The 112,471-nt window shown below is 71.0% G+C and carries 109 protein-coding genes and 3 pseudogenes (1 of these 112 running past the window's edge); 38 read left to right on the forward strand and 74 right to left on the reverse strand.

Annotation, left to right across the window (positions count from 1 at the left end):
- The 12 genes from ACZ6R6_RS04805 to ACZ6R6_RS04860 form a co-directional block, all read right to left on the reverse strand.
- Positions 1-567: the 5' portion of an NADH-quinone oxidoreductase subunit J gene (locus ACZ6R6_RS04805; RefSeq protein ID WP_470090221.1), read on the reverse strand. Its footprint begins 243 nt before the window's first position; only the first 567 of its 810 coding nucleotides appear in the window; its start codon is at positions 565-567; its stop codon lies off the left edge, out of view.
- Positions 560-1,075: an NADH-quinone oxidoreductase subunit NuoI gene (gene nuoI, locus ACZ6R6_RS04810; protein WP_306860416.1), complete on the reverse strand. Its 516-nt coding sequence runs from the start codon at positions 1,073-1,075 to the stop codon at positions 560-562. The genes ACZ6R6_RS04805 and nuoI overlap by 8 nt, the downstream gene beginning before the upstream one ends.
- Entirely contained in the window at positions 1,062-2,414 is a 1,353-nt protein-coding gene (nuoH, locus tag ACZ6R6_RS04815) for an NADH-quinone oxidoreductase subunit NuoH (protein WP_470090223.1), read from the reverse strand. Before nuoH ends, nuoI begins: the two co-directional genes overlap by 14 nt.
- Positions 2,415-2,421: 7 nt before the next feature.
- The gene (locus ACZ6R6_RS04820) at positions 2,422-4,944 is read right to left on the reverse strand and encodes an NADH-quinone oxidoreductase subunit G (protein WP_470090224.1); all 2,523 of its coding nucleotides are present in this window, start codon (positions 4,942-4,944) and stop codon (positions 2,422-2,424) included.
- 67 nt (positions 4,945-5,011) lie between these two features.
- Positions 5,012-6,298 carry an NADH-quinone oxidoreductase subunit NuoF gene (nuoF, locus tag ACZ6R6_RS04825; protein ID WP_470090226.1) on the reverse strand — a complete coding sequence of 429 codons (1,287 nt, stop codon included), beginning with the start codon at positions 6,296-6,298 and terminating at the stop codon, positions 5,012-5,014.
- Positions 6,295-6,954: an NADH-quinone oxidoreductase subunit NuoE gene (nuoE, locus tag ACZ6R6_RS04830; protein WP_470090228.1), complete on the reverse strand. Its 660-nt coding sequence runs from the start codon at positions 6,952-6,954 to the stop codon at positions 6,295-6,297. Before nuoE ends, nuoF begins: the two co-directional genes overlap by 4 nt.
- A complete protein-coding gene (locus ACZ6R6_RS04835) occupies positions 6,951-8,276 on the reverse strand; it encodes an NADH-quinone oxidoreductase subunit D (protein WP_370879664.1) in 1,326 nt (441 codons plus the stop codon). Before ACZ6R6_RS04835 ends, nuoE begins: the two co-directional genes overlap by 4 nt.
- A complete protein-coding gene (locus ACZ6R6_RS04840; protein WP_470090230.1) occupies positions 8,273-8,950 on the reverse strand; it encodes an NADH-quinone oxidoreductase subunit C in 678 nt (225 codons plus the stop codon). Before ACZ6R6_RS04840 ends, ACZ6R6_RS04835 begins: the two co-directional genes overlap by 4 nt.
- Positions 8,951-9,005: 55 nt before the next feature.
- A complete protein-coding gene (locus ACZ6R6_RS04845; RefSeq protein WP_184755084.1) occupies positions 9,006-9,557 on the reverse strand; it encodes a NuoB/complex I 20 kDa subunit family protein in 552 nt (183 codons plus the stop codon).
- A gap of 2 nt (positions 9,558-9,559) precedes the next feature.
- Positions 9,560-9,919 carry an NADH-quinone oxidoreductase subunit A gene (locus ACZ6R6_RS04850; protein WP_012887354.1) on the reverse strand — a complete coding sequence of 120 codons (360 nt, stop codon included), beginning with the start codon at positions 9,917-9,919 and terminating at the stop codon, positions 9,560-9,562.
- 121 nt (positions 9,920-10,040) lie between these two features.
- Positions 10,041-11,318 carry a geranylgeranyl reductase family protein gene (locus tag ACZ6R6_RS04855; protein WP_470090232.1) on the reverse strand — a complete coding sequence of 426 codons (1,278 nt, stop codon included), beginning with the start codon at positions 11,316-11,318 and terminating at the stop codon, positions 10,041-10,043.
- Positions 11,319-11,467: 149 nt separating this feature from the next.
- Positions 11,468-12,193 carry a demethylmenaquinone methyltransferase gene (locus ACZ6R6_RS04860; protein WP_306860435.1) on the reverse strand — a complete coding sequence of 242 codons (726 nt, stop codon included), beginning with the start codon at positions 12,191-12,193 and terminating at the stop codon, positions 11,468-11,470.
- Positions 12,194-12,271: 78 nt separating this feature from the next.
- On the opposite strand from ACZ6R6_RS04860, the gene ACZ6R6_RS04865 reads away from it, so the two are divergent.
- Positions 12,272-13,522 carry a hypothetical protein gene (locus ACZ6R6_RS04865; RefSeq protein WP_470090234.1) on the forward strand — a complete coding sequence of 417 codons (1,251 nt, stop codon included), beginning with the start codon at positions 12,272-12,274 and terminating at the stop codon, positions 13,520-13,522.
- Here the strand turns inward: ACZ6R6_RS04865 and ACZ6R6_RS04870 are convergent, their stop codons facing one another.
- The gene (locus tag ACZ6R6_RS04870) at positions 13,523-13,720 is read right to left on the reverse strand and encodes a DUF4229 domain-containing protein (protein ID WP_470090235.1); all 198 of its coding nucleotides are present in this window, start codon (positions 13,718-13,720) and stop codon (positions 13,523-13,525) included.
- Positions 13,721-13,982: 262 nt separating this feature from the next.
- Between ACZ6R6_RS04870 and ACZ6R6_RS04875 the strand changes: the two genes are divergently transcribed.
- A complete protein-coding gene (locus tag ACZ6R6_RS04875; protein WP_012887349.1) occupies positions 13,983-14,222 on the forward strand; it encodes a BldC family transcriptional regulator in 240 nt (79 codons plus the stop codon).
- A 163-nt stretch (positions 14,223-14,385) separates the two neighbouring features.
- Here the strand turns inward: ACZ6R6_RS04875 and ACZ6R6_RS04880 are convergent, their stop codons facing one another.
- Together ACZ6R6_RS04880 and ACZ6R6_RS04885 are read right to left on the reverse strand one after the other, a co-directional pair.
- Entirely contained in the window at positions 14,386-14,625 is a 240-nt protein-coding gene (locus ACZ6R6_RS04880; RefSeq protein WP_470090237.1) for a hypothetical protein, read from the reverse strand.
- A 10-nt stretch (positions 14,626-14,635) separates the two neighbouring features.
- The gene (locus tag ACZ6R6_RS04885; protein ID WP_470090474.1) at positions 14,636-15,472 is read right to left on the reverse strand and encodes a hypothetical protein; all 837 of its coding nucleotides are present in this window, start codon (positions 15,470-15,472) and stop codon (positions 14,636-14,638) included.
- A 113-nt stretch (positions 15,473-15,585) separates the two neighbouring features.
- Between ACZ6R6_RS04885 and ACZ6R6_RS04890 the strand changes: the two genes are divergently transcribed.
- Positions 15,586-15,885, forward strand: coding sequence for a PLD nuclease N-terminal domain-containing protein (locus ACZ6R6_RS04890; RefSeq protein WP_370879665.1), 300 nt, complete (start codon positions 15,586-15,588; stop codon positions 15,883-15,885).
- Between the two features lie 85 nt (positions 15,886-15,970).
- Here ACZ6R6_RS04890 and ccsB read toward each other — a convergent pair whose 3' ends face one another.
- From ccsB to ACZ6R6_RS04915, 5 genes are all read right to left on the reverse strand, one after another.
- On the reverse strand, positions 15,971-16,942 hold the full coding sequence (gene ccsB, locus ACZ6R6_RS04895) for a c-type cytochrome biogenesis protein CcsB (RefSeq protein ID WP_470090238.1): 972 nt from the start codon (positions 16,940-16,942) through the stop codon (positions 15,971-15,973).
- Positions 16,932-18,551: a cytochrome c biogenesis protein ResB gene (gene resB, locus ACZ6R6_RS04900; RefSeq protein WP_470090239.1), complete on the reverse strand. Its 1,620-nt coding sequence runs from the start codon at positions 18,549-18,551 to the stop codon at positions 16,932-16,934. Before resB ends, ccsB begins: the two co-directional genes overlap by 11 nt.
- A gap of 83 nt (positions 18,552-18,634) precedes the next feature.
- Positions 18,635-19,369, reverse strand: a complete 735-nt coding sequence (locus ACZ6R6_RS04905) for a cytochrome c biogenesis CcdA family protein (RefSeq protein ID WP_470090241.1) — start codon at positions 19,367-19,369, stop codon at positions 18,635-18,637.
- Between the two features lie 24 nt (positions 19,370-19,393).
- Positions 19,394-19,963, reverse strand: a complete 570-nt coding sequence (locus tag ACZ6R6_RS04910; RefSeq protein WP_470090242.1) for a TlpA family protein disulfide reductase — start codon at positions 19,961-19,963, stop codon at positions 19,394-19,396.
- A gap of 56 nt (positions 19,964-20,019) precedes the next feature.
- Positions 20,020-20,658, reverse strand: a complete 639-nt coding sequence (locus tag ACZ6R6_RS04915) for a histidine phosphatase family protein (protein WP_470090243.1) — start codon at positions 20,656-20,658, stop codon at positions 20,020-20,022.
- Between the two features lie 127 nt (positions 20,659-20,785).
- Between ACZ6R6_RS04915 and ACZ6R6_RS04920 the strand changes: the two genes are divergently transcribed.
- Entirely contained in the window at positions 20,786-21,658 is an 873-nt protein-coding gene (locus ACZ6R6_RS04920; RefSeq protein WP_470090244.1) for an EamA family transporter, read from the forward strand.
- Between the two features lie 32 nt (positions 21,659-21,690).
- Here ACZ6R6_RS04920 and ACZ6R6_RS04925 read toward each other — a convergent pair whose 3' ends face one another.
- Positions 21,691-22,632 carry a LysR family transcriptional regulator gene (locus tag ACZ6R6_RS04925; RefSeq protein ID WP_470090245.1) on the reverse strand — a complete coding sequence of 314 codons (942 nt, stop codon included), beginning with the start codon at positions 22,630-22,632 and terminating at the stop codon, positions 21,691-21,693.
- Between the two features lie 74 nt (positions 22,633-22,706).
- On the opposite strand from ACZ6R6_RS04925, the gene ACZ6R6_RS04930 reads away from it, so the two are divergent.
- Both ACZ6R6_RS04930 and ACZ6R6_RS04935 read left to right on the forward strand, forming a co-directional pair.
- The gene (locus tag ACZ6R6_RS04930; RefSeq protein WP_470090246.1) at positions 22,707-23,654 is read left to right on the forward strand and encodes an EamA family transporter; all 948 of its coding nucleotides are present in this window, start codon (positions 22,707-22,709) and stop codon (positions 23,652-23,654) included.
- 258 nt (positions 23,655-23,912) lie between these two features.
- Positions 23,913-24,359, forward strand: a complete 447-nt coding sequence (locus ACZ6R6_RS04935; RefSeq protein ID WP_470090248.1) for a GNAT family N-acetyltransferase — start codon at positions 23,913-23,915, stop codon at positions 24,357-24,359.
- 31 nt (positions 24,360-24,390) lie between these two features.
- Here the strand turns inward: ACZ6R6_RS04935 and ACZ6R6_RS04940 are convergent, their stop codons facing one another.
- Positions 24,391-24,834 carry a DNA-binding protein gene (locus ACZ6R6_RS04940; RefSeq protein ID WP_470090249.1) on the reverse strand — a complete coding sequence of 148 codons (444 nt, stop codon included), beginning with the start codon at positions 24,832-24,834 and terminating at the stop codon, positions 24,391-24,393.
- Positions 24,835-25,025: 191 nt separating this feature from the next.
- Between ACZ6R6_RS04940 and ACZ6R6_RS04945 the strand changes: the two genes are divergently transcribed.
- Positions 25,026-25,631, forward strand: coding sequence for a Uma2 family endonuclease (locus ACZ6R6_RS04945; RefSeq protein WP_451928315.1), 606 nt, complete (start codon positions 25,026-25,028; stop codon positions 25,629-25,631).
- Here ACZ6R6_RS04945 and hemL read toward each other — a convergent pair.
- The 6 genes from hemL to ACZ6R6_RS04975 form a co-directional block, all read right to left on the reverse strand.
- Positions 25,628-26,923: a glutamate-1-semialdehyde 2,1-aminomutase gene (gene hemL / locus ACZ6R6_RS04950; protein WP_470090250.1), complete on the reverse strand. Its 1,296-nt coding sequence runs from the start codon at positions 26,921-26,923 to the stop codon at positions 25,628-25,630. The genes ACZ6R6_RS04945 and hemL overlap by 4 nt on opposite strands.
- A 49-nt stretch (positions 26,924-26,972) precedes the next feature.
- Complete coding sequence (locus ACZ6R6_RS04955; RefSeq protein WP_470090252.1) at positions 26,973-27,545, reverse strand: hypothetical protein; 573 nt, start codon at positions 27,543-27,545, stop codon at positions 26,973-26,975.
- 53 nt (positions 27,546-27,598) lie between these two features.
- Positions 27,599-28,855, reverse strand: a complete 1,257-nt coding sequence (locus ACZ6R6_RS04960) for a DUF7224 domain-containing protein (RefSeq protein WP_470090475.1) — start codon at positions 28,853-28,855, stop codon at positions 27,599-27,601.
- Positions 28,856-28,860: 5 nt separating this feature from the next.
- On the reverse strand, positions 28,861-29,610 hold the full coding sequence (locus tag ACZ6R6_RS04965) for an ATP-binding cassette domain-containing protein (RefSeq protein WP_470090253.1): 750 nt from the start codon (positions 29,608-29,610) through the stop codon (positions 28,861-28,863).
- Between the two features lie 108 nt (positions 29,611-29,718).
- Positions 29,719-30,057, reverse strand: a complete 339-nt coding sequence (locus tag ACZ6R6_RS04970; protein ID WP_470090255.1) for a hypothetical protein — start codon at positions 30,055-30,057, stop codon at positions 29,719-29,721.
- A gap of 348 nt (positions 30,058-30,405) precedes the next feature.
- Positions 30,406-31,203, reverse strand: a complete 798-nt coding sequence (locus ACZ6R6_RS04975; RefSeq protein WP_470090256.1) for an AfsR/SARP family transcriptional regulator — start codon at positions 31,201-31,203, stop codon at positions 30,406-30,408.
- A 560-nt stretch (positions 31,204-31,763) separates the two neighbouring features.
- On the opposite strand from ACZ6R6_RS04975, the gene ACZ6R6_RS04980 reads away from it, so the two are divergent.
- From ACZ6R6_RS04980 to ACZ6R6_RS04990, 3 genes are read left to right on the forward strand one after another with little or no spacing between them, the layout of a single operon-like run.
- Positions 31,764-33,143 carry a sensor histidine kinase gene (locus ACZ6R6_RS04980; RefSeq protein ID WP_470090258.1) on the forward strand — a complete coding sequence of 460 codons (1,380 nt, stop codon included), beginning with the start codon at positions 31,764-31,766 and terminating at the stop codon, positions 33,141-33,143.
- Positions 33,140-35,161, forward strand: a complete 2,022-nt coding sequence (locus tag ACZ6R6_RS04985; protein ID WP_470090260.1) for a sensor histidine kinase — start codon at positions 33,140-33,142, stop codon at positions 35,159-35,161. The genes ACZ6R6_RS04980 and ACZ6R6_RS04985 overlap by 4 nt, the downstream gene beginning before the upstream one ends.
- Entirely contained in the window at positions 35,158-35,853 is a 696-nt protein-coding gene (locus ACZ6R6_RS04990; RefSeq protein WP_470090262.1) for a response regulator transcription factor, read from the forward strand. Before ACZ6R6_RS04985 ends, ACZ6R6_RS04990 begins: the two co-directional genes overlap by 4 nt.
- Before the next feature lie 82 nt (positions 35,854-35,935).
- On the opposite strand, the gene ACZ6R6_RS04995 is transcribed toward ACZ6R6_RS04990, so the two are convergent.
- The 6 genes from ACZ6R6_RS04995 to ACZ6R6_RS05020 all read right to left on the reverse strand — a co-directional run bounded on the left by ACZ6R6_RS04995 (position 35,936) and on the right by ACZ6R6_RS05020 (position 42,511).
- The gene (locus ACZ6R6_RS04995; protein WP_470090264.1) at positions 35,936-36,577 is read right to left on the reverse strand and encodes a bifunctional DNA primase/polymerase; all 642 of its coding nucleotides are present in this window, start codon (positions 36,575-36,577) and stop codon (positions 35,936-35,938) included.
- Positions 36,578-36,767: 190 nt separating this feature from the next.
- A complete protein-coding gene (gene hemB / locus ACZ6R6_RS05000; RefSeq protein ID WP_470090265.1) occupies positions 36,768-37,754 on the reverse strand; it encodes a porphobilinogen synthase in 987 nt (328 codons plus the stop codon).
- Positions 37,755-37,883: 129 nt separating this feature from the next.
- A complete protein-coding gene (locus ACZ6R6_RS05005) occupies positions 37,884-39,464 on the reverse strand; it encodes a bifunctional uroporphyrinogen-III C-methyltransferase/uroporphyrinogen-III synthase (protein WP_470090267.1) in 1,581 nt (526 codons plus the stop codon).
- A complete protein-coding gene (gene hemC, locus ACZ6R6_RS05010; protein ID WP_470090476.1) occupies positions 39,461-40,333 on the reverse strand; it encodes a hydroxymethylbilane synthase in 873 nt (290 codons plus the stop codon). The genes ACZ6R6_RS05005 and hemC overlap by 4 nt, the downstream gene beginning before the upstream one ends.
- Before the next feature lie 44 nt (positions 40,334-40,377).
- On the reverse strand, positions 40,378-41,709 hold the full coding sequence (locus tag ACZ6R6_RS05015; RefSeq protein ID WP_470090268.1) for a glutamyl-tRNA reductase: 1,332 nt from the start codon (positions 41,707-41,709) through the stop codon (positions 40,378-40,380).
- A gap of 94 nt (positions 41,710-41,803) precedes the next feature.
- Positions 41,804-42,511 (reverse strand): redox-sensing transcriptional repressor Rex, encoded by a 708-nt coding sequence (locus ACZ6R6_RS05020; protein ID WP_470090269.1) that lies wholly within the window; start codon positions 42,509-42,511, stop codon positions 41,804-41,806.
- Between the two features lie 291 nt (positions 42,512-42,802).
- Here ACZ6R6_RS05020 and ACZ6R6_RS05025 point away from each other — a divergent pair, with 291 nt between their 5' ends.
- Entirely contained in the window at positions 42,803-43,051 is a 249-nt protein-coding gene (locus ACZ6R6_RS05025) for a glutaredoxin family protein (protein WP_306860498.1), read from the forward strand.
- On the opposite strand, the gene ACZ6R6_RS05030 is transcribed toward ACZ6R6_RS05025, so the two are convergent.
- A complete protein-coding gene (locus ACZ6R6_RS05030; RefSeq protein ID WP_470090270.1) occupies positions 43,041-44,630 on the reverse strand; it encodes an antibiotic biosynthesis monooxygenase in 1,590 nt (529 codons plus the stop codon). The genes ACZ6R6_RS05025 and ACZ6R6_RS05030 overlap by 11 nt on opposite strands.
- Positions 44,631-45,004: 374 nt before the next feature.
- On the opposite strand from ACZ6R6_RS05030, the gene ACZ6R6_RS05035 reads away from it, so the two are divergent.
- The 3 genes from ACZ6R6_RS05035 to ACZ6R6_RS05045 all read left to right on the forward strand — a co-directional run bounded on the left by ACZ6R6_RS05035 (position 45,005) and on the right by ACZ6R6_RS05045 (position 47,387).
- Positions 45,005-45,649 carry a sigma-70 family RNA polymerase sigma factor gene (locus ACZ6R6_RS05035; RefSeq protein ID WP_306860502.1) on the forward strand — a complete coding sequence of 215 codons (645 nt, stop codon included), beginning with the start codon at positions 45,005-45,007 and terminating at the stop codon, positions 45,647-45,649.
- Positions 45,650-45,763: 114 nt separating this feature from the next.
- Positions 45,764-46,435: a DUF5667 domain-containing protein gene (locus ACZ6R6_RS05040; RefSeq protein WP_306860503.1), complete on the forward strand. Its 672-nt coding sequence runs from the start codon at positions 45,764-45,766 to the stop codon at positions 46,433-46,435.
- Between the two features lie 85 nt (positions 46,436-46,520).
- Positions 46,521-47,387 (forward strand): HAD family hydrolase, encoded by an 867-nt coding sequence (locus ACZ6R6_RS05045; RefSeq protein ID WP_470090272.1) that lies wholly within the window; start codon positions 46,521-46,523, stop codon positions 47,385-47,387.
- Positions 47,388-47,575: 188 nt separating this feature from the next.
- Here the strand turns inward: ACZ6R6_RS05045 and ACZ6R6_RS05050 are convergent, their stop codons facing one another.
- The 8 genes from ACZ6R6_RS05050 to proC all read right to left on the reverse strand — a co-directional run bounded on the left by ACZ6R6_RS05050 (position 47,576) and on the right by proC (position 54,809).
- Positions 47,576-48,610 (reverse strand): alpha/beta fold hydrolase, encoded by a 1,035-nt coding sequence (locus tag ACZ6R6_RS05050; protein WP_470090273.1) that lies wholly within the window; start codon positions 48,608-48,610, stop codon positions 47,576-47,578.
- 145 nt (positions 48,611-48,755) lie between these two features.
- Positions 48,756-49,748: a lysophospholipid acyltransferase family protein gene (locus ACZ6R6_RS05055; protein ID WP_470090274.1), complete on the reverse strand. Its 993-nt coding sequence runs from the start codon at positions 49,746-49,748 to the stop codon at positions 48,756-48,758.
- Between the two features lie 5 nt (positions 49,749-49,753).
- Positions 49,754-50,779, reverse strand: a complete 1,026-nt coding sequence (locus ACZ6R6_RS05060; protein WP_470090275.1) for an NAD-dependent epimerase/dehydratase family protein — start codon at positions 50,777-50,779, stop codon at positions 49,754-49,756.
- A 23-nt stretch (positions 50,780-50,802) separates the two neighbouring features.
- Positions 50,803-50,901, reverse strand: coding sequence for a 30S ribosomal protein bS22 (locus ACZ6R6_RS05065; RefSeq protein WP_018654693.1), 99 nt, complete (start codon positions 50,899-50,901; stop codon positions 50,803-50,805).
- Between the two features lie 292 nt (positions 50,902-51,193).
- On the reverse strand, positions 51,194-51,397 hold the full coding sequence (locus tag ACZ6R6_RS05070) for a helix-turn-helix domain-containing protein (RefSeq protein ID WP_012887307.1): 204 nt from the start codon (positions 51,395-51,397) through the stop codon (positions 51,194-51,196).
- Between the two features lie 322 nt (positions 51,398-51,719).
- Entirely contained in the window at positions 51,720-52,508 is a 789-nt protein-coding gene (locus tag ACZ6R6_RS05075; RefSeq protein ID WP_470090480.1) for a phosphatase, read from the reverse strand.
- Between the two features lie 91 nt (positions 52,509-52,599).
- Positions 52,600-53,763, reverse strand: coding sequence for an acetoin utilization protein AcuC (locus ACZ6R6_RS05080; RefSeq protein ID WP_470090276.1), 1,164 nt, complete (start codon positions 53,761-53,763; stop codon positions 52,600-52,602).
- Between the two features lie 251 nt (positions 53,764-54,014).
- The gene (gene proC / locus ACZ6R6_RS05085; protein ID WP_306860526.1) at positions 54,015-54,809 is read right to left on the reverse strand and encodes a pyrroline-5-carboxylate reductase; all 795 of its coding nucleotides are present in this window, start codon (positions 54,807-54,809) and stop codon (positions 54,015-54,017) included.
- Between the two features lie 126 nt (positions 54,810-54,935).
- Between proC and ACZ6R6_RS05090 the strand changes: the two genes are divergently transcribed.
- Genes ACZ6R6_RS05090 through ACZ6R6_RS05100 form a run of 3 tightly spaced genes read left to right on the forward strand, consistent with a single transcriptional unit; the run spans position 54,936 to position 56,078 of the window.
- Positions 54,936-55,169, forward strand: a complete 234-nt coding sequence (locus ACZ6R6_RS05090) for a type II toxin-antitoxin system VapB family antitoxin (RefSeq protein WP_470090277.1) — start codon at positions 54,936-54,938, stop codon at positions 55,167-55,169.
- Positions 55,166-55,576, forward strand: coding sequence for a PIN domain-containing protein (locus tag ACZ6R6_RS05095; RefSeq protein WP_470090279.1), 411 nt, complete (start codon positions 55,166-55,168; stop codon positions 55,574-55,576). The genes ACZ6R6_RS05090 and ACZ6R6_RS05095 overlap by 4 nt, the downstream gene beginning before the upstream one ends.
- A 37-nt stretch (positions 55,577-55,613) precedes the next feature.
- Complete coding sequence (locus tag ACZ6R6_RS05100; RefSeq protein WP_470090280.1) at positions 55,614-56,078, forward strand: hypothetical protein; 465 nt, start codon at positions 55,614-55,616, stop codon at positions 56,076-56,078.
- Positions 56,079-56,140: 62 nt separating this feature from the next.
- Here the strand turns inward: ACZ6R6_RS05100 and ACZ6R6_RS05105 are convergent, their stop codons facing one another.
- Positions 56,141-57,262 (reverse strand): hypothetical protein, encoded by a 1,122-nt coding sequence (locus ACZ6R6_RS05105; RefSeq protein ID WP_470090282.1) that lies wholly within the window; start codon positions 57,260-57,262, stop codon positions 56,141-56,143.
- Positions 57,255-57,830, reverse strand: a complete 576-nt coding sequence (locus ACZ6R6_RS05110; RefSeq protein WP_470090283.1) for an RNA polymerase sigma factor — start codon at positions 57,828-57,830, stop codon at positions 57,255-57,257. Before ACZ6R6_RS05110 ends, ACZ6R6_RS05105 begins: the two co-directional genes overlap by 8 nt.
- Before the next feature lie 205 nt (positions 57,831-58,035).
- Here ACZ6R6_RS05110 and dnaK point away from each other — a divergent pair, with 205 nt between their 5' ends.
- The 6 genes and pseudogenes from dnaK to ACZ6R6_RS05140 all read left to right on the forward strand — a co-directional run bounded on the left by dnaK (position 58,036) and on the right by ACZ6R6_RS05140 (position 65,689).
- Complete coding sequence (gene dnaK / locus ACZ6R6_RS05115; protein WP_470090284.1) at positions 58,036-59,907, forward strand: molecular chaperone DnaK; 1,872 nt, start codon at positions 58,036-58,038, stop codon at positions 59,905-59,907.
- A gap of 28 nt (positions 59,908-59,935) precedes the next feature.
- Positions 59,936-60,517, forward strand: a complete 582-nt coding sequence (gene grpE, locus ACZ6R6_RS05120; RefSeq protein ID WP_470090285.1) for a nucleotide exchange factor GrpE — start codon at positions 59,936-59,938, stop codon at positions 60,515-60,517.
- Positions 60,518-60,544: 27 nt separating this feature from the next.
- Complete coding sequence (gene dnaJ / locus ACZ6R6_RS05125; RefSeq protein WP_470090287.1) at positions 60,545-61,738, forward strand: molecular chaperone DnaJ; 1,194 nt, start codon at positions 60,545-60,547, stop codon at positions 61,736-61,738.
- Positions 61,739-61,740: 2 nt separating this feature from the next.
- Positions 61,741-61,993 (forward strand): annotated as a pseudogene (locus ACZ6R6_RS05130) (heat shock protein transcriptional repressor HspR); the annotation flags it as partial.
- 262 nt (positions 61,994-62,255) lie between these two features.
- Positions 62,256-64,838: an ATP-dependent chaperone ClpB gene (gene clpB, locus ACZ6R6_RS05135; RefSeq protein WP_470090288.1), complete on the forward strand. Its 2,583-nt coding sequence runs from the start codon at positions 62,256-62,258 to the stop codon at positions 64,836-64,838.
- Between the two features lie 113 nt (positions 64,839-64,951).
- Positions 64,952-65,689, forward strand: a complete 738-nt coding sequence (locus tag ACZ6R6_RS05140; RefSeq protein WP_470090289.1) for a hypothetical protein — start codon at positions 64,952-64,954, stop codon at positions 65,687-65,689.
- 272 nt (positions 65,690-65,961) lie between these two features.
- Here ACZ6R6_RS05140 and ACZ6R6_RS05145 read toward each other — a convergent pair whose 3' ends face one another.
- Positions 65,962-66,492: a hypothetical protein gene (locus ACZ6R6_RS05145; RefSeq protein ID WP_470090291.1), complete on the reverse strand. Its 531-nt coding sequence runs from the start codon at positions 66,490-66,492 to the stop codon at positions 65,962-65,964.
- Positions 66,493-66,671: 179 nt separating this feature from the next.
- Between ACZ6R6_RS05145 and ACZ6R6_RS05150 the strand changes: the two genes are divergently transcribed.
- Positions 66,672-67,298: a hypothetical protein gene (locus ACZ6R6_RS05150; protein WP_470090292.1), complete on the forward strand. Its 627-nt coding sequence runs from the start codon at positions 66,672-66,674 to the stop codon at positions 67,296-67,298.
- On the opposite strand, the gene ACZ6R6_RS05155 is transcribed toward ACZ6R6_RS05150, so the two are convergent.
- The 3 genes from ACZ6R6_RS05155 to ACZ6R6_RS05165 are packed head-to-tail and all read right to left on the reverse strand — an operon-like array spanning position 67,274 to position 70,982.
- Positions 67,274-67,921: a TetR/AcrR family transcriptional regulator gene (locus ACZ6R6_RS05155; protein WP_470090293.1), complete on the reverse strand. Its 648-nt coding sequence runs from the start codon at positions 67,919-67,921 to the stop codon at positions 67,274-67,276. The two genes, ACZ6R6_RS05150 and ACZ6R6_RS05155, sit on opposite strands and share 25 nt — an antisense overlap.
- 50 nt (positions 67,922-67,971) lie before the next feature.
- Positions 67,972-69,828, reverse strand: a complete 1,857-nt coding sequence (locus ACZ6R6_RS05160; protein WP_470090294.1) for an SDR family oxidoreductase — start codon at positions 69,826-69,828, stop codon at positions 67,972-67,974.
- A gap of 56 nt (positions 69,829-69,884) precedes the next feature.
- A complete protein-coding gene (locus ACZ6R6_RS05165) occupies positions 69,885-70,982 on the reverse strand; it encodes a CapA family protein (protein ID WP_470090296.1) in 1,098 nt (365 codons plus the stop codon).
- A gap of 125 nt (positions 70,983-71,107) precedes the next feature.
- Here ACZ6R6_RS05165 and ACZ6R6_RS05170 point away from each other — a divergent pair, with 125 nt between their 5' ends.
- The 5 genes from ACZ6R6_RS05170 (at position 71,108) to ACZ6R6_RS05190 (ending at position 77,057) form a co-directional block, all read left to right on the forward strand.
- Entirely contained in the window at positions 71,108-71,527 is a 420-nt protein-coding gene (locus ACZ6R6_RS05170) for a Fur family transcriptional regulator (protein WP_470090297.1), read from the forward strand.
- 23 nt (positions 71,528-71,550) lie between these two features.
- Positions 71,551-73,002, forward strand: coding sequence for a catalase (locus ACZ6R6_RS05175; RefSeq protein ID WP_470090298.1), 1,452 nt, complete (start codon positions 71,551-71,553; stop codon positions 73,000-73,002).
- 271 nt (positions 73,003-73,273) lie between these two features.
- A complete protein-coding gene (locus ACZ6R6_RS05180) occupies positions 73,274-75,445 on the forward strand; it encodes a molybdopterin-dependent oxidoreductase (protein WP_470090299.1) in 2,172 nt (723 codons plus the stop codon).
- Between the two features lie 101 nt (positions 75,446-75,546).
- On the forward strand, positions 75,547-76,101 hold the full coding sequence (locus tag ACZ6R6_RS05185) for an HD domain-containing protein (RefSeq protein WP_306875415.1): 555 nt from the start codon (positions 75,547-75,549) through the stop codon (positions 76,099-76,101).
- A 44-nt stretch (positions 76,102-76,145) separates the two neighbouring features.
- On the forward strand, positions 76,146-77,057 hold the full coding sequence (locus tag ACZ6R6_RS05190; RefSeq protein ID WP_470090301.1) for a Rieske (2Fe-2S) protein: 912 nt from the start codon (positions 76,146-76,148) through the stop codon (positions 77,055-77,057).
- Between the two features lie 65 nt (positions 77,058-77,122).
- Here the strand turns inward: ACZ6R6_RS05190 and ACZ6R6_RS05195 are convergent, their stop codons facing one another.
- From ACZ6R6_RS05195 to ACZ6R6_RS05210, 4 genes are all read right to left on the reverse strand, one after another.
- Complete coding sequence (locus tag ACZ6R6_RS05195) at positions 77,123-77,350, reverse strand: hypothetical protein (protein WP_306860563.1); 228 nt, start codon at positions 77,348-77,350, stop codon at positions 77,123-77,125.
- Positions 77,351-77,379: 29 nt separating this feature from the next.
- Positions 77,380-78,135, reverse strand: a complete 756-nt coding sequence (locus ACZ6R6_RS05200) for a sulfite exporter TauE/SafE family protein (protein ID WP_470090302.1) — start codon at positions 78,133-78,135, stop codon at positions 77,380-77,382.
- A gap of 77 nt (positions 78,136-78,212) precedes the next feature.
- Entirely contained in the window at positions 78,213-79,127 is a 915-nt protein-coding gene (locus ACZ6R6_RS05205) for an SPFH domain-containing protein (protein ID WP_470090303.1), read from the reverse strand.
- A gap of 93 nt (positions 79,128-79,220) precedes the next feature.
- Positions 79,221-80,015, reverse strand: a complete 795-nt coding sequence (locus ACZ6R6_RS05210; protein ID WP_306860571.1) for an ABC transporter ATP-binding protein — start codon at positions 80,013-80,015, stop codon at positions 79,221-79,223.
- A 65-nt stretch (positions 80,016-80,080) separates the two neighbouring features.
- Between ACZ6R6_RS05210 and ACZ6R6_RS05215 the strand changes: the two genes are divergently transcribed.
- Positions 80,081-80,800, forward strand: a complete 720-nt coding sequence (locus tag ACZ6R6_RS05215) for a hypothetical protein (RefSeq protein WP_470090305.1) — start codon at positions 80,081-80,083, stop codon at positions 80,798-80,800.
- A 32-nt stretch (positions 80,801-80,832) separates the two neighbouring features.
- On the opposite strand, the gene ACZ6R6_RS05220 is transcribed toward ACZ6R6_RS05215, so the two are convergent.
- Complete coding sequence (locus ACZ6R6_RS05220) at positions 80,833-81,465, reverse strand: response regulator (RefSeq protein WP_470090306.1); 633 nt, start codon at positions 81,463-81,465, stop codon at positions 80,833-80,835.
- On the reverse strand, positions 81,462-82,583 hold the full coding sequence (locus ACZ6R6_RS05225; RefSeq protein WP_470090307.1) for a GAF domain-containing sensor histidine kinase: 1,122 nt from the start codon (positions 82,581-82,583) through the stop codon (positions 81,462-81,464). Before ACZ6R6_RS05225 ends, ACZ6R6_RS05220 begins: the two co-directional genes overlap by 4 nt.
- 123 nt (positions 82,584-82,706) lie before the next feature.
- On the opposite strand from ACZ6R6_RS05225, the gene ACZ6R6_RS05230 reads away from it, so the two are divergent.
- The 5 genes from ACZ6R6_RS05230 (at position 82,707) to ACZ6R6_RS05250 (ending at position 86,787) form a co-directional block, all read left to right on the forward strand.
- A complete protein-coding gene (locus tag ACZ6R6_RS05230; RefSeq protein ID WP_470090308.1) occupies positions 82,707-83,372 on the forward strand; it encodes an SDR family NAD(P)-dependent oxidoreductase in 666 nt (221 codons plus the stop codon).
- A 55-nt stretch (positions 83,373-83,427) separates the two neighbouring features.
- Positions 83,428-84,549, forward strand: coding sequence for an S-adenosylmethionine:tRNA ribosyltransferase-isomerase (locus ACZ6R6_RS05235; RefSeq protein WP_470090310.1), 1,122 nt, complete (start codon positions 83,428-83,430; stop codon positions 84,547-84,549).
- 88 nt (positions 84,550-84,637) lie between these two features.
- On the forward strand, positions 84,638-85,177 hold the full coding sequence (locus ACZ6R6_RS05240) for a hypothetical protein (RefSeq protein WP_470090311.1): 540 nt from the start codon (positions 84,638-84,640) through the stop codon (positions 85,175-85,177).
- Positions 85,178-85,393: 216 nt separating this feature from the next.
- The gene (locus tag ACZ6R6_RS05245; RefSeq protein ID WP_470090312.1) at positions 85,394-85,951 is read left to right on the forward strand and encodes a hypothetical protein; all 558 of its coding nucleotides are present in this window, start codon (positions 85,394-85,396) and stop codon (positions 85,949-85,951) included.
- A 155-nt stretch (positions 85,952-86,106) separates the two neighbouring features.
- On the forward strand, positions 86,107-86,787 hold the full coding sequence (locus tag ACZ6R6_RS05250) for a response regulator (RefSeq protein WP_470090313.1): 681 nt from the start codon (positions 86,107-86,109) through the stop codon (positions 86,785-86,787).
- 139 nt (positions 86,788-86,926) lie between these two features.
- Here ACZ6R6_RS05250 and ACZ6R6_RS05255 read toward each other — a convergent pair whose 3' ends face one another.
- Complete coding sequence (locus ACZ6R6_RS05255; protein WP_470090315.1) at positions 86,927-87,790, reverse strand: lysophospholipid acyltransferase family protein; 864 nt, start codon at positions 87,788-87,790, stop codon at positions 86,927-86,929.
- Entirely contained in the window at positions 87,787-88,500 is a 714-nt protein-coding gene (locus tag ACZ6R6_RS05260) for a GNAT family N-acetyltransferase (protein WP_470090316.1), read from the reverse strand. The genes ACZ6R6_RS05255 and ACZ6R6_RS05260 overlap by 4 nt, the downstream gene beginning before the upstream one ends.
- 115 nt (positions 88,501-88,615) lie before the next feature.
- On the opposite strand from ACZ6R6_RS05260, the gene serB reads away from it, so the two are divergent.
- A complete protein-coding gene (gene serB, locus ACZ6R6_RS05265) occupies positions 88,616-89,839 on the forward strand; it encodes a phosphoserine phosphatase SerB (RefSeq protein WP_470090317.1) in 1,224 nt (407 codons plus the stop codon).
- Here the strand turns inward: serB and ACZ6R6_RS05270 are convergent.
- The 5 genes from ACZ6R6_RS05270 to ACZ6R6_RS05290 form a co-directional block, all read right to left on the reverse strand.
- On the reverse strand, positions 89,820-91,907 hold the full coding sequence (locus ACZ6R6_RS05270; RefSeq protein ID WP_470090319.1) for an FUSC family protein: 2,088 nt from the start codon (positions 91,905-91,907) through the stop codon (positions 89,820-89,822). The genes serB and ACZ6R6_RS05270 overlap by 20 nt on opposite strands.
- A 149-nt stretch (positions 91,908-92,056) precedes the next feature.
- Complete coding sequence (locus ACZ6R6_RS05275) at positions 92,057-92,554, reverse strand: SixA phosphatase family protein (protein WP_470090320.1); 498 nt, start codon at positions 92,552-92,554, stop codon at positions 92,057-92,059.
- Between the two features lie 181 nt (positions 92,555-92,735).
- Complete coding sequence (locus ACZ6R6_RS05280; RefSeq protein ID WP_470090321.1) at positions 92,736-95,069, reverse strand: sodium-translocating pyrophosphatase; 2,334 nt, start codon at positions 95,067-95,069, stop codon at positions 92,736-92,738.
- Positions 95,070-95,499: 430 nt separating this feature from the next.
- Positions 95,500-95,946: an ATP-binding protein gene (locus tag ACZ6R6_RS05285; protein WP_306860602.1), complete on the reverse strand. Its 447-nt coding sequence runs from the start codon at positions 95,944-95,946 to the stop codon at positions 95,500-95,502.
- A gap of 2 nt (positions 95,947-95,948) precedes the next feature.
- Complete coding sequence (locus tag ACZ6R6_RS05290) at positions 95,949-96,299, reverse strand: STAS domain-containing protein (RefSeq protein WP_012887265.1); 351 nt, start codon at positions 96,297-96,299, stop codon at positions 95,949-95,951.
- A gap of 154 nt (positions 96,300-96,453) precedes the next feature.
- On the opposite strand from ACZ6R6_RS05290, the gene ACZ6R6_RS05295 reads away from it, so the two are divergent.
- The gene (locus tag ACZ6R6_RS05295) at positions 96,454-98,805 is read left to right on the forward strand and encodes a DEAD/DEAH box helicase (protein ID WP_470090323.1); all 2,352 of its coding nucleotides are present in this window, start codon (positions 96,454-96,456) and stop codon (positions 98,803-98,805) included.
- A 119-nt stretch (positions 98,806-98,924) separates the two neighbouring features.
- Here the strand turns inward: ACZ6R6_RS05295 and ACZ6R6_RS05300 are convergent, their stop codons facing one another.
- Positions 98,925-100,946 (reverse strand): hypothetical protein, encoded by a 2,022-nt coding sequence (locus tag ACZ6R6_RS05300; protein ID WP_470090324.1) that lies wholly within the window; start codon positions 100,944-100,946, stop codon positions 98,925-98,927.
- A 795-nt stretch (positions 100,947-101,741) separates the two neighbouring features.
- On the opposite strand from ACZ6R6_RS05300, the gene ACZ6R6_RS05305 reads away from it, so the two are divergent.
- On the forward strand, positions 101,742-102,227 hold the full coding sequence (locus ACZ6R6_RS05305) for a hypothetical protein (protein WP_470090325.1): 486 nt from the start codon (positions 101,742-101,744) through the stop codon (positions 102,225-102,227).
- A gap of 33 nt (positions 102,228-102,260) precedes the next feature.
- Here ACZ6R6_RS05305 and ACZ6R6_RS05310 read toward each other — a convergent pair whose 3' ends face one another.
- From ACZ6R6_RS05310 to ssd, 11 genes and pseudogenes are all read right to left on the reverse strand, one after another.
- A complete protein-coding gene (locus tag ACZ6R6_RS05310) occupies positions 102,261-103,025 on the reverse strand; it encodes a site-specific integrase (protein WP_470090482.1) in 765 nt (254 codons plus the stop codon).
- Positions 103,011-104,228 (reverse strand): annotated as a pseudogene (locus tag ACZ6R6_RS05315) (RNA polymerase sigma factor); the annotation flags it as partial. The gene ACZ6R6_RS05310 and the pseudogene ACZ6R6_RS05315, both read right to left, overlap by 15 nt.
- A gap of 53 nt (positions 104,229-104,281) precedes the next feature.
- Positions 104,282-104,605, reverse strand: a complete 324-nt coding sequence (locus tag ACZ6R6_RS05320; RefSeq protein WP_470090327.1) for a YciI family protein — start codon at positions 104,603-104,605, stop codon at positions 104,282-104,284.
- Positions 104,606-104,917: 312 nt separating this feature from the next.
- Positions 104,918-105,328 (reverse strand): Rv3654c family TadE-like protein, encoded by a 411-nt coding sequence (locus ACZ6R6_RS05325; protein WP_470090328.1) that lies wholly within the window; start codon positions 105,326-105,328, stop codon positions 104,918-104,920.
- 175 nt (positions 105,329-105,503) lie between these two features.
- The gene (locus ACZ6R6_RS05330) at positions 105,504-105,884 is read right to left on the reverse strand and encodes a TadE family type IV pilus minor pilin (protein WP_470090330.1); all 381 of its coding nucleotides are present in this window, start codon (positions 105,882-105,884) and stop codon (positions 105,504-105,506) included.
- On the reverse strand, positions 105,881-106,117 hold the full coding sequence (locus ACZ6R6_RS05335; RefSeq protein WP_470090332.1) for a DUF4244 domain-containing protein: 237 nt from the start codon (positions 106,115-106,117) through the stop codon (positions 105,881-105,883). Before ACZ6R6_RS05335 ends, ACZ6R6_RS05330 begins: the two co-directional genes overlap by 4 nt.
- 165 nt (positions 106,118-106,282) lie before the next feature.
- Positions 106,283-106,609 (reverse strand): MerR family transcriptional regulator, encoded by a 327-nt coding sequence (locus ACZ6R6_RS05340; RefSeq protein WP_470090333.1) that lies wholly within the window; start codon positions 106,607-106,609, stop codon positions 106,283-106,285.
- A gap of 664 nt (positions 106,610-107,273) precedes the next feature.
- Positions 107,274-107,852, reverse strand: a complete 579-nt coding sequence (locus ACZ6R6_RS05345; protein WP_470090335.1) for a type II secretion system F family protein — start codon at positions 107,850-107,852, stop codon at positions 107,274-107,276.
- Between the two features lie 401 nt (positions 107,853-108,253).
- Positions 108,254-108,958, reverse strand: a complete 705-nt coding sequence (locus ACZ6R6_RS05350) for a type II secretion system F family protein (protein WP_470090337.1) — start codon at positions 108,956-108,958, stop codon at positions 108,254-108,256.
- 335 nt (positions 108,959-109,293) lie between these two features.
- A pseudogene (locus ACZ6R6_RS05355) lies at positions 109,294-110,457 on the reverse strand (TadA family conjugal transfer-associated ATPase); the annotation flags it as partial.
- Positions 110,454-111,500 (reverse strand): septum site-determining protein Ssd, encoded by a 1,047-nt coding sequence (gene ssd / locus ACZ6R6_RS05360; RefSeq protein ID WP_470090339.1) that lies wholly within the window; start codon positions 111,498-111,500, stop codon positions 110,454-110,456. The gene ssd and the pseudogene ACZ6R6_RS05355, both read right to left, overlap by 4 nt.
- Positions 111,501-112,471 lie beyond the last annotated feature (971 nt).

Raw genomic sequence — 112,471 nt, forward strand, 5'->3', positions numbered from 1 at the left:
CGGCTGCGGGCCGGTGAACCGGGCCCGGGACAGGTCGCGCTGGGTCGCCTTGGGCCGGACCCGCTCACGGTGGGCCAGGACCATCGCGCCGAGCGCGGCGGTGATCAGCAGCGCCGAGGTGACCTCGAAGGCGAAGACGTGCCTGGTGAAGATGAGCTGGGCCAGCGCCGGGACGTTGCCGCCCGCCTGCTGGGTGGCTCCGCCGACGCCCGCCGCGGGGGCGAAGACCGTGTTGCCGACCCCCAGGGCGAGCAGGGCAGCGAAGCCCAGGCCCGCGACGGCCGCCCAGAAGCGCTGTCCCTTGATCGTCTCCACCAGCGAGTCGGCGGAGTCGACGCCGACGAGCATCAGCACGAACAGGAAGAGCATCATGACGGCGCCGGTGTAGACGATGATCTGCACCGCGGCGAGGAAGGGAGCGTCCTGGACGGCGTAGAGCACCGCCAGGGAGAGCATGACGACGCCCAGCATCAGAGCCGAGTAGACCGCCTTGCGGCTGAAGACAAGTCCGAGGGCGGCCGACACCGAGACGACGGCCAGCACCCAGAACGTGATGGTCTCACCCATTGTTACGTCCCAGCCGGTAGTAGTCCTCTTCGGTCTCACCCAGGCGCATGGGGTGAGGGGGGAGCTCCATGCCGGGACCGAGCGGCGCGAGGAGCATCTCCTTGGTGTAGATGAGGCTCTCGCGGCTGGAGTCGGCGAGCTCGTACTCGTTCGTCATGGTCAGCGCGCGGGTCGGGCAGGCCTCGATGCACAGGCCGCACAGGATGCACCGCAGATAGTTGATCTGGTAGGTGCGCCCGTAGCGCTCACCCGGCGAGAAACGCTCCTCGTCGGTGTTGTCCGCGCCCTCGACGAAGATCGCGTCGGCCGGGCAGGCCCAGGCGCAGAGCTCACAGCCGACGCACTTCTCCAGGCCGTCGGGCCAGCGGTTGAGCTGGTGCCGGCCGTGGAAGCGCGGAGCCGTGGGCCGCTTCTCCTCGGGGTAGTTGACCGTCTCGACCTTCTTGAACATGGTGTGGAAGGTCACGCCGAACCCCTTGATGGGGTTCAGCCAATCAGTTGCTCCCACTGGGAACCTCCTTGCGCTCCACCCCGTGGTAGTGCGGCAGGTCGAGCGGCGGCACAGGGAAACCACCCGCGGTCGGTTCGGCTTCGAGACGCTCGAACTCGGCCTGGACCTGAGCGGCCTTGTCCTCCTTGCGCTTCTGCAGCACGCTGTCGAAACGCCACCAGACGCCGATGCAGCCGATGAGCACGAGCGCGGCCAGGATCAGCACCAGCGACCGGTTGACGTTGTCCATCTGCAGGGCCCGGACGGTGGCGACCAGCAGGATCCAGCCGAGGTTGATCGGGATGAGGATCTTCCAGCCGAGGGCCATGAGCTGGTCGTAGCGGACTCGCGGCAGCGAGGCGCGGCACCAGATGAAGAAGGAGAAGACCAGCACCATCTTGAGGAAGAACCACAGCAGCGGCCACCAGCCGGTGTTCGCCCCGTCCCACATGGAGATCGGGAACGGAGCCCGCCAGCCGCCCATGAACAGGGTGATCGACACGGCCGAGACCACGAAGACGTTGACGTACTCGGCCAGCATGATGACCGCGAACTTCAGCGAGTTGGAGTATTCGGTCTGGAAGCCGCCGACCAGCTCGCCCTCGCCCTCGGGCAGGTCGAAGGGGACCCGGTTGGTCTCGCCCAGCATCGTGACGATGTAGATCAGGAAGGACGGGATCAGCAGGATCATGTACCACGAGGGCATCGGGATGCTGAGGCCGCCGAGCGTGAACGTGCCGCCGGACGCCTGCGCGCTGACGATCTCCGAGGTGGAGAGCGTCCCGGCGAACAGGAACACGCCCACGAACGACAGGCCCATCGCGATCTCGTAGGAGACCACCTGGGCGCTGGCCCGCAGGCCGCCCAGGATGGTGTACGGCGAGCGCGACCCCCAGCCGGCGAGCACGACGCCGTACACGCCGATCGAGGCCATCGCCAGCACCAGCAGCACCGCGACCGGCAGGTCGGTGAGCTGCAGCGGCGTCTGGACGCCGAACATCGAGACCATCGGCCCCATGGGGATGACCGAGAAGGCCAGGAAGGCGGGGACCGCGAGGACGACCGGGGCGATGAAGTAGATCACCTTGTCCACGGTCCGCGGCATCAGGTCTTCCTTGAGACCCATCTTCAGGCCGTCCGCCACCGACTGGAGCAGACCGAACTTGCCGGCCCGGTTGGGGCCGTACCGGTTCTGCATCCGGGAGATCAGCTTGCGCTCGAACCACACGCCGAAGAGCACGCCCAGCATCAGGACGGCGAAGATGACGACGGCCTTGATGATGCTGATCCAGATCGGGTCTTTACCGAAGTCGGCAAGGGTCGGATCGGCCGCCGCTAGAAGAGTCCGGGCATTCATTGGTCGCTCACCGCTCCTCGTCCGTGCCGGGGGCGGCCTGTCCGTCGCCGGCCGTCGGGCCGGAGGCGCGCTCCGCGGGCACGGTGCTCATTGCGTCGGGGCCGTTGCCGGAGGCACTCCCGATCTTGACGATGTCACCGGCCGTGGCGCACAGGTCGCGGGTCACCGAGCGGCCGGCGGAGTTCGACGGCAGCCACACCACCCTGTCGGGCAGGTCGGCGATCCGCACCGGCAGGCTCAGCGAGCCCTGCCCGGTGGTGACGATGATCTTGTCGCCGTCGGCGACGCCGGACTCGACGGCGGTGGCCGCCGACACCAGTGCCTCACCCGTGCGGGCGGTGCCCGCGAGGTACGGCTCGCCGTCCTGCAGGCGGCCGTCGTCGAGCAGCAGGTGCCAGGTGGCCAGGACCGCCTCGCCGGCCCGCGGGGCGGCGGTCGCCCGCGCGCCCACCTCCGGGGCGGCGGCCCGGGAGCCGCGCCACGCGCCGATGGAGCCGAGCTCGCGGCGGGCGGCGGCGGGGTCCGGGAGACCGAGGTGCACGTCCATGTAGTCGGCGATCGCGGAGACGGCCCGCAGGTCGCTCATGATCCCGGGGACCGGGAGCGCCTCCTCGAAGGTGCGGCCGCGCCCCTCCCAGTTGACGAACGTGCCGGACTTCTCGCTCACCGCGGCGACCGGCAGCACCACGTCGGCGCGGTCGGTGACCGCGCTGGCGCGCTGCTCCAGGCTCACGATGAACGGCGTGTTCTCCAGGGCCGCCAGGGCGGCCTCGGGGTCGGCCAGGTCGTAGGGGTCGACACCGGCGACGACGAGGGCGTCGAGCTCCCCGTTCAGCGCCGCCGCCAGGATGGCGGAGGTGTCGCGGCCCGGGGTCTCCGGGAGGGAGGAGACGTTCCACGCCCTGGCCACTTCGGCGCGGGCGGTCTCGTCGTCGGCCGGGCGGCCGATGGGCAGCAGGTTCGGCAGCGCTCCGGCCTCGATCGCACCGCGCTCACCGGCGCGGCGCGGGACCCAGCCCAGGCGGGCGCCGGTGGATTCGGCCAGCCGTACCAGCGCCGACAGGGCGCCCGGCGCGGTGGCCAGGCGCTCACCGGCGAGGATGACCGCGCCCGGCTGCCTGACCGCCTCGGCGATCGGGGAGGCCCCGGAGATCAGGTCCTCGACGGCGGCGGCCTCGGCGCCGGGCAGCGTGCGCACCAGCGTGCCGCCCATCTTGGCCAGGCCCTCACCGGCGAACGGCGCGATCGAGAAGACCTTCAGGCCCTTCTTCCGCCACGCCTTGCGCAGGCGCAGGAAGACGATCGGCGACTCGTCCTCGGGCTCGAAGCCCACCAGGAGCACGGCCGGGGCCTTCTCCAGGTCACGGTAGCGGATCTCGATGCCCTTGCCCGCGACGGCGTGCGCGAGGAACTGCGCCTCCTCCGCGGAGTGGGGCCGGGAGCGGAAGTCGACGTCGTTGCTGCCGAGCGCGATCCGGGCGAACTTGGCGTAGCCGTAGGCCTCCTCGACGGTGACGCGACCGCCGACGAGCACGCCCGCGCTGCCGCGGGCCGCCGACAGGCCCCGGGCCGCGGCGGCGAGCGCCTCGGGCCAGGAGGCCGGCACCAGGCGGCCCTCCTCGTCACGGACGAGGGGGGTCTTCAGCCGGTCGGGCTGGGTCGCGTAGGTGAAGGCCCAGCGGCCCTTGTCGCAGTTCCACTCCTCGTTGACCTCCGGGTCGTCCCCGGCCAGCCGGCGGGTGACCTTGCCCCGGCGGTGGTCGGTCCGGAGCGAGCAGCCGCTGGCGCAGTGCTCGCACGCGCTGGGCGTGGAGACCAGGTCGAACGGGCGGGCCTGGAACCGGTAGGCGGCGCCGGTCAGCGCGCCCACGGGGCAGATCTGGATGGTGTTGCCCGAGAAGTAGGACTCGAACGGCTCGCCGTCGGCGGCGCCGACCTGCTCCTTGGCCCCGCGCTCGAAGAAGTCGATGAGCGGGTCACCGGCGATCTCGTCGGAGAAGCGGATGCAGCGGGCGCACTGGACGCAGCGCTCGCGGTCGAGCAGCACCTCGGTGGAGAGCGCGACCGGCTTGTCGAAGGTGCGCTTCTTCTCCTCGAAGCGGCTCTCGCCCTGGCCGTTGGACATGGCCTGGTTCTGCAGCGGGCACTCGCCGCCCTTGTCGCAGACCGGGCAGTCGAGCGGGTGGTTCAGGAGCAGCAGCTCCATGACGCCGCGCTGGGCCTTCTCCGCGACCGGGGAGGTGAGCTGGGTCTGGATGACCATGCCCGGGGCGACCTCGATGGCGCAGGAGGGCTGCGGCTTGGGGAAGCCGCGGCCGTTGCCCGCGTCCGGGATGTCCACCAGGCACTGGCGGCAGTTGGCCGCCGGCTCCAGGAGCGGGTGGTCGCAGAAGCGGGGGATCTGGATGCCGAGCAGCTCCGCCGCCCGGATGATCATCGTGCCCTTGGGGACGCTCACCTGGAAACCGTCGATCGTGACGGTCACCAGGTCTACCGGCGCCTGGGCCGGGGTCGTCGCTTCGACGGTCATGGCGCCTCCTCCGTCGGCCCCATGACCGAAACGGTGCTGTGCTTGCTGGTTGCCGCGATCCGCCCGCTCACTTGGCACCCCAGACCGTGGACGGAGCGTGATCGAACGGGCAGCCGCCGATCTCGAAGTGCTTGAGGTATTCGTCGCGGAAGTACTTCACCGACGAGTGGATGGGGCTGGTCGCACCGTCGCCCAGGGCGCAGAAGGAGCGGCCCAGGATGTTGTCGGCGATGTCGGTGATCGTGGTCAGGTCCTCTTCGGTGCCCTGACCCTTCTCCAGCCGCTTGAGCACCTGCTTGAGCCAGTAGGTGCCCTCCCGGCAGGGGGTGCACTTGCCGCAGGACTCGTGCGCGTAGAACTCGGTCCAGCGCAGCACGGCGCGGACCACGCAGGTGGTCTCGTCGAAGATCTGCAGGGCCCGGGTGCCGAGCATGGACCCCTTGGCGCCGACCGACTCGAAGTCGAGCGGGACGTCCAGGTGCTCGTCGGTGAAGATCGGGGTGCTCGACCCGCCGGGGGTCCAGAACTTGATCCGGTGCCCCTCGCGGATGCCGCCCGCCATGTCGAGCAGCTCGCGCAGCGTGATGCCGAGCGGGGCCTCGTACTGGCCGGGACGGGTGACGTGGCCGCTCAGCGAGAAGATTCCGAAGCCCTTGGACTTCTCGGTGCCCATCCCCGCGAACCATTCGGCCCCGTTGGAGATGATCGAGGGAACACTGGCCACCGACTCCACGTTGTTCACGACAGTAGGCGAGGCGTAGAGGCCCGCCACCGCCGGGAAGGGGGGCTTGAGCCGAGGTTGGCCGCGATAGCCCTCCAGCGAGTCGAGCAGCGCCGTCTCCTCGCCACAGATGTAGGCGCCGGCTCCGCTGTGGACCACGAGCTCCAGGTCGAAACCGGAGCCGAAGAGGTCCTTGCCGAGCAGGCCCTTGTCGTAGGCCTCGGCCACGGCCGCCTGCAGGCGGCGGATGACGTGCAGCACCTCGCCGCGCACGTAGATGAAGGCGTGGTTGGCGCGGATGGCGTAGGAGGTGATGATGACGCCCTCGACCAGCGAGTGCGGGTTGGCCATCATCAGCGGGATGTCCTTGCAGGTGCCCGGCTCGGACTCGTCGGCGTTGACCACCAGATAGTGCGGCTTGCCGTCGCCCTGGGGGATGAAGCCCCACTTCATGCCGGTGGGGAAGCCCGCACCGCCGCGGCCGCGCAGACCGGAGTCCTTGACGGCCTGGATGACGGCGTCGGGGTCCATGCCCAGCGCCTTCCTGGCCGCCGAGTAGTCGCCGTAGCCCTCCAGGGTGAAGGAGTTGGGCTGGTCCCAGTTCGCGGTGAGGACCGGGGTGAGAGTCGTCATGGTGCCTCGGGGGCCTTCCATCCGTTGGCCTTGGCGATCTTGAGTCCCTCAAGGGAGGGGCCGCTCGCCGAGGGGCCGTCGCCGGCCAGGCCGTCGGGCAGGCCCGACAGCACGCGCGAGGCCTCCTTGAAGGTGCACAGCTTCTTGGGGCCGCGGGTCGGCGAGACCTCCTTGCCGTCCTTCAGGTCGTCGACGAGCTGCTTGGCCGAGGCGGGGGTCTGGTTGTCGAAGAACTCCCAGTTGACCATCATCACCGGGGCGAAGTCGCAGGCGGCGTTGCACTCCAGCCGCTCCAGCGAGACCTTGCCGTCCGGGGTCGCCTCGTCGTGGCCGACGCCGACGTGCTCGGACAGCTCGTCCCAGATCTGGTCGCCGCCCATGACCGCGCACAGCGTGTTGATGCACACGCCGACGTGATAGTCGCCCATCGGCTTGCGCTTGTACATCGTGTAGAAGGTGGACACGCCCACGACCTCGGCCTTGCTCAGGCCGAGCATCTCCGCGCAGAACTCCTGGCCGGCGTCGGAGACGTAGCCGTCCTCCGACTGCACCAGGTGCAGCAGGGGCAGCAGGGCCGACCTGGTCTTGGGGTAACGGCCGATGATCTCCTTGGCGTCCCGTTCCAGACGCTCGCGGACTTCCGGCGTATACGTCACCGGTCCACACCTCCCATGACGGGGTCGATCGAGGCCACTGCCGAGATGACGTCGGCGACCATGCCGCCCTCGCACGTGGCCGGCATGGCCTGCAGGTTCGTGAAGGACGGGTCGCGGAAGTGCACGCGGTAGGGCCGGGTGCCGCCGTCGCTGACCACGTGGGCGCCGAGCTCGCCGCGGGGCGACTCCACCGAGGCGTACGCCTGACCCGCCGGGACCCGGAAGCCCTCGGTCACCAGCTTGAAGTGGTGGATCAGCGCCTCCATCGAGCCGCTCATGATGTGCGCGATGTGGTCGGGCGAGTTACCGAGACCGTCGGGGCCGAGCGCGAGCTGCGCGGGCCAGCCGATCTTCTTGTCGTCGACCATCACGCGGCCGCCCTTGAGCGGGCCGGACAGCCGGTCCAGGGCCTGCTCGATGATCTTGAGCGACTCCTCCATCTCGGCCACCCGGACCAGGTAACGGCCGTAGACGTCGGCGGTCTTCTCGGTCGGGACGTCGAACTCGTAGGTCTCGTAGCCGCAGTAGGGCTGCGACTTGCGCAGGTCCCACGGCAGTCCCGCGGCCCGCAGCATCGGGCCGGTGACGCCCAGCGCCATGCAGCCGGTGAGGTCGAGGTAGGCGACGTCCTTGGTGCGGGCCAGGTAGACCGGGTTCGCGTCGAGCATCTTGCGCATGTCCTTGATGCGCCCCGGCATGACCTTCAGCAGCTCGCCGACCTTGTCCACGGCGCCGGCCGGGAGGTCGACGGAGACGCCGCCGGGCCGGACGTAGGCCATGTTCATCCGCAGGCCGGTGATGTATTCCATCACGTCGAGCACCATCTCGCGCTCGCGGGAGCCGAAGAGGAACGGCGTGGTCGCGCCCAGCTCCATGCCGAAGGTGCCGATGGCGACCATGTGCGAGGAGATGCGGGTGAGCTCCATCATCATCACGCGGATGGCCTGGGCCCGCTCGGGGATCCGGTCGGTGATGCCGAGCAGCTTCTCGACGCCCAGGCAGTAGGCGGTCTCGTTGAAGATCGGCGCGAGGTAGTCCATCCGGGTGACGAACGTGGTCCCCTGGGTCCACGTCCGGAACTCGATGTTCTTCTCGATGCCGGTGTGCAGGTAGCCGATGACCGTGCGGGCCTCGGTGACCGTCTCGCCGTCCAGGTTCAGGACCAGGCGGAGCACGCCGTGCGTGGACGGGTGCTGCGGGCCCATGTTGATGACGAGCTGCTCGTCCTGCTGGCCGGTGAGGGTCTCGACCAGCTCCGTCCAGTCGTTGCCGGAGACGGTGTAGACCTTGCCCTCGGTGGCCTCCTCGTAGGGGGCGCTCACTTGTAGGACCTCCTCTGGTCCGGCGCGGGAACCTGGGCGCCGCGGTATTCGACCGGGATGCCGCCCAGCGGGTAGTCCTTGCGCTGGGGATGACCGTCCCAGTCGTCGGGCATCATGATGCGGGTCAGCGCCGGGTGGCCGTCGAAGACGATCCCGAAGAAGTCCCAGGTCTCCCGCTCGTGCCAGTCGTGGGTCGGGTAGACCGAGACCGTGGAGGGGATGTGCGGGTCGGCGTCGGGGCAGGACACCTCGAGGCGCAGGCGGCGGTTGTGCGTGATCGAGCACAGGTGGATCACCGCGCGCAGCTCCTCCCCCTCCATGTGGGGGTAGTGCACGCCGGAGACGCCGAGCGAGAGCTCGAAGCGCAGGGCGGGGTCGTCGCGCAGGAGCCTGGCGACCTCCAGCAGGCGCTCGCGCTTGACGTGGAAGGTCAGCTCGTCGCGGTCGACGACCACGCGCTCGATCGCGTCGCCGAGGTCGCCGCCCAGCGCGCGCTCCAGCTCGTCGGCGACGGCGTCGAAGTAGCCGCCGTAGGGGCGGGGAGTGGACAGCTGGGGCTTGCGCCGTACGACCAGGCCGCCGTAGCCGGAGGTGTCACCGGAGCCCGAGGCGCCGAACATGCCCAGGTGGGCGATCGGCTCCTCCGGGATCTCGGGGAGATTGTCCGTGCTCATCGGTCGCTCACCAACTCCTCATTCACCGCGCGCACCGCGCCGGGTCCGCTCCGGCTCATTTGGCGGTCCCCTGGTCGATCAGCGGCAGCGTCCGCAGCGCCTGCAGTTCGAGCTCGTCGATCTGCTTGGCGCGGTGCGCGCCGAACTTCATGTTCTGGATCTTGTCGTGCAGCTTCACGATCGCGTCGATGAGCATCTCGGGCCGCGGCGGGCAGCCCGGCAGGTAGATGTCGACGGGGACGACGTGGTCCACGCCCTGCACGATGGCGTAGTTGTTGAACATGCCGCCGCTGGAGGCGCACACGCCCATGGCGATGACCCACTTGGGCTCGGCCATCTGGTCGTAGATCTGGCGGAGCACCGGGGCCATCTTCTGCGACAGCCGGCCCGCCACGATCATCAGGTCGGCCTGCCGCGGAGACGCCGAAGCGCGCTCCATGCCGAAGCGCGCCAGGTCGTGCTTGGGACCGCCGGTGGACATCAGCTCGATGGCGCAGCAGGCGAGACCGAAGGTCGCCGGCCACACGGAGTTCTTGCGCGCCCAGCCGGCCACCTGCTCGACCGTGCTGAGCATGAACCCGCTCGGAAGTTTCTCTTCAAGACCCATATCTAGTCCCAGTCCAGACCCTTGCGGCGCCACACATACGCGTAGGCCACGAGCACGGTGACGATGAACAGCACCATCTCGACCAACCCGAACATCCCGAGCTGGTCGAACGCGACCGCCCACGGGTAGAGGAAGATGATCTCGATGTCGAACACGATGAAGAGCATCGCGGTGATCATGTACTTCAGCGGGAAGCGACCACCTCCGACCGGCTGGGGCGTCGGCTCGATGCCGCATTCGTAGGCGTCGAGTTTCGCGCGGTTCCAGCGCCGGGGACCGGTGAAGGGCGCGATCGTCACCGAGAAGACCGCGAATCCCGCCGCGAGAACGGCGAGCACCAGGATGGGTGCATACAGCTCCATCGCTACGCCTCCTCTCCCATCTCCACGCGCGCCGGCGCGCAGCTCATCACGTTGTTTTGTTTTGCAAGTTTATGCAGGGGGATCATCGCTCTGGTTCCACGTGCGGAGGCGGCTGGTGTGGTCATGCCGACGGCGCGGCCTTCGACAGAGCGTTGATGATGCGGTCTGACGCGTCGCCTCGCCGGTCGGTGAGATTAGCAAGGAGCTTGAGCGCGAACCGCATCAGGTGGGGGTGGGGCAGCGCGTGACGGGTGAAGAAGTCCATCACGCCGCGGCGCCCGATGAGCTCCACGAAGCCCCGGCCCAGGGTGAAGTAGCCGCCGTAGGCGTCCTTCAACGTCTGGGGATAGGCGCGCAGCACGCGCTCCCGCTGGGCGGGGGTCGTCCGGGCCAGCGCCTGGACGATGGTCTCGGCCGCGATCTGGCCGGTCTCCATCGCGTAGGCGATGCCCTCCCCGTTGAACGGGTTGATCATCCCGCCCGCGTCGCCGACCAGCACCAGGCCCCGCGTGTAGTGCGGCTGGCGGTTGAAGGCCATCGGCAGCGCCGCCCCCCTGATGGGGGTGGTCATGTTCTCCTCGGTGTAGCCCCACTCCGGGGGCATGTTCTTGACCCAGCGCCTGAGCAGGTCGCGGTAGTCCATGCCCTTGAAGGACTCGGAGGTGTTGAGCAGGCCGAGGCCCACGTTGGAGGTGCCGTCGCCGACGCCGAAGATCCAGCCGTAGCCGGGCAGCAGGGTGTCGCCGTCCCACAGCTCCAGCCAGGTCTCCAGGTAGTCGTCGTCGTGGCGCGGACTCTCGAAATAGGTCCGTACGGCGACGCCCATCGGGCGGTCCTCGCGCTTGTGCAGCCCCATCGCCAGGGAGATCCGGGTGGAGTTGCCGTCGGCGGCCACCACCAGGCGCGACCTGTAGGAGACCTCCTCGCCGTCCTTCTTGGCGACCACGCCCACGATGTGGCCGCTGCGATCGTCGAGGATCGGGGCGGTGACGTTGACCCCCTGCAGCAGGCGGACGCCGCCGCGCACCGCGTTGGCGGCGAGGATCTCGTCGAAGTCCTGCCGGGTGCGGACCAGCCCGAAGTCGGGGTAGCTGGACAGCTCCGGCCAGTCGAGCTCGAAGCGCAGCCCGCCGCCGACCACGCGCAGGCCCTTGTTCCTGACCCAGCCCGGAGCGTCGATGTCGATCCCCATGGCGATGAGCTGCTTGACCGCTCGGGGCGTCAGCCCGTCGCCGCAGACTTTCTCGCGGGGGAATGTGGTCTTCTCGAGCAACAGGACGTCGAGTCCGGCCTGTGCGAGATGGAATGCGGTTGTCGAACCGGCGGGCCCGGCGCCGACGACGATTACGTCGGCGTCAGCCTCAGCGACATTCCGCTGTGTGGCGGCTGGCACGGTCACGGGACCTGTCCTGTCCTACAAGCTTTGACGGCCTCGGGGTGAGGGGCCCTTCGTTCCTTTGTGAAGGTCTTCACAAACTTGTCGGCCCGAAGTCTAACCCCTTTACGAGGCGGAGTGTCAGTCGGGTGCGGCTATCGCCGGCGAATCTTCTAAGCGGGCTTATACGCACGATGAAGCGCCACGATGCCCATGGTGAGGTTGCGCCAGGCGACCCGCTCCCAGCCCGCCGCCTGGATGATCTTCGCCAGTGCCGCCTGGTCCGGCCACTCCCTGATCGACTCCGCCAGATACTCGTATGAATCGTCGTTGGAGCCGACCAACTTGGCGGCCTGCGGCATCAGCTTCATGAGGTATTGGCAGTAGACGAGGTCGAAAGACTTGTTCGTCGGGTGGGAGAACTCAAGGATCACCAGCCGGGCCCCCGGCTTGGCCACCCGGAGCATCTCGCGCAGCGCCTGGCCGGTGTCGTGGACGTTGCGCAGCGCGGTCGAGATCGTCACCGCGTCGAAGGTGTCGTCGGCGAAGGGCAGCCGCAGCGCGTCACCGGCGACGAAGGTGACGCCGCGCACCCCGCCGCCGGAGAGGCCGGAGCCGCCCCGCCGCCGCACGCCGGTGCGCAGCATGCCGAGCGAGAAGTCCGAGGCGATCGCACGGGCGCCCAGCGCGGTGAACGCGTCGGTGGAGGTGCCGGTGCCCGCGCCCAGGTCGAGGACGAGCTCGCCGGGGCCCGCGTCGACGGCCGCCGCGGCCGCCTTGCGCCACAGCCGCACCTGCCCGAGGGAGATCACGTCATTGACCAGGTCGTAGCGCCGGGCCGTGCGATCGAACATCGCGGCGACCTCATGCGGTTGTTTGTCCAGCGAAGCGCGCGTCATAGGGACAAGCCTAGGCCCGACCGGACAATCCACGGAAAGTAGCTACTCGATTACCGAGAGTCTGCTAGAAATTGCCGAATGTTTGCCAGAACCGCTTCCGTGCTGGCCGCGGCCCTGATGCTGCTCCCCGCAGGGGTCGCCGCAGCCGGCACCACCAAGCACAGCAAGGTCGTCTCGGCCGATCCGGTGGACACCACCCCGCACGTGCTCGACGGCATCGTCAACGCCATCGCCCTGGTGGGCGGCACGGTCGTGGTCGGCGGCTGGTTCAGCCAGGTCCGCGACGCCGGTGACGCGACGGTCCTGGAACGCGACAACATCTTCGCCTACGACCTGGCCACCGGGCGGATCCTGCCCGATTTCGCGCCCTACCTCGACCGGCCGGTCAACGCCCTCGCCGCGGGCACCGGCGGCACCGTCTACGCCGGCGGCGAGTTCACGGTGACCGGCGAGGCGAGGACCCGGGGCCTGGCCCTCCTGCGGCTGTCCGACGGCTCGCCAGTGCCCGGCTTCAGCGCCCAGGTATACGGGGGAACGGTCACCAGCCTGGCCCGGAGCGGCTCCCACCTCTACGTGGGGGGCGACTTCACCGGCGTGGGCCGCGTCTTCCGCACGGCCGTCGCCCGGCTGGAGGCCGCCACCGGCGCCGTGGACCCCGGCTTCACCGTCCGGCCCGGCGCGGCCCTGGGCGGCCGGACCAGGGTGCAGGCGATGTCCCTCAGCCGGGACCGCCTGGCCGTCGACGGCAACTTCACCACCCTCGACGGGCTGTCGCGGCCCCAGCTCGGCCTGATCGACGTCGGCGCGCTGCCCGCGAAGGTCGCCGACTGGCGGACCGACGCCTACGCCGCCAAGTGCCTGGAGGTCTTCCCCAGTTACGTGCGGGGCCTGGACTTCGCCCCCGACGGCAGCTACTTCGCGGTCGTCACGACCGGCGGCCCGGCCGGGCGGGGCAAGCCGTGCGACACCGCCGCGCGCTTCGAGACCTACGCGCGGGGCGAGGTGAGGCCGACCTGGGTCAACCACACCGGCGGCGACTCGCTCTACTCGGTGGCGGTCACCGGGGCGGCCGTCTACGTGGGCGGCCACCAGCGCTGGCTGGACAATCCGCTCGGCCGCGACTCGGCCGGGCCGGGGGCGGTGGAACGGCCGGGCGTCGGGGCGATCCACCCGCGGACCGGCAGGGCCCTGGAGTGGAATCCAACAAGGGAGCGCGGAATCGGCGTCAAGGCATTCCTCGCCCACCGGGGTGGGCTACTCGTTGGTAGCGACACAACGCGGCTTGGTCGCGAGTACCATGCCCGAGTCGGCATGTTCCCGCTGCCGTGATCACTCCCGATTCTTGGCGATTCGCTCGCTCACCGCGTCGCGCTGCTTTGACAGCAGAACGTAACTGGCCACACCACTGACCAGGAATGCGGCGACCAGGAGGATCAATGGCTGACGCAGGCCGAGGAGATAGAGCACACCGATGGTCACGGCCAGCAGACCCAGTCGGGACGCGGTGTAAACGAAGACAGGATGCACAGCGTCGAGGTTACGTCACTCTGCCCGCATGAGCGCTGACATGAAGACGGAGCGGACGCCCTTCGCAACGAGCACGAGCGCTGCTAGTGTGCCCATCAGATCAGTTTCGTAAAGAAACAACCACGAGAGTCCCAAAGAGGCTCTATCATATAACAATCGGGCAGTCAGTCGATAACAACCCGTGATCTTTGTTGAAAAGCACGGATAAATCAGGCTTCGCTCGGCACACTGGTTACCTGTCCGCCCGCTGGCAGGAAGCGGGATGCGAGGGGGAGAGATTGTGGAGAGTAGCAGCGAGCGTCTGCTGACGCCTGGAGAGGTTGCCGCCCTCTTCCGGGTCGACCCAAAGACGGTTACACGCTGGGCCGCGGCAGGCCGCATCAGCAGCATCCGTACCCCCGGAGGGCACCGGCGTTTCCGCGAGTCGGAAGTGCACGCCCTTCTGCGCGGAGAGGACGTACTGACGGCCGAACGGCCGGCAGGCGAGTCCCCGCGCGTCTGACGACTTATGACGTCACACCATCGGTGATCCTGCGCGCCTTACCCGGAAGCCGCAGGGTCACCGTGGAGTCGTAGCCGTACGGACCATCACACCGTACAGACCGTCACGTCCGGCGTCGCGGCCGGTGACCTCCCCCGTGACCGACCCGCAGCGCCCTCACGCGCTAACTGTCCTGCTCGGCCTTGAAGGCCAGGAACTCCCGCTCCAGCTCGTCGTTCTCCTCAAGCCAGCGCAGCCGCCGCCGCGCCGACTCCTCCTCGGTGAGCGCCTCGGGCAGCCAGCGGTCGTAGTCCGGATCCCCCGGTGAGAGCTCCACGTACGCGTTGCCGATCAGACGCCCGTCATCGCTGGACAGGCTCTGCGGCACCCGCAGCGTGCCGTCAGCGAGCCGGATGACGTACATCCAAGATCACCTAGATTCCGTAGCGCCGGTTGAAGAACAACATGACATTGAGCGCCATCCGCGTGTCCCCGCCGAGCATGTCCACCAGCGCGGGGCGCTGCCGGGCGGCGATGGCGGCGAAGGCGTCGGCGAAGAACTCCTTGCGCCCCAGGTCCCCGGGCTGCAGGTGGAAGCTCGAGGCCAGCGCCGGGACGCACTGGGCGTAGAGGGCGGCGAACTCCGGGGAGTCGGAGACCCACTCCCCGTGGGGCGCGTCCACGTCGTCCAGGGCGTGCCCGACCTCGTGCATCATCACGTCGGGGGTGGGCGAGGGGCGGTCGCCCACCACGATCTTGCGATCGCCGTACGCCCCCGCGCAGATGTCCCAGGTGGCCCGGCCCGAGGGCAGCGGCGCGCCCCGCAGGTAGCCCATGTCGTCCAGGTCGGGGACCCCGCCCTCGCCGACGTAGATGCCCGTGAGGCCGTCAGCCAGCTTGGCCTTCAACCCGTCCGGCAGCCGGGCGAGGCTCTCCACCGCCCGCACGGTCTCCGGGGACGGCGGCCCCTGCCAGGAGTCCCACTGGCGGTGCAGGATGCGTTCGAGGCTGCCGCAGTGCCGCAGGCCGTCGCCCAGGTCGGGGACGTCCGGGGCGTTGGGCTGGGCCCTGGGGCGCTCGTCCTCCAGCTCGAAATCCCGCCAGGTGTATTGCGGGCGGTCCACCACCGGCGCCGTCACGGTGCCCACCCGGCGCTCGGGCCCCGCCGGGACCTCACGCGGCGTCTCCTTGAGAGCACCGTCGGTGCGCTGGGACGGGCCCCGCTGCCACCAACGCCGTCGGTGACGGCCCTTGTCCGCCGAATTCGCCATCACGCCCCCAGGGGAAGTGGCACCGGACCCTACCGTACGACGTGGACCCGTCGCCGGTCACCCGGAACAGGTGCCTTGCCGCACCCCGGCTCCGGATGGCTTACAGTTCGGGCATGCCCCTGCTTGTCGGTCTGGCGCTGCTCGCCTTCTGGCTCTACTGCTTGTTCGACGCCATCACCACGCCGGACGAGGAGGCCAGAAACCTGCCCAAACTCCTGTGGGTGATCATCATCGCGCTGCTGCCGCCCGTGGGCGGCCTGTTCTGGTTACTGCTCGGCCGGCCCCTCGGTCCCCACGCGCCCCGCACGCCCCTGCCCAAGGACAGGCCGGCCCCGCCCGCGGCCCCGAAGGGTCCCGACGACGACCCCGACTTCCTCAAGGACCTCGACCGGCGGTTGCGCGACGAGGAGTAGGCGGGACCCGCCGGGGCGGGGCGGCCGGCCCTCGGGAGAGGGGACCGGCCGCCGGGTCACCCGGCCGCGGCACGCGGCGCCGCGATCAGCCCGGGACCTCCGCGTAGGAGTGCAGGCCGCCGAGGAAGATGTTCACCCCGACCAGGTTGAACAGCAGGCAGGCGAAGGCGATGAGCTGCACGATCATGGCGGCCCTGCCCTTGAAGCCGGCGGTCGCCCGGGCGTGCAGGTAGGCGGCGTAGGCGATCCAGGTGATGAAGGCCCAGATCTCCTTGGGGTCCCAGCCCCAGTAACGGCCCCAGGCCTTGTCGGCCCAGAGGGCGCCGGCGATGACGGCGAAGGTCCAGATCGGGAAGGCGATCACGATGGCCCGGTGCGCGACCCGGTCGAGGTCCGCCAGCGACGGCAGGCGGACCGCGGTGTCCTTCCTGACCAGATAGAGGATGCCGGAGACCCCGGCCATGATGAACAGCCCGCTGGCGATGATCGCCGCCGACACGTGGATCGCCACCCAGTAGGAGTTGAGCGCGGGCACCACCGGACCGGCCTGCACCTGCAGATACCGTACGGCGAAGCCCAGCCCGAGGGCGGCGGCGACCGTGACGAACGCGCCGAGGAAACGGACCCGGTAGCGGAGGTTCATGAGCAGGAACGCGCTCACCGCCGCGAAGCACATCGCGACCACGAACTCGTACATGTTGCCCCACGGCCACCGGTCCACGGCCAGGCCGCGGGTGAGGATGGAGCCGAGGTTCGTCGCCCAGCCGAGCCATGACAGCCCGACCGCGACCGGGCCGGCCCACACCGTCCAGGCGGCGGGCGCCTTCTCGGCGGGGCCCTGGTCCTTCTCGGCGCCGGACGGGGCGGCGGCGGCCGTGCTTGCGCCGACCGTGACGAGTGCGGGTTCGGCCTCCGCCCTGGCCCTGGCCTCGGCCCTGGGCCGGCCGAAGCCGAGATCGAGGGCGTAGCCGATCATTGCGAAGACGTAGAGCAGCACCGTCGCCAAGATGAGCTGATCGCTCAACAGGGCGAGGCCGGCGTCGACCTCAGCGGGCATCCTTAACTCCTGGGTTCAAAACAGAGACGATCTCGGCGAACTCCTCGCTGAAATCGCTGCCTTCGGTGCGCGTGAGACCGCCCACCTCGACGTGTTCACGGTCATGCTCGCGGCCCCGCGCCGCCTGCCCCCCGGTCTTCTCCGGCTCGCCCGTCGCCTGCCCGGCCGGCGTGGGCGCGCCCTTCAACCGTACCCACACCCTGCGGCGGCGGACGGTCAGGGACAGCACCAGGCCGACGACGGCGAGGGCGGAGGCCACGAACGCGGGCATCCGGCCCGGGTCGTAGGCGATCTGGAGGGCGATCCACTCCTTGACGCCGGTGAACTCGATGGAGCCCATGCCGTCGGGCAGGTCGAGCTTCTTGCCCACGGCCAGCGGGTCGGCCTTCATGACCAGCGGCTTCATCTTCTTCAGGCTCGCCGGTTCGAGCTCGTAGACCGACTGCGGCCGGCCGTTCTTCATGCCCAGGTCGCCGGCGAACGCGCCGTAGACCTGGGCCGTGGGGTTGGCGGCCCCGGGGAAGACCGACACCCAGTCGCCGTTCATCGGCACGGTGGTCGGCCGGAAGGCCACCAGGAGACCGAGCTGTTCCGGCTGGGCGTCCGGCACCTTGATCACGCACTCGGAGGTGAAGTTGGCCGGCTGGGCGACCAGGCACGGGACCGGGCCGTCGAAGGCGACCTGCCCCCTGCCGTCAGTGATCTTGAAGGTGGGCGCGTAGCCGTGGTCGATCAGATAGGTCTGCGTGCCGTTGACCTCCAGCGGCTCGTTGACCTTCAGGACGTAGTCGCGCTCGGGCGCTCCGGGGGCGTCGGTGACCTTGAGCGCGGCCGCGAAGTCCAGGGGCTGTCCGCGCCGCTCGCCCGCGGCGATGTAGCTGGCCTGGAAGTCGTCGACGGTGAAGGAGAACGGCTCCAGCGACTCGGCGTTCACCTGCTGGCCGGGCATGTAGCGGTCGTAGGCCGCGACCGTGTTGGCGAACCCGTCCCCCTCCACGACCAGCACGTTGCCGCGGTAGCCGTACAGCGCGCCCACCCCGACGGCGACCAGCAGGCCGAGCAGCGCGACGTGGAAGAGGAGGTTGCCGGTCTCGCGCAGGTAGCCCTTCTCGGCCGAGACCCAGTCGGGGCCCGTGGTCACCCGGAACCGCCTGGCCCGCAGCCGCGCGGCCGCCGCCTCCACGGTCAGGTCGCCCTCGAAGGAGGCGTGCTGGGGCAGCCGGCTCAGGTTGCGCGGCGGCGTGGGCGGCTTCTTGCGCAGCTCGCGCAGGTGGGCCGTGGTGCGCGGGAGCACGCAGCCGATCAGCGACAGGAACAGCAGCAGATAGATCGCCGCGAACCACGGCGCCCTGAACACGTCGAACAGCCAGAACCGGTCCAGCCATTCGGCGAGCGTCGGGCTGTCGGTGAAGTATTGGGAGACCTTGGCGTCGGAGACGCCGCGCTGCGGCCAGATCGACCCGGGGATCGAGGCCAGGGCGAACAGGAACAGCAGGATCAGCGCGGTCTTCATCGAGGTGAGCGTGCGCCAGAACCAGCGCGCCCATCCCACGGGGCCGAGCCCCACCGGCCGTACGTCGGGCTTGTCCTCGGTCAGAGTCGTGTTCACGCTCGCACTCGCTCGGCTGCTCGTTGGCTCGGGACTGGTTACGCTCGCCGCCCGCTGCGCCGCGGTCCGCTCGACTTCCTCCATCAGATCACCGGCTCGAATCCGCCGATCCACCCCTGCATCGTCACGATGAGCTCGCCCCAGAGCCCGGTGACGAGCAGCAGGCCGACCGCGACCAGCATGGCCCCGCCCACCCGGGTGATCAGCTGCGAGTGGCGGCGGACCGCCTTGAAGGTGTGCAGGGCCTTGCGGTAGGCCAGCCCGGCCGCCAGGAATGGCAGGCCGAGACCGAGGGCGTAGGCGAAGGCCAGCAGCGCGCCGCGGCCGGCGCTGCCCTCGGTGAGGCCGAGGGTGAGCACGACCCCGAGGGTGGGCCCGATGCAGGGGGTCCAGCCGAGGCCGAACACCACGCCGAGCAGCGGCGCCCCGGCGAGGCCGGCGGCCGGGAGCCGGTGGATGCGGAAGTCGCGCTGCAGGCCCGGGACGACCCCCATGAAGGCCAGGCCCAGCACGACGGTGAGCGCGCCCAGCACCCGCGTGATGACGTCGGCGTTGCCGAGCAGCACCGCGCCGAGCCCGCCGAAGAGCGCCCCGCCCGCCACGAACACCGCGGCGAAGCCGAGGACGAACAGCGCGATCCCCGCGACCATGCGTCCCCGCTTGGGGTCGGCGCTCATCCCGGTCACGTAGGACAGGTAGCCGGGGACCAGCGGCAGCACGCAGGGCGACAGGAAGGAGACCAGGCCGGCCGCCACCGCGATCGGCAGCGCGAGGGCGAGCGATCCGCTCGCCACCGTGCTCGCCAGATCAGCGCTCATCGGGAGTCCACCGCCGCTCCGCGATCACTTCTCATCGCCGATCTTGGTGACGGCGCTGAGCAGGTCGTTGTATTTGACCGCGCCCAGCGCCCGGGCGGCGATCCGGCCCTGGCGGTCGATGATCAGCGTCGAGGGGATCGCCGCCGGGGGGACCGTGCCCTGGAAGGAGAGTGCGACCTTGCCGGGCTGGTCGAAGATGCTGGGGTAGCCGGACTGCTGGCTGCGCTCGAAGGCGAGCGCGTCGGCCTTGCGGTCCTTGAAGTCGACGCCGAGGAACTCCACGCCGGCGGCCTTGGTCTTGGCGGCGATGTCCTTGAGCACCGGGGCCTCGGCCCGGCAGGGCGCGCACCAGGAGGCCCAGAAGTTCAGCACCACGACCTTGCCCCTGTGCGTGGCCAGGGTCACCGAGCCCCCGTCGAGGGTCTCCCCCTCGACGGCGGGGGCGGACTTGCGGTCGGCGGCCTCGAACAGGGTGATCTTGCCGTCGCCGGCCACGAAACGGGTGTCCCCGGTCTGCGGCTGCGTTCCCTGGTTACCGGCGCATCCGGCCACGGTCAGCAGCAGCACGGCAGCGACGAAGGATTGTGCGCGCATCAGAGGAAGGGTCTCCCTGTACTACAACCGGTAGAGCAGTCACTCTACCGGCGAGGTCACGCGCCCGGCACAGTGGGGCGCTTGGCGAGCGCGCCCGCGGGTTCGCTGTAACCGACGCTGATCAGCCGGTCTCCCTCGAAGGAGAAACTGGTGAGGCTGGCCAGGCCGCACTGCCGTCGGCGGGGGTCGTGCGGCAGCCGCCGGCGCTCGGCCGCGAGCCGGATCATCCAGATCGGGAGCTGGTGGCTGACCATGATCGCCTCGTGGCCGCGCGCCGCCTCGCGGGCGGCGTCGATCGCGCCCTTCATCCGCCGGACCACGTCGGTGTAGCGCTCCCCCCAGGAGGGGCGGAGCGGGTTCCACAGGTAGCGGTAGTGACGCGGGCTGCGGAAGACGCCGTCGCCGTTGCCGACCGAGATGCCCTCGAAGATGTTCTCGGCCTCGATGAGCCGGTCGTCGGTCGCGACCTCCAGGTGGAAGGTCGCGGCGAGCGGGGCCGCGGTCTCCTGCGCCCGCTCCAGCGGAGAGGAGAACAGGGCGACGACGTCGCGCCCGGCGACCGACTTGGCGACCGTCTCGGCCATCTGCCTGCCGGTCTCCGACAGGTGGTAGCCGGGCAGCCTGCCGTACAGGACGTTAGCGGGGTTGTGCACCTCACCGTGGCGCAGGAGGTGGACGACGGTGGTCTCAGCCATGGTGTCGCAAGCCTACCGACTGGTAGGGGTGGATAGCGCGTATGGAGGGGCGGTTCTGGCCGTGCCATGAGGGTGCCGTTAGGGTCGTAGACGATCGGATCCGGGGCCCGTGCTCGAAAGGACGCCTTTGAGCCTGTTCGCGCTGGTCCTCGTCCTGTCCTCGGCCGTGGCCCACGCGAGCTGGAACCTGCTGAGCAAGCAGGCGGCCGGGGCCGACTCGATCGTCTTCATCTGGCTGGTGGCCGCCGCCTCCACGGTGCTCTGGAGCCCGGTCGCGCTCGGCTATCTGGCCTTCACCGGCGACCGCCTCTCCTGGGCGGGCGCCGGGGTGGTCGCCGTGAGCACCGCGCTGCACCTGGGCTACTTCCTGCTGCTCCAGCGCGGTTACCGCCACGGCGACCTGTCGGTGGTCTACCCGATCGCACGCGGCACCGGACCGCTGCTGGCCAGCCTTGTCGCCGTGCTGCTGCTGGGCGAGCACCCGGGCCCGAGCGGAATCGCGGGGATCCTGCTGGTCGGCGTGGGCGTCCTGCTGCTCGGCACGGCCCGCAGGCCCAGCCGCGAGGATCTGGCCGGGATCGGGTTCGGGCTGGTCACCGGGGTGTTCATCGCGGCCTACACCGTCTGGGACAAGCAGGTCGTCAGCGTCTTCGCGGTAGCGCCGATCCTGCTCAACTACGGCGGCGAGCTCGGCCGGGCCCTCGTCCTGGCCCCATCGGCGCTGGCCGCCCGCCGCCGGAGCCTGATCCCGCCGGTCTGGCGCGAGCACCGGACGCGCGTGCTGGGCGCGGCCGTGCTGGTGCCGCTCTCCTACCTGCTGGTGCTGGTCGCGTTCACGTTCTCACCGGTCAGCGTGGTCGCCCCGGTGCGGGAGATCGGGGTGCTCGTCGCGGTGGTGCTCGGTGGCAGGCTGCTGGCCGAGGGCGATCTGCCCCGCCGGCTGCTCGCCGCCGCCGTCATCGTCGGCGGCGTGGTGACGATCGCCCTCAGCCAGCGGTGAGGGTCGCTCCCAGCCGGCGGTGACGGCCACCCTCAGCCGGCGGCCTCACCGACCGGCTCGGCCGGCTCGGCCGGCTGGTGAGGCAGGGAGGCGATCCTGAGCGCCTCGACGGCGGCCCGGATCGCCGGGCGCCGGGCCGCGTCGCTCCGCCAGAGCGTGTAGATCTTGCGGACCGGGCGCGGCAGGATCGGGACGACCCGCACCCCGGCGGGGACGGAGTCGCGGCCCAGCCGGGGGATGATGGCGCACCCCTGCCCGGCCGCGACCAGGGCGAGCTGGGTCGGATACTCGTCCGCCATGCAGGCGATGTCCGGCTCCAGCCCGGCCGAGCGCAGCGTGTGGACCAGCCAGTCGTGGCAGACCGTGCCTGGCGAGGAGCTGATCCACTGCTCCCCCGACAGCTCGGCCAGCTCGATCTCGGAGCGGCCGGCCAGCGGATGGGCCTCGGGCAGCATCACGTCGGCGATGTCGTCGAAGAGCGTCGCGCGCGACAGCCCCTCGGGGACGGCCATCGGCCGGTTCGTCCAGTCCTGGACCACCGCGAGGTCGAGCTCTCCCCTGGCCACCTCGCGGATCTGCCGCTCGGGCTCCCGTTCGATGAGCTGGAGCCGGAGGTCGGGGTGGCGCTCCCGCAGGTGGACCAGGGCCGCGGGCACCAGCCCCCGGGCCGCCGTGGGGAAGGCCCCGATGCTCAGCCGCCCCACGACCTCCCCGCGCAGCGCCTCGAAGTCGGCTTCGGCGGTCTCCACCAGCGCGAGGATGCGCTCGGCGTGGTCGGCCAGCAGCCCGGCCGCGTCGGTCAGCCGCACCCCGCGGCCGTTGCGCTCCAGCAGCGTCGCGCCGGTCTCCCGCTCCAGCTTGGCGAGCTGCTGCGACACCGCGGACGGGGTCACCATGAGCGCGTCGGCCGCCGCCCCGACCGATCCGTAGACGGAGACGGCGTGCAGGGCCTTGAGACGGTTGAGATCCAACATGTAAGTGATTCTAAACGACCGAGATAAGAAAGTCTCGCTTGTGCTGAATTATCGTTATAAATAAGGATGAGTGGATGCGAACCAGGCATCTCTTCCTGGCCATCGGTCTCGCCGCCGTGTGGGGCTTCAACTTCGTGGTCATGGAGGCGGGACTCAGGCACTTCCCACCGCTGCTGTACGTGGCGCTGCGCTTCACCCTGGCCGCCTTCCCCGCGCTGCTGTTCGTCGGCGGCCCGCGGGTGCCCTGGCGGTGGGTCCTCACCGCCGGGGCCACGCTCGGCGTCACGCAGTACGGCCTGCTCCTGCTGGGCATGCGGGCGGGCATGCCCGCCGGTCTCACCTCGCTCGTCGTCCAGGTGCAGGCGGTCTTCACCGTGGTCCTCGCCGTGGCCCTGCTCAAGGAGCGGATCACCGCCCGCCGCGTCACCGGCATGTGCGTCGCGTTCGCGGGACTGACCCTGATCGCCCTGGACCTGGGCGGCGGCGGCCCGGTCGGCGCGTTCGTCCTGGTCGTCGGCGCCGCGCTGGGCTGGGGCGCGGGCAACATCGCGGTCAGGAAGGCGTCCCCTCCGGACTCGCTCCGCTTCATGGTCTGGCTGAGCGCGGTGGCGGCCGTCCCCATGCTGGGGCTGTCCCTGCTGGTGGAGGGGGTCCCCCGGCTGGAGTTCTCGATGGAGGGCACCCTGTCGGTGCTCTACGTGGCGCTGATCTCCACCCTCGGCGGCTTCGGCGTCTGGGGCTACCTGCTCAGGCGCTACGACGCCTCCGTGGTCGCCCCCTACAGCCTGCTCGTCCCCGTCTTCGGCATGTCCTCGGCGTTCCTGGTCACCGGCGAGTCGATCTCCCCGGCGGAGCTCGCCGCCGCGGCCCTCATCATCTCCGGCGTCCTGTACGCCGGCAGCCGCCCGCGCGGCACGTCCCGCGCCGTCGCCTCCCGCCCCGGAACGGCCGCGCGACCCCAGGATCACGGCGGGCCGCAGGCTCCGCCGGGCCACCCCAGGACGGGCGCGGCGGCCCGCTGACCGCACGCGCCTCCGGCCGGGCACGACCGTCCGGCATCGGGACCCGTACGGTCGCGGCCCGGGCCGCGCCACGGGACCGGCCCGAAGTGGTCACCTGCTTTCCCTGGAAAGTGGCCGTATGGCGGCAGGCCACCTGATCCTTAGGCTGTGACGCCTGAACGCGTCACAGCCGGCCGGCAGGACGCTCCCCGGCCACGCCGGGGAGCGAGCCGGTCGGCCCCGCGGACCTCCGGGCCGCGCCATCCAGGGGGAGACCACATGATCGACGTCCGCAGGCTCCTGCCCTCCGACAGGGCCGTCTGGGAAGATCTGTTCCGCGCCTACATCGACTTCTACCAGCGGGTCGAGCCGGCGGAGATGTACGACCGGGCATGGCGGGAGTTCCAGGCGGACACACGCCTGCACGCCCTCGGGGCGACGCTGGACGGCGAGCTCGTCGGCATCACGCATTTCCTCGTCCATGCCAGCACCTCGGCCCCCGACGCCGACGTCTGCTACCTGCAGGACCTGTTCACCGATCCGGCCGCGCGCGGCAGGGGGGTGGCCCGCGCGCTGATCGCGGCCGTGACCGACCGGGCCCGGACCCGCGGCTGCAGCCGCGTCTACTGGAACACCCACGAGTCGAACAGCACGGCGCGGCGCCTGTACGACAAGGTCGCCGAGAACCGCGGCTTCATCAGATACCAGATCGAGCTGCCGCGCTGAGGCCTGCCCCGCCGACCACGGAGCGGGAGCGCTACCGGTCCGTCTCGGCGGCCACCCGGCCGGCCAGCCGTTCGTAGCGCTGCCTGGCGGCCTGGGAGGTGCCCAGGCCGAGGCCGAAGGCGATCTCCTGCCAGGTGAGGCCGCGGCCCCGCGCCATCAGCAGGAGCCCGGCCTCCAACTGGTCCATCTCCGCGCGCGCCAGCGGGATGAGGGTCAGGGCGGCGGTGATGTCGGCGCCGTCCACCTCCGGCTCGGCCTCCTCCCGCACCGCGCTGCCCCCCGCGAGGAAGGACACGAGCCTGATGGCCTCGTGCGGGCCGAGGACGTCGGGATGGACCTGCCGGGAGCGCTGCGCCTCGGTGGCCGCGTGCCGCTCGGCGATGCGCATCAGGGAGGCGTACACGCGATGCGCCCGCGCCTGAGCGGGGTCGGGCGGGGTGAAGGGGTCGGTTGTCTGATCGGATTCGGCGTTCATACGCCCAGCATGATTGTGCGATATTATGTTGTCAACAACTTGAAGCAAACAAAATGTTCAAACGCAGATCGCGACTCACCCCCCGAGAAGAGGACACATCTCTGCCGTCGACGGCGGAAGCAGGAGAGAATGAACTGAGGGCAACGGAGATGATCTGAATGAACACACCGGGTGACGGAGACGATGTCACGGTGACCGACGTGAGTAGCGCTCTTGACTACTGGCCGTCCCCACCCCCGTGGGGATGGACCGCCGACGACCTCGACCGCCTCCCGGCAGAGGGGCCGAACGGCGAGCCCGACTTCTTCAAGCACGTCGAACTGATCGATGGAGCTCTCGTCTTCATGTCCCCCCAGAAGCGCTTCCACCAGCGCATGATCCGCCGGCTCACCGAGGCGCTCGACATCCAGACGCCAGAGCGACTGTCAGCGGTTGATCAGATGGACGTCAAGCTCGGCCACCGGATGCGGCCCTGTCCTGACGTCGTCATCGTCGACACGGCGGCGGCCGACGACGACGACCGGACGTTCTACACCCCTGACGAGGTCCACCTCGTCGTCGAGGTGGTCTCCCCCGAGTCCGAGGACCGGGACCGCAAGACCAAGCCGTTCCGCTACGCCGAGGCCGGGATCGCGCACTTCTGGCGGGTCGAGAACAACGACGGCAGCCCCGTCGTCTACGTCTACGAGCTCGACCCCGCCACCGGCGCCTACGGCCTGACCGGCATCCACCACGGACGGCTGACCGTCCCGGTCCCCTTCCCCCTCGACATCGACCTGGACAAGCTGCCCCGCTAGGAGGCCTGGGCGGCGGCCTTGGCGGCGAGCGGGAGTGCCTCGGCGATGCGGGACAGTGCCTCGTCGTCGTGGGCGGCCGACAGGAACCACGCCTCGTAGGCCGACGGGGGCAGGTAGACGCCCTGGTCGAGCATGGCGTGGAAGAACGCCCGGTAGGCGGCGGTGTTCTGCCTCTGGGCTCCGGCGAAGTCGGTGACCTGGTCGTCGGTGAAGAAGACGGAGAACAGGCTGCCGGCGCGCTGCAGGCGGTGCGGCACCCCGGCGGCGGCCAGGGCGTCGGCGGCGGCGCGGCCGATGACCAGGGCGGCGGCGTCGACCCGGTCGTAGACCTCGTCGTCGCAGGCGCGCAGGGTGGCCAGGCCCGCGGCGCAGGCCAGCGGGTTACCGGACAGGGTGCCGGCCTGGTAGACCGGGCCCTCGGGGGCGAGGTTGGCCATCACGTCGGCGCGGCCGCCGAACGCGGCGGCGGGCAGGCCGCCGCCCATGACCTTGCCGAAGGTCATCAGGTCGGCGTCCACCGGGTCCAGTCCGTACCATCCGGCCTCCGAGACCCGGAAACCGGTGAGCACCTCGTCGATGATCAGCAGGGCGCCGTGCGCGGTGCAGAGCTCGCGGAGCTTGGCGTTGAACCCGTCGAGCGGCGGGACGACGCCCATGTTGGCCGGGCACGCCTCGGTGATCACACACGCGATCTCGGCGCCGAAGGTCTGGAACGCCTCCGTCACCGCCTCGATCGAGTTGTAGGGCAGCACCACGGTGTCGGCGGCCGAGGCGCCGGTCACGCCGGGGGTGTCGGGCAGGCCGAAGGTGACCAGGCCGGACCCGGCGGAGGCGAGCAGGGCGTCGACGTGGCCGTGGTAGCAGCCGGCGAACTTGACGACCTTGGACCGGCCGGTGAAGCCGCGGGCCAGCCGTACGGCGGACATGGTGGCCTCGGTGCCGGAGCTGACCAGGCGGACCTTCTCCACCGGCGCCACCCGGGCGACGATCTCCTCGGCCAGTTCGACCTCGCCGGGCGTCGCCGTGCCGAACGAGGTGCCCGCCGCGAGGGCCTCCTGCAGCGCCTCGACCACGGCCGGGTGGCGGTGCCCGAGGATCATCGGCCCCCAGGAGCAGACCAAATCCACGTAACGATTGCCGTCGACGTCGGTGATGTAGGGGCCCTGGCCGGAGGCCATGAAGCGGGGTGTGCCGCCGACGGCTCCGAAGGCGCGGACCGGGGAGTTGACACCTCCCGGGACGATCTCGCGGGCGCGGGCGAACAGTTCCTCGGAGTTCTCAGTACGGCTCACGCCCTCCAGGGTAGTCACGGAACGGACAACCCAAGGCGCGAGACGACCGTCACCACAGCCTCCGACTGCGGCTCCGCCAACGGGACCGCATGATCAAAACCGTCACGCCCATGATCAGCACGCCCACGGAGACCAGCCACGAATGTGGCACGTCGGTCTCCAGCTTGGGGATCGCCCACGAGGCCACCCGGCCGTCATGCACTGCGAAGACGTACATCGGCACCGCCATCGCCAACGGAACCACCCATCCCAGCAACCGCCCGAACAAGCGGCCGGAAACACAGGCGAGCCCGAGCCACCACGCCAGATTCCGCAGCGCCGCCGCGACCGTCTCGGCCGCTCCACCCAGCGTCAGGCCCGCGGCCAATCCGGCAGCCGACAGGAGCGTGAACGCCATGAGCTGTCCCAGATCGATCCACCGGATCGCACGGGCCGAAGCCAGCTCCGCGTCAGCCATCGCACTGCTCAAACTGGCGACGATGATGCAGGCGAACGGGATGGGCATGAGCACGGCCACGGGAACAGGTGTGGGGAGGTGATTCCATGCCTGGGGAAAGCTCACCGCGTAGCCCCCCCACGCACCGGCGGCTACAACCAGCGACGCGACCGCCATGAGCATCACACCGAGCAGCCGAGAGCGAGCAAAAGATCGAGAAGCCGAGAATCGAGTCGCGCTCATCGGGCAGCGCACCCGGCCCAGAGCCGCCCGGCCAACGGCTTCGCCCAGGCGAGCTGCTCGTCGTGCGAGAGTTTCAGCACTCGTTCCACGTCCGCCTGCTGGTTCTGCGTCCCAGTAAAACCGCTGACGGATTCCTGTTCCATTGCGGCTGTCTGAAGCCACATCCAAAGCTTGTTACCGGCCTCATATCTGCGCTCTGTCGCTTTCTGCGACTCCGTGCCGCACGCGCGCAGATCAGGGAGAGCAGTATAGACCATGTCCGAGACAATCACCGCGGTGCCATCGAACAAGGCAGTGAAGGACGGCGGGGGGTGACCTTCCTCGGCGGGAAGCAATCCCTCCTCGTGATACACCCGAGGTAACGGGACGACACCCCCCGCCGCCTTCGATACGCGCCGAGCGGCCTCCACCGCATAACCGACGTAAGCACGATTCTCCCGCCACAGGCAGACCCTCGGCGCGCCCGATCCCGGATCCACGCACAGCGGATCCGCCTGAGGCGGACGTGGCACCTGCAGCGGCCCTGACATCGCCAGCCAGACGGTGGAGGCGGCGAAGACCGTCGTCAGTACACCGACGCGTGCTCTCGTCCGCGCCTGGGAACCGGCGGCTCTGCCGAACATGGGCGTGGGAAAAGCGACCGCGGCCACCGTGACCACCGATGCCAAGATGAATCGCGCCACTAGAACCGGCGCGCTGAGCTCCATGTTCGCCGGGCCCGTGATTGTCGAAAAGTCGAAAGGCGAAGAGGAGGGAACGACGAAGCCCCAGGCCAACGCCACCGTAGCGACCAGCGGAGCCGCGAGGCGTGAGCTCGTCAAGCGCCCGACCAAATGACCTGCAGCGACGCAGAACGTCAGGGTGGTGAAAGCCAGCAACAGGTAACTCGGCCATAGAAACCCGGGCCCCGCATTGCCAGTCGCCATCACGACTCCCGTGATCGCGAAGACGACCAGACCCAGCAAGGCATAGAACTGCGTGCCCAGAAACTGGACCACCTCCCGGTGCCAGGATCGGCGGGCCGCCAGTGTCAGTTGATCGGCCATGTGGTCGCGCCGGCTTCGCTGCGCCGACCACGCGGCCATGCCCGCTAGCAGGCCGACACCGAAGCGAGTGGAGGCGTCCGCCACCATCGAACTCGCCTCCGGCCAGACATTCCACCACGCATCCGCGGCCATCCAGGCGGCGCCCAGAGCAAGGAGCGCCGGAAACGCCCAGCGCATCGGAGATCGTCTGATTTCAATCCAGATCATGCGGGTCACAGGATCGCCCCTCGGAGCACCGCTGTGTACCCTCGCTCCAGATTGGTGTCGCCACGTGACTCCGGAGTCGCCCTCTCAACGAGTTCCTGGGGGCTTCCCCGGAAGACGACTTTCCCGTCGTTGAGCACGAACAGGCTGGAGCACGCGGCGCTCACGTCCTCGACCAGGTGGGTGCTGAGAAGAACGGTCGCCGAACCACTCAGATCCCGGATGAGGTCGCGAAACTCCAGTCGCTGCTCCGGGTCAAGGCCCACCGTGGGCTCGTCGAGCAGGACAAGCTCCACGTCACCCACGACAGCCTGAGCGATTCCCGCCCGCCGCAACATTCCGCCGGACAACTCTTTCATTCGCTTGTTCCGCAGTCTCGCCAGGCCCACTCGGTCGAGAGCCGTCATTGAGGCAGCGTGAGCATCCCGGTCGGGAACCATTCGAAGCCAGGCACAATATCTAACGAACTCGTAGACGGAAAAACCTGGATGGCAGCCGAACCGTTGAGGGAGGTATCCGATGTGACGGCGCACCGAGCGCACGTCCGCATCCGTCCGCAACGTGCGGCCGAAAATACGCAGACTCCCTGCGACGGGGGGTGCGACGGTGGCCAACGTCTGCAGCAAGGTGGTCTTGCCCGCACCGTTGGGCCCCAGCAGACCGACCGCTCCACTTTCGATCTGCATGGTGAGGCCGGAAATCACTCGTCGCGAGCCATATCCCTGAACTAAATTCTCGGCCTCGACGGTAGGGCTCAACTGACACCTTTCTCTAACTTTCCGTGAATCCCTCGACACCACCGGGCCCGCCCGTCGCAGATCCGACGGACGAGCCCGGCACTCCGAGGATACAGATAAACTCTGCCCCTATGATCCCACTGCGCGATATTCCAGGTTGATAAGCAATGTGTCGCAGGTGAAGCTGTGGGAGATGTTCTCGTTGGTGGCCTTACTGACGGGGCCCCACCAGTGGTCCGTCTGCCAGTCGCAGTCCCAGATGCCGGTTACCTTGCCGGCGGGGCCCCAGCAGGCGATCTTCCCCCACTTGGTGCCGCTCGTCGCGGTGCTGCACTGCGGCGCGGCGAACAGGCCCACCTCCGCCTCCGCTGCCGGGGTCGGGTCGGCCAAAGCGGTCCCCGTTCCCAGAGAGCCGACGGCCACGACCGCGAGCGCGGCACCTGTTACCAGGATTCGCTTCAATGACATGAAGTATCCTTTCGTCTTGCATCGAGGCTTCGATGCATCGTGCGGGCGTGTGCAGTGAACATGACCACGCCCGCACTTCAATCTCTTCGCCAGCCCAGTCGCTGACAGACACAGATTCTGGCAGGGGGGCGTGCCTTTTCTGTTGCACTTGGCGTTTCACCCACGTGACGCCCTATGACCCTGCTAGAGGTCCCGCCCGTGAGGGCGGGAGTGGGGAGTGCCGGGCCCCCGAAATCAGTGTGAACGCCCTGGAAGCGGTGTAGAGCCTGAAAGTGCAGCCGTGAAGGACTTCTTGGCGTATGGGGCGCGGAACGCATCGATGGTGGCGGCGGGATCAGCTGCGGAAATTTATGGCAGCGTAGCGGGACGCCTACCGTCCGACGCGAAAGCGATATTACGCACTTCGCGTAGATCATCACTCAATATTGCCGAATGCAGTCGTTGTGCTCTTATGCCGGGTTCCATGCCGACGTCGGCGATCAGATGATGCCGCATCGCGTGGAAGGCCCGAGTAGCCTCCACACGCCGCCCGCCCAGGTAGAGGGAGGTCATGAGCTGCTCCCACAGGTCCTCCCGTAAGGGGTGGCTCGCCACCGTTCGGTTAAGCAGTGCCGCCGCTTCACAGTGGCGCCCCTGTGCCATGATCGCATCGCCCAGTGACGCAACCGCCAGTACTCTCAATTCGGCGAGCCGCACCCTTTCCGCTTCCAGTGTTTGAACCTCATGGATGCCCGCGTAGGCGGGACCGTTCCACAACTCCAACGCCCGCGAAAGCTCTTCCTCGGCCTCCGGCGCAGACCCGCGCGCGAGTTTCGCCCGCCCCTCACGGAGCCTGCATTCGAAGACTGCTTGATCGACGTGAGAGGCATCAAGGACCAGCGAGTAGCCATCGCCACGAGTTGTCAGGTTGATGCCCTGGAGACGTCGGCGCAACTTCATGATCTGCCGTCTCATCAAACTGTGAGCACTGTCAGGCGGATCGACCCAACACGCCTCCGCCATGCGTTGCACCGTCACTGTCCGCCCCCTGTGAACAAGGAGCAGGCCAAGCACGACGCGAGCTTTCGACTGTGTGATGGGCAGCCACTCTCCTCCTTGAAGAGTTTCCATCGGACCCAGGATACGAAATTTGATTTCATCATTCATGGCATCCCCGTAACGCCCAGACAAGAATAATCCACGTCGACGATCACTGCCATATTGCCAGAACGTAAAGTTTCACAGCAAATACAATCTCTAACTATGCCCTCACATGAAGAAGCAGCCGAGGAGCGCAGTTGATTGACCTGCAAGATCATCGCTACTTGGAGACGACAAGCTTCAAAAATATGTGAAACATCACACTTCCCGCCGGAGTGAGTTAGTTCACCCACAGACATCGGCGGGCCGGTCGAGGACATAGAGGGGACCCATGGCCTCGTAGAAGATCATCAGGTCATCGTTCACCGGCGCCAACCTGTACCACTCCGATTCCGACATCTAGAAGATGGGAAGGAGAGATCCCGTCGGAGCCGGTGATCCGGTCGGCCGGGACGGGCCGGATGGGCCGCGTCTCCCGATTGAAGGTTCCGGGTCGGCGATCGAAGGCCCCCGTCCTTCTCCAGGCGCACGCGGGCGAGCCCGGGTTCGGCGAGGCCCTGGAATCCGTCCCGGAACGGGACACCAGCCCTGGGACGGCGGGACACGGGGTGCGGGATCCTGCGGTCATGGCAGTGACGACACCCCCTGCCCGGGGGCCGGGCCCCCGGCCGTCCGGCGTCCACCTCGTGCTCAACCGCACCCTGGTGTACGGCGGGCTGGCGGTGGTCACCGGCGGGATCTACTCCGGGCTGACCTGGCTGGTCACCACGCTGGTCGGCAGCCAGAACGCGGTGGCCGGGCTGGTCGCGGCGCTGGCCGCGGGCGCGGTGTTCCACCCGGCACGGCTGCGCCTGCAGCGGGTCGTGGACCGGTTGCTCCGGGTCGAGCGCGACCCCTACCGGGTGGCCGACCGGCTGAGCCGCACCCTGCAGGAGGCCGTCGACCCCGCCGAGGGGCTGGTCACCGCCGCGGCGCTGGTGCGCCAGGCGCTCCGTGCCGACGGCGTCGCCGTCGAGGTCCACGGCGGGCACACCGGGCTCGTCCTCGACGGCGAGCTGGGAGACCGACCGGTCGAGACTCCGCTGGTCTGGCACGGGGAGCCGGTCGGGCGGCTGCTCAGCAGCGGGCCCGGCACCTCGCCGGACCTGCTGGACGCGCTGGCCCGGCGCCTGGCGGAGCTGGCGCACGCCGTACGGCTCACCGCCGACGTGCGACGCTCCAGGGAGCGCATCCTCACCACCCGGGAGGAGGAGCGGCGCAGGCTCCGCCGCGACCTGCACGACGGGCTGGGGCCGACGCTGGCCAGCCTGGCGATGACCGTGGACGAGGCCAGGCTCCGGCTGGAACGAGATCCCGAGGCCGTGGAGGGACTGCTGATCCGCGTGCGCGACCAGATGGGCGCCGCGATCGTCGACGTCAGGAACCTGGTGTACGGCCTGCGCCCGCCCGCGCTGGACGACCTCGGCCTGGTCGGCTCGCTGCGCGCGCTGGCCGACGCGCCGGGGCCCAGGGTGGACATCGCGGTGGTCGGCCCGCTGGGCGACGTGCCCGCGGCGGTGGAGGTGGCGGCCTACCGGATCGCCCAGGAGGCGCTCACCAACGTCCGCCGCCACGCCCAGGCCACCACAGCCCTGGTCCGGGTCGAACTACTCCGGGCCAAGACGGTCCAAACCGAGACGATCCAGGCCGAGACGGTCCAGGCCGGGACGGACCGCACCGGGGTGAGGCAGACCGAGCCGGCGTCCGGCGGAGGCGGGCCCGGCGGCGCGGAGGGCGGCGCTGCAGGCCGCAGGGCGGCGGGGGGCAGGGCGGCGGGTGGCGGCGAGCTGCGGCTCTCGGTCGCCGACGACGGGATCGGCCTGCCGGAACGGGTCCGCGGCGGCGTGGGGCTGGTCTCCATGCGCGAGCGGGCGGCGGAGGCGGGCGGCTCCTGCACGGTCGGACCGCGTCCCGGCGGCGGCACCGAGGTCATCGTCCACCTCCCCCTCGGAACGGAGAAACCATGACCTCCCCCGCATACGAAGACGCCGCCGCCTCCATCACGGACAGAGACGCCGTGGGTGGCCGGTGGCGGAGGACACTGGCCGTCCTCGTCTGGACCGGTGCGGTGCTGGCGCCGGTGTGCAACGTCGTGGCGGTCCGGCTGGCGGAGCTGAGCGCCCCGACCTGGACCGACCCCTTCATCACCATGGACCCGATCGTCCTCCTCTTCCCCGCCGCCGGCGCGTTCCTCATCACGCGCCGGCCCCGGCTGCCCGTCCCGTGGATGCTGTGGGCCAGCGGGGTCGTCGGCGGCCTCTACTACCTGGCCTACAGCGGCGCCCACTGGCGCTACCTCGCCGACCCCGGGGGGATCACCCCCTACCTCATGTGGCTGGGCCTGTGGCTGTGGCTGTGGTACGTGCCGGTGTACATCTCGCTGCTGCCGCTGCTGTTCCCCGACGGCCGGCTGCCCTCCCGGCGCTGGCGGCCGGTCCTGTACGCCAACCTGGTCCTCATGGCCGGGCACTCCCTGTTCCTGGGACTGGCCCCGGATCCGGGGTTCGAGAGCCAGCTCCCGATCGCGAACCCGTTCGGCGTCGAGGCGCTGCGTGACATCTCACCGGCCGTGGAGTCCTACATCGGCGGCCCGATGATGGCGCTCACCGCGCTCGGCGTGCTGTCGCTGGCTTTCCGCTACCGGGCGGGCGACGCCGAGCTCCGGCGCCAGATCGGCTGGTACACCGGCGCGCTGGTGGCGGTCCTGGCCTCCTGGATCCTCCGGGTGGTGACCGGCTCCTGGCTGCTGGCCGCCCTGGAGACCGTCTTCATCGCCGTGGTGCCGCTGTCGATCATCGCGGCGGTGCTGCGCTACCGCCTCTACGGCATCGACGTCGTGGCCAACCGGACGCTGGTCTACGGCTGCCTGGTCGCGATCACCGGAGGGGTCTACTTCGGACTGATCTGGCTGGCCAACGCCCTGGCCAGCGACCTGGGCCCGGTCGCGGGGGCGGTCGCGGCACTGGCCGTGGGCGGGATCTTCCACCCGGCGCGGCTGCGCCTGCAGCGGGCGGTGGACCGGGTGTTCGCCGTCGAGCGCGACCCCTACCGGGTCGCCGGCCTGCTGGGCCGTACCGGGCAGGGGGCGCGGGACCCGGCGGCGGCGCTCGGCGAGGCCGTGGCGGTGATCCGCGGAGCGCTGGGCGCGAGCGGGGTCCGTGTCGAGGTCCACAGCGGGCAGGGCGGGGCGGCGCGCCTGTTCACCGACGGGGAGCTGCGGCCGCAGACCCAGGAGGTGCCGCTGCTCTGGCACGCCGAGCGGGTGGGGACCCTGCTGGTGGCGGGGGCCCGGCCGGGCCGCGAGCCGATGGCGGTGCTCGCCCGGCACCTGGCCGAGCTGGCGCACGCCGTACGGCTCACCGCCGACCTGCACCGCTCCCGGGAGCGCATCCTCACCACCCGCGACGAGGAGCGTCGCAGGCTGGGCCGGGAGCTGCACGACGGGCTCGGCCCGGCGCTGACCAGCGTCACGCTCACCATCGACGAGGCGCGCCGGCGGCTGGAGGCCGACCCCCGGGCCGTCGAGAAGCTGCTGGTCCGGGTCCGCGAGGAGATGACCGCGACGATCGCGTCGGTCCGCGAGCTGGTGTACGGCCTGCGCCCGCCCGCGCTGGACGACCTGGGTTTGGAGGGCGCGCTGCGGGCCTGCGCCGGGGAGGGCGCGGTGACGGTCGACGGCCCGCTGGACGACCTGCCCGCCGCCGTCGAGGTCGCCGCCTACCGCATCACCCAGGAGGCGCTCACCAACGCCCGCCGCCACGCCGGGCCGGCCACCATCCTCCTCCGGCTGCGCAGGCTCCCGGGCGAGCTGCGGGTGGAGGTGACCGACGACGGGATCGGCCTGCCCGAGAATCCGGCCGCGGGCGTCGGGCTGACCTCGATGCGTGAGCGGGCGGCCGAGGTGGGAGGCTCCTGTGTGATCGGCCGCAGGCCGGGCGGCGGCACGGAGGTGACCGCCAGACTGCCTACGGAGGGGGCCGGATGATCACCGTGCTGATCGTGGACGACCACCCGGTCTTCCGGCGGGGCCTGCGCGGCCTGCTGGCGGCCATGGACATCGAGGTCGTCGGGGAGGCCGGCGGCGGGCAGGAGGCGGTGGCGCTGGCCGCCGAGCTCCAGCCGGACGTGGTCGTGATGGACCTGCAGATGCCCGGCGGGAACGGCGTCGAGGCGACCCGGACGATCACCAGGACCAGCCCGCGGATCGGGGTGCTGGTGCTGACCATGTTCCGGGACGACGACTCGGTGTTCGCCGCCATGCGCGCCGGTGCGCGCGGTTACCTGCTCAAGGAGGCCGGCGCCGAGGAGATCGGCCGCGCCGTGCGCGCCGTCGCCGCGGGTGAGGCCATCTACGGCCCCGAGATCGCCCGCCGGGTCCTGGCCTACTTCACCGGCATGCCCGACCCGTCGCGCACCGCCTTCCCCGAGCTCACCGAGCGGGAGCGGGAGGTGCTCCAGTTGGTCGCCCAGGGCAGGGGGAACAGCGAGATCGCCGGGATCCTCTTCCTGTCCGGCAAGACCGTGCGCAACCACATCTCCAACATCTTCATGAAGCTGCAGGTGGCCGACCGCGCCCAGGCCATCGTCCGGGCCCGCGAGGCCGGCCTGGGCGGCTCCCCCCAGCCTGGCCCGTCAACGGGCGCGGGAGGCGGGGCTCAGCGAGGCGGAACCCACTGAGGCGGGGCTCACAGGGGCGGGGCTCACAGGGGCGGGCCACACCGAGGCGGGGCTCACCGAGGCGGGACCGGCTGGGTGGGGCTCACTCGCAGACGTCGGCGAGCGTGTCGAGGACGCGGAGCGGGTCGGGCAGCGGACGGCCGTCGGGAGGGCGCAGCCACGACGTCGCCCTGCCGGTCGGCAGGGTCGAGGGCGGGGCGAGGACGTAGCTGTCGCGGCAGTGCCAGCGCAGGCCGGGCATCTCGTCGATGGTCGCCGGGCCGAAGTCGAGGGGGCAGGACCACCATTCGTCCTCGTCCTCGGCGATGTTGCGGGTGGCCACATAGAAAAGGACCCGGTCGCCGTTGGCGGCGACCGGGCCCGTTGCGGATCCGGCGGAGTCCATGCTCGCGAGGGCGGTGAGCCCGGCGGCGGCCGGTACGTCGAATACGTCGAAGACGCGGCCCGTGGGGAGGATCACGTTCGCCTCCGGGTCGCGCTGCCACCAGTGGCTGAGCAGGGCCGGGTCGGCCGTGGCCTGCATCTGCCAGGCCCGCGAGAGCGGGTGCGCGCCCGGGTCGGGACAGCCGACGCGGTCACAGGAGCAGGCGCGGGGACCGCCCTGCAGTGGCCGCGCGCCGGGACAGCTCGCCCAGCCCAGGGCGGCGTACTCCAGCACGGAGCCGATCATCTGCTTCGGATGAGCACGTCGCCTGCCACGACGAGTCAGCGGTACCCCCACCATTGTGTCCTCCGTCGTCCGCCCGCCCGGATGCCCTCGGATGCGATGGCGTAGCCACGTTCTGATCAGCAAGGGAAGTCAGACAGCCAGGGCTCACACCACCTGGGACACATCCGCACCGGTATCCGCACTCTAACGCACAGACCACCCGAGCAAGCGGCAAACCCCCAGTTCTCGCTATGTGCCGCTGGTCTCAGTGGAGCTTCTTGGCCACCTCGGTCGCCCAGTAGGTGAGGATCATGTCGGCGCCGGCCCGGCGGATCGCAATCAGTGACTCCATGATCACCCGGTCCCGGTCGATCCAGCCGTTCGCCGCCGCGGCCTCGACCATGGCGTACTCCCCGCTGACCTGATAGGCGGCCACCGGCACGTCGACCGCGTCGCGCACTTGGCGCAGGATGTCGAGGTAGGCCAGCGCGGGCTTGACCATCACAGCGTCGGCGCCCTCGTCGAGGTCCAGCCGCACCTCGCGCAGCGCCTCGCCGACCGGCCCGGCCGCGTCCTGCTGGTAGGCGTTGCGGTCGCCGAACTGCGGCGCGCACTCGGCCGCCTCCCGGAACGGCCCGTAGAAGGCCGAGGCGTACTTCGCCGAGTAGGCCAGGATCGGGATCTGCTCGAAGCCGTCGCCGTCCAGCGCCGCGCGGATCGCGGCGACCTGGCCGTCCATCATCCCGCTGGGCGCGATGACCTGCGATCCGGCGCGGGCCTGGGAGACCGCGGCCGCGGCGTAGCGCTCCAGGGTGGCGTCGTTGTCGACCTCGCCGTCAGGCGTCAGGATGCCGCAGTGCCCGTGGTCGGTGAACTCGTCCAGGCAGGTGTCGGTCATCACGACCATCGCGTCGCCCACGTCGGCGACCAGGTCGGCGACGGCCTGCTGGACGATCCCGTCCGGGTCGTCGGCGGCCGACCCGCGGGCGTCCTTCACCGCGGGGACGCCGAACAGGATCAGCGCGCCGACCCCCGCCTCGGCCGCCTCGTGGGCGGCCTTGCGCAGCGAGTCGCGGGTGTGCTGGAACACTCCGGGCATCGAGCCGATCGGGTTCGGCTCGTCGATGCCCTCCTTGACGAACAGCGGCAGCACCAGCTCCGCCGGGTGCAGCCTGGTGCCGGCGACCATCCGGCGCATCGTCGCCGTACGGCGGAGCCTGCGCGGACGCGCTACGGGGAACTGGGCGGTCATGGTCTCTCCCTCTCCCCCGGCCATAGGGGATCGGGAACCGGGGGACCGTGTTCGGATGTGGCTCGCTGAGCTCACGGGAACCGTCACGGACGCCTCGTCCGTCCGTCGGGCGTCCGCGACGATTCCAGATTACTTGGCGCGGCGCCGGGCTCCCCGCCGGGTCTGTGAGGGCCTGCGGGGGACGTCTCCGGCCGCGAGCGCGGCCTGCCGCTGCTTCGCACCATACTCGGCCAGTGCGGCCGCGAGGGCGGAAGCCGATGGTTTGTCGGCCATCACATCGACACGGAGCCCGAACTCCTCGGCCGTCTTGGCGGTCTGTGGCCCGATCACCGCGATGACCGTGACGTTGTGCGGCTTGCCCGCGATGCCCACCAGGTTGCGTACGGTGCTCGACGAGGTGAACAGCACCGCGTCGAACCCGCCGCCCTTGATGGCCTCCCGGATCGGCGCCGGCGGCGGCGCCGCGCGGACGGTCCGGTAGGCGGTCACGTCGTCGCACTCCCAGCCGAGCTCGGTCAGCCCGGCGACCAGCGTCTCGGTCGCGATGTCGGCCCGGGGCAGCAGCACCCGGTTGATCGGGTCGAGCATCGAGTCGTAGGGCGGCCACTCGGCCAGCAGGCCCTCCGACGACTGCTCGCCCGAGGGCATCAGGTCCGGCTTGACGCCGAACTGCACCAGCGCGCGGGCGGTCGCCTCGCCCACGGCCGCGACCTTGAGCCCGGCGAACGCGCGGGCGTCCAGGCCGTACTCCTCGAACTTCTCGCGCACGGCCTTGACCGCGTTCGCGCTGGTGAAGGCCACCCACTCGTAGCGCCCGGTGACCAGGCCCTTGATCGCCCGGTCCATCTGCTGCGGGGTGCGCGGCGGCTCGACGGAGATCGTGGGGACCTCCTCCGGCACCGCGCCGTAGGAGTGCAGCTGCTCGACCAGCGCGGCCGACTGCTCCTTGGTCCGGGGCACGAGCACCCGCCAGCCGAACAGCGGCTTGGTCTCGAACCACGACAGCCGGTCGCGCATGGCGACGGCCTCGCCGACCACGATCAGCGCGGGCTCGGTCATCCCGGCGTGCTTGAGGTCGGGCGCCATCCGGCCGAGCGTGGTCACCACGGTGTACTGCTCGGTGGTGGTGCCCGCGCTGCTGATCGCGACCGGCGTCGAGTCGGGACGGCCCGCGGCGATCAGCGCCTTGCCGATCGCCACCGCCGCCGAGACGCCGTTGTAGATCACCAGGGTGCCCGCGCCCATGGCGTGGGCGGACCAGTCGTCGACCTGGGCCGCGTCCACGACCCGGAACTCCGGCACCGCCACCGCGGCGGGGATGCCCGCGTAGGTGAGCACCGCCGTCGCCGGGGGCACGCCCGGCACGATCTCGAAGTCCACCTCCGCCTTGGTGCAGGCCGCGACCTCCTCGGTGATCGAGGAGAAGAACATTGGATCGCCGCCGCAGAGCCGTACGACACCGCGCCCGCCCTTGGCCTCCGCCACGGCCCTCAGCGAGACCGCGCCCTCCTCGGCCGCATCGACGACTTCGACGTTCGCTCTGCAGTGGCGGAGCAACGCTCCGTACGCCTCCTGATCGAGCACGACGACATCGGCCTTCGACAGCAGGTCGGCGCCACGGAGCGTGAGCAGGCCCTCGTCACCGGGGCCCGCCCCCACGAAGGCGACGAACCCGGCCGGGCGCTCGAAGGTGGTACTTCCGGAGCTCAATGTGCTTGCTCCCCTATCAACGTGCCGGCCCCTTCAGCGATCATCTGGGCAGCGAGGTCGCGGCCCAGATCCATCGGCGCCGAAAGGGTCCCGGCGGTGGACTTGCGCACCGCCTGCCTGCCGTCGACGGCGACGACAGCGGCGGTCAGAATGAGATTTTGCCCGTCATCGGCCGAATACGCACCAACGGGAGCGGCGCACCCCGCCTCCAGGGCGTTGAGCACCGCGCGCTCGGCGGTCACCGCGGCGCGGGTGCGGGCGTCGTCGAGCACGCTCAGGAACTCGACGAGGTCGGTCCGGTCGGCCCGGCACTCCACGGCCAGCGCGCCCTGGCCGGGGGCCGGGAGCATCTCCTCCACGTCGAAGACCTGGGAGATCTCGGCCTCGCGGCCCAGCCGTCCGAGCCCGGCGGCGGCCAGCACGACGCCCTGCAGCTCACCGGAGGTGACCTTGCCGATCCGGGTGTCGGCGTTGCCGCGGATCGGGACGTAGTCGAGGTCGGGCCGGAGCAGCCTGAGCTGGGCGACCCGGCGCGGGGACCCTGTGCCGACCTTCGCGCCGGGCGGCAGGTCGGCCAGCTTGACCGCGGCGACCAGGGCGTCCCTGGGGTCGTCGCGCGGCGGGATCGCCGCGATGACCACGCGCGGGTCCTGCGTGGTGGGGAGGTCCTTCAGCGAGTGGACCGCGAAGTCGATCTCGCCCTCGATCAGCTTGTCGCGCAGCGCGCTGACGAAGACACCCGTCCCGCCGAGCTGGGTGAGGTTGGCCTTGGTGACGTCACCGAACGTGGTGACGCCGACGAGCTCGACGGCCCGGCCGGTCAGCTCGGTGAGCCGGTCGGCGACCAGCCCCGACTGGGTCGTCGCCATGAGGCTGCGCCTGGTGCCCAGCCTGAGCGGCGAGGAGACGTCGCTCACCTGCCCACCCCCTTCTTGGTCGTCCTGGTCGTCTCGATGTCCGCCCTCTCGATGCTTCTCACCGCGCGCGGGACCTTCGGGTCCAGGTCGAACAGCTCACGCAACGCCTCCGCATAATGATCGCCTGCCGGAGACTCCGCGAGCTGTTTGACACGCACGGTGGGCTCATGGAGCAGTTTGTCGACCACGCGCCGGATCGTCTGCGTGACCTCGTCGCGGACCCGCCCGTCGAACTCCGGGAGTCGCGCGGCGAGCCGTCCGAGCTCCGCCTCGACCACGTCCGCGGCCTTGGTCCGCAGCGCGACCACGGTCGGGGTCACCCGCGCGGCGCGCTCGGCCGACAGGTATGCCTCCACCTCGGCGGCGACGATCCGGCGCACGGCGGTGACCGCCTCGGCACGCCCGCCGTCGTCGGTGTCGGCGTCGGCCGCGCCGTCCTGCATCGACTCCAGGTCGACGAGGGTGACGCCGGGCAGCCGCCGTACGGCGGGGTCCACGTCGTGGGGCAGCGCGAGGTCCAGCAGGAACATCTCCCGGGCCGCCACCATGTCGGCGGTGATGACCACGTCGGTGGCGCCGGTGCACGAGATGACCAGGTCGGCCTCGGCCAGCTCGCGCGTCAGGTCACCGAACTCGGCGGCCCGGCCGCCCACCGTCTGGGCCAGCCGTACCGCGCGCTCGTGGGTCCGGTTGACCACCACGATGTCGGTGACGCCGGCCCGCTGCAGGGTCGCGGCCGACAGGGCGCTCATCGAGCCGGCGCCGACCACCAGGGCGCGCCTGCCCTGGATCGGGCCGAGTGTGCGCTCGGCGAGGGTGAGCCCCACGCCCACGAGGGAGGCGCCCGCCCGGTCGATCCCGGTCTCGGTGTGGGAGCGCTTGCCCACCCGCAGCGCCTGCTGGACCAGCTCGTTGAGCGTCGGGCCCAGCGTGCCCTGCTCCTGGGCGAGCTTGAGGGCCGTGCGGACCTGGCCGAGGATCTGCCCCTCGCCCAGGACCATCGAGTCGAGGCCCGACCCCATCGAGAACAGGTGCTCGACGGCCCGGTCCTCGTAGTGCACGTAGAGGTGGGCCGAGAGCTGCTCCATGGGCACGCCCGAGTGGACGGACAGCAGCTCGGAGATCGCGGTCACCGCGGCGTGGAAGCGGTCCACGGTGGCGTAGACCTCGACCCGGTTGCAGGTCGAGACGACCATGGCCTCGGCCACGCAGGCATCCCGCTGGACGGCGTGGAGCAGCTTGACCAGCGCGTCACCGGAGACGGAGACCCGCTCCAGCAGGGCCACCGGAGCGGTCCGGTGGCTGAGGCCGACGACGAGAACGCTCATCGGCCTTCCCCGCCTCTCCCCGGACGTGGACGTGCCCGGTCTCCCGCGTCGTTTCGAGAGACGCGGCGACCCTGGGCCCGCACCTCGTGCTCGCTCACAGGTCCACCGCCTCAGGCCACTCCTCGGCCATCGCAGGCCCCCCAGTCATCCGATCCGTTTTGCGCTGCTCGTGGAACGCAAGGATCTGCAATTCAATAGATAGGTCGACTTTACGGATATCGACGCCTTCTGGCACAGCAAGTACGACGGGGGCGAAGTTCAGGATGCTGGTGACCCCCGCGGCGATGACCCGGTCGGCCACCTGCTGGGCCGCCGCCGCCGGCGTCGCGAGCACCACGATCGACACTCCCCGCCGCCTTATCACGGCTTCCAGCTCGTCGATGTGCTCCACATTCAATCCCGCGATATGGTCGCCCACCACTTCGGGGTCGGCGTCGAGGAGAGCGGCGACCCGGAATCCACGCGAGACGAACCCGCCGTAGTTGGCAAGTGCACGACCGAGGTTACCCACTCCGACGATGGCAACGGCCCAGTCCTGGGTCAGACCCAGCTCGCGGGAGATCTGGTAGATGAGGTATTCGACGTCGTAGCCGACCCCGCGGGTGCCGTAGGAGCCCAGGTGGGACAGGTCTTTGCGGAGCTTGGCCGAGTTGACCCCGGCCGCCACGGCCAGATCCTCCGAGCTCACGGTCGCCAGACCCCGCTCGGCCATGCCGTTCAGCGCGCGCAGGTAGAGCGGCAGCCGGGCGACGGTCGCCTCGGGGATGCCACGTTCACGGGCTTGGGACAGACGGCGGATCACGTGCCGGAGCTCCAGGGGGACAGGCGGCCGGCGCGGTCCGGACGCGACGGATGACGAGGTGAGGCCACTGTCATTCAGGTTAGTCCCTTTGTGAACCGGTGCACAAAGTGGGGGCCGGCGGCGCAGCCGCGGCGCTGACGGTGCGTGTCCTCCCCGTCACTCCTCCGACTACGGAGAGATCACTCTCCCGGTGCCAGCAGCGTAACTTGCCGCGCTCTCGATGGCTTTCTCCCTGATTGCGGAGCAGGGAGATCGCCGGTACATGCCCGCGACTCGGCTACCGTGACGGGCATGGCACCGCAGGACCACCGCATCACATTGCTCGGCAAGCCCGGTTGTCACCTGTGCGACGACGCTCGGACGGTGATCGAGCGGGTCGCCACGGAGCTGGGCGTCCCCTGGGAGGAGCGCGACATCACCGCCTCCGAGGAGGACCAGGCCCGATACTGGGAGATGATCCCGGTCACCCTCGTCGACGGCGTCCAGCACGACTTCTGGCGCGTCGACGAGAACCGCCTGCGCGCCGCGCTCAGAGCCTGAAGGCCGTCGGGAGCGGCATCACCTTCGCGGCGTTCACGTTGAGCTCGATCACGTTGGTGGCCAGCACCATGTTCTGCCGCTCGCTGACGAAACGCTCCACGTGCGGCTGGCGCTGGTGGTCGGAGTAGGCGACCTCGTCACGGTAGAGCTCGTAGACGATGCGCTGGAGCGGGGCCGACTTCACCGAGTGGCACACGTAGATGAGCGTGTCGGGCTCGGAGTGGCGGACCGCCTCAAGCGTCTCCTCGGCCAGCCGGTCGAACCGCTCCCCGGTGCCGTCGATCAGGGTGAACACGGTCAGCAGGCCGAAGATGCTGGGGGACGGGCGGGAGGAGCCGCCCGGCTGCTCGGCCGCGGCGCCCGGATAGCCGGGCCCGGCCGCCTGCGGGCCGCCGCGCCCCAGGTCGGGGCCCTGGCCGTAACCGGGGACGCCGCCGAGGCCGCGGTCCGGGGCCTGGCCGTAACCGGCGGCGCCGGGTTCGGGGGCGCCCTGACCGTATCCGGAGGACGTGCCGAACGCCTGGTCGGCGGGCATCGGCTGGAGGCTGCCGCCCGGCTGGGCGCCGTAGGCCGCGTCGGGTCTGGCGAACTCCCCGGTGCTGGGACCGGCGGTCCTGCCGGCCCCGCCCGGGCCCGTGTGCCTGCCGTACTCGTTGGCCGGGATGTCGTACTCGCCGGTCGCCTGGCCGGCCGGTGCCATCCCGAACTGGCCGGTCACCGGGGGCGGCTGGGTGTATTCGCCGCCACCGGGCCGGCCGGGGGACGGCATGCCGTACTCGCCGGCCATGAAGGTGCCGGTGGCGGGGCCGCCGAACGGATCGCCCTGGGCGGGAGGCTGCTGCATGCGTGCCGCGTAGTCGACCTCCTGCTCGCCCGCGCGGTATTCGGCCACCAGGTCGCCGAGGCCCGAGCGCCGGGGCGGCTCCTCGGGCAGCGCCCGGCGGCCGGGCTCCTCGGGCAGCGCCCGGCGGCGGCCCGCGACCTGCACGTCCCGGGGCGGCTCGGTGGCCGCGCGCCGGCCGGCCGGCCGGCGCTCCTCCCAGCCGTCGTCCGGCTCGTCGTCCTCGTCGTCCTCGTCCTCGTAGGGCGCGAGCGGGCGGAGCACGACGTACCAGACCGCGGCGGCGGTGACGCACAGCAGGAGCGCGGTGAACATCCCCGGGACCGTGAAGCTCACGGCTCCGAGCAGGGCCAGGCCCGTCGGGCCGAGCGCCAGGAGCGCGTGCATGTTGTCGGCGTCGTAGTCGTCGCCCCCGCGCCAGCGCAGGACCGCGAACGCGATGCCGGCCAGCAGGACGAGCGCGACGGCCAGGTGGACGGCCCCGAGCAGATAGGTCGGCGGCAACCCCCAGTAGTTCCTGCCGGGCAGCGTCTTGGAGAAGGCCGTGTCCAGCCGGAGCGGGTCGACCATCATGATCACTGCGGCGACGACGGTGAACGCGGTCCCCAGCAGCCAGGAGGCGAACCTGGCGCTGGACTTGCGCGCCAGGAGCTGGACCACTCCGACGGCCAGCCAGAGGGGGGCGAGCAGCGAGCCGGTCAGCTGATAAATCCGGAATGTGGCCGACCCAAATCCCACTAAATGACCAGTACCGATCACTCCGAGTGACAGGCAGAGCGCCGCCGTCGTAATGCTCCAGGCGATCAACCAGCCTTTGGGCTCCTCGCGGAGACGGCCGACGAGGGCGACTGTGGCAATGGCAGCGAGCAGCGCACCGGCAAACGCGATGACAGCGACGAGGACTTCCATGGTGTCTCCAATGCTGCCGGACATTACCCCCTAACCGGTAGCCGAACTGGTAGTCGGCTCCTCGGTCCGGCCAGAAACTACCGGCCCCACACCGTATCGACCGATTACCCCTAGTCACGACGTTACGAAGTGGATTGTGGAATTTCCTGTTCATTTCTAGAGTGAGCGAGCACGCCGCACCCCCTCCCCCACAGGGATACCGGATGCCAGACACGTGGCCATTCGCCGGGCCTGTCCCCACCGCTTCCGGGGCGGCCCAGCCTGTCCGCAGGAACGAGCTCGCCGCACGCGAGGACGCCTCGGAGGATCTCCGGAGGCTCGTTCTGCGTGCCAAAACGGGAGACACGGACGCGTTTGGCACGCTCTACGACCGTTATCTCGACCTCGTCTACCGCTACATCTACTTCCGGGTCGGATCCCACCCGCTGGCCGAGGACCTCACGAGCGAGACCTTCCTGCGCGCGCTCCGCCGGATCGCCGACTTCACCTGGCAGGGGCGCGACTTCGGGGCCTGGCTCGTGACGATCGCCAGGAACCTGATCACCGACCACTTCAAATCCGGCAGGTACCGGCTTGAGGTCTCGACCGCCGAGGTGATCGACACCCCGCTCGACGGCCCGCACATCCCGGAGAACGCCGTCGTCACCGCCATGATCAGCGATCGGGTGCTCAGCGCCGTCCGCGATCTCGGCCCCGAGCAGCAGGAGTGCGTGGTCCTGCGCTTCCTGCACGGCATGTCGCTGGCGGAGACCGCGCTCATCATGGGCAAGAAGAGCGGGGCGATCAAGGCGCTGCAGTTCCGGGCGATCCGGGCGCTCGCCCGCGCACTCCCCTCGGACCTCAGCTGACCTTGGCCGCCATGCGGGACGCCGATGGCGACGTACCGCGTAACCTGGCGCGCCGAGCCCTCGTTAAGCAAGTGACAACGATGGATCGTGAGCTGGGGGCGGCAGGGAGCGTTCATGGGTAAGTGGCTGCCCGGGATCTCACGGAGATCGCAGGCGCGCATCCAGAACCGCGTGACGAGGCTCGGCTCCCGGATGGGAGGCGGTCCCCGTCCGGAGTTCCGCTCCGCGCTCCGCGACCGCCTCATGGACGCCTCCGGCCAGGACGGCCCGCCCGCCGAACGGCCCGCCCCGGCACGGCCGAGGCCGCGCCCGGGCCCGCTGGCCCGGTTCCTGAGCCTGGGCCTGGCGGCCACGATGGTCCTGGCGGGCCTGGCGACCTACCGGTCGATGCCGGGAGACACGCTCTACCCGCTCAAACGCGCCGCCGAGAGCACGCTGTTCCACCTGAGCACCGACGACGCCGAACGGGCGGGCCGCTCCTTCGACTACGCCGAGACCCGCGCCCACGAGGTCGAGGAGCTCCTCGGCGCCACCCGGCGCCAGAGCGACCTCATCGAGGAGACCCTCCAGGCCATGGAGGACACCACCCGCTCCGCGGTCACCTCCCTGACCCGGGTGCGGCGCCGCGACGCGAAAAGCGACGCCAGGAGCACGGGCCGGCTCAAGCGCTTCGTCCAGAAACAGCGCAACCAGATCGAGGGGATGCTCCCCAAGATGGACGTCGAGGAACGGCGCAGGGCCAACGGCTATCTCAACTACATCGAGGGCCTGGCCCCGCCCGGATGAAGACCCTCACACATGCGAGACATCACCTTCCGCTAACGCGATGTACACCGATTTCACCCACCTGTGCCAGTTAAGCTGAGGTGCTATGAAGCGGCTGATACGACGGCGGGGCGGACCGGAGATAGCCGGAGAGGTGGCGGCCGCGGCGGCGGTCGCGATGCCGATGGCCGATCCCGACCCGACCGCCGCCGCTTTCTTCGACGTCGACAACACCATGATGCGCGGGGCCTCCATCTACCACTTCGCGCGGGGTCTGGCCTCGCGGGGGCTGTTCACCACCAAGGACCTGGTCAAGTTCGCGCTCGGCCAGGCGGTGTTCCGGGTCCGCGGCGACGAGAACCCCGAGCACATCGCCCAGGCCAGGGAGACCGCGCTGGCGTTCGTGGCGGGCAGCAGGGTCGAAGACATCGTCCGCCTGGGCGAGGAGATCTTCGACGAGGCCATGGCCGACCGGATCTGGCCCGGCACCCGCGCCCTCGCGCAGAGCCACCTGGACGCCGGTCAGCGCGTCTGGCTGGTCACCGCGACCCCGGTGGAGCTCGCCCGCGTGATCGCCCAGCGCCTCGGCCTGACCGGCGCGCTCGGCACCGTCTCCGAGACCGTCGACGGCGTCTACACCGGCCGCCTGGTCGGCGACCTGCTCCACGGCCCCGCCAAGGCCGAGGCGGTCCGGGCGCTGGCCCGCCGGGAGGGTCTCGACCTGTCGCGGTGCTCGGCCTACAGCGACTCGGCCAACGACCTGCCGCTGCTCTCCCTGGTCGGCAACGCCGTCGCGATCAACCCCGACGGCGAACTGCGTGACCACGCCCGGGAGAACAAGTGGGACATCAAGGACTTCCGCACCGGGCGTAAGGCCACCATGGTCGCCCTGCCCGTCGCCGCGGGCGCCGGAGCCCTCGCCGGCGGCGTGGCCGCCGCCGTCGCCCTGCGCCGCCTCTACCGCGCCAAGTGAGCCCGGCGGCCACCATCCGGCACCCCAGGTGACCCCGGCGGCCACCGCCCGACGGCTCCAGGCGAGCCCGGCCACCACCGCCCCGCGGCCCTCCGGTTGACCGCCCAGCGGTCCAGGTGACCGCCCACGGTCCGGATGACCGTCCAGCGTCCCGGGTGGGCGCCCGGCACCACAGACGAGCACCGCCCCTACCGCTCCGGGCGGGCCCCCGTACGGCGGGCGGCCCGGTCGAACAGGTCCGCCAGGGCCTGGTTGACGGCCTCCGGACGTTCGAGACCGATCATGTGGCCGGCCCCGGGGAGCACGGCCAGTTCGGCGCCGGGGATCGCCTCGGCGATGCGGCGGCTGTGGGCGGGCGGGATGAGCCGGTCCCGGCCGCCGACCATGACCAGCGTCTCCGCCGAGCCGAGCGCGGCCAGCGCCGCGTATTTGTCGTGGACGAGGAAGTCGCGGAAGAAGCCGACCATCACCTCGGTGGGGGTGGCCGCGGCCATGTCGTTGACGAAGCGCACGTGCCCGCGTGGCGCCCGGGGACCGAAGGCGATGTAGCGGGTCACCGGCAGGTTGGTGCGTGACTTGAGGGCGGCGCTGCGGTCGATGAGCGTGGCGCGGGTCAGCATGCGCTCGAACACGGCGGGTGTGACGCGCGGGGCGAGCCGCCCGATCGGGCCGGGGAGCCCGAACGTGCTGCCGGCCAGCAGGCCGGAGGAGGTGCTCAGCAGCGCCACCCCGGCCACGCGCGCGGCGAAGGCGCCGGGGTGGCGTCCGGCGAACGCCATGACCGTCATCCCGCCCATCGAGTGGCCGACGAGCACCACCGGCAGCCCTCCGGGTACGGCCTGCTCGACCACGGCGGCCAGGTCGTCGCCGAGCCGGTCGACCGTGCACGCGTCGAGCGCTCCGGTCGAGGAGTTTCCGTGCCCGCGCTGGTCGTAGAAGACCAGCGTGGCCCTGCCCGCCAGCGCCTCCCGCTGGAAGTGCCAGCAGTGCCGGTTCATCACCCAGCCGTGCGCGAAGACCACGGCGAACTCGGGCGACTCGGCCTCCTCGACGTCCACCGCGAGCCGTACCCCGTCGTCGGTGGTGACGGTGACCTGCCTGCCGCGGTGCCCGCCGAGGGCCGTCTCCGCGTGCGCCCTGCGCCGCCGTGCGGCGATCCCCAGCGCCACCCCCACGGCGAGCCCGGCGACGACGGCCCTTCTTGCGGTACGGCGTGCGCCCATGACCACTCCCGCGCGTTCGGAGGCTCGATGTCGAGCACACCATAGCCACCCGGGGCGCCCACTGTTAGACGCGGGGGCTAATAAAAACCGGCGCGACCGGTAAGCGCGATGAGCGTGCGCGGCGGCCGGGGGGACGGCGCCGGGGTCAGAAGAAGGGCGGGAAGGCGTGGCCGCGCTGGAGGCGGAGCTCGTTCAGCTGCTGCTGGATGACCTCGCGGACCTGGTCGGTGAGGTTGAAGACCAGCATGGGGTCGTCCGCCTCCGTGGGATCGAACTGGTCGGTGCGGATGGGCTCGCCGAAACCGATCAGCCACTTGGACGGCAGCGGCACCAGGCCGAGGGGCCCCAGCCAGGGGAACAGCGGGGTGACCGGCAGGTAGGGCAGGCCCAGGGCCCTGGCCAGGAAACGCAGGTCACCGATCTTGGGATAGATCTCCTCGGCGCCCACGATGGAGCAGGGGACGATCGGGACCCCGGCGCGGATGGCGGAGGCGACGAAGCCCCCGCGGCCGAAGCGCTGCAGCTTGTAACGCTCGGAGAACGGCTTGCCGACGCCCTTGAAGCCCTCGGGGAAGACGCCGACGAGCTCGCCCTTGCGCAGCAGGCGGTCGGCGTCGTCGCGGCAGGCCAGGGTGTGGCCGGTCTTGCGGGACAGGTGGCCGAGCAGCGGGAGCTGGTAGACCAGGTCGGCGCCGAGGAGACGGACCGCGCGGCGCTCGGGATGGTCGTCGTGGAGCGCCACCTGGAGCATGAGCCCGTCCAGCGGGAGGGTGCCCGAGTGGTTGGCCACCACGAGGGCGCCGGAGTCACCCGGCACGTTGTGCATGCCGACGGTCTCGACGCGGAACCAGTGGCGGTAGAGCGGGCGGATCAGCTCCAGCAGCACCCTGTCGGTGAGCTCGGGGTCGAAGCCGAACTCGTCGACCTCGTAGTCACCCGTGACGCGGCGGCGCAGGAAGGCGAACAGCTCGGCGAGGCCGCGGTCGCCGTCGTCCGGCGACGGCTCCTGCGCGCCGGGCGGCGGGTCGCCCGCGCCGGACGAAGGCCCGGGCCCGGCGGGCGGCGGCGCGTACGTGGAGCGCGCCCGGGTGATGGGGATCACCTCGGCGTCATCTGTCTCAGCGGATTCGCCTGCCATCCGAGTCACCCTGTCATCACCCGGGACAGCGCGTCCACCATGGCCGCGGGGAGCCCGCCGGCCAGGTCCCGGGCGCGGACGAAGTCCTCGAAGGCGGCGGCGGTCGAGAATTTGGGCTTCCAGCCGAGGCCGGCGGCCAGCCGGGCGGTGTCGACCACGCGGCCGTGGCACATCAGGCGGAGCTGCTCGGGGGAGAAGTCGACCAGTCCCGCGCCGCGGGCCAGGTCACCCAGGAGACGGAAGGCGGGAGAGGGCACGGGCAGCGCGAGCAGGCCCGCCCTGCGGGCGCACTGCGACAGCAGGAGCACGCCGTCCCCGGCCACGTTGAACGTGCCGGGGTGGTCCTCCATCGCCATCCGCCTGAGCACCTCGACCGCGTCGTCCTCGTGGACGAACTGCAGCCGGGGGTCGAAGCCGAACACGGTCGGCACCACGGACTGGGTGAAGTAACGGGTCAGCGGCGAATCGACGCCGGGCCCCATGAAGTTGGCGAACCTGAGCGTCGACACGGTCACGTCACGGCGCCGCCGGGCGAAGCCGCGGACGTAGCCCTCGACCTCTGTGGCGTCCTTGGCGTATCCGTGGGCCGGCGGCTCCCCCGGCTCCGCGTCCTCGGTGAAGACCGCGGGATCGCGGGAGGACGAGCCGTAGACCGCCGTGGTGGAGCGGACGACGACACGGCGGACCGTCGCGGACCGCTGACAGGCACCGAGCAGTTGCATGGTGCCGATGACGTTGTGCTCCTTCATGAGCATCCGGCCGCCACTCCGGGGAGGGGCGCTCACCAGGCTCATGTGGACCACTGTGTCGATGTCGGCGGCCGCGATCACCTGGGCGATGTCGGGGCTGCGCAGATCGACGCGGACGAACTCCGTCCGGCCGAGAGGTACGCCGCCATCACGTGAGAGCGAGGGCGGCGGCACCGTGTCTACTCCGATGACCCGGTCGATGTCCGGGTCAGCCGCGAGAACGCTCGCCACTCGGGCGCCGATGTGGCGCGAGACCCCGGTGACAAGCACGGTGTGGGTCATCGGCGCCTCGCAGATCCGCGTTACTACTTCTTGTTACGCCGCTGAATACGGGTCTTCTTGAGAAGCTTGCGGTGCTTCTTCTTCGCCATGCGCTTACGGCGCTTCTTGATCACAGAGCCCACGGGACCCCCAGGTAGCTGGTAGCCGAGATTGTCAATCCGGTGCGCGAACAACACACCGGCTCAACAGACTACCGGCGATCCATGGTAGATCGCCCCTGGGGGGATCCCGGGTACTGGAACTCACGGCGTGGCGATCACGCCGCTACCTCACTGAAGCATGGGCCCTCCGCCGCCGGTCCGGCCGGTCCGGCCGGGAGACTCCGGCCTGCTGGTCGCCCGCCGTTCCGCGCTGGCCACGCGGCCGGCCGGCTCCTCACCGGTCACCCCGCCCGTCGCCCGGGGCCCGCCCGCTTCAACCGGCCTCGATGTAGGCATCCCTGAGATAGTCGTGCACCGCCTGCTCCGGCACTCGGAAGGATCGACCGACCCGGATGGCCGGCAGCTCGCCCGAATGCACGAGTCGGTACACAGTCATCTTGGACACCCTCATGACCGTGGCCACTTCGGCCACCGTCAGGAACTTCACCTCGCTGAGAGGTCTTTCGCCTGCACCCATCGGACGCCTCTTCCGCACGTGTTTCCGGGTTATCCCCACTGGTGCCATTGCTCACGCACGTGTACTGCCGTCAGCGTAAGTCGGGACTCCGGGTGCGCAAACCCCCTACTTTCTCAGTCTCCGCAGCCCCATGTCAGCGAAATGGAGAAACTCGCTGGCCAGCAGCCGGACCGTGCCCCTCGCCTCGATCTTGGAACGGACCAACTGTCTCTTATTAGAGTCGCCCACAATCATCAAAAAGTTGGCAAACGGTCGGCGAGCACCACGGAATGCAGGCGCGAAAAGCCCGTATAGGGATGGCCCATTTTGCGCAACCCCCGTCTCAGAGGGCTCGCACGACCCTCTCGACCAGGTGGCGTGTCAGCGGATCGTAATATCTGGGTAGCACGTTGTCATCGAGCGGGACGGTCACGGCGATCTTGCCTTCCGCCTCCCCGACGAAGAGCGCGGGGTCGTTGCTGTCGGCGAAGCCGACGGTGAGGACGCCCGCCTCGCCGGCCGCGCCGGCCCAGCCGTGGTCGGCGATCACCAGATCGGGGCGGTCGGCGCCGAGCTCGTCGAGCATGGCCCGCATCGGGGCCGCGTCGTGGGTGTGCACGAAGGCGCCCCGGTCGGCCAGCATGGCGACGTCGTCCATGTAGCGGATCTCACGCTTGCGGCCGAACCCGGCGCTCCAGTAGGACCAGCCCTCGGCCGGGCTCAGCAGGGTCGCGCCGTGCTCGCGCGCCAGCCTGGCCAGGGCCATGTGGACGGTGAGCAGGCCGGTGGGGTGGCCGGTGGCGAAGAGGATCCGGGGACCGCCGGTCCGGAGCACGCCGGCGATCGTGTCGCCCATCGCCTCGACCGCGCCGATCGTGCGGTCCGGATCGATGGTGTCCTGGCCCTCGTAGTGGTCCGGGTCGGCCACCACCCCGGCGGACTTGGCCATCAGCGCCAGCACGTCGCGGTAGGACCAGTGGCCCTCCGGCGTCAGCCCGAACATGTGGTGCGGGTCCCGGTTGGCCAGCGACCTGTAGTGATCGAGGTTGTTCTCCCGGCTCGTCGCCACGTCACCGGCGATCCGGGTGCGGATCAGGTGCTCGCGGAGGTCGTCTCGTGTCAGCGGCGACACCGTGCGTCGCGGTCCGGGCGCTGTCAAACTGTGACCTCCTCCGTCACTCGCTCCGCACTCCCCGTCCGGGCGGTGGGCCTGTCCGCCGGCGTCACGGGAGGGGATCCAGCCCGTGGAAGGGGAACACGGCCTTCCTGGTCGCCATGATGGCCCGGTCGATCGGGTCTGCTGGATCATAACCAGCGGAGAAATCACTAAATTCCGGATCTCTGCCATCGGTCAGCGACAACGGCGCCGTCTGCCTGGTCCGCTCCCTGACCAGCCGCCGCCACGCCTGCGGGGTGGCGGTCTCCGGGGCGAGGGGATGTCCGGAGACCTCGGCGATCAGATGGGTCCACGCCCGGGGCACCACCTGCACCAGCTCGTATCCCCCGCCGCCGGTCACGACCCACCGGCCGCCCGCCGTCTCGTGGGCCAGCGCGTGCAGCGCGGCGTAGGCGGTGCGCTGGCCGTCCAGGCTGAGCATCATGTGGGCCAGCGGGTCCAGCGCGTGGCTGTCGCAGCCGTGCTGGGTGACCAGGATCTCCGGGGCGAACTCCCGCAGCAGCGGCGGCACCACCGCGTGGAAGGCCCTCAGCCAGCCGCTGTCGCCGCAGCCGGCCGGCAGCGCCACGTTGACCGCGCTGCCCCCCGCCCCGGTCTCCTCGGGGAAGCCCGTGCCCGGGAAGAGGGTGCGGGGGCTCTCGTGCAGGCTGACGGTGAGGACCCTGGGGTCGTCGTGGAACAGCGCCTGGACGCCGTCCCCGTGATGGACGTCCACGTCCACGTAGGCGACCCTGGAGGCCCCCTGAGCCAGCAGCCAGCCGATCGCCACCGCGGGGTCGTTGTACACGCAGAACCCGCTCGCGGTGGCGGCCATGGCGTGGTGCAGCCCGCCCGCGATGTTCACCGCGTGCTCGGCCTCGCCCGTCCACACCGCGCGGGCCGCGGCCAGGCTCGCGCCGGTGATCAGCGCGGAGGCCTCGTGCACCCCGGTGAAGGCGGGGTTGTCCTCGCTGCCGATCCCGTGGGCCATGTCGGGCCGCCCGGTCACGGAGACCCGCTTGACGGCCTCGATGTAGTCACGCTTGTGGACCAGCGCCAGCTCGTCGTCGGTGGCGGGGGCGCAGCCGGCCACCTCGACCGCGTCCAGCACGCCGAGCTCCCTGGCCAGTGCCATGGTCAGCTCGACCCGCACGGGCGCGAGCGGGTGGCCGGGGCCGAAGTCGTAGGAGGTGAGCGCGTCGTCCCAGACGACCCGAACGGACCGGCTCATGCGCCCCCCTGTCTGATCGCGACGCTACGCGTCGCGGCGCGCTCGCTGGTCGATCTCCCACCCCGGCCGACGTTACCGCACCGATGAGCGGACGGGTTTACACGGCTGTCGCGGAGGAGAAGGCGGTTTTCATCTGAGCGAAATATCCAGCCTTATTCTGACGCGACGGCCGCGGACACGATCGCCTCATTCCCGCCGGGATCCAGCGGGAATTATGCATTATCAAGGAAAGTTCCCTGAAAGATGGGTGATCAGCCCCCGGCGAGCTGGCGGCTGCGGTCCCTCGCGGCCTCGATGGCGGCCAGGAAGGCGGCGCGGACGCTGTGCCTCTCCAACTCGGCGATGGCCGCGATGGTGGTGCCCCCCGGGGAGGTGACCGCCTCGCGCAGGATCACCGGGTGCTCCCCGGAGTCGCGGAGCATGATGGCCGCGCCGACGATCGACTGGGTGACCATGTCGAGGGCCGCGGTGCGGGGCATGCCGAGCAGGATGCCCGCGTCGACCATGGCCTCGACGAGATAGAAGAAGTAGGCCGGACCGCTGCCGGACAGGGCGGTGGCGGCGTCCTGCTGCGTCTCGGGGATGCGCAGCACCTTGCCGACCGGCTTGAGCAGGTCCTCGGCCCGCCTGAGGTGCTCCTCCGAGGCGTGGGCGCCCGCCGAGATCACGCTCATCGCCTCGTCCACCAGGACCGGCGTGTTGGACATGACCCGGACCACCGGGATGTCGGCGCCGAGCCGCGACTCCACGAACGAGGTGGTGATGCCCGCCGCCGCCGAGATCACCAGCCGGTCGGCCGGGACGTGCGCCGCGATCTCGGCCAGCAGGGACCCCATGTCCTGCGGCTTGACCGCGAGGATGATCGTGTCGGCGCCCTTGGCGGCCTCGGCGTTGGAGACCACCTGCACGCCGTAGCGCTCCCTGAGGGCCGCGGCCCGCTCGGCGCGCCGCGCGGTCGCCATCACGTCACCCGGCCTGAACCCGGCCCGGAGCAGCCCCGACAGCAGCGCCTCGCCCATCTTGCCGGTTCCCAGAATCGCGATCATGTCAGCGCACCTTGCCTGAGGAGAAGTGGTTGACCAGCCTATGGGATCCGCCCACGCGGCCCCCGGCAGCCGCCCATGGTGGCGACATACACTGCATTTAGTGGTAACCAACGTTGGAGGGGCAGAGTGACCGTCACCCAGATCGACATAGACGACGAAGCTCTCGCCGAAGCCATGAGGATGCTGGGCACCTCGACGAAGAAGGACACCGTGAACGCGGCCCTGCGCGAATACGTGGCCCGGGTCAAGCGGATCGAAGCGCTGGAGAAGCTGGCGGCCCGTGCGGAACGGGGCGAGTTCGACGACGCGATGAAGGCTCGGCAGGTGGCCAAGGTGGCGCGGCGGCAGTTCCTCTCTTGATCCGCCACCTCGCCGACACCTCGGCCATCTGGCACCTGCTGCGCACCCCCGAGACCCGAGACGCCTGGTCCGACCGGATCTCATCCGGGGTGCTGAGCATCTGCGAACCGACCAGGACGGAGTTCCTCTACTCGGCGACCGGTCCCGCACACCGCGACGATCTGGAGGCCGAGCTGGAGGCCCTGTGCAAGTCCGTCCCGGTCCCCAAGGCCGCATGGCGCTGGGTGGAGAACGCCCAGTACAAACTCACCCAGAAAGGGCAGCACCGTTCCACCGGACCGATCGACCTGCCGCTGTGCGCGACAGCCGTGCACCACGGGTTGACCGTGCTGCACATCGACGACGACTTCGTCACCGTCTCGACGGTCATGACCGAGGTCCTGCAGCGCGACGTCCGGACGCACTGAACCGGGCCGGGGCCCGGTCCGTTGTAAGGGTATGCGTATGATCGCGACCTCTCTTCTGGCCGGAAGCCTGCTGCTGGCCGTGGGCTGCGGCGCCGAACACAGCGCCGGCGCCGTCACCGGCGCCGCGACCACCGGCGCCGGCCCTTCCAGACCGGTGGCCCACACGGTGGCCCCCCGGGTCGAGCCCTCACAGGGCCCCCGGGCGACCAGGCCCCAGGGCCACACCGTCAACCCCCGCAAGGTGCGGTGGCTGACGGCGGAGCCGTCCAAGGACGGGCGGAGCCTGCGGATCACCTGGTGGTCCGGGGTGGAGCCGTGCACCGTGCTCGACCGCGTGAGCGTCAAGGAGACGGCCAGGCGCGTGACCGTCACCCTCTGGGAGGGCCCGAGCGCCAAGGCCCGGAACATGGCCTGCATCGCCATCGCCGTCCAGAAGGTGACGACCGTCAAGCTCAAGGCCCCCCTCGGCGACCGCAAGGTCGTCGACGGCGCCAGGTCCTGAGCGGCGCCGGGTCCCGAGCCCGCCACGGCTCCCGCCGCGCGGCGGGAGCCGTGGCCGAGGGGTCAGCGGCAGGTGACGCCGGCCTTCATCCGGCAGCCCGAGGGAAGCTTGGGCCGCTCATCGGTCCAGCCCATCTTGTCGATGACCCTGTAGGTCGTCACGGTGCCCTCCGGGACCCCGCCTTCCGCGGCCGTCGTGACGATTCTCAGGGCCATGCCCTCACCGGTCCGAGGATCGAGGAGGACCTCTTGCTTGGCCGGCACCTCGCGGACGCCCAGTACGGCACTGCCCGCGCCGAGGCCGACGGCGACGGCGGGACGGCCCAGCGGATCGTTGTCCTCCCGTGCCGTCCTGGCCTCGGGTCCTTCGGCGTACAGGCGCAGCAACGCCGCCCGGAGCCCGGGAGGGGCCGGCATGATCGCCAGATCGAGCACGGCCTGCTGGAGGAATTTCTCCCAGGGCTGCGTGATGCCCCGCTTCTGCAAGTCCTTGCGGTAGCCCTCGAGGCGCTCTCGCAGCCGCGCCGGATCGGTCGGGAGGGCGTCCAGCTCGGCGACGGTGAGGCCGGCCATGCCGAGGTCGATGACCTTACCCATGATCCGGTACTGACGCCGCGACGGCTTGTCGGTGAGGACGGGACAGCCGGGAGAAGGGGCCTCGCACGCGAACAGGTTCCAGCGCTTGGGCGAGCCCTGCTTCCGCCAGATCTTCTCGTCCTCCGGCGTGTCCGGCCGGGCACCGGATGACTCCTTCGCCTCGACGTACAGGTCTCCCGGCTTCCGCGGGGTCCACTGGACCGTGTTCTCCCTGGACGCGATCCAGTAGCGCGCGGATTCCTTGCCGACCAGATGCCGGCCGACGTTGGTCGCCTGGAGGCGCCAGTAGGCGCCGCTCCCGGGCGGCAGCTTCTCCGCCCTGTCGGCGACTTCCAGGAGCAGTCGCCCACCGGTCTTCGGCGCTCCCAGCGCCGGGGGTGACGCCGGGGCCAGGAGGGTCGCGGCCAGCGCGACTGCGGTGATGACGGCGGCGGTGGCCATGGAGGCTCCAATGATCAGTGTCCAGGTGGGGTGACGGCGGCGCCGTACCTCGTGGGTGGTCAGGCGGGCGCGGGCGCGGGCGACGGCCTCGGGTGTCGGCGGCGGCGCGTCCGGCAGGGCGGACGCCAGCAGGGTGATCTCATCCATCGGCGGCCTCCAGCGGGTTGACGTCGCCCAGCGCCCTGCGGAGCTGCTTGCGGGCGCGGTTCAGCCGGGACGCCACGGTCCCGTAGGGAATGTCCAGCGCGGCCGCCACCTCGGCGTGGGCGAGCCCGCCGAGCGCGACGAGCAGGACGACGTCGCGGTCGCGCTTGGCCAGGCCGGCCAGCGCCCCCGCGAGCCGGCCGGTCACCTGCCCGGCGGCGACCCTGACGGCCACGGCGTTCTCGTGGCTGTCCACATGACCTGCCGCCTCGGCACGGCTGAGCGCCTTCCAGCGGCGTACCTCGCTCCGCCGGTGCCTGGCCAGCAGGTTGGTGGCGATGCCGTACAGCCAGGGCCGGACGCCGCCCCGCTCGACGTCGAAGCGGTCGCGGTCGCGGAAGGCCACGAGGAAGGTCTCGGCCGCGATGTCGTCGGCGGCGTCGGTGTCCAGGCGCCGGGCGACGTAGCGGTGGATCTCGGCGAAGTGGGCGTCGAAGACCCGGTCGAAGTCGTCGCGCGGCGACCACTCGCCGGCCCCGGGCCCGAGCCCGAGATCGGGGGAGCCGATCACGTCTCGGCCCCCCGACCGGGATCAGGGGGAGCGATCATGCGTGCTCCTTCGTTGGGAGACAGGGAACGCCTGCTGTTTCCCGAAGGGCGGGAATGCTTTCACGCCCCACAGGGTTGAGCGACATAGACTCAAGTCGTTTGACAAACCTCGCACGAGGTTCCACTATGAGTCTGACCGACTCAACTTTGACTACAAGGACGTACTCATGGCACGTGCGGTAGGTATCGACCTGGGGACGACCAACTCCGTCGTCTCGATCCTCGAGGGCGGTGAGCCCACCGTCATCGCCAACGCGCAGGGCTCGCGGACCACGCCGTCCGTGGTCGCCTTCGCCAAGAACGGCGAGGTCCTCGTCGGTGAGGTCGCCAAGCGGCAGGCCGTCACCAACGTGGACCGCACGATCCGCTCGGTCAAGCGCGAGATGGGCACCAACTGGTCCGTCGAGATCGACGGCAAGAAGTTCTCCCCGCAGCAGATCAGCGCCTTCGTCCTGCAGAAGCTCAAGCAGGACGCCGAGGCCTACCTGGGCGAGAAGATCACCGACGCGGTGATCACCGTCCCGGCCTACTTCAACGACGCCCAGCGCCAGGCGACCCAGGAAGCCGGCACCATCGCCGGTCTCAACGTCCTGCGCATCATCAACGAGCCCACCGCGGCGGCGCTCGCCTACGGCCTGGACAAGGAGAAGGACGAGACCATCCTCGTCTTCGACCTCGGCGGCGGCACCTTCGACGTGTCCCTGCTCGACGTCGGCCAGGAGGACGGCCACGGCTTCGTCGAGGTCAAGGCCACCAGCGGCGACAACCACCTCGGTGGTGACGACTGGGACCAGCGCGTCGTCGACGAGCTCGCGACCCGGTTCAAGAACGCCCACGGCGTCGACCTGACCAAGGACAAGATGGCCCTCCAGCGCCTGCGCGAGGCGGCGGAGAAGGCCAAGATCGAGCTCTCCAGCCAGTCGGAGACCTCCGTCAACCTCCCCTACATCACCGCCTCGGCCGAGGGCCCCCTCCACCTGGAGGAGAAGCTCACCCGCGCCGAGTTCCAGCGGATCACCGCCGACCTGCTCGAGCGGACCAAGGGCCCGTTCAACCAGGTCATCAAGGACGCCGGCATCAAGGTCTCCGACATCGCCCACGTGGTGCTCGTCGGCGGCTCGACCCGCATGCCCGCGGTCGCCGAGCTCGTCAAGGAGCTGACCGGCGGCAAGGAGCCCAACAAGGGCGTCAACCCGGACGAGGTCGTGGCCATCGGCGCCGCCCTCCAGGCCGGCGTGCTCAAGGGCGAGGTCAAGGACGTCCTGCTGCTCGACGTGACCCCGCTGTCGCTGGGCATCGAGACCAAGGGCGGCATCTTCACCAAGATCATTGAGCGCAACACCACGATCCCGACCAAGCGCTCGGAGGTCTTCACCACGGCCGAGGACAACCAGCCGTCGGTGCAGATCCAGGTCTACCAGGGCGAGCGCGAGATCGCCGCCTACAACAAGAAGCTGGCCACCTTCGAGCTGACCGGCATCGCCCCGGCGCCGCGCGGCATCCCGCAGATCGAGGTCACCTTCGACATCGACGCCAACGGCATCGTCAACGTCTCCGCCAAGGACCTCGGCACCGGCAAGGAGCAGACGATGACGATCACCGGCGGCTCCGCGCTGCCGAAGGACGACATCGAGCGCATGATGCGCGAGGCCGAGTCCTACGCCGAAGAGGACAAGAAGCGCCGCGAGGACGCCGAGACGCGCAACAACGCCGACTCGCTCGTCTACCAGACCGAGAAGTTCCTCGGCGAGAACGCCGAGAAGGTCCCGGACGACATCAAGACCGAGGTCAACGAGGCGCTCGCCGAGCTCAAGAAGACGCTTGAGGGCACCGACTCGGCCGAGATCCGCACCGCGGCCGAGAAGCTCGCCACCGTCAGCCAGAAGATGGGCTCGGCGATCTACGCCCAGTCCCAGGGCTCCGAGGCTCCGGCCGGCGCCACCGGCGCCGACGACGCGGCCGGCCAGAAGGCCGACGACGACGTGGTCGAGGCCGAGATCGTGGATGACGAGCCGAAGCGCGAAGACGGCAAGAAGTGACGGCGGGAGAGCCGAGGGGAGCGCGAGCGTGAACACGCGTGAGAACGGTTCCGGGGAGGAGCCGGTGATCCGCGACAACCGCAAGATCGACCCGGAGACGGGCGAGGTCCGCGAGGCGGTCAAGGAGCAGGCCGGACAGCCTGCTCCGGCCGCCGACCTCGCCTCGGTCGAGCTGGCCACCCAGCTCGCCGAGCGCACCGCGGACCTGCAGCGCCTCCAGGCGGAGTATTCCAACTACCGCAAGCGGGTCGAGCGGGACCGGACCGCGGTCAAGGAGCAGGCGGTGGCCGGCGTGCTGGCCGAGCTGCTGCCGGTCCTCGACGACATCGGCCGGGCCCGTGACCACGGAGAGCTCACCGGCGGCTTCGCCAAGGTGAGCGAGTCGCTGGAGGCGGCCACCGGGAAGCTGGGACTGAGCACCTTCGGCACCAAGGGCGAGCCTTTCGACCCGACGGTGCACGAGGCGCTCCTGCACAGCTACTCCCCCGACGTCACCGAGCCGACCTGCGTGGAGATCCTGCAGTCCGGTTACCGGATCGGCGAGCGTGTGCTCCGCCCGGCGCGGGTCGCGGTCGCCGAGCCCGAAGAGCCCACCTCGAACGACAACTGACACCCCCTCTCTGAGAAGGAACGGAAGATGAGCACCAAGGACTACCTGGAGAAGGACTACTACGCCGTCCTTGGTGTGCCCAAGACCGCCACCGCCGAAGAGATCAAGAAGGCATACCGGAAGCTGGCCAGGCAGTACCACCCGGATGCCAACCAGGGCAGCACGGAGACCGAGGCCAAGTTCAAGGAGGTCTCCGAGGCCTACGACATCCTGTCCGACACCAAGCGCCGCAAGGAGTACGACGAGGCGCGGACGCTGTTCGGATCGGGACTCGGCGGTTACGCGGGGGCCGGGGGGGCCTCCCGCGGGGGCGGGTTCCCCTTCGACCTGGGAGACCTGTTCGGCGGCACCAACCAGCAGCAGCAGGGCGGCGCCGGGGAGCGCATCGGCGACATCTTCGGCGGCCTGTTCAACCGGGGCTCCGCCAGCCGCGCCGGCGGGACGACCAGCACCAGGGCACGGCGCGGCCAGGACATCGAGTCGGAGGTCACGCTCTCGTTCGGCGAGGCCGTGGACGGCGCCACCGTCTCGCTCCGGCTCACCAGCTCCTCGGCGTGCACGGCGTGCAGCGGCACCGGCGCCAAGGCCGGGACCACCCCGCGGGTCTGCCCGACCTGCGAGGGCACCGGCGCGGCCAGCCGTAACCTGGGCAACTTCGCCTTCTCCGAGCCGTGCCGCGACTGCAAGGGCCGCGGCCTGCTGGTGGACGACCCGTGCCCGGTGTGCGAGGGGAGCGGGCGGGGCAGGAGCACCCGCACGATCCAGGCGCGCATCCCGGCCGGGGTCGGCGACGGCCAGCGCATCAAGCTCAAGGGCAAGGGCGCGCCCGGCGAGAACGGCGGGCCGGCCGGTGACCTGTACGTCCAGATCCACGTCAAGTCGCACCCGGTCTTCGGCCGGACCGGCGAGAACCTGACGATCACCGTGCCGGTCACCTTCACCGAGGCGGCACTCGGCGCCGAGATCAAGGTGCCGATCCTCAAGGGAATGCCGGTCACCCTGCGCATCCCCGAGGGGACCCCGAACGGCCGCACCTTCCGGGTGCGGGGCAGGGGCGTGCCCCGCAAGGACGGCACCAAGGGCGACCTGCTCGCCACGGTCGAGGTCCTGGTGCCCCAGCAGCTCGAGGACAAGGCGCGCAACGCTCTGGAGGAGTTCCGCGACGCCACGGCGGGCGGTGACCCGCGGGCCGACCTCATCCAACAGGCCAGAAGCGAGTAGCCATGGAAGCCAACTACTTCGATCTGTCGGACGACACCCCCGTCTACGTGATCTCGGTGGCCGCGCAGCTGTCGGGCCTGCATCCGCAGACCCTCCGGCAGTACGACCGTCTCGGCCTGGTCAGTCCGGGCCGCACGTCAGGACGCGGGCGGCTCTACTCCACCCGCGACATCGTGATGCTCCGCGAGGTCCAGCGGCTCTCCCAGGAGGAGGGCATCAACCTCGCGGGCATCAAACGCATCCTGGCGCTGGAGAACGAGGCCCTGCGCCTGCGCGACGAGAACCACCGGCTCCGCGCGGAGATGACCATGATCCGCGCACTGATCCAGTACCAACTGCCACCCGCCTGAGTCACGGAGGCTCGGGGGGCGAGCCGCGGCGCTCAGCGTCGCAACCGACACGCGAGGGCGCGCCGGTGACCTTCACCTGCGGAGCGCGGGGGCCAGGCGGACCCGCGACCGGTGAGGGCACCGGTCATCGGCGCCTCAGCCGCCGAACGGAGTGAGGGCAGACAACCATGGACTACAAGCTCACCCAGAAGAGCCAGGAGGCGGTCTCCTCCGCCATCAGGCGCGCCGCCGCCGAGGGCAACCCGGAGGTCGCCCCGGCTCACCTGTTCACCTCGCTGCTCGGCCAGACCGGCGGCACCGCCATACCCCTGCTGGAGGCCGTCGGCGCCGACTGGAAGCAGCTGCGCACCGAGGCCGAGCGGCAGCTCGCCGCCCTGCCCAAGGCGCAGGGCGCCACGGTCAGCGCCCCGTCGAGCTCCCGGCAGCTGCTCACCGCGCTGAACACCGCCGCCCAGCGCGCCCGCCGGCTGGAGGACGAATACGTCTCCACCGAGCACCTGCTGGTCGGCCTCGCCACCGACGGCGGCCCGATCGCCGAGCTGCTCAAGTCCCGCGGCGCCACCCCCAACGCCCTGCTCGACGCCTTCGAGAAAGTGCGCGGGCACGCCCGGGTGACCAGCGAGACGCCCGAGGACACCTACCAGGCACTGGAGAAATACGGCGTCGACCTGACCGAGCAGGCCAGGGCCGGCAAGCTGGACCCGGTGATCGGCCGTGACTCGGAGATCCGCAGGGTCGTCCAGGTGCTCAGCCGGCGGACCAAGAACAACCCGGTGCTCATCGGGGAGCCCGGGGTCGGCAAGACCGCCGTGGTGGAGGGCCTGGCCCAGCGGATCGTCGCCGGCGACGTCCCCTCCAGCCTGCGCGACAAGCGCCTGGTCGCGCTGGACCTGGGTGCGATGGTCGCCGGGGCGAAATACCGCGGCGAGTTCGAAGAGCGCCTCAAGGCCGTGCTCAGCGAGATCAAGGAGAGCAACGGCCAGGTCGTCACCTTCATCGACGAGCTGCACACCATGGTCGGCGCGGGCGCCGCCGAGGGCGCGATGGACGCGGGCAACATGCTCAAGCCCATGCTGGCCCGGGGCGAGCTGCGGATGATCGGCGCGACGACGCTCGACGAATACCGCGAGCGCATCGAGAAGGACCCCGCGCTGGAGCGGCGCTTCCAGCAGGTCTACGTGGGCGAGCCCACGGTCGAGGACACCATCGCGATCCTGCGCGGCCTCAAGGGCCGCTACGAGGCGCACCACCAGGTCCAGATCGCCGACAGCGCGCTGGTGGCCGCCGCCGCCCTCTCCGACCGCTACATCACCTCCCGGTTCCTGCCGGACAAGGCGATCGACCTCATCGACGAGGCCGCCTCCCGGCTCCGCATGGAGATCGACTCCCGCCCCGTGGAGATCGACCAGCTCCAGCGGAACGTCGACCGGATGAAGATGGAGGAGCTCGCGCTCGCCAAGGAGACCGACGAGGGCAGCATCCAGCGGCTGGAGCGGCTCCGCAAGGAGCTCGCCGACCGGCAGGAGGAGCTCAACGCGCTGGTCGGGCGCTGGGAGCGGGAGAAGGCCGGGCTCAACCGGGTCGGCGACCTGAAGAAGAAGCTCGACGAGGTGCGCGGCGCCGCCGAGCGGGCGCAGCGCGACGGCGACTTCGAGGCCGCCTCCCGGCTGATGTACGCCGAGGTGCCCAAGCTGGAGGCCGAGCTGGCCGAGGCCAGCGCGGCCGCCCAGCCGGAGGACCCGATGGTCAAGGAGGAGGTCGGCCCGGACGACATCGCCCAGGTCATCTCCTCCTGGACCGGCATCCCCTCGGGACGCCTGCTGGAGGGAGAGACCGCCAAGCTGCTCCGCATGGAGGAGGAGCTGGGCAGGCGCCTGATCGGCCAGAAGGAGGCCGTCCAGGCGGTCTCCGACGCCGTACGGCGGGCACGCGCGGGCATCTCCGACCCGGACCGGCCGACCGGCAGCTTCCTGTTCCTCGGCCCCACCGGCGTCGGCAAGACCGAGCTGGCCAAGTCGCTGGCCGACTTCCTGTTCGACGACGAGCGGGCGATGGTCCGCATCGACATGAGCGAATACGGCGAGAAGCACAGCGTGGCGCGCCTGGTCGGAGCCCCGCCCGGCTACATCGGCTACGAGGAGGGCGGCCAGCTCACCGAGGCCGTGCGGCGCAGGCCGTACACCGTGGTGCTGCTGGACGAGGTCGAGAAGGCCCACCCCGAGGTCTTCGACATCCTGCTCCAGGTGCTCGACGACGGGCGGCTCACCGACGGACAGGGCCGGACCGTCGACTTCCGCAACGTCATCCTGATCCTCACCTCCAACATCGGCTCGCAGTACCTCGTGGACCCGGCGCTGGAGAACGGGGCCAAGCGCGAGGCCGTGATGAACGCGGTCAGGAGCTCCTTCAAGCCGGAGTTCCTCAACCGGCTCGACGAGGTGATCCTGTTCGAGGCGCTCGGCGTGGAGGAGCTGTCCAGGATCGTGGACCTGCAGGTGACGCACCTGGCCAGGCGGCTGGCCGACCGGCGGCTCACGCTGACGGTGACCCCGGCGGCACGCGACTGGCTGGCGCTGACGGGCTACGACCCGCTGTACGGCGCCCGGCCGCTACGCCGCCTCGTCCAGTCGTCGATCGGCGACAAGCTGGCCAAGGAGGTGCTCTCCGGCGAGGTCCAGGACGGCGACGAGGTCCTGGTCGACCTCGACAAGGCGAACGACACCCTGGAGATCGGCCCGGTGAGGGCCTGACCGCACCGTCCGGGTAAGGGCTTGACCAGCATTGGGTTAAGCCCGCCCCTCGGCAGACCCCCGATGTTACCTTCGGCAGTCGTCGGACTACCGAAAACAACAGGGGGACGTGAATGTCCAACACATCACGGCGCATCCGGGGGATCCTCGCGGTGGCGGCGCTCACGGCCGGGGTGAGCTGGTCGGGGGCCGCTCCCGCGTCGGCCGGCGACGTGTCCTGCCAGGGACGGAACACGGTGGAGCTGCTGGAGACACCAGGGTCGGTGGCGGCCGTCTGCGACGAGACCGGCGACGTCAGGGCGGCCACGGGCGTCGGCCGGATGACGGTCCCGGCCGACGGCGAGGTGCCGACGGCCATGGAGCGGCTCGCCCGGCTCGCCGGTCTGCCCGGTCTCTCCCAGGCCTCGGCGGTGACCAGCTTCGCCGACACGGCCGGCGTCGCGGCGGGCGCCGGCATGCCCGCGCTGCCCTCCGGGATGCCCGGCTTCCCGGGCCACGCCCCGGCCGGCACCCTGGCCGCCGCGCCGGACCTGCCCGGCCTGCCGGGCACCCCGGGCACCGACCTCATCAGGTTCCCGGCCCCGGCGGTCCCCTCGATCCCCAAGGCCCCGGGCCTGACGGACCCGTCCGGCGCGCTGTCCGGCACGACTGTGCCGCTGCCCGTGCCGCTGCAGCGCCCGGTCTCGGTGAAGGGCGTGGCGGAGGAGCTCCCCGCCGCCATCGAGCCCGAGGTGAAGGTCCCGGACCTGCCGGAGACCGCCCCCGTCGAGGTCGCCCCGCCGAAGGTCACCGAGGAGACCGCTGAGCTCCCGGTCCTGGACCAGGTGCTCCCGGGCCTCGGGCTCCGCTAGGCACCGGCAGGACCGTCCGAGCAGGGTCGCGCCCCAGCGGGCCGCGCCCCGTCACGGTGAGCGCGTCCCGGGCACGGCGCGGTCCTGAGCCAGGCCGTCGGTGGGTCAGCGCGGCCCACACGGCGGCGCGGCCCACACGGCAGCGCGGCCCACACGGCAGCGGCCCCATGAACCCCGGTCCGGTCCGTGTGGCAGCCTCCCACGGACCGGTGCCGCACGGGGTGCGGCACCGGTGGAACGGTCCGACCCGGTGGCCGGCGTGGCCCGCCGGGTCAGTGGGAGGCGTCGAGGAGGGCGTCGAGCTCGTCCTCCGGGAGGCCGAGGTCCACTCGGATCCGGTAGCGGGTGCGGAGCAGCGCGGTGTGCTCCCCGCTGCCCCTCGCCGCCCCCTGGGCCCCCTCGGTGGCCCAGCGATGGGCCTCATTCAGGTCCCCGTAGGCGACCAGGGTCTCGGCGACCGTGAGCGCGGTGGCCGGAGTGACCCCGCCGTCGGCCCGGATCGCCTCGATCACCTCCCGCCCCTCGTCCGACTGCTCAAGCTCGAAGAGAGTGTCGGCGATCTCGGCCCGGGGGTCGACGCTCACCTCGCCGCCGTCGTCCACCGCCCGCTGGAGGCAGTCGAGAGCGCGGGCGGGCTGTCCGGCCTGCCGCCACTCCTCTGCGGCGATCATCAAGATCTCCGCCCGCGAGATGTCGCCGGACACGTATGCCTCTACCAGCGCTTCCAGCCGCCGGGCGAGGTCTCCATGATCATCGGCCAGAAGTGCCCGCTCAAGCAACCGATCAAGTTGCTCATGTGTCACATGCGCCACATCGCGAGAGTACCGAGCGGCGCTCGACTACGTCCGCACAACGGCAGGTATTCCTTACGCAACCCCTCGTAAACGATTGACTACAGTACGCGTGTTACCGCAGGAAAACGGGCATATGGCAGGCGACTCCTGCCAGCGGGACGCTACTGTTCGAAGGAGCTGCGATGGGCATGTCCAAGCAGACCACCTTCACACTGACGTTCTTGGTCGGTCTCTCCGTGCTCGTCCCGGGTTCGGCCGGATATCTCTCCGCCAGGATGGACGCCGTCCAGCGGACCTACCGCGAGCTCGTGTCCCTGGAGAGCCGGCTCCGCGAGGAGCAGCTTCTAGCGCCGGTCCAGGACGTGCCCCAGATCCAGACGATCGCCGTGCCGGCGATGCCCTGCGAGATCCTGCCGCCCTCCCATCCGAGGCGGCGGAAGGCGCCCATGCCCGCCGCGCTCATCCCCGTCCCGGTGGAGGCCCTGCCGGCCGAGCCGCCGCCCGCCGAGCCCCGGCCGGCCGGGGGGCTGAGGTTCGAGCCTCTGCCGCCCGAGCCGAGACTGCCCGGCCCCGAGGCGGCCGAGCCCCGTGGGAGCGAGACCTGGGGCCGGCACCCCTCCGCCGAGCAGCGGCACGGGCGCGGCCAGCGGGAGCCCCAGGAGCAGTTGGTCATCTCCGAGCAGAGCATGTCCGAGGAGCGGAGCCCGCTCGAAGACCGGCGCGTGTCCGGCGAGGGGGCACCGCCGCTGTCCGGCCCCTTCCGGAGGATCCCCACGGGGACCGGGCCCGATCAGGCCGAGCTGCCGGCGAACTGACGGTTGAGGTAGCCCCGGATCAGGCGCTTGGCCTCGGCCACGATCTCCGGGGCCCCGGCGGGGTCACGCCGGAAGGCCAGCTTGAGCACCGCGTCTCCGGCCTCGACCGCCACGAGGATGGCCAGGTCGAGCTCCTCGCTGTCGGCCAGGCCGTACTCCTTGAGGAGGAGCCCGCGCAGCCGGCCCGCGATCACCGTGTTGTTGTCGGAGACCCCGTCGAGCAGGTTGAGGTCGACCACGTCGCCGAAGTGCAGGGACCGGAAGCCCGGAACGGTCCGGTGCATCTCCACGTATTCGTCGATGATCGCGTCGACCGCGTCCCACCAGCCGGCGTAGTCCTCCCACAGGAAGCGCCTGCCGACGCGGGAGATGAAGCGTTCCACGTGCCTGCGGGTCACCGCCTGGGTGATGGCCCGTTTGTCGGGGAAGAACTGGTAGACCGAGCCGATCGCGACACCGGCGCGCTCGGCGATGCGGGTGGTGGACAGCGCGTCGTAGCCGACCTCGTCCAGCAGGTCGGCGCAGGCGTCGAGCATCCTCTCGACGCGCCGCGCGCTCCGCCGCTGGGTGGGCTGACGCCGTAGTGGGGCCTCGTCGGGCTCATCCGCAGACAGGGGGGACACCCCACCATCTTGCCCGCCGGACCCCCTCCAGGTCAGTCTCTCTTCGGCAATCACGGGATTTCTCCCGGGCCGGAGAGCCTGGCCAGGCGGCGCAGGACGGCCGGGGAGATCCGCGAGAGCGCGTAGCCGATCTTCCCTTCGGCGTTCACGGCGACGACCGGCCGGTCGCGGTGGACCGCCCGCAGGATGTGCGCGGCCACCCGCTCCGGCCGATATCCGCGCATGGCCAGCGCCTTCTCCGCCCTCGCGGCCGTGGCCGCCCGGGCCTGCGGCGCTCTGCCGCCCACGTAGGTCGTGTTGCCGGCGATCGCGGTGGACACGAAGCCGGGGCAGATCGCGGTGACCCCGATCCCCTGGCCGGCCAGCTCCGCCCGGAGGCAGTCGCTGAGCATCTTCACCGCCGCCTTCGACGTCGAGTAGGCGGGCAGCGTCCTGCTGGGGGCGAAGGCGGCGAGCGAGGCGATGTTGACGATGTGGCCGCCCTCGCCGCGCTCGACCATCTGGGCGGCGAACAGCCGGCAGCCGTGGATGACGCCCCACAGGTTGACGTCGAGGGTCCGCCGCCAGTCTTCGAGCGAGTGGGCGAGGAACGGGCCGGCGACCGCGATCCCGGCGTTGTTGACCACGATGTCGGGCACTCCATGCTCGTCCCGGACGAGCTGGGCGAACCGCTCCATCTCCGCGGCGTCCGCGACGTCCACCCGGTAGGCGTGCGCCGTACGCCAGGTCCTGGAGATGCCGTCGGCGGTGCGCCGGGCGGCGTCGAGGTCGATGTCGGAGCAGATCACCTCCGCCCCGTGCGAGGCGAAGGCCCGCGCGGTGGCCCGCCCGATCCCGGCGCCCGCCCCGGTGACCACCACCAGCCGGTCCTCGAACGGCCCGGCGGCTCCCGCCGGCCCGTCGTCGTACGGCCCGGTGACCACCAGCCCGTCGTCGTACGGGGTGTGGTCGCCCACCGGCCCGTCACCGTACGAGGTGTGGTCGCCCACCGGCCCGTCACCGTACGGCGTGTGGTCGCCCACCCGGGCCCGGCGCAGTTCCCTGGACGGCGGCGCGCCCTCGACGTGCTCGGCGAACTCGGCGATCATCCTGGCGATCGTCTCGGGACGGCTGCGCTGCGCCCAGTGGCCCGCGGTGATCCGCCGGTGCCACATCCGCGGCGCCCACGGGCGCAGGGCGGCCAGGAGCGCGGGCGAGACGAAGGCGTCCCGGGTGGCCTCGATGAGCTGGATCGGCGTCTCGACGACCGGCTCGGCGCGGAGCGCGCGGCCGGCGGTGAACATGTTCGCCCGGTACAGGCCGAGGCCGTTCGCACCGTCCTTGCCGAGGGTGTCCGCCGGATGGCCGGGGCGCGGGGTGATCCCCTCGGAGACCCGCATGACCCGTGTCAGGACGCGCGGCAGCACGGTGCGCCAGGCCAGCTCGGGGGCCACCGGGGCCTGGAACGCCCCGATGTACCAGGACCTCAGCAGCTGCCCGGCGACGTCCCGGCGCCGGCCGTGCCGCATGAAGTGGGCGGCCTGCTCCAGGCCGGGCCCTCCGAAGGAGGTGAAGGAGGCGACCCTCTCCTTGATCCCCGGCCGGCCGATCAGGTCCCAGCCCTGGATGGAGCCCCAGTCGTGCCCCACGAGGTGCACCGCCGGCCTGTCCAGCGCGTCGAGGACGGCCGCCATGTCGGCGGCCAGGTGGTCGTAGGTGTAGTCCGCGCCGTCGCGCGGGGCGCCGGAGCGCCCGGCGCCCCGGACGTCGTAGCGGGCCACGTGGAAGCGGTCCCGCAGCAGGGCGGCGACCTCGTCCCAGACCCGGTGCGTGTCGGGGTAGCCGTGCACCAGCAGGACCGTGGGAGCGGCCGGGTCCCCCTCCTCGAACAGCGCCAGCCGCACGTCACCGGACTCGACCCACCGCATCACGGCCTCCTGTTGGACGGACTGTCCAAACAGTAACCGGCCGGGAGGGGATCTTCCTAGCCGGGCTTGGCGGCCAGGCCGGTGCAGCCGCGCAGCGCCTTCCAGCCGGCGACGGCCTGCTGCCGGCCCGCCCCGGTGAGCGGGACCGGCACCCCGCCCTGGATGGTGGCCGGGGTCCACTGGTCCTTCAGCACCTTGCGGCCGTTGATCGTCAGGGTGAGCACGCCGGTCCGGCCGGTCTCCGGGCCCCAGTTGTAGAAGACGAAGTTGCCCATGCCGTAGTTGACGTAGCTGTTCTTCAGATAACCGCCGCCGAGCAGGATGTGCGCGTGGCCGCCCACGATGACGTCGGCCCCGGCCGCGACCAGCTTGGGGGCCAGGCTGAGCTGGGCCTCGTTCGGGCACTTCTGCAGCTCGGTGCCCCAGTGCAGGTGGACGATCACCGTGTCGGAGTTCCTGCGCGCCTTGCGGACCTCCTGGATCAGCCGCGCCTCGTTCTTGGCCGAGGCCAGGCCGCCCTTGTCGCCGGAGGCCGTCCACGCCTGGATGAACTCGGAGTCCAGCACCTGGGTCGCGCCGATGACGGCGACGCGGTTGCCGTTCACGGTCGTCCGCCACGGCCGGTACGCCTGGGCCTCGTCCGCGCCCACGCCCACGACGGGGAACTTCGCGCGCCTGATCGCCGCCAGCGAGTCGGCCAGCCCGCTGTCCATGTAGTCCATGCCGTGGTTGTTGGCCATGGAGGCGACGTCGACGCCGGCGGCCTTCAGCGCGGTCAGCGCGGAGGCCGGGGCCCGGAAGGCGAACTGCTTGCCGGGGGCGCGGGTGCCGCCCGTGGTGATCGCGGTCTCCAGGTTGACCATCGCGAGGTCGGAACGGCTGAGCACCTTGGCGATCGGGCCGAGCGCGGTCCGCGGGTTGGCCCGCAGCCGGGACAGCAGCACTCCCTCGAAGTGCACGTCGCCTCCGAAGGAGATGGTGTAGGGCTCGCGCTCGGGCGTGGGCGCGGCCTCACCCGAGGCGGTGGGCTTCTCCGCGACGTCCGGCTCCGGCGTCGGCGCGGCGGCGCCGACCGCCGTGCACGCCGCCAGGAGCAGGCAGGAGAGGGCGACAGCGGTGGCCACAGCGAGGCGGCGCGGAATATACGTGTCCATCGGTATCCGAGGATGCCATCTGATCGTCCGTAAGCGGCACAACCCGGCCGTTGGAGATCTGATTCTCCCAAACTTGGATGACTCATTTACTTGAATGATTCCGGTTTGCCCCATAATGTGGGGCCATGGGAGATGGGGACCGGCTCCGTGAGGCAGGCCTGCGGGTGACCGCGGCCCGCCTGGCGATCATGCAGACCGTGCGGGAGGGCGACCACCTGGATGTGGACGCCGTCCACCGTGGCGTGCGGGACCGGGTCGGCCATGTCTCCCTGCAGGCCGTCTACGACTCCCTGCACGCACTGCACCGCGGCGGCCTGCTCCGGCGGATCGAACCCGCCGGCAGTCCCGCCCGATACGAGACGCGGGTCGGTGACAACCATCACCACCTCGTCTGCCGGCAGTGCGGAAAGGTCACGGACGTCGACTGCTCTGTTGGACACGCCCCCTGCCTGGCCCCCGCGTCGGACGCCGGATACCTGGTCGACGAGGCGGACGTCATCTACTGGGGCGTGTGTCCTGAATGCCGTTCCGAAGACGCTCGATGAAGAGAACCCCCGGAGGACCGCGTATGAGCACCAGGCCCATCACCACGACCGATGCGGGAATCCCCGCTCCGAGTGACGAGCACTCGCAGTCGGTCGGCCCGAACGGGCCCCTGCTTCTGCAGGACCACTACCTGATCCAGAAGATGGCGCACTTCAACCGGGAGCGCGTGCCCGAGCGGGTGGTCCACGCCAAGGGCGGCGGCGCGCACGGCATCCTTCAGATCACCGAGGACGTCAGCCAGTTCACCAAGGCCGGTCTGTTCCAGAAGGGCAAGGAGACCCCGCTCTTCCTGCGCTTCTCCTCGGTGGCCGGCGAGCTGGGCAGCCCCGACACCCAGCGTGACCCGCGCGGCTTCGCGATCAAGTTCTACACCGAAGAGGGCAACTACGACATCGTCGGCAACAACACGCCGATCTTCTTCATCCGCGACCCGCAGAAGTTCTCCGACTTCATCCACAGCCAGAAGCGCCGCGCCGACACCAACCTGCGCGACCACAACATGCAGTGGGACTTCTGGACGCTCTCCCCGGAGACCGCCCACCAGGTCACCTTCCTGATGACCGACCGCGGCACCCCGGCGTCCTGGCGTCACGTGCACGGCTTCGGCTCGCACACCTTCCTGTGGTACAACGCGGCCGGCGAGAAGTTCTGGATCAAGTACCACTTCAAGACCGACCAGGGCATCAAGAACTTCACCGACGCCGAGGCCGGCGCGGTCATCGCGCAGGACGCGGACTACCACATCCGTGACCTGCACACCGCGATCAAGAACGGCGACCACCCGTCCTGGACCGTGAACGTCCAGGTCATGCCGTTCGAGGACGCCGCCGACTACCGGTTCAACCCGTTCGACCTGACCAAGGTGTGGCCGCACTCCGACTACCCCGAGATCACGATCGGCAAGTTCGTCCTGAACCGGAACCCGGAGAACTACTTCGCCGAGGTGGAGCAGGCGAGCTTCGAGCCCGCCAACCTGGTGCCGGGCATCGGCCCGTCCCCGGACAAGATGCTCCAGGGCCGGCTGTTCTCCTACCCCGACGCCCACCGCTACCGCATCGGCGCCAACTACCTGCAGCTGCCGATCAACCGGCCGCTGTCACCCGTCCACAGCTACAACAAGGACGGCCAGATGGCCTTCGTCAACCCCGCCGACCCGGTCTACGCGCCGAACACGGTGGGCGGCCCCGCCGCCGACCCGGCGCTGTACGAGGGTGAGAACTACCAGGTGAGCGGCGAGATCATCCGCTCCGCCTACACCCTGCACCGCGAGGACGACGACTACGTCCAGCCCCGCGCCCTGTGGGAGAACGTCCTGTCCGAGACCGACCGCGCCCACCTGGTGAGCAACGTCGTCGGCCACGCCTCCGCCCCGGAGGTCACGGCCGAGATGAAGAAGCGCGTCGTCGAGTACTGGACCAACATCCACAAGGACCTGGGCCAGGGCGTCGCCCAGGGGCTGGGCGTCAGCAACTAACCCGCCCCCGCTCCACCCCCGTCCCCGCCGTACCGTCCGCGCCTCGCCGGGGTGCGGGCGGTACGGCCACAGAGGACCCGCGCGCCCCGCGCGGGTCCTCCCGCTTTCCCGGGCGTCCGCGCGGAGACTTCCCCGGGTATCCACGCGGAAACTTCCCCGGGCGTCCGCGCGGGACCGGGCTGCCCGGTGATCCGCGCGGGACCGGTGCGGGACTTCCCTCGCCCCCCACCGGAGGCCATCATGAGTTCATTCGTCGAACTCAGGAGTGCCGATGAGAACCGCGCACCGGACCTGTCCCCTCTGCGAGGCCGTCTGCGGCCTGCGGCTCACACTCGACGACACCGGGCACGTCACATCGGTCAAGGGCGACCCGGACGACCCGTTCTCCCAGGGGTTCATCTGTCCCAAGGGCGCGAGCCTGGGCCGCCTGGACGAGGATCCCGACCGGCTCCGCGTCCCGATGATCCGCACCGGCGACCAGTGGCACGAGGCCACCTGGGAGGAGGCCTTCCGCGCGGTCGACCGGGGTCTCCAGGGCGTCATCGACGCCCACGGCCGCCAGTCGCTGGCCGTCTACCTGGGCAACCCGAACGCCCACTCCATGGCCGGCGCCCTGTACGGCCCGCCGCTGATCCGCGCGCTCGGCACCCGCAACGTCTTCTCCGCCAGCACCGCCGACCAGATGCCCAAACACGTCGCCTGCGGCCTCATGCTCGGCGACCCGCTGGCCATCGCGGTGCCCGACCTGGACCGGACCGGCTACCTGCTGATGCTCGGCGCCAACCCGCTGGAGTCCAACGGCTCACTCTGCACCGCCCCCGACTTCCCCGGCCGCCTCAAGGCGCTGCGCAGGCGCGGCGGCAAACTCGTGGTCGTCGACCCGCGCCGCACCAGGACCGCCGCCCTCGCCGACGAGCACCTGTTCGTCCGGCCCGGCACCGACGCCCACCTGCTGCTCGGCATCGTCCACACGCTCTTCGCCGAGGGCCTCACCGCGCCCGAGGTCGAGGTCGAGGTCGAGGGCCTGGAGGAGGTCCGGCGGCTGGCGGAGGAGTTCACCCCGGAGGCCATGGCCCAGGTGTGCGGGGTGCCCGCCGGGGAGATCGCGCGGCTGGCCCGCGAGCTGGCCGCGGCCCCCACGGCCGCGGTCTACGCCCGCATCGGGACCTGCACCGCGGAGTTCGGCACCGTCGCGCAGTGGCTGGTCGACGTGGTCAACATCCTGACCGGAAACTTCGACCGGCCCGGCGGGGTGATGTTCGCCAGGACCGCCGTGGAGAACGGCCGCAGGCGCAGGCCGTACACCACGGGACGCTGGCACAGCCGCGTCCGCGGGCTGCCGGAGGCGAACGGCGAGCTGCCGGTGGCCACCCTCGCCGACGAGATCGAGACCCCGGGCGAGGGGCAGGTCAGGGCGCTGGTGACGGTGGCGGGCAACCCGGTGCTGTCGGCGCCGGGCGGCCCCCGGCTGGACCGGGCCTTCGGCGACCTGGAGTTCATGGTCTGCGTGGACCCCTACCTGAACGAGACGACCAGGCACGCGCACGTCATCCTGCCGCCGCCGCGCGTGCTGCAGACGCCGCACTACGATCTCTCGCTGCTGTTCGTCGCGGTGCGCAACTACGCCAGGTTCTCCCCGCCGGTCCTGCCGTTGGAGCCGGGGCGGCCGTCGGAGGCCGAGATCCTGGCGCGGCTGACGATGATCGCTTCGGGACAGGGGGCGGAGGCCGACCCGGCCGCGCTCGACGAGCTGATCCTCGACCAGATGCTCCGCAAGGCCGTCGGGACGCCCGGCTCGCCGTTCGAGGGCTGCGAGGTGGCGGAGCTGCGCGCCGCGCTGGAGGGGAGCACCGGTGCCGAGCGGCGGCTGGACGCCATGCTGAAGCTCGGCCCCTACGGCCTGTCGCTGGCCGAGCTGCTCGCCAACCCGCACGGCATCGACCTGGGCCCGCTCCGGCCCCGGCTGGCGGAGGTGCTGTGCACCGCCTCGGGCCGGGTGGAGCTGGCGCCCCCGCAGTTGGTGGCCGACCTCGCGCGGCTGCGCGACCGGCCGGCCGCACCGCCCACGGAGATGGTGCTGATCGGCCGCCGTCACCTGCGCTCCAACAACAGCTGGCTGCACAACGTGGGACCGCTGGTCGGCGGGAGCAACCGCTGCACCCTGCAGATCAACCCCGGCGACGTGACCCGGCTCGGGCTCGGCGAGCACGCGCTCGTGCGCTCGGCGGGCGGGCAGCTCGTCGTGCCGCTGGAACCCACCGACACGATCATGCCGGGGGTGGTGAGCCTGCCCCACGGCTGGGGGCACGCCGGGAGCGCGCAACTGGTCGCGGCCGAGCACGCGGGGGTCAACGCGAACACGCTGACGGACGGGTCTGTGATCGACGTCCCTTCGGGAAACGCCGTGTTCAACGGGGTGCCGGTCACGCTCAGTCCCGCGTGATCACATGATCGTTCGGTAAAGGGGGATCGGCGCGCATTAGGCTTGCGCGGGTGACCACCCCTCCAGAACAGGACCGCCTGCACGCTCAGCTCGCCTTCGCCATGGAGATCGACAAGCTCAGACGCATCGTCCGCCGCAACACCCTGATGGACGGGTCGCGGCGGGAGAACGACGCCGAGCATTCGTGGTACGTGGGGATGCTGGCGATGATCCTGGCCGAGCACGCCCCGCCGGACACCGACCTGGACAAGGTCGTCGCGATGTTGCTCGTCCACGACATCGTCGAGATCGACGCCGGAGACACCTTCATCTACGACGCCCACGCCGTCGAGGCCCAGCTCGGCATCGAGCGCAAGGCCGCCGACCGGATCTTCGGGCTGCTCCCCGAGGACCAGGCGGCGCGGCTGCGCGCGCTCTGGGACGAGTTCGAGGAGCGCAAGACCCCCGAGGCCAGGTTCGCCAAGGCCCTCGACAGGATCGCGCCGATCATGGCCAACCACCACAACGAGGGCGGCACCTGGTCGCTCTACAAGGTGACGGCCGAGCAGGTGCTGGAGAAGGTGAAAATCATCGAGGAGGGATCGGCGACGCTGGGGGCCTATGCCACCGAGATCATCGAGCTGTCCATCAGCCGGGGACATTTGGCGCGTGCATAACCTGGTTCCCGGGTAGGTCCCTATGGGTTGAGAAGGGGGCGATCGTGAAGGAAACCGTCAAAACGAAACGCCGCAGCTTCAGGCACCTGGTACCCCCGGTCGACCTCGCCGGCCGTATCGAACGGTCGACCAGGATGGACCGGCCGATCCGGATAGCGGCCAAGGCCGTACGCCGACGGATCGGCCCTGGATGGCTGCGCGACCTGCTGCACGGGGTCCCCACCGGCAAGCCCCTCCACCCGCCGCTCGTCACCTTCAGCCTGGGCTGCTGGGCGGCGACCGCGGTGCTCGACCTGACCCGCTCCGAGCCGCGCGCGGCGCGGACGGTGCTCGCCACCGGCCTCGTGACGGCCCTGCCCGCCGTCGCGGCCGGGGTCACCGACTGGTCCGCCCTCCACCGGGAGCAGCAGCGGGTCGGATTCGTGCACGCGATCGCCAACCTGACCGCTTTCGGGCTCTACGCCGGCTCGCTGGCGCTGCGGCTGTCCGGGGACGAACGGCGGGGCCGGATGCTGTCGTTCGCGGCGCTGGGCGCGGCCGGGCTGGGCGGCCAGCTCGGCGGTCACCTGGCCTACCGGCAGGCGGCCGGGGCCAACCACGCCGAGTCGGTCGCGCATCTGGTCCCGCTGGGCTGGCACGACCTGTGCGAGCTCAGGGACCTGCCGGACGGACGTCCGGTGGCCAGACGGCTGGGCTACATCGACCTGTTCGTGCTGCGGGTCGGCGACGGGGTCACCGTGCTCGCCGACGGCTGCTCCCACCTGGCCGGACCGCTGCACCAGGGGCGCCTGATCTCCGAAGAGGGCACCGCCTGCGTGGTGTGCCCGTGGCACGGGAGCACCTTCCGGCTGTCGGACGGGACCGTCGCGCACGGCCCCGCCACGGCCCCGCAGCCGTCCTTCGAGACCCGGATCCGCCGCGACGGAGTGCTCCAGGTCCGGCCGGCCCCGACCTGAGGGGTGCCCGGGACCTGAGGGGTGCCCCAGGTCCGCCCGGCCCGGGCGGGGCCGCCGCCCGGATGTCAGTCCGGCCTGCCGTCGGCCGGATGCTCGACCAGGGCGAGGATCCGGCTGGACATGAACCGGGCGGTGCGCACGGCCGTACCGCTACGGGTGACCTCGCTCACCTCGACCACGCCACCGCGACGGTTGGACACCTCGACCCGGCGGCCAGCCTTGGTGGCGACGACTTCGTAGGTACGCGAGCTGTCGCCCGCGTCGATGACGATCTCTACCTTGTCGCCTTTCATGTTCGCTTCATGCCCTAAAACAGATGAATTTAGGCGTACACCAGTTTGATTATCGCTACGATTCCCACGCAAACAATGAAACCTCGCAATACAGGCGCCGGCAGCTTCCGGCCGACCTTCGCACCGAGGAAACCACCGACCGTGGCTCCCAGCGCGACCAGCGCCACCGCACGCCAGTCCACCTCCGCCACCGCGATGAACAGCACCGCCGCGGTGGCGTTGACCAGCAGCGACAGCACGTTCTTGGCGGCGTTCACCCGCTGCAGGTCGTCGTCGAGGAAGCTGCCGAGCAGTCCGATGAGCAGCACCCCCTGGGCCGCGCCGAAATAGCCGCCGTATATCCCGGCGGCGAACACCCCGAGCCACAGCCACGGCCCGCCGTGCGGATGGGGGTCCTCCCGCCGGGCGCTCAGCCACCCGTTGAGCCTGGGCTGGATCACCACCAGTACGCACGCCAGGCCGATCAGGACCGGCACCACCACGTCGAAGGTGTCGGCGGGCAGGAAGAGCAGCAGCACGCCGCCGATGAGGGAGCCCACGATCGAACCGGCGCCCAGCCGGACCAGCCGCTCGCGCTGCCCCTTCAGCTCGGCCCGGTAGCCGAGCGCGCCGGTCAGCGACCCGGGTACCAGCCCGATGTTGTTGGAGACGTTGGCCACGATCGGCGGCAGCCCCACGGCCACCATCGTCGGGAACGTGATCAGTGATCCCGAGCCGACGACGGCGTTGATGCCCCCGGCCCCGATCCCGGCCGCGAGAATCGCGACGGCCTCCCATGGCGTCATGACGCCCTCCTCACTCGTACGGCTCGCGCCCACGGACGGTGCACGGCACTCACCGGATGCTAGGAGGGGGACGGACCTCAACCGGCGTCGGGGGTGTCCTTCGTATCGAAGAAGCCGAGGGTCTCGATCGCCTTGCCCAGCTCCGACGGCACGATCCACACCTTGTTGGCGCCGCCCCTGGCGATCTCCGGGAGCGTCCGCAGGTATTGGTAGGCCAGCAGCCGCTGGTCCGGCCGACCCTCGTGGATCGCGCGGAAGATCATGCCGATCGCGTCGGCCTCGCCCTTGGCCCGCATCGCCTCCGCCTCGGCGTCGGCCTGGGCCCGGAGCACCACGGCCTCCGCCTCGCCCCGCGCCTTCAGCACCTCGGCGTGCCGGTGCCCCTCGGCGGTGAGGATGGCCGCCTGCTTGTGCCCCTCGGCGGCGAGGACGGCGGCCCGCTTGTCGCGGTCGGCACGCAGCCGCCGCTCCATCGACTCCTGGACGGAGGCCGGCGGGTCGACCGTCTTGAGCTCTGCCCGGTTGACCTGGATCCCCCACTCCGCGGCGGCGCCGCCGAGCGCCCGGCGCAGCTCGGCGTTGATCTCCTCACGCGAGGTCAGCGCGCGCTCCAGCTCCACGGCGCCGACCACGCTGCGCAGCGTGGCCACGGCGAGCTGCTCGATCCCCGTCCGGAAGTCCGCGACCCCGTAGGTCGCGGCCCGGGGGTCGACGACCTGGAAGCAGACGACCGTGTCGGCGGAGACGACGAGGTTGTCGGAGGTGCTCACCGGCTGCGGCGGGAACGAGACGATCTGCTCGCGCAGGTCGACCGTCCGCCTGATCCGGTCGATGAAGGGGATCACCAGGCTCAGCCCGGGATCGAGCGTGCGGTGGTAGCGGCCGAGCCGCTCCACGATCGCCGCGCTGGCCTGGGGGACGACGTGGACCGCCCGGAACAGGGAGAACCCCGCAGCGGCCACCACGACGAATGCGGCGACAAGCGTTTCCATCAGCCACCCCGGACGGTCGAGTCAACCAGGTCACCCGCTCCGAGATGCTATTTCGTTTTACCGTTGCCGGCTCTTGAACAGCCGACAAGGGTCTCAGAAATGATGCGCCCGGGCGTACCAGCGGCCGTCGGACCCGCGCTCCAGGTTGAGCGGGACGCCGAAGGTGCGCGACAGGTTCTCGGCGGTCATCACGTGGTCGATGGGGCCCTGGGCGATCACCGAGCCGTGCCGGAGCAGCAGCGCGTGGGTGAACCCGCTGGGCACCTCCTCCACGTGGTGGGTGACCAGGACCATCGTGGGCGCCTTCGGGTCGTGCGCGAACGTCGCCAGGCGGCGGACCAGATCCTCCCGGCCGCCCAGGTCCAGCCCGGCGGCGGGCTCGTCCAGCAGCAGCAGCTCGGGGTCCGGCATGAGCGCCCGGGCGATCTGCACCCGCTTGCGCTCACCCTCCGACAGGGTGTTGAACCGGCGCCGGATCAGGTGGGCGCAGCCGAGCTGATCGATCAGCTCGACGGCGCGGGTGACGTCGTTGGAGTCGTACTCCTCCGTCCAGCGGCCGAGGATCGCGTAGGAGGCGGTGAGCACCAGGTCGATGACCTTCTCCTCCGGCGGCACCTTCTCGGCCAGCGCGGCGCTCGCGAGCCCGATGCGGGGTCGCAGGTCGAACACGTCACTCTGGCCGAGCCGCTCGCCCAGGATCTCCACGATGCCCTCGGTGGGGAACAGCATCGCCCCGACGACCTGCAGCAGCGTCGTCTTTCCCGCGCCGTTGGGGCCGATGACGACCCACCGCTCGTCCTCGTGAACGGTCCATTCGATGTCCCGCAGCAGGGCCGCCCCGTCCCTGCGGACGGTGACGTCCTGTAGCCGAAGCACCTGACCGCCCATCCCTACGCCTCCTCGTGAATCACTCGAACAAAACCTATTGCAGGACAAGCGCATATCGTGGATCGGTGCACCCTGATTCACCGATCTCGGCCACCTTGGTCTGCTGGGGCAACGCCTGGCTCACCGGGCAGGTCGGCCTCGACGAGGCCGCCGACCGCGTGGAGCGGCAGGCCGGTCCCCAACTCGTCGCCGGAGACGACGGCGACCTCCCCCTCCGCCGCTTCCTCGCCGATCTGCGCGTCGAGGGCATGAAATCCCTGCGCCTGGCGCTCCCCGCGGCGGGCGACCCGCTCGGACTCACCGGACCGCCCCCCTTCAACTCCGCGGCCATCGAGGCCGGACAGGCGGCGATAGCCGTGCTTGCCAGCAGGTGCCTCGGTCTGGTCCCCGTGCGGGACCGCCGCGGGTCATCGTACGCCGGGGTGCGCTGGAGCGTACTGGAGGCCAGCACTAACGCCCCCGACATCCCCTCCCTGGCCGAGGCCGAACACGCCCTGACCATGGCGATGCGCGCGGCCACCGACGCGCTGCTCGGCGTGGAGGGCCCGGCCCAGGGCCACCGGCGGGTCAGCACCGTCGACGACGGCCTGGCCCCCGGCTACCCGGCCCGCGCCCACCGGGTCGCCGCCCTCGCCGCCCGGCTCACCGCGGTGCTCCAGGTCGCCGACGACCGGGGGCTCACCTCGGGGCAGATCGTCACCCGGAGCGGGGCCCTGCGCGACCTCGACCGCGCCGTACGGCGGGCACGCGTGGCCGCCCACCACTCCATCACCGAACTCGTCTAGCTCCCGCTCCGGCGGCTCCCGGGCGGGCGGGATCAGGCCAGGCCGTGCCGTACCGCGTAGAGGGCGGCCTGGGTCCTGTCCTGCACGCCCAGCTTCATCAGCACGTTGGAGACGTGGGTCTTCACGGTCTTCTCCGCCACCGCCAGCTCCCGGGCGATCTCGCGGTTGGAGCGGCCCGAGGCGATCAGCGTGAGCACCTCGCGCTCCCGGTCGGTCAGCGGCACCACGGGCCCGCCGGCCGCCGGCGTGGAGGCGGGGGCGGCCAGCATCGCCTCGGCGGCCTCGGGGGCCAGCAGCACCTGGCCGCCGTGGACCGCGCGGATGGCCTGGACGAGCGCGACGGGGTCGACGTCCTTGTAGAGGAACCCGGACGCGCCGGCCCGCATCGCCGGGGCGACGTCCTCCCGGTCGCTGACCGAGGTCAGCACCAGCACGCGCGGCGAGAGCCCGCGCTCGCCCAGCCCGACCAGCGTGCCGAGGCCGTCGAGGACCGGCATCTTCAGGTCGAGCAGCAGCACGTCGGGGGCGAGGGAGGCGACCAGGGCGAGCGCCTCGGTGCCGTCGGCCGCCTCCCCGACCACCTCGAGGTCGTCCTGCAGGTCCAGGAAGGTGCGCAGGCCCTGCCGGACGACCGGGTGGTCGTCGGCGATCAGCACGCGGATCACACCGGCACCTCCATCCGCACCAGGGTCCCTCCGCCGGACTCCGACGTCACGCGCACGCTCCCGCCCAGGGCCTGCGCCCTGTCCTCCATCGACGCGATGCCCAGCCCACGCCCGGCGGCGGCGGCCACGTCGAACCCCGCCCCGTCGTCCCGCACCTCCAGGACCACCCGGCCCGCCTCACAGCCCAGCCGGACGCCCACGGCCCGCGCCGCCGCGTGCCGGGAGGCGTTGTGCAGCGCCTCCTGGGCCACCCGCAGCACCGCCACCTCGGTCGCCGGTTCGAGCGGGCACATCGTCATCTCCTCGAAGGTGAACGACGCCGGGTGCAGCCGGTCCAGCAGGCGCACGTGCTTGCCGAGCGTCTCGGCCAGGCCGTGGCGGTCGAGCTCGGCCGGCCGGAGCTCCACGATCACCGCGCGGAGCTCGGACAGCGCCTCTCCCGCCAGCCGTTCGACCCGCTCCAGCTCCCCCAGCGCCCGGTCGGGGTCGCGGGTCACCAGCGAGGCCGCCGCCTGGGCGGTGAGCCGGAGCGAGAACAGCTTCTGGGTCACCGCGTCGTGCAGCTCCCGGGCCATCCGGGTGCGCTCCTCCACCAGAGCCAGCTCCCGGCCCCGCTCGTAGAGGCGGGCGTTGGTGAGCGCGATCGCGGCGTGCGCGGCGAACATGGTGAGCAGCCGCTGGTCGGCCTCGGTGAAACCGCCCGGGGTCCGCTTGTTGGACAGGAAGACGATGCCGAGCACCTGGTCGCCGTCGCGGATCGGCACCCCGAGGAAGTCCTTGAGCACCGGATGGGCCCGCGGCCAGTATTCGAACCTGGCGTCCCTGCGGATGTCGGGCAGCCGGACCGGCGCGCCCTCCCGCAGCATCGCGCCGAGCATGCCGTGCTGGCGGGGCATCGGCCCGATCGCGTCCCACTCCTCGTCGGAGATGCCCTCGGCGACGAACTCGGCGAAGGCCCCCTCGTCGTCGGGCACGCCGAGGGCGGCGTAGCGGGCGTCCAGCAGCTGCTGCGCCGAGCGTACGATGACCTGGAGCACCTCCCGGACCGACAGATGCCTGGTCACCGCGAGCACGGCGGAGCTCACCGCGTGCAGGACGGCCTCCTGGTCTTCGTTCACGGGAAAACTCTAGGCGCCGCGGTCCGCCGCGGCGTTACGCCATGGGTCTTAGGTCCATCAGCCCATGGGGGGCCGGTCCCGCGGCCGATGTGGGCGGGCGGTCCGCTCCCTACCGTCGAGGCCATGACGAAGACCGCACTCATCACCGGCGCCTCCCGCGGGCTCGGCCTGGCCCTGGCCCGTTCCCTGGCCTCCGACGGCTGGCGGCTCATCCTCACCGCGCGGGGCGCGGACGCGCTGAAGCCCGTCGCCGACGAGCTCGGCGCCGTCGCCCTCGCCGGGGACGTCGCCGACCCGGCCCACCGGGACCGGCTGGCGCACGTCGTACAGGACCACGGCGGGCTGGACCTGCTGGTCAACAACGCCTCCGGGCTGGGCGCGGTCCCGCTGCCGCCCCTGGCCGGCTACCCGCTCGACGTGCTCGAAGACCTGTTCAGGGCCAACGTGCTGGCCCCGCTGGCGCTGGTCCAGGCGTCCCTGCCCTGGCTCAGGGAGCGGCGGGGCGCGATCGTCAACATCTCCTCCGACGCGGCGGTGGAGGCGTACGAGGGCTGGGGCGGGTACGGCGCGACCAAGGCCGCCCTGGAGCAGCTGTCCAAGGTGCTGGCCGTCGAGGAGCAGCGGGTCGCGGTCTGGTGGGTCGACCCGGGCGAGATGAACACGGCGATGCTCGCCGACGCGGTCGGCGCCGGGGACGCGGCCACGGCCCCGGCGCCGGAGACGGTCGTGCCCACCCTGCGGCGGCTGATCGAGGAGCGTCCGGCGAGCGGCCGGGTGAGCCACTCATGAGCGGGCGGCCCGGCGGTCACGGCCGGCGGCCGGCGGGAGCGGCGGAGGAGGCGCCGTGAGCGCGCCCGCGACCGACGCCATGGCCCCCGACTTCGTGCTCCCGCACGATCTGGAGGCGCACGAGCCGCCGGAGGCGCGGGGGCTGGCCCGTGACGGGGTGCGGCTCCTGGTCTCCGACGGCGCCACCGGCGAGATCGCCCACCACACCTTCACCGAGCTGCCCGGCCTGCTCAACCCCGGCGACCTGCTGGTGGTCAACAACTCCGCGACGCTCCCGGCCGCGGTCCGGCTCGACCGGCTGGCGGTGCACTTCTCCACCGAGCGCGAGGACGGGACCTGGCTGGTGGAGCTGCGCCGCCGGGTGGAGCGCGGGTCCGGGCCCGGCCGCGCGGGCGCGTCCGCCGGGCGGGACCCGCGCGAGCGGCGAGGGCCCGCCGGGGACGCGGCCACGGAGGCGGAGGCGGCCGGTGAGCCCTACCAGGGCGGCGCGCCCGGAGAGTGGCTGCCGCTGCCCGGCGGGGCCACGCTGCGCCTGCTGGAGCGGGAGACCCCGCGCCTGTGGCGGGCCCGGCTGGACCGCGAGGTCCCCGCCTACCTGCGCCGCTACGGCGTGCCGATCCGCTACTCCTACGTGGATCGGGACTGGCCCCTGGCCGACTACCAGACCGTGTTCGGGGTCCGGCCCGGCAGCGCGGAGATGCCCAGCGCCGGACGGCCGTTCACCGCGGAGCTGGTGACCGGACTGGTCTCGCGCGGGGTCGGCGTCGCGCCGATCACCCTGCACACCGGGGTGGCCTCGCCGGAGAAGGACGAGCCGCCCTATCCGGAGTGGTTCGAGGTGCCCGAGCCGACCGCGCGGCAGGTCGAGCTCACCCGCCGGTCCGGAGGCCGGGTGATCGCGGTGGGCACGACCGTGGTGCGGGCCCTGGAGACGGCCGCGTCGGCCGGCGGGCCGCTGCGGGCCGCGCGGGGCTGGACCTCGCACCTGGTGACCCCCTCGTCCGGGGTGCGGGCGGTGAACGGCCTGATCACCGGCCTGCACGAGCCGCGCTCCAGCCACCTGCTGATGCTGTCGGCGATCGCCGGGGACGGGCTGCTCTCCCGGAGCTACCGGGAGGCTCTGCAGGAGGGTTATCTCTGGCACGAATTCGGCGATGTCCACCTGATCGTCCGATAGCCAGTCAGGCACAAGGGGTTTCCAAGTCGGACGTCCCATGCTGGGCCCAGCAGACAACGGGGAACCCCTGATTCCGACTGGAGTAAGAATGCGCCGGCACCTGACCGCCTCCGCCGCCATCGCCCTGGCGGGAGGCCTGCTCCTCGCCCCTGGCACCGCGAACGCCGCGCCGGCCGTCCCGGCCGCGCCGGCCGCGGCCCACGTGAACCCACCGCTCTCGCCGCTGAAGCTGACCGCCTTCTACCCGCGCCGGGCCTACGCGGGCGACACGATCACCTACACGCTCAAGACCAAGAACGTCGGCGAGTGGTCCACCGACATCGCCTACATCGGCGGCTACGCCCCCAAGCAGGCCAGCAAGGTTCGGATCACCGGCCCCTCCGGCTCCGTCTGCGACGCCGACGGGCGCGAGGTGGGCTGCCTGCTCGACACCCTGCGGCCGGGCCGGACCGCCACGATCAAGGTCAAGGTCTGGCTCAGGAGCAGCGCGCGGGGCACCGCGTCGGCCGAGTTCGCCTCGGCGTCGATCGACGTCCCCGCGGGCGGGCTCGACACCCTGGACATCCACGGCATCGACGTCGGCAGCGACCTGAAGTACGTGCGGGTCAAGACCCGGATCCTCCGCTAGTCCGCATCCGGACGGCGGACGCGGGCGGCCCGTGCGAGGCGGGCGGCCCGACGCGGGACCCCGGCCGTTCCGTACGGCCGCCACTGTCCGGCCTATGCCCCAATAAATCACTTTACATAGATAATTTTTACTTTATCTAATATGTGTGATAAAACGCTGCGGACTTTCACGGGGGCGACCGCAGCGCCCTCGCACCCCTCAACTGGGAGACGTTTAATGCGCCACCCGATCCACAGGATCGCCGCTCTGGCCCTGGCCATTCCGCTCGCGGGCACGACCCTGCTCGCCACGCCGGCCTCGGCCACTCCCGCCAAGGCCCCGGCCGCGGCCGTCCAGAAGGCCGACGACCCCTACTCCTCCTTCGACGTCAAGATCTCGGCGCCGAGCAGGGCCCGGGCCGGAGCGACGATCACCTACTCGATCAAGGCCACCAACACCGGCCCCTACGAGGCCACCTCCTACTACCTCGGTGGCGGGCTGCCCAAGGGCTCCAAGGTCGTCCGAGTCGGCGCCCCCAAGGGGACCGAGTGCGACTGGTACGAGGACGGCTTCTGGTGCTGGACCCCCTACGCCCTCGAGGTGGGCGAGTACGACAGCATCAAGATCACGGTGAAGCTCGGCAAGAAGTCCAAGGGCACCGCCGAGGCCATCCTCGGTGTCGACACCTACGACGAGCCGACCGGCGCGGACAACCTGAGCCGTGACGAGTACGAGCGCCTGGGCATCAAGAGCTGGTACTTCGTGAAGAAGGTCAAGACCAGGATCACGCGCTAGCCGCACGCCGTGGGAGCCCCCGCCCTGTCCCAGGGCGGGGGCTCTCCGCTCTCCGGACCCCGTGCGGAGCGCGGGCGTGCGGACAACCTCATATGCGTCCGGCCCCGGCACCGGGCAGGATCTGCCTATGACCACTTCCGGATACCGCACGGTCCATGACTGAGCTCAGGGTCGTCCTGGCCGAGGACCACTACCTGGTGCGGGAGGGCACCCGCAGGCTCCTGGAGACATCCGGGGAGATCAAGGTGGTGGCGGCCGTGGGCACCGCCGACGAGTTGCTCGACGCCGCCCGGCGGCTCCGGCCCGACGTGGTGGTCACCGACATCCGGATGCCCGGCTCGGCCGGGCTCGTGCGCGCGGGCATGGAGGGGATCGACGCCGCGCACCGGATCCGGGGCGCCTCGCAGGACATCGGGGTCGTGGTGCTCTCCCAGTTCTCCGACGCGATGTTCGCGCTGGACCTGTTCAGGGACGGCACCGAGGGCCGGGCGTACCTGCTCAAGGACCGGGTCGGCGACATCGACGAGCTGCTCGGCGCGATCCGCTCGGTGGCCGCGGGCGGGTCGGTGATCGACCCCAAGGTCGTGGAGGGCCTGCTGGCCAAGCGCGGGGTGCGGGACAACCCGCCGCCCGCCGAGCTGACCCCCAGGGAGCTGGACGTGCTGCGGGAGATGGCGCACGGCCTGTCCAACGGCGGCATCGCCCGCGCCCTGCACCTGTCGGTCTCCGCGATCGAGAAACACGTCAACTCGATCTTCCTGAAGCTCGCGCTGGAGAACAGCCCCGACACCCACCGGCGGGTGGCGGCCGTCATCGCCTACCTCGGACCGCGGTGACGCGCCGGCCGGGCCGGCACCGGCCCGGCCGGTCCGGGCAGCGCCCCCGGAGGACACGCGCGGACGGGCTCAGACCGTGACCCGGACACCCCACACGGACGGGCTCAGGCCGCGGCCGGGACACCCCACACGGACGGGCTCAGGCCGCGACCGGGACACCGTGCACGGCCGGGGCGACCACCACCGAGGCGATCGAGGACTCCGCCGCCCAGGCCAGGGACCTGCGGTCGCGAGCCTGGACCGGGGGCAGCAGCGTCACCTCCACGGTCAGCCGCCGGAACGCCGCCATCCGCAGGATCGAGGCGGGCAGGGTGTCGTCGCCGACGTAGGCGGCCACGCCGGCCGGGAGCCCGCCCGGGCCCAGATACCTGATCGCCACCGGCCGCACCGGGGCCCCGGCGTCCAGCGCCGCCTGGAACACGGCCGGCCGGAAGGCTCCCATCTCCCGGCCGCACCAGGTGGTGCCCTCCGGAAAGGCGGTCACCGGGTGGCCCTCGCCGAGCGCCGCGGCCACCCGGCCGACCGCCTCCGGCAGCGCCGACAGCCGGTCCCTGTCGATGAACAGCGCGCCCGCCCCCGTCGCCAGCAGGCCGATCAGCGGCCACCTCCGGACCTCGTGCTTGGCCAGCGGGCGCGACGGCAGCACGGCGGACATGACGAGCGGGTCCAGCCACGAGACGTGGTTGGCCACGATCAGCGGGGCCGCCTCGGAGACGGGGACCACGCGGAGCCCCGCGGCCGAACCCGCCAGGAAGGTGAAGCCCCGCCGCACCTCGATCCGGACGCCGAGGGCCCGCAGCACCAGCCGGGACCAGAGGCTCGCCAGCCGGACCCGCCCCGCCGTACCGGCCCCGCGGGCGAGGAGCGCCGGCACCACCCCGACGAGGACCGACAGCGCGACGGCCGTCAGCCGCAGGACCCGGCGCGGCCGGGACACCCTCGCGGCCGGCGGCGTGAGGCAGGTGGCGGGCATGCACGGCGCCATCGGCAGCCACGGGTTCATGCGGGGGCTCCCAGGAAGTGCCGCAGGTAGCGAGGGTCCAGGTTGGCCATCGACAGCAGGACGAAGAAGTCGGCCGTGCCGAAGTCGGGATCGTGGGCGGGCGGCCCGCAGACCCACGCGCCCAGCCGGATGTAGCTCCGCAGCAGGGCGGGCATCACGACCCGCCCGGCGGCGGGGCCGCCGCGCCAGGGGCGGTGCGGGGTGACGCGATACTCCGGCGGGGCGAGCGGCAGCCGGTCCATGACCCCCGCGGCGTCGGCCACCGGCACCGAGCAGCACCCGGCCAGCCAGCCGTGCCCTCCGGCGAGCATGTAACGCGCGATGCCCGCCCACAGCAGCCCGACCACGGTGCCGCACCGGTGGTCGGCGTGCACGCAGGCCCGGCCCGCCTCGACCAGGTCCGCCCGGATCCCGGACAGCGCGCCGAGGTCGAACTCGGAGTCGGCGTAGGACCGGTCGGCCCGGCGGGGGGCGAGCAGCCGGTAGGTGCCGACGACCTCACCCGTGCCGCCGTGCCGTACCAGCAGGTGGTCGCAGTAGGCGTCGAGCGGATCGACGTCCAGGCCGGTGATGGGGGTCTCCAGCCGGGCGCCCAGCTCCTCGGCGAAGACCCGGTGGCGCAGGCGCTGGGCCGCACGCATCTCGACAGCGGTGGTGGCCAGCCCGACCGTGTAGCGAGCGAGGCGTTGCTCTACGGGGATGGTCGTCATGAGTTCATGAAGACAGTCGCAGGTGACGCGGGGCGGAAGGGGACCGCGAACTTCAGGCGTCCGGATGATGAACCGCATTCACGCTCGATTCCGGGGCCAAGTAGCTTAGATACCGATGAACCAGCGCACGCTTCTGATCACGTTGACCGGCCCCGACCGCCCCGGGGTCACCTCGCGGCTCTTCTCCGTCCTGGCCGGTTTCCCCGTCCTCGTCGCCGACGTCGAGCAGGTCGTCATCCGGGGCCGGCTCACCCTGGGTGTCCTCGTCGCCTACGCGGGCGACACCCCGACCGGCACGGGCAGCACCATAGGAGCCCTGTGGACCGCGGTCGAGCGGACCGCCGAGGACATGGGCCTGCACGTGGAGCTGTCCACCGGCTCCGACCCGCAGGAGAAGCGGCGCCGGGGGCGGCTGCACGTCACCGTGCTCGGCTCGCCCCTGCAGCCCGCCGCGATGGCCGGCATCTCGGGCCGGATCGCCGCGGCCGGCGCCAACATCGACCGGATCGAGCGGCTGTCCAACTACCCGGTGACCTGCATCGAGCTGGCCGTCTCCGGCGCCGACCCCGACGCGCTCCGGGCCGAGCTCGCCGCCGAGGCGCACGCGCAGCAGGTCGACGTGGCCGTGCAGCGGACCGGCCTGCACCGCAGGGCCAAGCGGCTGATCGTGATGGACGTGGACTCCACGCTCATCCAGGCCGAGGTGATCGAGCTGCTGGCCGAGCACGCGGGCTGCCTGGAGGAGGTCGCCCGGGTCACCGAGGAGGCGATGCGCGGCGAGCTCGACTTCGCCGAGTCGCTGCGCCGCCGGGTCGCGCTGCTGGAGGGTCTCCCCGAGGAGATCTTCGAGAAGGTCCGCAAGGAGCTGGTGCTCACCCCCGGCGCCCGCACGCTGGTGCGGACGCTCAAGCGGCTGGACTACCGGTTCGCGATCGTCAGCGGCGGGTTCACCCAGCTCACCGACTCCCTCGTCCAGGATCTCGGCATCGACTACTCCGCGGCCAACACCCTGGAGGTCGTCGACGGCGTGCTCACCGGGCGGGTCGTCGGCGAGATCGTCGACCGTCCCGGCAAGGCGCGGGCCCTGGAGCGCTTCGCCCGCGAGGCGGGCATCCCGATCAGCCAGACCGTGGCCATCGGCGACGGCGCCAACGACCTGGACATGATCGCGGCGGCCGGCCTGGGCATCGCGTTCAACGCCAAGCCGGTGGTCCGCCAGGCCGCCGACACCGCGGTCAACGTGCCCTACCTCGACTCGATCCTCTACCTGCTCGGCATCCCCCGCGCCGAGGTCGAGGCCGCCGACGCCGAAGACGGCGTCACCTTCGTGGAGCGGTGAGCGCCGCCAACCGGAGAGCCTCGGCGCTGAGCCCCTTCAGCGTCGGCTGCGCCGCGGCGGCGTGCATGATCCCGCGGCGCACCCCGGTCATCTGATCGGCCGCGCCCCCGGCCACCTCGTCCAGCCGGCGCGCCGCCAGCACGTCGACGTGGGCGCCGAGCTCGTCCAGGACGCGGTCCAGATCGTCGGGCGGCGTCTCGGGGCGCTCCGTCCCGACCGCCTCGGCGACGTTCTCCAGCCGGTCGGCGACCATGTCGAGCACCGTCGCCGTCGGCCCGGACTCCTCGCCGGGCGGCGGCACGGCGAACAGCGCCAGCGCGTTGTCCCGCAACCGCCGGGCGGCCGTCACCGCGTCCCTGAGCCGCTGCGGCGCGCTGCCCCCGGGCTCCTTGTCCAGCCGGTCCAGGGAGGCCGCGAACCGGTCGGCGGCGTCGGCGGCCGAGGAGACTCCGGCGCGCACCTCGTCGGGGTCCTGGTCGATCAGCGACCGCACCAGCGCCGCGTGCCGCCCGAGCATGTCCACCGCCCTGCCGGTCAGCTCCGCCCGCTGGCCCCGGGGCCACAGCAGCCGGGCGAAGGCCAGCGCCAGCGCCCCGCCGGCGACCGTCAGGACCACCCGGGCCGCCGCCGCGCCCCAGTCGAGCGGCAGGGAGAAGTCCGACAGCATCAGCGACAGCGGGGTGGCGAAGATCGTCCAGTACCCGTAGCTGGTCCCGCGCAGCGCGAACCCCAGCACCGCGCAGACCGCGATGAACAGCAGCAGATAGAGGTGGCCGGGCGCGACCGCCAGCACCACCGCCGCGCCCGCCGCGCCCACCGCGGTGCCGGCCGTCCTCAGCACCACCCGCTCGACCGTGTCGAAGTACGCCGGGCGAAGGCTGACGATCACGGTCACCACGAACCACTTGGCGTAGTGCTCGTGGATCACCAGCATCAGCGCCATGGCCAGGGAGACCGCCAGGCCCAGCCGCACCGGGTGGTACCCGGTGGAGAACACCGGCCTGCGCAACCGGCCGAACCTGGGCAGGCGCGGCCCGATCTCGACCCCCTCGGCCGCCTGCTGCGCCACCGACCGCACCGCCATCCCGATCCGGTCCAGGCACCGGCGGACCTGTCCGAGCAGCGCGGCCGCGGGCAGCGGCGCCTCACCCGCGTGGGCGGAGCGGCGGACCTCCTCGACCCGCCCGGCGAAGCGCCCCATCGCCTCCAGCGCCTCGGGCACCGCGGCCGAACCGCCGAGCGACACCGCCTCCCGCAGCGCGCGGGCCAGCGGCCCGACCGCCTCCTCCAGCGCTCCGGCCCACTCGGTGCCCGTGTCGGTCTGCGCGGCCGCCGCCCGCAGCACGCGCAGGGCGACGGTCTCGTGGAGGATGCGGGTCAGCGTGGCCAGCAGCCGCCGCAGAGCCCGGTCGTCCTCCTCCGAGACCCGGTAGAGACAGAAGGCCCGGGCCGCGTCGTCCACCGCGGTCCCGGCACGGCGGCGCAGCACCTCCCAGCTCTCGTCAGACAGCGGGGCCCGCCCCCCGGCCTCCAGCAGGTCGGCGAGCGCCGTGCCGGCCTCCTCCAGGGCCGCGCGGAGCGGCTGGAGGCGGCGCACCGGCCAGAGCACCACCAGCAGCAGCGTCATCAGCAGGCCGCCGGCCGCCGTGAGTTCCATGCGGACCGGCACGCTCATGCCCGCCGGGGCGAAGTAGGCCAGGGCCACGGCGAGCATCGAGGAGACGCTGATCACCGGCCAGTATCCGCCGGCCAGGGCGACCAGTCCCATCACGGCGACGGCCGGCCAGGGATGGGGCTGCATCAGCGCGCCGAGGCCGGAGCCCAGGGTGACCGTGAGCGTGGCGACGAGCAGCTTGCGGGCGCGCTCGCCGTACGGCAGGCCCGGGGCGTCCCCGAAGACGGTGAGGTAGCCGCCCAGGGCCGTCGCCGCACCCTGGGGGACACGGCCGAGCACGACGCCGAGCAGCAGCGGCAGGCAGATGCCCAGCGCGCACAGCAGGCTGTACCCCCAGGCGGGACGGCCGGAGATCACGAAGTCGCCCCGCAGCGCCTCGGCGATCTTCCGCATGCCACCCCCCGAGGTCGTCAGGACGGGGGGATGTGACCTTCCTGCCCGCCCTCCGGGCACTTAGTGCTCCCGGTGACCGGTGACCTCCGGCCGTACGGCCACCGGGACTTTCGGGCGTACGGTGACCGGAGCCTCCGGCGACGCTGTGCTCAGTGGTCCTTGGGGTTCCAGCGGACGACACCGCGTCCCGCGTCGAGCTCGGCCCACTCGCCCTCGGTCTCGATGACGGCGAACGCGCCGGGCGGGAAACCGGGGTCGTCGTGCCCCGTGGCGCCGGGGCCGTCGTCCCCCGTGGTGAGGTCCAGGACCAGCTCGTGGACACCGGGGTTGTGCCCGACCAGGATCAGCGTGCGGACCTCGGGGTCGCTCCGCCGGATCAGGGACAGGAGCTCATCGGAGTATGCCTGGTAGATGGCCGGTTCGAAGGTGATGTCGGCACCGGGCAGGGCCAGCCCGGCGGTCTGCCTGGTCCGCGTCGACGGCGAGCAGAGCACCAGGTCGGGCCGGAGGTCCATGCCGGTGAGCGCCTCACCGGCCCGGCGGGCGTCGCGCTGCCCGCGCTCGGTGAGGGGGCGTTCCCGGTCGGCGAGGCCGGGGATGTGGGCCGCCTTGGCGTGCCGCAGCACGACCAGCGTGCGTGTCGTCACCTCGCCGCCCACATGGCGATCCCCACGATCACCGCGAACACCGCGGCCATCGCCAGCAGGATCAGGATGAGTGACTTGCCTCCGGAGGGCTGCTGTTCCATACGCCCAAGTTTCCCACCGAGGGGCCCCGCACGCGCGGAAGGGGTGCGCGGCCCCGCGCACCCCTTCCGCCGGCCCTCGCTCAGCTGGAGATCGGCTCCCGCTCGCGCTTGACGTTGTTCTCCTCGGTCGGGGCGATGCTCGCCGACCGGCGCTTGGAGACGATCACCGCGGCGACGACGATGCCCGCCGCGACCACGGTGACGCCGATCCGCAGCGCCACGTTGTCGGCGTAGGCCACCACGGCCGGGGCGATCAGCAGCGCCACCAGGTTCATCACCTTGAGCAGCGGGTTGATCGCCGGGCCCGCGGTGTCCTTGAACGGGTCGCCGACGGTGTCACCGATGACGGTGGCCTCGTGGGCGGGCGACCCCTTGCCTCCGTGGTGGCCGTCCTCGACCAGCTTCTTGGCGTTGTCCCAGGCGCCGCCGGAGTTGGCCAGGAACACCGCCATCAGCGTGCCGCAGGCGATGGCACCGGCGAGGAACGCGCCGAGCGGCGCGTAGCCGAGGGCGAAGCCGACGGCGATCGGGGTGAGCACGGCGAGCAGGCCGGGCGTGGCCAGCTCGCGCAGCGAGTCACGGGTGCAGATGTCGACGACCCTGCCGTAGTCGGGCAGCTCCGTGCCCTCCATGATCCCCGGCTTGGTGCGGAACTGCTCGCGCACCTCGAAGACCACCCGGCCGGCCGCCCGGCCGACCGCCATGATCGCCAGGCCGGAGAACATGAACACCACCGCGGCGCCGATGACCAGGCCGACCAGCACGTTCGGGGAGTCGACGCTCAGGCTGAACGTGCCGAAGGAGCCGAGCGCGTCCTTCACGCCCTGGGTCGCGCTGGCGAGCTGGGTCTCGATCGCCGTCCGGAAGGCGCCGAACAGCGCCGTCGCGGCGAGCACCGCCGTGGCGATCGCGATGCCCTTGGTGATGGCCTTGGTGGTGTTGCCCACGGCGTCGAGCGAGGTGAGGACCTGGGCGCCCTCACCGTCGACGTCTCCGGACATCTCGGCGATGCCCTGCGCGTTGTCGGAGACCGGGCCGAAGGTGTCCATCGACACGATCACACCGACCGTGGTCAGCAGACCGGTGCCGGCCAGGGCCACGGCGAACAGGGCGATGGTGACGTTGCCGAAGCCGAGCAGGAACGCCCCGTAGACGGCGGCGCCGATGATCAGCGCCGAGTAGACCGCCGACTCCAGGCCGACGCTGATGCCGGACAGGATGACCGTGGCGGGGCCGGTGCGGGCGCTCTCGCCGATGTCCTTCACCGGACGGCGGTTGGTCTCGGTGAAGTAGCCGGTGAGGATCTGGATGGCGCTGGCCAGCACCAGTCCGATGAGCACCGCCCCGATGGCGATCAGGCGCGGGTCGGTGGTGACCGCGGCGATCTCCGGGCTCACCCCGGTCAGGCCGGCGAAGCTGCTGGGCAGGTAGAGGAAGGCCGCGACGCCGACGAGGATCGCCGAGATGACGGCCGAGATGAAGAAGCCGCGGTTGATCGCGGCCATGCCGGAGCGGTCGCCGCTGCGCGGGGCGGTGGTGAAGATCCCGATGATCGCGGTGATCACGCCGATCATCGGCACGATCAGCGGGAAGACCAGGCCCTCGGTGCCGAAGGCCACCTTGCCGAGGATCAGGCTGGCCACGAGCATGACCGCGTAGGACTCGAACAGGTCGGCGGCCATGCCCGCGCAGTCGCCGACGTTGTCGCCCACGTTGTCGGCGATGGTGGCGGCGTTGCGCGGGTCGTCCTCGGGGATGCCCTGCTCGACCTTGCCCACCAGGTCGGCGCCGACGTCGGCGGCCTTGGTGAAGATGCCGCCGCCGACCCGCATGAACATGGCGAGCAGGGCGGCGCCGAAGCCGAAGCCCTCCAGCACGGCCGGGGCGTCGCCGCCGTAGGCGATCACCACGATGGCGGCGCCGAGCAGGCCGAGGCCGACGGTGATCATGCCGGCCACGCCGCCGGTGCGGAAGGCGATCCGCATCGCGACCTTCTCGCCCGTCTCACGGGCGGCCGCGGCGACCCGGACGTTTCCGCGGACGGCCAGCCACATGCCGATGAAGCCGGTCAGCGCGGAGAACAGCGCGCCGACGACGAAGAAAGCCGACCGGCCGATGGCCACGGCGGTCGATTCGGCGGGGAGCAGGTAGAGCAGGAAGGGGATCAGGATGACGAACACCGCGAGTGTCCGGAACTGCCGCGCCAGGTAGGCGGAGGCTCCTTGCTGTACGGCGCGCGCGATGTTCTGCATACGCTCGGTGCCTTGACCGGCGGCGAGCACCTCCCGCACGAGGACGCCGGCGACGGCGAGTGCGAGCAGGGCCACGACGGCCACCACTATCACGATGTTGAAATGAGAACCGCTCAGGGATACCGCTGGCTCTTCGGCAACGGCTAGATGGAGCACAGACATCCGACTCTCCTCGGCAAGACGGGAACACGTCCTGCCCGGAGTGCGCTGCGGTGAATGGTCGGCTGACGGAGCGGCGCACTCCGGGTGTTGGCAGTGCCGCTTCCGGTTGCGTCCGCAGACTTCCCACGGAATCGGACCCGTTTCACGGGCCGCTCCGAAGGACAAACCTTGGCCGGTGCCGGGAGTCTACGCAGCTACGACGCGGATATGAAGCCTCTGCGCGCGGCTGTTTTAACAGCGCGTTCAGCAATCGCCATCGACCGGCCTGCTTATAAGGTTCTTCTGAGCGGCACTACGGACCTTAAACCCGCATTTCCCTCTAATTTCGGCCTACACGTATCAAAATTATGTTTTGACCGAAAGTACGTACCCACATACGGAAAGCCGGGCGCGCCCGATGGGCGCGCCCGGCTTTCGGGGCTCTCTGCCGTCAGACCGGAGACAGACCGTTGGTCGCCGCAGGCCAGCTCATGCGGATGCGCATGCCCTTCTGGCTGGGGTAGACCTGGACGTCGTCGGCCAGTCCCACGATGACCGCGATGCCGAAGCCGGTCATCATGGTGTCGGGAAGCTGCCCGAGCGGATCGTCGAACCGTAACAGCTCGCGCTCCTGCTCCAGTTCATCACTCGGGGCGGAGTCGGTGACAGTCACCTCGAAGCGCCCCAGATCATCACGTAGCTCGATGCGGATCGGCTCCCCCGGACAGTGGAGGCGGTGCGCCTCGACGGCCCGGGAGCACGCTTCACCGACGGCGAGCCGTACCTCGTCCAGCAGCGACTCCGCCACGCCGGTGCGCCTGGCGATCGCCGTGGCGACCAGGCGTGCCGTGCGCACGTGCGCGGGGAGAGCGCTGAACGTCAGCTCGACGGTAGCCACGACTACTTGTCTCGGCCGTGGGCTTCCTTGGCCTCCTCCACCGAGGCGTAGATCCCGAAGACCTTGGTCAGCCCGGTGATCCGGAAGATCTTCAGGATGCGCTCCTGGGTGCAGACCAGCTCCAGTGAGCCGTCGTGCGCCCGAACTCGCTTGAGCCCGCCGACCAGGACGCCAAGTCCCGTTGAGTCAAGGAAGTCGACCTTCTCCATGTTGACCAGGAGGTGGAAGTTCCCCTTGTTGACCAGGTCGATCAGGAGCTCACGCAATCTGGGCGCGGTGTAGACATCGATCTCACCCTCGACCTCAACGATGGTGAGACGGTCCTCGGAATGGTGGTCCAACTTCAGATCCACAGATCCTCCAGCGCCTTGCCTGCGAAAGTACCGATTCAGGCGTGACTCCTGGGACCGGGTGGCCCCCAGACGACAAGCCCCGACGCGCGGCATTCAACCATGCGTACGCTCAGTGTCTATACGAAATCACGATTCCCGGCGACTCTGCCCACAGATGCCAGACTGGAAACCAGTGACTCCGCCCTCATCCTCCTCGCTCCGAGCGGGCTCCGCGCTCACCCACCTGCTCGGCGTCCCCGCACGTCGTGAACGCGTGACCCACGTGGAGCATGTTCCAGCACGTCAAGCAGGTCAAGCCCACTGGCCGGAGTGGGTCGACGAGAGTCTGGTTACGCGCTGGGCGAACCAAGGTGTTTCTGGCCTGTGGCCACATCAAGCCGAGGCCGCTGAACTGGCGCGTCGTGGTCAAAACGTGATCATTGCCACAGGGACCGCCTCGGGCAAATCCCTCTCCTACCTGGTCCCCGCCCTCTCCGCGGTGCTCGACGGCGGCACGATCCTTTACCTCACGCCTACCAAGGCACTGGCCGCCGACCAGCTCCGCGCCCTGAACGAGCTCGACCTCCCCGAGCTCCGCGCCGCCACCTTCGACGGCGACACCTCCTTCGAGGAACGGGCCTGGGTCCGCAAGCACGCCAACTACCTCCTGACCAACCCGGACATGCTCCACCGCACCCTGCTGCCCCGCCACGCCAACTGGTCGGCCTTCTGGCGGCGGCTGCGGATGGTCGTGGTGGACGAATGCCACGGCTACCGGGGCGTGTTCGGCTCCCACGTGGCCCAGATCCTGCGCCGCCTGCGCCGGATCTGCGCGCGGTACGGCTCCCGCCCCACCTTCGTGCTCTCCTCGGCCACGGCCAGCGAGCCCGGGACCTTCGCGATGCGCCTGACGGGCCTCCAGATGGCCGAGGTGACCGCCGACGCCTCCCCTCGGGGCGCGACCACCTTCGCCCTGTGGGAGCCTCCCCTGACCGATCTACGCGGTGAGGGCGGCGCCCCCCTCCGCCGTCCCGCCACCGCCGAGAGCGCCGACCTCCTCGCGGACCTGGTGATCGCCGACGTCCGCACCCTGGCCTTCGTCCGCTCCCGGCGCGCCGCCGAATCCGTGGCCCTCACCACCCGGGCGAAGCTCCAGGACCTCGTGGTCGACGTGGGGGCGCCGAAGGACCTGCCGGACAAGGTCGCCGCCTACCGGGCCGGATACCTGGCCGAGGACCGCCGGGGGCTGGAGAAGGCGTTCCGGTCGGGAGACCTGCTCGGACTGGCGACCACCAACGCGCTGGAACTCGGCGTCGACGTGTCCGGGCTCGACGCCGTCCTCATCGCGGGCTGGCCGGGCACCCGGGCGTCGCTCTGGCAGCAGGCCGGACGGGCCGGGCGGGCCGGACAGGACGCCCTGGCGGTGCTGATCGCCAGGGACGACCCGCTGGACACCTACCTGGTCCACCACCCCGAGGCGCTGTTCGGCCGACCCGTCGAGGCGATCGTGCTCGACCCCGACAACCCCTACGTGCTGGGGCCCCACCTGTGCGCCGCCGCCGCCGAGATCCCGCTCACCCGCGACGACCTGGAGACCTTCGGCCCGGCCGCCAAGGAGGTGCTCGCCGGCCTGGTCACCGACGGCCTGCTCAGGGAGCGCGCCACGGGCTGGTTCTGGACCAGCCGCGAACGGGCCACCGACCTCGCCGACATCCGCGGCGCGGGCGGCGCGCCGGTCCAGGTCGTGGAGGCGTCCACCGGGCGGCTGCTCGGCACCGTGGACGAACCCTCGGCCCACACGACCGTGCACACCGGCGCCGTCTACGTCCACCAGGGAGAGACGTATCTGGTCGTCGAGCTCGACCTGGAGTCGGGGGTCGCCCTCGTCGAGGCCGGGGCCACCGACTACACGACCTTCGCCAGAGACGTCACCGAGATCTCGGTGCTGGAGTCGCTCCGCTCGCACCCGCTCGGCCCCGGAGAGCTCCACTTCGGCTCGGTGGAGGTGACCCGCCAGGTCGTGTCCTATCTCAAGCGCCGCGCGCAGAGCGGCGAGCTCCTCGGCGACGAGCCCCTCGACCTGCCCCCGCGCACGCTGCGCACCCGGGCGGTGTGGTGGACGCTGCCCACCTCCGCGGTCGTCCCCCTCGCCGAGGACGGCCTCGACCTGGGCGGGGCCGCGCACGCGGCCGAGCACGCCGCCATCGGCCTGCTCCCGCTCTTCGCCACCTGTGACCGCTGGGACATCGGCGGCGTCTCCACCGAGCTCCACCCTGACACCGGGCTGCTGACCGTCTTCGTCTACGACGGCCACGAAGGCGGCGCGGGCTTCGCCGAACGCGGCTACGCCCGCGCCCTCGACTGGCTCACGGCCACCCGGGAGGCCATCGCCTCCTGCGAGTGCGAACGCGGCTGTCCCTCCTGCATCCAGTCGCCCAAGTGCGGCAACGGCAACGAGCCCCTGGACAAGGCGGGAGCCCTCCGGCTCCTGGCCGTCCTGCTCTCCGCCGACCCGCGGGAAACATGATCGCGGGAGATCGCCGCCCCGTTCTCCGTCCCCCGAAAGGATCCGCCGCTCCGCGAAGGGCCCTCCGGGGCGTACGGGGCCGCAGATGAGACCGCCGTGAGGCGCGTGCCCGGCAGGGGTCAGCCGCCGCCGGGGACGCGGCGACCGCCCGAGTAGGACGGGCCGTCCTCGGCCTTCTCCTCGTCCTCGTCCTCGTCCTTGTCGGCGGCCCAGAAGTCGGTCGCCCCCGGCTGTGGGCGCTCCCAGAAACCGCTGTCCTCCATGGATCGGGGCGCGGGCGGGAGGTAGCCGTCCCACCGGTCACCGATCCGGACCGCCACCGGGGTGACGGAACCCACCTCGGGGATCGGAGCCGCGACGGGCAGCGCCAGGCGGGCGGGTCCCGGCCGGGGTGCCGGAACGGGTCCGGAGAGCGGATCCGGCCCGGCGGAAGCCTGCTCGGACGGATCCGGGGCGGAAGCCGGAGAGTCCGGAGAGTATCGGGCGGGAGGCTGCCCGGACGGAACCGACCGGACGGAAGGCTGTCCGGACGGAGCCCGCTGGGCGGGAGGCTGTCCGGACGGAGCCGGCTGGGCGGGAGCCGGAGAGTGCTGGGCGGGAGCCGGAGAGTGCTGGGCGGGAGCCGGAGAGTGCTGGGCGGGGGCCTGCCGTACCGGGGAGTGAGCCGGTCCCCGCCGCGCCGAGGGAGGGCGCGCGGAGGACGGCGGGGACTGCCCCGTCTTGACCACCGCAAGGATGACGGCGGGCCGCCGGGGGACGGCCGGGGTGGTGGGCCGCTGAGGAGCGGCCGGGGCGGCGGAGCGCCGGGGAGCGGCGGTGGCGGTGGCCGCGCCGGTGTCCCCGGCGGACCCGGAAGCGGCCTCGGGCGTGCCGTCCCCGCCGGGGTCGTTGATCATCGCCGCGGCTCCGGTCCCACCCGCGCCGTCGTCGTCGGCGGCCAGCAGCCTGCGGCGGACCCAGGCACCGCCGTGCGCGCCGAGCAGCAGCAGGATCAGTCCGCCGGCGATGAGGATGCCGTACCGGCTCATCCCGCCGTCCGGCGACTCCGACGACCGGGCCGCGATCTTGGTGTCCGTGACCGATGTGACGTCCGTACCGGTGGGCGCGGGGTCAGCGGCCGGCTCCGTCCCGGTCTCGGCCGTCGCCGTGCCGGCGTCCCGCTTGTCGTCGCGCTTGTCGTCCCGCTTGGTGGACGGCCGTGCGGGGCCGCCGCCGTCCTTGACCGTGGCCGGACGCCTGGGGGCCTCCGTGGGCGCGGCCGCCGTCCTCGGCGACCGGGTCGGGGCCGTCGTGGGCTTCTTGGCCGGGAGCCGCGGCAGGTCCTGGACGCCGCTCTGCCGGGCGTCGTCGTTCTTCCGGCCGGTCTTCCCGCTCTGCCGGCCGTCGGCGCTCCCGCCGGTGTCCTGCCGGGCCGTCCCGTCCCGGCTCCCGGCGCTCCTGTCGCCGCCGGCGTCCCGGCTCCCGGTGTCCTGGGTGGTCCGCGGTGCCCTGGGGGCGGGGACGGCCACCGAGGCGACGGCCGAGCCGCCCGAGGACAGGGTGCCGCCGCCGCCGTCATCGCGCAGTGCCCGCACCGTGAACCCGATCCGCCGACCGGCCGCCTTCGCCGGGACGGACAGGGTCACCCGGCACGAGCCGCCGGAGCAGGCATTGGCCACCCGCACCGAGCCGACCTTGCCGGTCTGGCTGGTGTGAACCGTATAGCCCCGCAGGTCGGGCTCGGCCCCCTTGTCCCAGGTCACCACGGCCTGGTTGCCGCGCAGCCTGGCCTTCACCCTGCTCGGCGGCGCCGGGGGAGCGGCCTGGACCAGGGTTCTGCGAGCCTCGTGCCACCCGGCGCCGAGGAGCTTGCCCCGCTGCTCAAGTTTGATCTCGTAGCTGCCGTTGGGGCGGTTCCGGGGATTCCACGAGTAGGAGACCTTCCGGTCCCCCTTCGCCACCTGCCGGCCGTTGACCGAGAGGACGGCGTCGAACAGCAGATCGACCGTGCCGGAGAGCGTCACCGCGCCGTTGGAGGTGACCCGCGACGGGACGTTCAGCCGCGCTGTGGCCTGCGCCGGACCCGCGGCGGCGAGCACGGCGGACATGGACACCAGCGGTGCGATCGCCGCCACGGCGACCAGCCTGCGGACCGTCGTCACGGAGCCTCCCTTCGTCGAGAGCCGCGCGCCGCCCGGCCGCCCGGGGCGGACGGTCACACGACGACCGGACGTGCCGGCTCTCCGGACCGGCTCGCACCGGCCCGGCTCCCCCGGACCCGCGATCGCGATCGGGGCGGACCGCTCGGCGGTGCCGCGCCCCGGCGACCCGCGATCCACCCTTCCCAGGTCTGAGGGCGAGACAACACGGACCGAGGGTAAGCGGAACCTTACGTGAGATTTCCGGCTTTTGGACATGTCGTCTAAGAAGTCGTGATTCGATTGCGACCTTGCCCACAAGGGGCCGACAAGATCATTCAATCCCCCCTTTTCCCCGATTCTCACCTCCCCTCACCGGCGCTTTGACGGCCGCCTCATGGCGGTCCGGCCGCACGGTCCGGCGGGCCGTTCCGATCACGCCGACACGCTCATCGCGTGAATGAAGCTCCCGGCGGATACGGGGCTATATGTCGTCAACTCCGTCATATCCACGGGGCATATCCAATGGATCGGCTGGATCGGCATACGGGCCTCCACAAAAGCCCCCGGAGATTCCTGCCGGGAAAACTCGTACGGCATGCCGCCGTGGCGCGGCGGCGGGAGAACGTGATCGCTCCATCCGGTCGCGGGCCTGACGGCCGGGTCATCGTTCGATCGCTACCACGCCCACGTTTCATCAGCCGCCGAAATGTCGGCAACCTAACGTGTGCGGACGTCGGCCGCCGGAATCTCCGTCGCCTCGACCGCCTGGCGGCCCGACCACGACATCCGCGCAGTGTTTCGAGAGAGAGCCCGACGATGAGCGATGAGTCCCCGGTCACCGATGACCGCGATCCGGCACAGGTCGTGACCGCGATGGCCGATCACGTCCTCCGCCTGGCGAGCACGTGGACCGCGTGGGACGGCCGTCCGGCGCATATCGACGGGCGGGTCTACACCCCGCACAAGGCGATCCGACGGGTGGCCGATCACCTTCTGGACCACCTCGCCGAGATGGAGGCCCGGCTGGCCGGACACGAGACCATCCCCGATCACTGGCACGCCTCGGCGACCACCACCCCGGCCGACCTCGCCCCCTTCACCGAGCAGGACCTGGACGAGGCCCACAGCCGCATCACCCGGCTTGCCCAGATCTGGACGGACCGGCTGAACGCGCTCACGCCCGACCAGCTCGACCGCTCCCCCGGCAAGGGCTGGACCTTCCGTCAGCTCGCCTTCCACGTGGCCGGATCGACCTACTACGCCGACGCCGTGGGTGAGCTTTCGGCGACGGCCGCTCACTGACCCGGGCCTTCCCGTCCGGCCGCCGCCCGGCGGTCAGGGACGGGGCTTGAGCTGCCGGAGGGTGTAGCCGCCGCCCGCCGAGTCCAGGGACTTGGTGGCCTGTTTGAAGAGGTATTCGGCCCGCTCGTAGGACAGTCGGCGGCGGCCCGTCTCCGGGCACAGGTCGGTGTCCGCCGGCATCCGGGACGGTCCGGGCCGCCGGTCGGCGAGGAACAGAGGACCGCGGGTCCGGCCGGCCACCAGGTGAGGGAGGAGCCGGGCGGTCCCGGAACGCCAGCTCACCCAGGTGTCGCCCGCGCGGGCCCGACGGTCGTCCAGGTCCAGGTCCTCGACGTTCAGGGACAGGACGGTCGTCACCCCGGCCGCCGACTCGTGCAGCAGCCGCCACAGGGTCCGTTCGCGCAGCCGCAGGTCGGTACGGTTCCAGAGCGCCTCCAGCTGTGCAGGGCCGATCGTCTCCGTCGGGGTACGGACCTCGGCGCGCCGGTCGAGCGCCGCCCCGAGGTGGTCCAAGGACGCCCAGGCGCCGAACGACCGGACGGCCGACCGGTGCCGGTTCCAGGTGCTGGCCGCCGACTCACCCCAGGCCGTCGCGAACACCCGCGCCACCTGGTCGGCGGTCAGGGCGGCCAGCGGCATCTGATCGCCCAGGGTCAGGCGCAGGCGCCGCAGGGTCTGTCCGTACGAGCGGACCGTCCCGGCGTCCAGGTCGCCGCGTCCCAGGAAATCCTGAGCGGCCTGCGCGAGGGTGACACCCGGCGTGCCGGAAACAGCGATCTCGTCCGCGCGACGGCGCAGGAAGGCACGCTCAGCGACGTTCCTGGTGAGAGAGGCGGCCCGCTCGAACTCCAGGCGCGCCTCTCCGTACCGTCCCAGCCGGATCAGGAGATCGCCCCGGACGCCCGGGAGAAGGTGGTAATCCTGCAACACGGGATCGGCGGTCAACGAGTCGACCAGGTCGAGCCCGCGCTGCGGGCCGTACGCCATCCCGAGCGCCACAGCCCGGTTGAGCTGCACGATCGGTGTCGGCAGCAGCCGGGCCAGCGCCTCGTACAGGGCCGCGATCTGCCTCCAGTCGGTGTCCTCGGAGGTCCGCGCCTGCGCGTGGCACACGGCGATCGCCGCCTGCAGCACGTACGGGCCGGGCGTGCCGCCGACCTCCCGCGCCCGCAGCATCGCGGTGAAACCACGGCGGATGAGCAGCTGATCCCAGCGCCCCCGGTTCTGCTCGTGCAGTTGGACGGGCTCACCCGACGGCCCGGTCCGCGCGGCCGAGCGGGACGCCTGGATCTCCATCAGCGCGACCAGGCCGTGCACCTCGGCCTCGTACGGTGCGAGTTCGGCCAGCAGCCGGCCCAGCCGCAGCGCCTCAAGGCAGAGCCCCGGCCGCATCAGGTCGTCCCCGGAGGTCGCCGAGTATCCCTCGTTGAAGATCAGATAAATGACCTCCAGCACCGACGACAGGCGCTCGGCCAGTTCCGAGCCGTCCGGCAGCTCGAACGGCACCTGCTCCTCGGCCAACGCCCGCTTCGCCCCGGCGATACGCTGGGCGATCCTCGGCTCGTTGACCAGGAACGCCCGCGCGATCTCCGCGGCCGTCAGACCACCGAGCAGCCGGAGCGTCAGCGCGACCCGCGCCTCGGTCGGAAGCGTCGGATGGCAGGAGATGAACATCAGCCGCAGGACGTCGTCCTGCTCGGGGTTCTGCTCGGGGTCCTGCTGGTCCAGCTCGTGGGCGAGCTGCTCGTGCTTGCGCTCCAGACGCTGGGACCGCCGTATGTGGTCGACGGCGCGGCGCTTGGCGATGGTCATCAGCCAGGCGCCGGGGTTGTCCGGGACGCCTGACTCCGGCCACTGTTCGAGCGCGGAGACGAGCGCGTCCTGGGCCAGCTCCTCGGCGAGACCGACGTCACGCACCAGCCGCGTGAGCCCAGCGATGATCTTTGCCGACTCCAGTTTCCAGACCGCGTCGACCGTGCGATGGACGTCCGTCACGAACACGATGACAGCACCGCCCTCATCCGCTCGCAAACCCGGGCGGCGCCATCAGCGGTTCACGGGCCGAAGACCTGCTGGATCACGCTCTCGCCGTCACCTACGATCTTGCGGAAACGGCGGGTCAACTCGATCGCCTCCTCCTTGGAGCGCACCTCGACCAGGGCGAAGCCGGCCACGGCCTCCTTGGCCTCGGCGAACGGCCCGTCCATCACCGTGATCTCCTCGCCGAAGGACGTCACGCGCACGCCGCCCGGCTCCAGACCGCCGGTGGCCAGCAGGACACCCGCCGCCGTCAGCTCCTCGATGAACTTGCCCATCTCCAGGTAGAGGTTCTCGTTGGGGGCGGCGTCAGTGGGCTTGGTCGTCATCAGGTAGCGCATGGGGCGTTCTCCTCGCACTTCTCTTCCGTTGATCTGCCTACGCGTCGAACAAACCTATCTGACAGGGAATCGCAGCGTTCCCTGTCAGTTCACCGGATGGCTAACCCCTGTGGCCCCAGAAGAGGCGCCCACCCCACGCAGAATCCACCCCGGACTGGCCGCCCACCCCACGCAGAACCTCCACCCCGGACTGGCCGCCCACCCCACGCAGGGCCCCATCTCGGAAAGTGCCTCCACACCGGGCGGGGATGAGGCATCTGCTCTGGGCGGGCAGACCTTCGGGAGGGACAGACTCGGGGGACAGGATCCGGATCAGCCGGTGAAGCCGGTGATGTGGACGGGCCCGGCCCGCGCGCTGGCCATGATCGTCAAGTTGCCCACCACGGGCAGCGAAAGCCGTACGGCCACCTGGACATCGGCGATGCCGTCACCGCCGATGGAGCACCGCATGATCTTCGCTCCGTTCTCTCCGGCAAGCGAAGACGCCCGTGCGCAGCCACGGTCCGGGGCGGCGAAGGCCAGACGGGCTGCAGCGAGCGCACTCAGATCGGCGGCGCTCTGCGCGCGGTGACGGGCCACCCTGGCCGCGCCGGCGAACATGACCGCCGCGGCCACCGCGAAGACCAGCGCCATGAGCCCGGCCACCCAGACCGTCGCCGCGCCCCGATCGCTCCCGCGCGTCTCCCGGAGCCATCGACACGCACCCCAAGGCCCACGACACACGCCCCGGAGCTCGCAGGAGACACCCCAGAACCCTCGACACACACCGCCCCGCGCCCCGACCTCATCCCCTGTCGCCGGCAGCCTCACCGCTCCGTCCACAGCGCCCCCGAACTCCCGGCGCAAGGCGCCCACTCCATCGCCGCCCCCACAGCGCCCTCACCGCCGAAGACCCGTCTCATCGCTCAGCTCCCGGCTCTGTGGCGGAGACCGCGGTCGCCCGGACGGTGACCGCCGGAAGTGAGGCACCCCAGCGGGGTCTGACGCTTGCCGAGACCTCCACCCGGGTCACCTCCGCGCTCCGGGTCACCATGACGTGCGCGCCTGCTGGGGCGGCTGCCAGAACGCCACCCCGCACCCGTTCCAGCGATTCACCGCGCGAGGCGGCACGGGCTCCCGCCCGGGCCGCGTCCACACACTCCAGCTGCGCACCGACCGCCGCCACCCCCCACAACGCGGCGGCCAGCATCACCACCACGGCAGGCAGGACAACCGCGGTCTCCGCGGTCACCGATCCCTTCGATCCACCGGCATGGACGATCGGCCCCACGAGGGTCACCCGGCCACGTTCAGCGCCCGGTTGATCAGCTCCGAGATCATCTGTTGGACCTCCGGACTCGACACCACCTTGAAAAGGAGGGCGGCGAAAGCACAGGCGGCTATCGTGCCTACCGCGTATTCGGCGGTGGACATGCCTCGATCGCGGCCTGGGCCAGTGATCAATAGTGTCCAGCGGGCGCGCAGCCACCGCAGCCGATCACGTCGGACGCCGCCGACGGTCGATTGAGCCATCGTTTCCTCCCGGAAATCCAGCCAGGCCCAGCACCCGGCATCTGTCGCACCAGATTTCCTTATGGACAGGTGGCCCTATGGACACGAACAGCATTCTGTGGAACTTACGCCATCGCCTGTGGACAACCACGGGCAGCGGCCGCCGGAAGATCCGGGCGACCGCCGTCACGCCGATTCCGTGCGCTCCTTCAGTTCGGCGTTGAGCCGCAGAGCTTCCGTTAATTGATCTTCCAGAATGATGATGCGGCAGGCTGAGTCCAGACTGGTCCCCTGGTCGATCAGCTCGCGCGCCCGGGCGGCGAGACGGAGCTGGTGGCGGGAGTAGCGGCGATGGCCGCCACTCGACCGCTGCGGCTCGATCAGCTTCGCGGCGCCGAGGCTGCGCAGAAACGCGGGGGTGACACCGAGCATCTCCGCGGCCCTGCCCATCGAGTACGCGGGATAGTCATCGTCGTCGAATTTGTCGGCCGGAGCCGGGGAGGCTGGAGCCATTGCACCTTCCGAGAGCGCGGACAAGGGCCCCGGTGCTATAGCACCGAGGCCCAGAGAGTTTCAACACCATCTACCGACCATTATGTCGGCTTTCGATTTCGCACAAACCTCCTCGTATGGGCAGTGCACTGGATCGCATATGCGTAACCGGAGACCACCTTCCATCTCGTGGAGCTGCGACACCCGCGTGGCATTCCTGCGTCCACTGCGGGTGATCTTGATGGCGCTCGAATCTCTCCTTCCTCTTATCTGCACACTTGTCGTTCTTTCAGGGCGGCCGGCAGGCCGCCTGGCGACACTTCGCCCACCGGAGCCTCTTCACTGGCACCCCGTCGAGCTTGAGCGCGCCCCCAGCCTTCGCGGCAGGTCGACCTGCCGCGTCAAGCTGATCTTCACTTGCGGTAAGCCATAGACTATCCGCTGAACTTGAGAATGTCTACATTGATCACAACAGATTTATATTGATCATCAACCTATATAATCTATGCCACGAGGCGATGCCACCTCCGGCGTGCCCGGCAATCCCGAGGCTGTCAGCGGATCGGATGCGTCCGGCGGCCATCGCGCGCACCGGAGGAACTCGATGCAACCTTCAACATTTGTCCACAGATCCCACTTCATCTGTGGACAACCATGGGACAACCGAGATGATCCTGTGGATAACTCAAGGAATCAGCACGCCACCGGCGAGGCCCGCCACAACCGGGATGATGCCGAGAACAACGAAGGCGGGCAGGAAACAGAGGCCCAGCGGGGCGACAGCCTGGACCCCGACCCGTCGGGCAGCCGCTGACGACACGGCGCGGGCGGCATGGCGGGAGTCGTCGGACAGCCTGGTGAGGACATCGGCCACCGGGGCGCCGCTGAGGGCGGCCCGGCTCATCATTCGCGCCAGGGGAGCCAGCGGACGTTCGGCTGCGAGAGCCTGCCAGGCGTCCTCCGGGGTGGCCCCCAGCCTCAACTGCCCGCCCACCCAGGCCAGCCGGTCGCCGAGCGGTCCGCCGACCGCCTCGACGGTGACGTCGATGGCACCGGTGATCGGCTGCCCGGCGCGCAGGCAGGAGACCATGAGGTCAGCTGCCAGCGGCAGGTCCGCCGCCACCCGCTCCCGTTCCCGGCGGAGCCGGGGCGACTCCCGCCTCCGAACGGCGATCAACGCGACCATGGAGCCCGCCGCCCCCACGACGGCTCCCGGCACTCCACCGACGACGAGAAACACCATCAGCCCGATGGCGGTGGACAACGCCACCTCTCCCCGGCTCGGCCGCCGCCTACCGGACGGACCACGGACCGTCCCCGCCTGAGGAGAGAACGAGGGCACCCCGGCCCCCGGCACGGCCCCGGCCAACCGGGTGGGAGAAGCCAGGCTCCGCCGAGCCCGGCGGAGCCGCTCGGCAGGATCATCGGACGGGGTCCACAGCCACCCGGCGATCCCGGCAAGCACGACGGCAAGCAAAACGGCCAACTCTGGCTCCTCACGATCAGCCGACTATGGAACCGGTCAGACAGCACGCGGGTCAGACAGCACGCGGGCGCCGCATGCCGAACGCGGGTCAGACAGCACGCGGGCGCCACATTCCGAGGCAGGCGACGCCGGGAGATCGGGCGGCCCGGCTGTCCGGCGCGGCGTGGGCCGGTGAGAGCTCAAGCCTGCTGCGCACGGGCGACCAGGCGGTGGGTCCACCACAGGCCACAGCCGTCGAGCGCGAGGCCGATCGCCAGGCAGCCCACACCCGCCGGGCTGCCGAACAGGAAGTGCAGCGGACGCATGCCCAGCCCCGCCGCCATCAGCAGGCCGAGCACAGGCAGTCCGGCCAGCAGGCGGGCGGTGGCGCGGGGGCCCGCGAGCTGGGCGGCGACGTCCTGGCGATGGGCCTGCGCCTCGCGGAGGGACGCGGCCAGGCGATCGACGAGGACGGACAGGCCCGCTCCGACGGTCACGCTCACCTTCCAGCAGGCGGCCAGCCCGCGGAACGCCTCGCCTCCTTGCTCCGGCGCCGCGGCCAGCAGCGCGGCGGCCACGTCGCCGCCGTCCCTCGCCGCAGCGATCAACGGCCGCAACGCCACCGGGTCGGGAAACTCCGCGGCCGACACGGCACGGGCCAGCGCCTCGCCCGCCGTACGCCCGGCGGCCAACTCCGCCGCCAGCCCCTGGCACAGCTCGATCGAGGCTGTCCGCCAGGCAGCCGTACGCCTGGAGGGCCGCGAGCGGCCGGTGAACAGTGCCGGCAGGGAACGTGATCTGCCCCTGGCCTGTTGCCGTATCCACCGCAGGCGAGCCGTTCCCGGGTCGGGCCCGGCCCACAACCATGCGGCCAGGGCGGCGAAGAGCACGGCCAGCGTCGTCACGGCAGTGCTCCCAGGGCACCCGGGGCGAGACCGCCCCGTGCCGGTCCCGGAGCACCCGGAGCATCCGGAGCGGGACCACGCGGCAACATCTCCAGGACATCCGGGACGAGACCGCCCGACGACAGCCCCGAAACACCCGGAGCAGGATCGGTCGGCGACAACCCCAGGACATCCGGGATAAGACCGCCCGGTGACAGTCCCAGGAGATCAGGAACTGGGGCGGGTGGCCGGGGGTGCGCTGCCGGGGGGACTTCCGGCTGCTTGTGGCGGCGGTCGGGCCGGGTGGGTCCGTATGGTCGGCGCGCAAGACCGGGGAGCGTGGAGAGGATGGGGGCCCGGGCCATGAGGGCGGGGAGACCCGGGCCGATGGTCGCACGGCCGTCCGGGGAGAAGGTGAGGGCCGGTTCGGCGTCGACCAGACCTGAGGGGCGACGGGTCATCATGCAGATCTCGGCCACCCGCCGGCGGCCGTCGGCGTGGTCGCGAGCGAGATGGATGACGACGTCCAGGGCGGCGGCGATCTGGCTGTGAACCGCCTCGCGGCTGAGACCTGCGGCACATGCCAGGGCCTCCAGGCGGGGTGGCACGTCGGTCGCGGTGTTGGCGTGGAGGGTGCCACAACCGCCTTCGTGGCCGGTGTTGAGAGCTGCGAGGAGATCGACGACCTCGGCGCCCCGGACCTCGCCGACGACGAGACGGTCCGGGCGCATGCGCAGCGCCTGACGGACGAGGTCACGCAGGCAGACGCCACCGGCCCCCTCAAGGTTGGCCGGGCGTGACTCCAGGCGCACGACATGAGGGTGGAGCGGTCTCAGCTCGGCCGAGTCTTCGACCAACAGCAGCCGGTCACCGGGATCGGCCAGGGACAGCAGGGCCGACAGCAGGGTGGTCTTCCCCGTGCCAGTGCCACCGGTGACGAGGAAGGCCAGCCTCGACTCGATCACCGCGGTGAGGACGGGGACGGTGCCGGCCCTGATCGTGCCGGCCTCGACCAGATCGGGGAGGGTGAAGGTGCGGCGGGGCGGGAGGCGCAGGGACAGGCAGGTGCCTCCGGCCGCCACGGGTGGCAGGACGGCGTGGAGCCGGACGCCTCCGGCCAGCCGGGCGTCGACATAGGGGCACGCGTCGTCCAGACGCCTGCCCGCGGCGGAGGCGAGGCGCTGGGCGAGCCGCCGGACCGCGTCTTCGCCGGGGAAGACGACCGGGGTCCGGCGCAGGCCATGACCGTCGTCGACCCACACCTCACGCGGGCCGTTCACCAGCACATCGGTGACATCGGGCTCGGCCAGCAAGGGTTCCAGCGGACCGGCTCCGATCAGGTCGGCGCACAGGACACGTGCCACCGCCAGGATCTCCGCGTCGCCGAGCACCGCCCGCTCCGCCCGGAGGGCGACCGCGACGTGCGCGGCGCTGGGCTCGACCCCGGTCCGGGCCAGCCGTATCCGGACCGCCTCGACCAGTTCGGGGGAGACTTCCGTGGCGGCGCCGGGCCGCCTCATGTCTCCGCCGCGAGCAGCGAGTGCAGGAACGAGGCGCAGAACCGGCCGAGGAAGGTGCGGCGGCCGAGTGGGGGGACGTCGCCGCGGTTGAGGGCGGCGGCCAGGCGGGGCTGATCGGGGAGACTGCCTGCATACGGCATGCGGAGCGAGGTCGCCACCACCTCGTCGTCCAGGACGCCGCCGCGCACGACGGCCCGCACCTCTCCGGTGTGCTTGCGCAGGCCGGCGAGCACCTGGGCCGCCGCGAGCACCCCCCGGACGTCGGCGGTGACGACCAGCAAGGTGGTGGAGGCCCTGCTGAGTGCCTCCACAGCGGCCTGGTCGGGATGGCGGGGCAGGTCGACGACCACCAGGTCGAAGCCCCGCCGTCCCGCTTCGAGGACCGAACGCATCGCCTCGGCGGGGATGGGCTCGACCTCGCCGCGGTGGAAGGAGAGGAGGGTCAGCTCGGCGAAGGTGGGCAGAGCCGCCTGGAGCGCGGTGAAGCTGATCCTCCCCTCGCGGGCGACCAGGTCGGACCAGCGCGCCCCGACGGCCTCCTCCTGTCCGAGCAGGAGATCCAGACCGCCGCCGAGCGGGTCGGCGTCGACGAGGAGGGTGCGGAGCTGCTGTCTGGAGGCGCTCAGCGCCAGCGACGCGGCGAGGACGCTGGCCCCGGCTCCCCCGCGGCCGGCGGCGACGCACACCACGAGCCCCGCTCTGGCCGCCGGCTCCACGACATCGGCGAACTCCTCGACCAGCTGTCGCTCGGCCGAGGGCAGCTCCAGCACGGCCTGGGCGCCGACCGTGACGCACTTCCGCCAGGTGTCGGGATCCTCGGGAGTGCGGGTGACAAGGATGACCCGGTGCCTGGGCGGCGGTCCGGTGGCGGCCAGGGCGTCGGCCATGTCGCTGCCGACGACGACCAGCGGGGCGCGGTTCCAACGGGGCCGGGCGTGTGCGGGCACATGCGCGACATCGAGCTCGGCTCCGGCCGCTGCGGCGACACGGAGCAGATCGTCAAGCAGATCGTGGTCCTCGGTGATGACCAGAGGGCGGTCCAAGAGTGCCTCCCTGAAGTGCGGAGGACTCACTTTCCGGGAGAGCCCGCCACGGTGAGGCCGCCGAACGCCGCTCTGTGGACAGCCGGAAGGGGCCGCCGGCGTCTGTGGACAGTTATCTGCGGGCAATTGCCTGCGGGCAACTGTCGGAGGGAGCGCCAGGCCGAGCCGACTGAACTCAACCGGAAACCGGATCGAGCCGGACCGCACCGCTCCGGTGCCGACGTGCTCCATAGCACCGCTTGCCGTATCGGGCACCGGGGTCGGCGGGAGGTTACATCCACACGGGAGGAGCCGGACGGCTCCGCGGGGGCGGGTGCGCCCCCTGGATGATCGGGGGCGGCCGGACGTTCCGGGAAAAAATGGCGACCCCCGCCGGGGGGGAGAGCGGGGGTCGCCAACCGGTCCGGCTCTGGGGGGGTAGAGCCGGTCCTGTTCGGAAGAAAGCTTCAGCGGAGCATGGCAAGCGGATTGCATGGCCAACCCGTGCGCAGTCACTCCAGTATGGGGAGATACCACCTCATGCTGCCCGATCAACTTGAGTTTCGTCGAGGAGTAATCTCCAATTTCCGCCACCTTTTTTCATGGGTAACAGTTGAGTTGCGACTCAGCCTTCAATGGGACACGCTCCGCGTCGATCCGTTTTCGATCATCGGGACCCCAGGGGTTGCGGACCACATCTGTCCCGATCTGCACCCTCAAGAACACGGCGCGGCATAGATGGCGATTCGTCCACGAATGTCCCCTGATCTGTAAAGGTCTTGGTTTCAGGGGTTCCCCTCAGCCAGGATCAGGCATAGAAAGGTTGCACGGACCAGTTGTCCGGGCACGGCCGCCGGGTACCCACGTGCCGCCGAGCCGCGGGAGGCACCGTCAGGACGGGCTTGTCCCGTCCCGAGGATTATCTGGTGCACGCTTGGTAACCCGGCTGGAAGTGCCGGCGACGGCGCCCCATACCAGGGGCGCCGTTTGCT

The sequence above is a fragment of the Streptosporangium sp. NPDC048886 genome (genome assembly GCF_055586905.1).

Bases quoted from the DNA above. Each gene is read 5' to 3' on its own strand.
- nuoH (WP_470090223.1), bottom strand. From the start codon at position 2,414: ATGAATGCCCGGACTCTTCTAGCGGCGGCCGATCCGACCCTTGCCGAC.
- ACZ6R6_RS04820 (WP_470090224.1), bottom strand. From the start codon at position 4,944: ATGACCGTCGAAGCGACGACCCCGGCCCAGGCGCCGGTAGACCTGGTG.
- nuoF (WP_470090226.1), bottom strand. From the start codon at position 6,298: ATGACGACTCTCACCCCGGTCCTCACCGCGAACTGGGACCAGCCCAAC.
- ACZ6R6_RS04840 (WP_470090230.1), bottom strand. From the start codon at position 8,950: ATGAGCACGGACAATCTCCCCGAGATCCCGGAGGAGCCGATCGCCCAC.
- ACZ6R6_RS04845 (WP_184755084.1), bottom strand. From the start codon at position 9,557: ATGGGTCTTGAAGAGAAACTTCCGAGCGGGTTCATGCTCAGCACGGTC.
- ACZ6R6_RS04850 (WP_012887354.1), bottom strand. From the start codon at position 9,919: ATGGAGCTGTATGCACCCATCCTGGTGCTCGCCGTTCTCGCGGCGGGA.
- ACZ6R6_RS04860 (WP_306860435.1), bottom strand. From the start codon at position 12,193: ATGACGCGCGCTTCGCTGGACAAACAACCGCATGAGGTCGCCGCGATG.
- ACZ6R6_RS04865 (WP_470090234.1), top strand. From the start codon at position 12,272: ATGTTTGCCAGAACCGCTTCCGTGCTGGCCGCGGCCCTGATGCTGCTC.
- ACZ6R6_RS04875 (WP_012887349.1), top strand. From the start codon at position 13,983: ATGCGAGGGGGAGAGATTGTGGAGAGTAGCAGCGAGCGTCTGCTGACG.
- ACZ6R6_RS04880 (WP_470090237.1), bottom strand. From the start codon at position 14,625: ATGTACGTCATCCGGCTCGCTGACGGCACGCTGCGGGTGCCGCAGAGC.
- ACZ6R6_RS04885 (WP_470090474.1), bottom strand. From the start codon at position 15,472: ATGGCGAATTCGGCGGACAAGGGCCGTCACCGACGGCGTTGGTGGCAG.
- ACZ6R6_RS04890 (WP_370879665.1), top strand. From the start codon at position 15,586: ATGCCCCTGCTTGTCGGTCTGGCGCTGCTCGCCTTCTGGCTCTACTGC.
- ccsB (WP_470090238.1), bottom strand. From the start codon at position 16,942: ATGCCCGCTGAGGTCGACGCCGGCCTCGCCCTGTTGAGCGATCAGCTC.
- ACZ6R6_RS04905 (WP_470090241.1), bottom strand. From the start codon at position 19,369: ATGAGCGCTGATCTGGCGAGCACGGTGGCGAGCGGATCGCTCGCCCTC.
- ACZ6R6_RS04910 (WP_470090242.1), bottom strand. From the start codon at position 19,963: ATGCGCGCACAATCCTTCGTCGCTGCCGTGCTGCTGCTGACCGTGGCC.
- ACZ6R6_RS04915 (WP_470090243.1), bottom strand. From the start codon at position 20,658: ATGGCTGAGACCACCGTCGTCCACCTCCTGCGCCACGGTGAGGTGCAC.
- ACZ6R6_RS04925 (WP_470090245.1), bottom strand. From the start codon at position 22,632: ATGTTGGATCTCAACCGTCTCAAGGCCCTGCACGCCGTCTCCGTCTAC.
- ACZ6R6_RS04930 (WP_470090246.1), top strand. From the start codon at position 22,707: ATGCGAACCAGGCATCTCTTCCTGGCCATCGGTCTCGCCGCCGTGTGG.
- ACZ6R6_RS04935 (WP_470090248.1), top strand. From the start codon at position 23,913: ATGATCGACGTCCGCAGGCTCCTGCCCTCCGACAGGGCCGTCTGGGAA.
- ACZ6R6_RS04940 (WP_470090249.1), bottom strand. From the start codon at position 24,834: ATGAACGCCGAATCCGATCAGACAACCGACCCCTTCACCCCGCCCGAC.
- ACZ6R6_RS04960 (WP_470090475.1), bottom strand. From the start codon at position 28,855: ATGATCTGGATTGAAATCAGACGATCTCCGATGCGCTGGGCGTTTCCG.
- ACZ6R6_RS04970 (WP_470090255.1), bottom strand. From the start codon at position 30,057: ATGTCATTGAAGCGAATCCTGGTAACAGGTGCCGCGCTCGCGGTCGTG.
- ACZ6R6_RS04975 (WP_470090256.1), bottom strand. From the start codon at position 31,203: ATGAATGATGAAATCAAATTTCGTATCCTGGGTCCGATGGAAACTCTT.
- ACZ6R6_RS04980 (WP_470090258.1), top strand. From the start codon at position 31,764: ATGGCAGTGACGACACCCCCTGCCCGGGGGCCGGGCCCCCGGCCGTCC.
- ACZ6R6_RS04985 (WP_470090260.1), top strand. From the start codon at position 33,140: ATGACCTCCCCCGCATACGAAGACGCCGCCGCCTCCATCACGGACAGA.
- ACZ6R6_RS04990 (WP_470090262.1), top strand. From the start codon at position 35,158: ATGATCACCGTGCTGATCGTGGACGACCACCCGGTCTTCCGGCGGGGC.
- ACZ6R6_RS04995 (WP_470090264.1), bottom strand. From the start codon at position 36,577: ATGGTGGGGGTACCGCTGACTCGTCGTGGCAGGCGACGTGCTCATCCG.
- hemB (WP_470090265.1), bottom strand. From the start codon at position 37,754: ATGACCGCCCAGTTCCCCGTAGCGCGTCCGCGCAGGCTCCGCCGTACG.
- hemC (WP_470090476.1), bottom strand. From the start codon at position 40,333: ATGGCGACGACCCAGTCGGGGCTGGTCGCCGACCGGCTCACCGAGCTG.
- ACZ6R6_RS05015 (WP_470090268.1), bottom strand. From the start codon at position 41,709: ATGAGCGTTCTCGTCGTCGGCCTCAGCCACCGGACCGCTCCGGTGGCC.
- ACZ6R6_RS05025 (WP_306860498.1), top strand. From the start codon at position 42,803: ATGGCACCGCAGGACCACCGCATCACATTGCTCGGCAAGCCCGGTTGT.
- ACZ6R6_RS05035 (WP_306860502.1), top strand. From the start codon at position 45,005: ATGCCAGACACGTGGCCATTCGCCGGGCCTGTCCCCACCGCTTCCGGG.
- ACZ6R6_RS05040 (WP_306860503.1), top strand. From the start codon at position 45,764: ATGGGTAAGTGGCTGCCCGGGATCTCACGGAGATCGCAGGCGCGCATC.
- ACZ6R6_RS05045 (WP_470090272.1), top strand. From the start codon at position 46,521: ATGAAGCGGCTGATACGACGGCGGGGCGGACCGGAGATAGCCGGAGAG.
- ACZ6R6_RS05050 (WP_470090273.1), bottom strand. From the start codon at position 48,610: ATGGGCGCACGCCGTACCGCAAGAAGGGCCGTCGTCGCCGGGCTCGCC.
- ACZ6R6_RS05055 (WP_470090274.1), bottom strand. From the start codon at position 49,748: ATGGCAGGCGAATCCGCTGAGACAGATGACGCCGAGGTGATCCCCATC.
- ACZ6R6_RS05060 (WP_470090275.1), bottom strand. From the start codon at position 50,779: ATGACCCACACCGTGCTTGTCACCGGGGTCTCGCGCCACATCGGCGCC.
- ACZ6R6_RS05070 (WP_012887307.1), bottom strand. From the start codon at position 51,397: ATGGGTGCAGGCGAAAGACCTCTCAGCGAGGTGAAGTTCCTGACGGTG.
- ACZ6R6_RS05080 (WP_470090276.1), bottom strand. From the start codon at position 53,763: ATGAGCCGGTCCGTTCGGGTCGTCTGGGACGACGCGCTCACCTCCTAC.
- proC (WP_306860526.1), bottom strand. From the start codon at position 54,809: ATGATCGCGATTCTGGGAACCGGCAAGATGGGCGAGGCGCTGCTGTCG.
- ACZ6R6_RS05100 (WP_470090280.1), top strand. From the start codon at position 55,614: ATGATCGCGACCTCTCTTCTGGCCGGAAGCCTGCTGCTGGCCGTGGGC.
- ACZ6R6_RS05105 (WP_470090282.1), bottom strand. From the start codon at position 57,262: ATGGATGAGATCACCCTGCTGGCGTCCGCCCTGCCGGACGCGCCGCCG.
- dnaK (WP_470090284.1), top strand. From the start codon at position 58,036: ATGGCACGTGCGGTAGGTATCGACCTGGGGACGACCAACTCCGTCGTC.
- dnaJ (WP_470090287.1), top strand. From the start codon at position 60,545: ATGAGCACCAAGGACTACCTGGAGAAGGACTACTACGCCGTCCTTGGT.
- clpB (WP_470090288.1), top strand. From the start codon at position 62,256: ATGGACTACAAGCTCACCCAGAAGAGCCAGGAGGCGGTCTCCTCCGCC.
- ACZ6R6_RS05140 (WP_470090289.1), top strand. From the start codon at position 64,952: ATGTCCAACACATCACGGCGCATCCGGGGGATCCTCGCGGTGGCGGCG.
- ACZ6R6_RS05150 (WP_470090292.1), top strand. From the start codon at position 66,672: ATGTCCAAGCAGACCACCTTCACACTGACGTTCTTGGTCGGTCTCTCC.
- ACZ6R6_RS05160 (WP_470090294.1), bottom strand. From the start codon at position 69,828: ATGCGGTGGGTCGAGTCCGGTGACGTGCGGCTGGCGCTGTTCGAGGAG.
- ACZ6R6_RS05165 (WP_470090296.1), bottom strand. From the start codon at position 70,982: ATGGACACGTATATTCCGCGCCGCCTCGCTGTGGCCACCGCTGTCGCC.
- ACZ6R6_RS05170 (WP_470090297.1), top strand. From the start codon at position 71,108: ATGGGAGATGGGGACCGGCTCCGTGAGGCAGGCCTGCGGGTGACCGCG.
- ACZ6R6_RS05175 (WP_470090298.1), top strand. From the start codon at position 71,551: ATGAGCACCAGGCCCATCACCACGACCGATGCGGGAATCCCCGCTCCG.
- ACZ6R6_RS05180 (WP_470090299.1), top strand. From the start codon at position 73,274: ATGAGAACCGCGCACCGGACCTGTCCCCTCTGCGAGGCCGTCTGCGGC.
- ACZ6R6_RS05185 (WP_306875415.1), top strand. From the start codon at position 75,547: ATGGAGATCGACAAGCTCAGACGCATCGTCCGCCGCAACACCCTGATG.
- ACZ6R6_RS05195 (WP_306860563.1), bottom strand. From the start codon at position 77,350: ATGAAAGGCGACAAGGTAGAGATCGTCATCGACGCGGGCGACAGCTCG.
- ACZ6R6_RS05200 (WP_470090302.1), bottom strand. From the start codon at position 78,135: ATGACGCCATGGGAGGCCGTCGCGATTCTCGCGGCCGGGATCGGGGCC.
- ACZ6R6_RS05205 (WP_470090303.1), bottom strand. From the start codon at position 79,127: ATGGAAACGCTTGTCGCCGCATTCGTCGTGGTGGCCGCTGCGGGGTTC.
- ACZ6R6_RS05210 (WP_306860571.1), bottom strand. From the start codon at position 80,015: ATGGGCGGTCAGGTGCTTCGGCTACAGGACGTCACCGTCCGCAGGGAC.
- ACZ6R6_RS05230 (WP_470090308.1), top strand. From the start codon at position 82,707: ATGACGAAGACCGCACTCATCACCGGCGCCTCCCGCGGGCTCGGCCTG.
- ACZ6R6_RS05240 (WP_470090311.1), top strand. From the start codon at position 84,638: ATGCGCCGGCACCTGACCGCCTCCGCCGCCATCGCCCTGGCGGGAGGC.
- ACZ6R6_RS05245 (WP_470090312.1), top strand. From the start codon at position 85,394: ATGCGCCACCCGATCCACAGGATCGCCGCTCTGGCCCTGGCCATTCCG.
- ACZ6R6_RS05250 (WP_470090313.1), top strand. From the start codon at position 86,107: ATGACTGAGCTCAGGGTCGTCCTGGCCGAGGACCACTACCTGGTGCGG.
- ACZ6R6_RS05255 (WP_470090315.1), bottom strand. From the start codon at position 87,790: ATGAACCCGTGGCTGCCGATGGCGCCGTGCATGCCCGCCACCTGCCTC.
- ACZ6R6_RS05260 (WP_470090316.1), bottom strand. From the start codon at position 88,500: ATGACGACCATCCCCGTAGAGCAACGCCTCGCTCGCTACACGGTCGGG.
- serB (WP_470090317.1), top strand. From the start codon at position 88,616: ATGAACCAGCGCACGCTTCTGATCACGTTGACCGGCCCCGACCGCCCC.
- ACZ6R6_RS05270 (WP_470090319.1), bottom strand. From the start codon at position 91,907: ATGCGGAAGATCGCCGAGGCGCTGCGGGGCGACTTCGTGATCTCCGGC.
- ACZ6R6_RS05280 (WP_470090321.1), bottom strand. From the start codon at position 95,069: ATGTCTGTGCTCCATCTAGCCGTTGCCGAAGAGCCAGCGGTATCCCTG.
- ACZ6R6_RS05295 (WP_470090323.1), top strand. From the start codon at position 96,454: ATGCCAGACTGGAAACCAGTGACTCCGCCCTCATCCTCCTCGCTCCGA.
- ACZ6R6_RS05305 (WP_470090325.1), top strand. From the start codon at position 101,742: ATGAGCGATGAGTCCCCGGTCACCGATGACCGCGATCCGGCACAGGTC.
- ACZ6R6_RS05320 (WP_470090327.1), bottom strand. From the start codon at position 104,605: ATGCGCTACCTGATGACGACCAAGCCCACTGACGCCGCCCCCAACGAG.
- ACZ6R6_RS05335 (WP_470090332.1), bottom strand. From the start codon at position 106,117: ATGGCTCAATCGACCGTCGGCGGCGTCCGACGTGATCGGCTGCGGTGG.
- ACZ6R6_RS05340 (WP_470090333.1), bottom strand. From the start codon at position 106,609: ATGGCTCCAGCCTCCCCGGCTCCGGCCGACAAATTCGACGACGATGAC.